The organism is Glutamicibacter sp. JL.03c, assembly GCF_025854375.1.
Lineage (GTDB): Bacteria > Actinomycetota > Actinomycetes > Actinomycetales > Micrococcaceae > Glutamicibacter.
This window is the reverse complement of record NZ_CP107575.1, coordinates 173014-287959: the sequence shown is the minus strand read 5'-3', so window position 1 is coordinate 287959 and position 114946 is coordinate 173014. Positions and strand designations below refer to the sequence as shown.

The 114946-nt window shown below is 60.0% G+C and carries 103 protein-coding genes, 4 tRNA genes, 3 rRNA genes, 3 pseudogenes and 1 riboswitch (2 of these 114 running past the window's edge); of the genes and pseudogenes, 50 read left to right on the top strand and 63 right to left on the bottom strand.

All coding sequences use genetic code 11. The features are described 5' to 3' along the window. Together OF385_RS01370 and OF385_RS01365 are read left to right on the top strand one after the other, a co-directional pair. Positions 1-834 carry the 3' portion of an allantoate amidohydrolase gene (locus OF385_RS01370; protein ID WP_264276634.1) on the top strand. Its footprint begins 405 nt before the window's first position, so 834 of the gene's 1239 nt are visible here — the last part of the coding sequence; its start codon lies off the left edge, out of view; its stop codon occupies positions 832-834. Positions 835-1547: 713 nt separating this feature from the next. Beyond that, positions 1548-1853 carry a DUF2283 domain-containing protein gene (locus OF385_RS01365; RefSeq protein WP_264276633.1) on the top strand — a complete coding sequence of 102 codons (306 nt, stop codon included), beginning with the start codon at positions 1548-1550 and terminating at the stop codon, positions 1851-1853. Positions 1854-2540: 687 nt separating this feature from the next. Here OF385_RS01365 and OF385_RS01360 read toward each other — a convergent pair. Continuing rightward, positions 2541-3347 carry a FadR/GntR family transcriptional regulator gene (locus OF385_RS01360; RefSeq protein ID WP_319019186.1) on the bottom strand — a complete coding sequence of 269 codons (807 nt, stop codon included), beginning with the start codon at positions 3345-3347 and terminating at the stop codon, positions 2541-2543. Between the two features lie 80 nt (positions 3348-3427). On the opposite strand from OF385_RS01360, the gene OF385_RS01355 reads away from it, so the two are divergent. Beyond that, positions 3428-4645, top strand: coding sequence for an MFS transporter (locus OF385_RS01355; RefSeq protein ID WP_264276632.1), 1218 nt, complete (start codon positions 3428-3430; stop codon positions 4643-4645). Continuing rightward, on the top strand, positions 4645-5457 hold the full coding sequence (locus tag OF385_RS01350) for an ABC transporter ATP-binding protein (protein ID WP_264276631.1): 813 nt from the start codon (positions 4645-4647) through the stop codon (positions 5455-5457). Before OF385_RS01355 ends, OF385_RS01350 begins: the two co-directional genes overlap by 1 nt. Positions 5458-5586: 129 nt before the next feature. Here OF385_RS01350 and OF385_RS01345 read toward each other — a convergent pair whose 3' ends face one another. The 5 genes from OF385_RS01345 to OF385_RS01330 form a co-directional block, all read right to left on the bottom strand. Beyond that, positions 5587-6012 (bottom strand): hypothetical protein, encoded by a 426-nt coding sequence (locus tag OF385_RS01345; protein ID WP_264276630.1) that lies wholly within the window; start codon positions 6010-6012, stop codon positions 5587-5589. Positions 6013-6057: 45 nt separating this feature from the next. Then, positions 6058-6186, bottom strand: a complete 129-nt coding sequence (locus OF385_RS16680) for a shikimate kinase (RefSeq protein WP_413468061.1) — start codon at positions 6184-6186, stop codon at positions 6058-6060. Positions 6187-6957: 771 nt separating this feature from the next. After that, positions 6958-8088, bottom strand: a complete 1131-nt coding sequence (locus tag OF385_RS01340; protein WP_264276629.1) for a tyramine oxidase subunit B — start codon at positions 8086-8088, stop codon at positions 6958-6960. Positions 8089-8126: 38 nt separating this feature from the next. Beyond that, complete coding sequence (locus OF385_RS01335) at positions 8127-8474, bottom strand: P-II family nitrogen regulator (protein WP_264276628.1); 348 nt, start codon at positions 8472-8474, stop codon at positions 8127-8129. 24 nt (positions 8475-8498) lie between these two features. After that, positions 8499-9737 carry an ammonium transporter gene (locus OF385_RS01330; protein ID WP_264276627.1) on the bottom strand — a complete coding sequence of 413 codons (1239 nt, stop codon included), beginning with the start codon at positions 9735-9737 and terminating at the stop codon, positions 8499-8501. Between the two features lie 375 nt (positions 9738-10112). On the opposite strand from OF385_RS01330, the gene OF385_RS01325 reads away from it, so the two are divergent. Together OF385_RS01325 and OF385_RS01320 are read left to right on the top strand one after the other, a co-directional pair. Continuing rightward, positions 10113-10859 (top strand): gamma-glutamyl-gamma-aminobutyrate hydrolase family protein, encoded by a 747-nt coding sequence (locus OF385_RS01325; RefSeq protein WP_264276626.1) that lies wholly within the window; start codon positions 10113-10115, stop codon positions 10857-10859. A 39-nt stretch (positions 10860-10898) separates the two neighbouring features. After that, positions 10899-11435: a TetR/AcrR family transcriptional regulator gene (locus OF385_RS01320; protein WP_264276625.1), complete on the top strand. Its 537-nt coding sequence runs from the start codon at positions 10899-10901 to the stop codon at positions 11433-11435. A 155-nt stretch (positions 11436-11590) separates the two neighbouring features. Here the strand turns inward: OF385_RS01320 and OF385_RS01315 are convergent, their stop codons facing one another. From OF385_RS01315 to kynU, 3 genes are all read right to left on the bottom strand, one after another. Next, the gene (locus OF385_RS01315; RefSeq protein ID WP_264276624.1) at positions 11591-12214 is read right to left on the bottom strand and encodes a thymidine kinase; all 624 of its coding nucleotides are present in this window, start codon (positions 12212-12214) and stop codon (positions 11591-11593) included. 179 nt (positions 12215-12393) lie between these two features. Then, positions 12394-12538, top strand: a riboswitch (SAM riboswitch). Positions 12539-12863: 325 nt separating this feature from the next. Continuing rightward, positions 12864-14234 carry an amino acid permease gene (locus tag OF385_RS01310; RefSeq protein ID WP_264276623.1) on the bottom strand — a complete coding sequence of 457 codons (1371 nt, stop codon included), beginning with the start codon at positions 14232-14234 and terminating at the stop codon, positions 12864-12866. 121 nt (positions 14235-14355) lie between these two features. Next, positions 14356-15636, bottom strand: a complete 1281-nt coding sequence (gene kynU, locus OF385_RS01305) for a kynureninase (RefSeq protein ID WP_264276622.1) — start codon at positions 15634-15636, stop codon at positions 14356-14358. 104 nt (positions 15637-15740) lie between these two features. Here kynU and OF385_RS01300 point away from each other — a divergent pair, with 104 nt between their 5' ends. The 4 genes from OF385_RS01300 to OF385_RS01285 all read left to right on the top strand — a co-directional run bounded on the left by OF385_RS01300 (position 15741) and on the right by OF385_RS01285 (position 18845). Beyond that, on the top strand, positions 15741-16226 hold the full coding sequence (locus OF385_RS01300) for an Lrp/AsnC family transcriptional regulator (RefSeq protein ID WP_264276621.1): 486 nt from the start codon (positions 15741-15743) through the stop codon (positions 16224-16226). A gap of 69 nt (positions 16227-16295) precedes the next feature. Further along, a complete protein-coding gene (locus OF385_RS01295; RefSeq protein WP_264276620.1) occupies positions 16296-16739 on the top strand; it encodes a hypothetical protein in 444 nt (147 codons plus the stop codon). Further along, complete coding sequence (locus OF385_RS01290; RefSeq protein ID WP_264276619.1) at positions 16732-18180, top strand: sensor histidine kinase; 1449 nt, start codon at positions 16732-16734, stop codon at positions 18178-18180. Before OF385_RS01295 ends, OF385_RS01290 begins: the two co-directional genes overlap by 8 nt. Next, positions 18177-18845 (top strand): response regulator transcription factor, encoded by a 669-nt coding sequence (locus OF385_RS01285; protein ID WP_264276618.1) that lies wholly within the window; start codon positions 18177-18179, stop codon positions 18843-18845. Before OF385_RS01290 ends, OF385_RS01285 begins: the two co-directional genes overlap by 4 nt. Positions 18846-18861: 16 nt before the next feature. Here the strand turns inward: OF385_RS01285 and OF385_RS01280 are convergent, their stop codons facing one another. The 6 genes from OF385_RS01280 to OF385_RS01255 all read right to left on the bottom strand — a co-directional run bounded on the left by OF385_RS01280 (position 18862) and on the right by OF385_RS01255 (position 24378). Then, positions 18862-19680: a polyphosphate polymerase domain-containing protein gene (locus OF385_RS01280; RefSeq protein WP_264276617.1), complete on the bottom strand. Its 819-nt coding sequence runs from the start codon at positions 19678-19680 to the stop codon at positions 18862-18864. Next, a complete protein-coding gene (locus OF385_RS01275) occupies positions 19680-20351 on the bottom strand; it encodes a DUF4956 domain-containing protein (RefSeq protein ID WP_264276616.1) in 672 nt (223 codons plus the stop codon). The genes OF385_RS01280 and OF385_RS01275 overlap by 1 nt, the downstream gene beginning before the upstream one ends. Positions 20352-20603: 252 nt before the next feature. Beyond that, on the bottom strand, positions 20604-21020 hold the full coding sequence (locus OF385_RS01270) for a DUF3151 domain-containing protein (protein ID WP_264276615.1): 417 nt from the start codon (positions 21018-21020) through the stop codon (positions 20604-20606). Between the two features lie 2 nt (positions 21021-21022). Beyond that, positions 21023-22045 carry a class II fructose-bisphosphate aldolase gene (fbaA, locus tag OF385_RS01265; protein WP_264276614.1) on the bottom strand — a complete coding sequence of 341 codons (1023 nt, stop codon included), beginning with the start codon at positions 22043-22045 and terminating at the stop codon, positions 21023-21025. A gap of 196 nt (positions 22046-22241) precedes the next feature. Further along, complete coding sequence (locus OF385_RS01260; RefSeq protein ID WP_264276613.1) at positions 22242-23597, bottom strand: M23 family metallopeptidase; 1356 nt, start codon at positions 23595-23597, stop codon at positions 22242-22244. A 124-nt stretch (positions 23598-23721) separates the two neighbouring features. Further along, positions 23722-24378 (bottom strand): TrmH family RNA methyltransferase, encoded by a 657-nt coding sequence (locus OF385_RS01255; protein WP_264276612.1) that lies wholly within the window; start codon positions 24376-24378, stop codon positions 23722-23724. A gap of 198 nt (positions 24379-24576) precedes the next feature. On the opposite strand from OF385_RS01255, the gene OF385_RS01250 reads away from it, so the two are divergent. The 4 genes from OF385_RS01250 to OF385_RS01235 all read left to right on the top strand — a co-directional run bounded on the left by OF385_RS01250 (position 24577) and on the right by OF385_RS01235 (position 27642). Further along, the gene (locus OF385_RS01250) at positions 24577-25359 is read left to right on the top strand and encodes an HAD-IIA family hydrolase (protein WP_264277832.1); all 783 of its coding nucleotides are present in this window, start codon (positions 24577-24579) and stop codon (positions 25357-25359) included. Positions 25360-25451: 92 nt separating this feature from the next. Continuing rightward, positions 25452-26090: a TetR/AcrR family transcriptional regulator gene (locus OF385_RS01245; protein WP_264276611.1), complete on the top strand. Its 639-nt coding sequence runs from the start codon at positions 25452-25454 to the stop codon at positions 26088-26090. Between the two features lie 32 nt (positions 26091-26122). Further along, entirely contained in the window at positions 26123-26917 is a 795-nt protein-coding gene (locus OF385_RS01240; RefSeq protein ID WP_264276610.1) for an ABC transporter ATP-binding protein, read from the top strand. Further along, positions 26917-27642, top strand: a complete 726-nt coding sequence (locus tag OF385_RS01235; protein WP_264276609.1) for an ABC transporter permease — start codon at positions 26917-26919, stop codon at positions 27640-27642. Before OF385_RS01240 ends, OF385_RS01235 begins: the two co-directional genes overlap by 1 nt. Positions 27643-27824: 182 nt before the next feature. Here the strand turns inward: OF385_RS01235 and pyrE are convergent, their stop codons facing one another. Beyond that, positions 27825-28382 (bottom strand): orotate phosphoribosyltransferase, encoded by a 558-nt coding sequence (gene pyrE, locus OF385_RS01230; protein WP_264276608.1) that lies wholly within the window; start codon positions 28380-28382, stop codon positions 27825-27827. A gap of 39 nt (positions 28383-28421) precedes the next feature. On the opposite strand from pyrE, the gene OF385_RS01225 reads away from it, so the two are divergent. Together OF385_RS01225 and nadE are read left to right on the top strand one after the other, a co-directional pair. Beyond that, positions 28422-28859: a MarR family winged helix-turn-helix transcriptional regulator gene (locus OF385_RS01225; protein WP_264276607.1), complete on the top strand. Its 438-nt coding sequence runs from the start codon at positions 28422-28424 to the stop codon at positions 28857-28859. Between the two features lie 99 nt (positions 28860-28958). Further along, entirely contained in the window at positions 28959-29783 is an 825-nt protein-coding gene (nadE, locus tag OF385_RS01220) for an ammonia-dependent NAD(+) synthetase (protein ID WP_264276606.1), read from the top strand. 80 nt (positions 29784-29863) lie between these two features. On the opposite strand, the gene OF385_RS01215 is transcribed toward nadE, so the two are convergent. Beyond that, a complete protein-coding gene (locus OF385_RS01215) occupies positions 29864-31006 on the bottom strand; it encodes an acyl-CoA dehydrogenase family protein (RefSeq protein ID WP_264276605.1) in 1143 nt (380 codons plus the stop codon). Between the two features lie 72 nt (positions 31007-31078). On the opposite strand from OF385_RS01215, the gene OF385_RS01210 reads away from it, so the two are divergent. Next, positions 31079-31582, top strand: a complete 504-nt coding sequence (locus OF385_RS01210) for a MarR family winged helix-turn-helix transcriptional regulator (RefSeq protein ID WP_264276604.1) — start codon at positions 31079-31081, stop codon at positions 31580-31582. On the opposite strand, the gene mmsB is transcribed toward OF385_RS01210, so the two are convergent. Then, positions 31577-32473, bottom strand: coding sequence for a 3-hydroxyisobutyrate dehydrogenase (gene mmsB / locus OF385_RS01205; RefSeq protein ID WP_264276603.1), 897 nt, complete (start codon positions 32471-32473; stop codon positions 31577-31579). The two genes, OF385_RS01210 and mmsB, sit on opposite strands and share 6 nt — an antisense overlap. Beyond that, positions 32470-33525 carry a 3-hydroxyisobutyryl-CoA hydrolase gene (locus tag OF385_RS01200; protein ID WP_264276602.1) on the bottom strand — a complete coding sequence of 352 codons (1056 nt, stop codon included), beginning with the start codon at positions 33523-33525 and terminating at the stop codon, positions 32470-32472. The genes mmsB and OF385_RS01200 overlap by 4 nt, the downstream gene beginning before the upstream one ends. A gap of 102 nt (positions 33526-33627) precedes the next feature. Here OF385_RS01200 and OF385_RS01195 point away from each other — a divergent pair, with 102 nt between their 5' ends. Both OF385_RS01195 and OF385_RS01190 read left to right on the top strand, forming a co-directional pair. Further along, on the top strand, positions 33628-34428 hold the full coding sequence (locus OF385_RS01195; RefSeq protein ID WP_264276601.1) for an exodeoxyribonuclease III: 801 nt from the start codon (positions 33628-33630) through the stop codon (positions 34426-34428). A gap of 2 nt (positions 34429-34430) precedes the next feature. Further along, positions 34431-35285, top strand: coding sequence for a hypothetical protein (locus tag OF385_RS01190; protein WP_264276600.1), 855 nt, complete (start codon positions 34431-34433; stop codon positions 35283-35285). A 53-nt stretch (positions 35286-35338) separates the two neighbouring features. On the opposite strand, the gene OF385_RS01185 is transcribed toward OF385_RS01190, so the two are convergent. From OF385_RS01185 to OF385_RS01170, 4 genes are all read right to left on the bottom strand, one after another. Next, positions 35339-35412: transfer RNA gene (locus tag OF385_RS01185), tRNA-Asp, on the bottom strand. A gap of 60 nt (positions 35413-35472) precedes the next feature. Continuing rightward, positions 35473-35545: transfer RNA gene (locus tag OF385_RS01180), tRNA-Phe, on the bottom strand. A gap of 49 nt (positions 35546-35594) precedes the next feature. Next, positions 35595-35668: transfer RNA gene (locus OF385_RS01175), tRNA-Asp, on the bottom strand. Between the two features lie 56 nt (positions 35669-35724). After that, positions 35725-35797: transfer RNA gene (locus OF385_RS01170), tRNA-Glu, on the bottom strand. Between the two features lie 132 nt (positions 35798-35929). On the opposite strand from OF385_RS01170, the gene OF385_RS01165 reads away from it, so the two are divergent. After that, positions 35930-36301 (top strand): metallopeptidase family protein, encoded by a 372-nt coding sequence (locus OF385_RS01165; protein ID WP_264276599.1) that lies wholly within the window; start codon positions 35930-35932, stop codon positions 36299-36301. Positions 36302-36838: 537 nt separating this feature from the next. After that, positions 36839-38467 carry an NlpC/P60 family protein gene (locus tag OF385_RS01160; RefSeq protein WP_264276598.1) on the top strand — a complete coding sequence of 543 codons (1629 nt, stop codon included), beginning with the start codon at positions 36839-36841 and terminating at the stop codon, positions 38465-38467. Between the two features lie 106 nt (positions 38468-38573). Here the strand turns inward: OF385_RS01160 and OF385_RS01155 are convergent, their stop codons facing one another. Further along, positions 38574-39548 carry a universal stress protein gene (locus OF385_RS01155; RefSeq protein WP_264276597.1) on the bottom strand — a complete coding sequence of 325 codons (975 nt, stop codon included), beginning with the start codon at positions 39546-39548 and terminating at the stop codon, positions 38574-38576. A 170-nt stretch (positions 39549-39718) separates the two neighbouring features. Here OF385_RS01155 and OF385_RS01150 point away from each other — a divergent pair, with 170 nt between their 5' ends. Together OF385_RS01150 and OF385_RS01145 are read left to right on the top strand one after the other, a co-directional pair. Beyond that, entirely contained in the window at positions 39719-41167 is a 1449-nt protein-coding gene (locus OF385_RS01150; protein WP_264276596.1) for an NCS2 family permease, read from the top strand. A 94-nt stretch (positions 41168-41261) separates the two neighbouring features. Then, on the top strand, positions 41262-41762 hold the full coding sequence (locus tag OF385_RS01145) for a DUF2087 domain-containing protein (protein ID WP_264276595.1): 501 nt from the start codon (positions 41262-41264) through the stop codon (positions 41760-41762). Here the strand turns inward: OF385_RS01145 and OF385_RS01140 are convergent. After that, positions 41759-42586, bottom strand: a complete 828-nt coding sequence (locus tag OF385_RS01140; protein ID WP_264276594.1) for a spermidine synthase — start codon at positions 42584-42586, stop codon at positions 41759-41761. The two genes, OF385_RS01145 and OF385_RS01140, sit on opposite strands and share 4 nt — an antisense overlap. Continuing rightward, positions 42579-43085 (bottom strand): GNAT family N-acetyltransferase, encoded by a 507-nt coding sequence (locus OF385_RS01135; RefSeq protein ID WP_264276593.1) that lies wholly within the window; start codon positions 43083-43085, stop codon positions 42579-42581. The genes OF385_RS01140 and OF385_RS01135 overlap by 8 nt, the downstream gene beginning before the upstream one ends. Before the next feature lie 156 nt (positions 43086-43241). Here OF385_RS01135 and OF385_RS01130 point away from each other — a divergent pair, with 156 nt between their 5' ends. Continuing rightward, a complete protein-coding gene (locus tag OF385_RS01130) occupies positions 43242-43622 on the top strand; it encodes a hypothetical protein (RefSeq protein WP_264276592.1) in 381 nt (126 codons plus the stop codon). 3 nt (positions 43623-43625) lie between these two features. Here OF385_RS01130 and OF385_RS01125 read toward each other — a convergent pair whose 3' ends face one another. The 16 genes from OF385_RS01125 to acnA form a co-directional block, all read right to left on the bottom strand. After that, positions 43626-44315: an O-methyltransferase gene (locus tag OF385_RS01125; protein ID WP_264276591.1), complete on the bottom strand. Its 690-nt coding sequence runs from the start codon at positions 44313-44315 to the stop codon at positions 43626-43628. Further along, on the bottom strand, positions 44312-44638 hold the full coding sequence (locus OF385_RS01120) for an MTH1187 family thiamine-binding protein (RefSeq protein WP_264276590.1): 327 nt from the start codon (positions 44636-44638) through the stop codon (positions 44312-44314). Before OF385_RS01120 ends, OF385_RS01125 begins: the two co-directional genes overlap by 4 nt. A gap of 40 nt (positions 44639-44678) precedes the next feature. Then, the gene (locus tag OF385_RS01115) at positions 44679-44996 is read right to left on the bottom strand and encodes an AzlD domain-containing protein (RefSeq protein WP_264276589.1); all 318 of its coding nucleotides are present in this window, start codon (positions 44994-44996) and stop codon (positions 44679-44681) included. Further along, positions 44993-45682: an AzlC family ABC transporter permease gene (locus tag OF385_RS01110; RefSeq protein ID WP_264277831.1), complete on the bottom strand. Its 690-nt coding sequence runs from the start codon at positions 45680-45682 to the stop codon at positions 44993-44995. Before OF385_RS01110 ends, OF385_RS01115 begins: the two co-directional genes overlap by 4 nt. A gap of 22 nt (positions 45683-45704) precedes the next feature. Beyond that, positions 45705-46391, bottom strand: a complete 687-nt coding sequence (locus OF385_RS01105) for a hypothetical protein (protein ID WP_264276588.1) — start codon at positions 46389-46391, stop codon at positions 45705-45707. A 4-nt stretch (positions 46392-46395) separates the two neighbouring features. After that, the gene (locus OF385_RS01100) at positions 46396-47265 is read right to left on the bottom strand and encodes a glycerophosphodiester phosphodiesterase (protein ID WP_264276587.1); all 870 of its coding nucleotides are present in this window, start codon (positions 47263-47265) and stop codon (positions 46396-46398) included. 401 nt (positions 47266-47666) lie between these two features. After that, entirely contained in the window at positions 47667-48272 is a 606-nt protein-coding gene (locus tag OF385_RS01095; RefSeq protein ID WP_264276586.1) for a dihydrofolate reductase family protein, read from the bottom strand. 170 nt (positions 48273-48442) lie between these two features. Beyond that, positions 48443-48559: ribosomal RNA gene (gene rrf, locus OF385_RS01090) — 5S ribosomal RNA — on the bottom strand. Between the two features lie 174 nt (positions 48560-48733). Then, a 23S ribosomal RNA gene (locus OF385_RS01085) occupies positions 48734-51865 on the bottom strand. A 575-nt stretch (positions 51866-52440) separates the two neighbouring features. Further along, positions 52441-53966 (bottom strand): 16S ribosomal RNA (locus OF385_RS01080). Together the 16S, 23S and 5S rRNA genes form the textbook arrangement of a ribosomal RNA operon. A 626-nt stretch (positions 53967-54592) precedes the next feature. Beyond that, positions 54593-55357 carry a hypothetical protein gene (locus OF385_RS01075; RefSeq protein WP_264276585.1) on the bottom strand — a complete coding sequence of 255 codons (765 nt, stop codon included), beginning with the start codon at positions 55355-55357 and terminating at the stop codon, positions 54593-54595. A 242-nt stretch (positions 55358-55599) separates the two neighbouring features. Beyond that, positions 55600-56676, bottom strand: a complete 1077-nt coding sequence (locus OF385_RS01070) for an endonuclease/exonuclease/phosphatase family protein (protein WP_264276584.1) — start codon at positions 56674-56676, stop codon at positions 55600-55602. A gap of 41 nt (positions 56677-56717) precedes the next feature. After that, a complete protein-coding gene (locus tag OF385_RS01065) occupies positions 56718-58370 on the bottom strand; it encodes a thiamine pyrophosphate-binding protein (RefSeq protein ID WP_264276583.1) in 1653 nt (550 codons plus the stop codon). A gap of 222 nt (positions 58371-58592) precedes the next feature. Further along, positions 58593-59792, bottom strand: coding sequence for an RtcB family protein (locus OF385_RS01060; protein WP_264276582.1), 1200 nt, complete (start codon positions 59790-59792; stop codon positions 58593-58595). Between the two features lie 503 nt (positions 59793-60295). Continuing rightward, positions 60296-61513, bottom strand: a complete 1218-nt coding sequence (locus tag OF385_RS01055; protein ID WP_264276581.1) for an NADP-dependent isocitrate dehydrogenase — start codon at positions 61511-61513, stop codon at positions 60296-60298. Then, positions 61510-64158 carry an aconitate hydratase AcnA gene (gene acnA / locus OF385_RS01050; RefSeq protein ID WP_264276580.1) on the bottom strand — a complete coding sequence of 883 codons (2649 nt, stop codon included), beginning with the start codon at positions 64156-64158 and terminating at the stop codon, positions 61510-61512. Before acnA ends, OF385_RS01055 begins: the two co-directional genes overlap by 4 nt. A 147-nt stretch (positions 64159-64305) precedes the next feature. Here acnA and OF385_RS01045 point away from each other — a divergent pair, with 147 nt between their 5' ends. From OF385_RS01045 to OF385_RS01025, 5 genes are all read left to right on the top strand, one after another. After that, on the top strand, positions 64306-64965 hold the full coding sequence (locus OF385_RS01045) for a GntR family transcriptional regulator (protein WP_264276579.1): 660 nt from the start codon (positions 64306-64308) through the stop codon (positions 64963-64965). 163 nt (positions 64966-65128) lie between these two features. Next, on the top strand, positions 65129-66127 hold the full coding sequence (locus OF385_RS01040) for a tripartite tricarboxylate transporter substrate binding protein (RefSeq protein ID WP_264276578.1): 999 nt from the start codon (positions 65129-65131) through the stop codon (positions 66125-66127). Between the two features lie 21 nt (positions 66128-66148). Beyond that, positions 66149-66526: a universal stress protein gene (locus OF385_RS01035; RefSeq protein WP_264276577.1), complete on the top strand. Its 378-nt coding sequence runs from the start codon at positions 66149-66151 to the stop codon at positions 66524-66526. Next, positions 66516-67037, top strand: a complete 522-nt coding sequence (locus tag OF385_RS01030) for a tripartite tricarboxylate transporter TctB family protein (RefSeq protein WP_264276576.1) — start codon at positions 66516-66518, stop codon at positions 67035-67037. Before OF385_RS01035 ends, OF385_RS01030 begins: the two co-directional genes overlap by 11 nt. Next, positions 67037-68542, top strand: a complete 1506-nt coding sequence (locus OF385_RS01025) for a tripartite tricarboxylate transporter permease (protein WP_264276575.1) — start codon at positions 67037-67039, stop codon at positions 68540-68542. The genes OF385_RS01030 and OF385_RS01025 overlap by 1 nt, the downstream gene beginning before the upstream one ends. Here the strand turns inward: OF385_RS01025 and OF385_RS01020 are convergent, their stop codons facing one another. Together OF385_RS01020 and OF385_RS01015 are read right to left on the bottom strand one after the other, a co-directional pair. Continuing rightward, positions 68543-70189: a flavin monoamine oxidase family protein gene (locus tag OF385_RS01020; RefSeq protein WP_264277830.1), complete on the bottom strand. Its 1647-nt coding sequence runs from the start codon at positions 70187-70189 to the stop codon at positions 68543-68545. Positions 70190-70212: 23 nt separating this feature from the next. Further along, a complete protein-coding gene (locus OF385_RS01015) occupies positions 70213-71694 on the bottom strand; it encodes an amino acid permease (RefSeq protein ID WP_264276574.1) in 1482 nt (493 codons plus the stop codon). A 114-nt stretch (positions 71695-71808) separates the two neighbouring features. Between OF385_RS01015 and OF385_RS01010 the strand changes: the two genes are divergently transcribed. Together OF385_RS01010 and OF385_RS01005 are read left to right on the top strand one after the other, a co-directional pair. Next, on the top strand, positions 71809-73401 hold the full coding sequence (locus tag OF385_RS01010) for a PucR family transcriptional regulator (protein WP_264276573.1): 1593 nt from the start codon (positions 71809-71811) through the stop codon (positions 73399-73401). A gap of 110 nt (positions 73402-73511) precedes the next feature. Continuing rightward, the gene (locus tag OF385_RS01005; RefSeq protein WP_264276572.1) at positions 73512-74930 is read left to right on the top strand and encodes an HNH endonuclease; all 1419 of its coding nucleotides are present in this window, start codon (positions 73512-73514) and stop codon (positions 74928-74930) included. Between the two features lie 67 nt (positions 74931-74997). Here the strand turns inward: OF385_RS01005 and OF385_RS01000 are convergent, their stop codons facing one another. Together OF385_RS01000 and OF385_RS00995 are read right to left on the bottom strand one after the other, a co-directional pair. Next, entirely contained in the window at positions 74998-75795 is a 798-nt protein-coding gene (locus tag OF385_RS01000) for a nitrilase-related carbon-nitrogen hydrolase (protein ID WP_264276571.1), read from the bottom strand. 157 nt (positions 75796-75952) lie between these two features. Continuing rightward, a complete protein-coding gene (locus tag OF385_RS00995) occupies positions 75953-78784 on the bottom strand; it encodes an FAD-binding and (Fe-S)-binding domain-containing protein (protein WP_264276570.1) in 2832 nt (943 codons plus the stop codon). Positions 78785-78912: 128 nt separating this feature from the next. Here OF385_RS00995 and OF385_RS00990 point away from each other — a divergent pair, with 128 nt between their 5' ends. Beyond that, a complete protein-coding gene (locus tag OF385_RS00990) occupies positions 78913-79578 on the top strand; it encodes a GntR family transcriptional regulator (protein ID WP_264276569.1) in 666 nt (221 codons plus the stop codon). On the opposite strand, the gene OF385_RS00985 is transcribed toward OF385_RS00990, so the two are convergent. The 8 genes from OF385_RS00985 to OF385_RS00950 all read right to left on the bottom strand — a co-directional run bounded on the left by OF385_RS00985 (position 79549) and on the right by OF385_RS00950 (position 88601). Next, positions 79549-80952, bottom strand: coding sequence for a dihydrolipoyl dehydrogenase family protein (locus OF385_RS00985; protein WP_264276568.1), 1404 nt, complete (start codon positions 80950-80952; stop codon positions 79549-79551). The two genes, OF385_RS00990 and OF385_RS00985, sit on opposite strands and share 30 nt — an antisense overlap. A gap of 191 nt (positions 80953-81143) precedes the next feature. Further along, positions 81144-81566, bottom strand: a complete 423-nt coding sequence (locus tag OF385_RS00980; protein ID WP_264276567.1) for a VOC family protein — start codon at positions 81564-81566, stop codon at positions 81144-81146. 9 nt (positions 81567-81575) lie between these two features. Beyond that, positions 81576-81989, bottom strand: a complete 414-nt coding sequence (locus OF385_RS00975; protein WP_264276566.1) for a DUF779 domain-containing protein — start codon at positions 81987-81989, stop codon at positions 81576-81578. A 147-nt stretch (positions 81990-82136) separates the two neighbouring features. Beyond that, entirely contained in the window at positions 82137-83168 is a 1032-nt protein-coding gene (gene adhP / locus OF385_RS00970; RefSeq protein ID WP_264276565.1) for an alcohol dehydrogenase AdhP, read from the bottom strand. 148 nt (positions 83169-83316) lie between these two features. Next, on the bottom strand, positions 83317-84840 hold the full coding sequence (adh, locus tag OF385_RS00965) for an aldehyde dehydrogenase (RefSeq protein WP_264276564.1): 1524 nt from the start codon (positions 84838-84840) through the stop codon (positions 83317-83319). A 113-nt stretch (positions 84841-84953) separates the two neighbouring features. Continuing rightward, on the bottom strand, positions 84954-86174 hold the full coding sequence (locus OF385_RS00960) for a GAF domain-containing protein (RefSeq protein WP_264276563.1): 1221 nt from the start codon (positions 86172-86174) through the stop codon (positions 84954-84956). Positions 86175-86238: 64 nt separating this feature from the next. Continuing rightward, the gene (locus OF385_RS00955) at positions 86239-88050 is read right to left on the bottom strand and encodes an alpha/beta fold hydrolase (RefSeq protein ID WP_264276562.1); all 1812 of its coding nucleotides are present in this window, start codon (positions 88048-88050) and stop codon (positions 86239-86241) included. Beyond that, positions 88047-88601, bottom strand: a complete 555-nt coding sequence (locus tag OF385_RS00950; RefSeq protein WP_264276561.1) for a TetR/AcrR family transcriptional regulator — start codon at positions 88599-88601, stop codon at positions 88047-88049. Before OF385_RS00950 ends, OF385_RS00955 begins: the two co-directional genes overlap by 4 nt. Positions 88602-88879: 278 nt before the next feature. Here OF385_RS00950 and OF385_RS00945 point away from each other — a divergent pair, with 278 nt between their 5' ends. From OF385_RS00945 to OF385_RS00915, 7 genes and pseudogenes are all read left to right on the top strand, one after another. Next, the gene (locus OF385_RS00945) at positions 88880-89218 is read left to right on the top strand and encodes an ArsR/SmtB family transcription factor (protein WP_264276560.1); all 339 of its coding nucleotides are present in this window, start codon (positions 88880-88882) and stop codon (positions 89216-89218) included. A gap of 11 nt (positions 89219-89229) precedes the next feature. Then, complete coding sequence (locus OF385_RS00940; RefSeq protein WP_264276559.1) at positions 89230-90201, top strand: SRPBCC family protein; 972 nt, start codon at positions 89230-89232, stop codon at positions 90199-90201. A gap of 59 nt (positions 90202-90260) precedes the next feature. Continuing rightward, complete coding sequence (locus OF385_RS00935; RefSeq protein ID WP_264276558.1) at positions 90261-90962, top strand: class I SAM-dependent methyltransferase; 702 nt, start codon at positions 90261-90263, stop codon at positions 90960-90962. A gap of 266 nt (positions 90963-91228) precedes the next feature. Then, positions 91229-92833 carry an ABC-F family ATP-binding cassette domain-containing protein gene (locus tag OF385_RS00930; protein ID WP_264276557.1) on the top strand — a complete coding sequence of 535 codons (1605 nt, stop codon included), beginning with the start codon at positions 91229-91231 and terminating at the stop codon, positions 92831-92833. 75 nt (positions 92834-92908) lie between these two features. Then, a complete protein-coding gene (locus OF385_RS00925; RefSeq protein WP_264276556.1) occupies positions 92909-93160 on the top strand; it encodes a hypothetical protein in 252 nt (83 codons plus the stop codon). Positions 93161-93180: 20 nt separating this feature from the next. Next, positions 93181-93771, top strand: coding sequence for a dienelactone hydrolase family protein (locus tag OF385_RS00920; RefSeq protein WP_264276555.1), 591 nt, complete (start codon positions 93181-93183; stop codon positions 93769-93771). 222 nt (positions 93772-93993) lie between these two features. Beyond that, positions 93994-95165, top strand: a pseudogene (locus OF385_RS00915) (IS3 family transposase). Positions 95166-95199: 34 nt separating this feature from the next. Here the strand turns inward: OF385_RS00915 and OF385_RS00910 are convergent. After that, complete coding sequence (locus tag OF385_RS00910; protein WP_264276554.1) at positions 95200-95988, bottom strand: siderophore-interacting protein; 789 nt, start codon at positions 95986-95988, stop codon at positions 95200-95202. A 105-nt stretch (positions 95989-96093) separates the two neighbouring features. Then, positions 96094-97380 (bottom strand): MFS transporter, encoded by a 1287-nt coding sequence (locus OF385_RS00905; protein WP_264276553.1) that lies wholly within the window; start codon positions 97378-97380, stop codon positions 96094-96096. A gap of 116 nt (positions 97381-97496) precedes the next feature. Between OF385_RS00905 and OF385_RS00900 the strand changes: the two genes are divergently transcribed. After that, positions 97497-98291 (top strand): helix-turn-helix transcriptional regulator, encoded by a 795-nt coding sequence (locus tag OF385_RS00900; protein ID WP_264276552.1) that lies wholly within the window; start codon positions 97497-97499, stop codon positions 98289-98291. A 101-nt stretch (positions 98292-98392) separates the two neighbouring features. Here OF385_RS00900 and OF385_RS00895 read toward each other — a convergent pair whose 3' ends face one another. Further along, entirely contained in the window at positions 98393-99646 is a 1254-nt protein-coding gene (locus tag OF385_RS00895; RefSeq protein ID WP_264276551.1) for an MFS transporter, read from the bottom strand. Between the two features lie 1004 nt (positions 99647-100650). On the opposite strand from OF385_RS00895, the gene OF385_RS00890 reads away from it, so the two are divergent. From OF385_RS00890 to OF385_RS00875, 4 genes are all read left to right on the top strand, one after another. Further along, a complete protein-coding gene (locus OF385_RS00890; protein ID WP_264276550.1) occupies positions 100651-101679 on the top strand; it encodes an ABC transporter substrate-binding protein in 1029 nt (342 codons plus the stop codon). Between the two features lie 96 nt (positions 101680-101775). Continuing rightward, positions 101776-102741: a FecCD family ABC transporter permease gene (locus OF385_RS00885; RefSeq protein WP_264276549.1), complete on the top strand. Its 966-nt coding sequence runs from the start codon at positions 101776-101778 to the stop codon at positions 102739-102741. Continuing rightward, positions 102738-103775, top strand: a complete 1038-nt coding sequence (locus OF385_RS00880) for a FecCD family ABC transporter permease (protein ID WP_264276548.1) — start codon at positions 102738-102740, stop codon at positions 103773-103775. The genes OF385_RS00885 and OF385_RS00880 overlap by 4 nt, the downstream gene beginning before the upstream one ends. Positions 103776-103955: 180 nt before the next feature. After that, entirely contained in the window at positions 103956-105269 is a 1314-nt protein-coding gene (locus tag OF385_RS00875; RefSeq protein ID WP_264276547.1) for an MFS transporter, read from the top strand. A 358-nt stretch (positions 105270-105627) separates the two neighbouring features. Here the strand turns inward: OF385_RS00875 and OF385_RS00870 are convergent, their stop codons facing one another. Then, positions 105628-106362 (bottom strand): FadR/GntR family transcriptional regulator, encoded by a 735-nt coding sequence (locus OF385_RS00870; RefSeq protein ID WP_264276546.1) that lies wholly within the window; start codon positions 106360-106362, stop codon positions 105628-105630. Positions 106363-106424: 62 nt separating this feature from the next. Here OF385_RS00870 and OF385_RS00865 point away from each other — a divergent pair, with 62 nt between their 5' ends. The 6 genes and pseudogenes from OF385_RS00865 (at position 106425) to OF385_RS00845 (ending at position 111373) form a co-directional block, all read left to right on the top strand. Beyond that, entirely contained in the window at positions 106425-107309 is an 885-nt protein-coding gene (locus OF385_RS00865; RefSeq protein ID WP_264276545.1) for a fumarylacetoacetate hydrolase family protein, read from the top strand. A gap of 63 nt (positions 107310-107372) precedes the next feature. Then, a complete protein-coding gene (locus OF385_RS00860; RefSeq protein ID WP_264276544.1) occupies positions 107373-107756 on the top strand; it encodes a RidA family protein in 384 nt (127 codons plus the stop codon). Positions 107757-108129: 373 nt separating this feature from the next. Beyond that, entirely contained in the window at positions 108130-109440 is a 1311-nt protein-coding gene (locus OF385_RS00855) for an MFS transporter (protein WP_264276543.1), read from the top strand. Positions 109441-109814: 374 nt separating this feature from the next. Then, positions 109815-110528: a FadR/GntR family transcriptional regulator gene (locus OF385_RS00850; RefSeq protein ID WP_264276542.1), complete on the top strand. Its 714-nt coding sequence runs from the start codon at positions 109815-109817 to the stop codon at positions 110526-110528. Next, positions 110525-110761, top strand: a pseudogene (locus OF385_RS16675) (AraC family ligand binding domain-containing protein); the annotation flags it as partial. The gene OF385_RS00850 and the pseudogene OF385_RS16675, both read left to right, overlap by 4 nt. 30 nt (positions 110762-110791) lie before the next feature. Then, positions 110792-111373 carry an AraC family transcriptional regulator gene (locus OF385_RS00845; RefSeq protein WP_264276541.1) on the top strand — a complete coding sequence of 194 codons (582 nt, stop codon included), beginning with the start codon at positions 110792-110794 and terminating at the stop codon, positions 111371-111373. A gap of 130 nt (positions 111374-111503) precedes the next feature. Here OF385_RS00845 and OF385_RS00840 read toward each other — a convergent pair. The 5 genes and pseudogenes from OF385_RS00840 to OF385_RS00815 all read right to left on the bottom strand — a co-directional run. Beyond that, a pseudogene (locus OF385_RS00840) lies at positions 111504-111692 on the bottom strand (IS3 family transposase); the annotation flags it as partial. A gap of 120 nt (positions 111693-111812) precedes the next feature. Next, entirely contained in the window at positions 111813-112358 is a 546-nt protein-coding gene (locus tag OF385_RS00835) for a DinB family protein (RefSeq protein ID WP_264276540.1), read from the bottom strand. Next, positions 112351-113475, bottom strand: a complete 1125-nt coding sequence (locus OF385_RS00830; protein ID WP_319019177.1) for an NAD(P)/FAD-dependent oxidoreductase — start codon at positions 113473-113475, stop codon at positions 112351-112353. Before OF385_RS00830 ends, OF385_RS00835 begins: the two co-directional genes overlap by 8 nt. Beyond that, positions 113472-114734: an MFS transporter gene (locus OF385_RS00820; RefSeq protein WP_264276539.1), complete on the bottom strand. Its 1263-nt coding sequence runs from the start codon at positions 114732-114734 to the stop codon at positions 113472-113474. Before OF385_RS00820 ends, OF385_RS00830 begins: the two co-directional genes overlap by 4 nt. After that, positions 114731-114946 carry the final stretch of an alcohol dehydrogenase catalytic domain-containing protein gene (locus OF385_RS00815; RefSeq protein ID WP_264277828.1) on the bottom strand. 801 nt of this gene lie beyond the right edge of the window, so only the last 216 of its 1017 coding nucleotides appear in the window; its start codon lies off the right edge, out of view; its stop codon occupies positions 114731-114733. Before OF385_RS00815 ends, OF385_RS00820 begins: the two co-directional genes overlap by 4 nt.

The following is a 114946-nucleotide window of genomic DNA, read 5'->3' as shown; positions in this document are numbered from 1 at the left end:
CGATTTGGTGTGGCCTGCTTGGGCTCACGCCTGCTCACCGGAGCCATTGATCGGAACAAGGCTTTGAATCTGAGGGATCCCGACGGCAATAGTTTTGCCGACGTTGCCGTCAAAAACGGACTTGACCCACGATTTATCGGCCCAGACCGCCGCCTCTTAGGACAGATTGGTGTCTTCGTTGAGTTGCATGTGGAGCAGGGACTTGGCTTGGCCGATCTGGACCATCCGGTGGCCATCGGCGGTTCCATCCTTGGCCACGGGCGCTGGAAGCTGAGCATGCGGGGACAAGGCAACCACGCAGGAACCACGCTGATGTCCGACCGCAAGGACCCAATGGTAGCTGCTGCCCGGAGCATTGCAGCGGTGCAGCACATTGCCCGTTCACGGGATAACGCCCGAGCCACCGTGGGCCGCCTGCACCCGGTACCTGGCGGAACCAACGTCATTGCCTCACGAGTGGATTTCTGGCTCGACGTACGTCATCCAGATGACGCAGTCACTGCCAGCGTAGTGCAGGAGATCCATGAATCAGCGCGTCTCATCGCGGCAGAAGAGGGCTGCACCCTCGAATTCTCCCAAGAATCATTGAGTCCAACTGTAAGTTTTGATGCAAAGCTTTCAGGACAACTTGGGTTGGCGCTTCCCAACGCTCCGGTACTCGATACAGGTGCGGGGCATGATGCTGGAGTCCTGGCAGGGCACGTACCAAGCGCCATGATTTTTGTTCGCAACCCCAACGGCATCTCCCACTCCCCTGAAGAATATGTAGAAGATGCGGATGCGGAACTCGGCGCTGAGGCTTTGGCTGATGCCTTGTCAGCTTTGCTGATCTGATCCCACCTCGCAAAAACCGTCCGGGACAATGTAAGCATTCGGTTAAGTTCGACAGCTGTGTTGCGCCTCTAGCGCACCAGAAAATTCACCAGGCATATCCATATCGCTGGCAACTGCGATTAGCGATCTGGACGGAGTGGAAATACAACGACCACTTGCTGGCTGTCACTCGTTGTATTCGCGCATGCCACTTGACGACGGACGATTCTCAAGCGGGTTTCGGGCGCTAGGCAGGACGGAGCAACGAATGCCTCGGCAATCTGTCAGAGTTTACTTGTCCTTTCAAAAACAGTCGTTTTTGGCGTCCGTAAAAGGCCCCTTCACCGGGCATTTTCTCGGGCGGGGTTTACGGGACTCTGAAATCTTTGAAAACTCGGAGTTTCGAAAACATACCCAGTTAACGGATTAGGTGTCCCGTATGAGGACCGTCTTGCGGGACGATCTGCTGTCGAACATATGGATTACCGCTTTTGGGGACTTTGAGACTGTTCCGGTGGCAAAGAGGTGCTCTTTTGGATTCATTACAGTCCGGACCCGCAGTGCAGATGATTCGAGAATTCTGTGTTGCCACCGCCACACGGTGCCCAGAGCCTCAATAGATATTCACCATCGCTTGAAAAGCGATAGAAGAGAACGATGCCACGTGATGGAACTATTGTGGGTAGTTCCATCGCCACCAACCCGAATCCGCCGTACGAAACCTAGAAGGGCTCATGAACAAGCCATTGAGCATGACATATGACAGGGAAGCCGGTGCCGGATACATCGCGCTAACCGGTGAACCAAGCGGGGAGACAGCGGAAGTCGAAAACACCACGCTCCCATTCGGAGTCAATGTGGACCTAGATATTTTCGGCGAACCGATCGGGTTGGAACTGCTGGGGCAGGTAAACGGAACCGTCGACCAGTTCCTTGCCTCCGTCGCAGACGGATCGCTTCGGGAGGCTCTGTCCGCTGCAGGCTATGAAATTCGCAAACTTTCTGGTCATCCCGTGGTCGTTGTTTACCGCATTGCTTGATCAGCGCCGCAACAGATCTCCCGGACACAGACTGAAATCCCAGGCGAATCGCGCAACGTTTATCGCATTGAAGGTTCCGCATATGGAACGGTCTAACGCCGCTGCCCCTAGCCGGTCAGTTCACACTAAGGAGCGTTGACCATGCAACGTCGACCACGCATAACCCTTCGTCGGTCTCACGGTAGAAGACGTCTCCGGGATAGCGGATGCCAGGCACTGCGTCCCCAGGGAGCCCTTCCAGATTGATGCTCCACTGAGGGTCCAGCGCCACCTGGTCATCCCAATACTCCGGGGTAAACTTTTCCGGTTCACCCACAGAAAGCCCTGACCAATCACTGGGCGCGCCTAGGTCCGCTACGGAGTCAGTGCAGACAATGACTGATGTTTTGCCCGAAGCTAAGTCGCTCACAAACTTCTCGGTCGTTTGAATCACCTGGGCGCCATCGCCTCCCCAGATCAGTGTGTCAATTGAGCATCCAGTCAATAGGGCAGCGAAAGCACCTGCTGAAAGTCCGTATACAGATCTGCGAATCGGTGTCATGACCCAAACCTACCGCGCCACCTCCCTGGCCTGTGTATAAAAGCTAGACGACGACTTTACTGCCCGATAAAGGTTCCTTATACGAACATGGGCTTCGACCTCCCGTGCCTTATGTTTGAAAAATCCGGCTCAGCACCGGTTCCAAGCTAGCGCGCTGAGATCGCCGCTTTGAGCGATTCAAGATGAGTTCTGCTGGATTTGGCAGCTCTAGCACAGTCCTGATCCGCGATGGCTTCCACAATTGCTTCGTGGGATGCGTGATCAATGTCAGCTTGGGGCGGCTTGCCGATACGGAGCATCTCGATCATGGATTGGCGCAGCCTCGGAACAAAAGTATCGAAGAGTTCCAGTAGAACGGGGTTGTTGGAAGCTTCGACCACGGCACGATGAAACCTCATGTCGGCATCGACATACTCATCTCGAGTACCTTTACACTCCTCCCTTTGCTTGAGCATGCGGCGAATCAAGCGCAGTTGCTGAGCCGTTCTCTTCGCACCAGCGAGCGATGCTGCTTCTGACTCAATCGCGATACGAGCCTCGATCACCGAGGCAATATCGGCCCGGCGCAGCACGACGTCCCAGTCTTCGCTTGCGTCCAAAGCTACAACGAAGACCCCGGCTCCTTGCCTCGTCTGCAGGACCGATTTGCCGACCAATTGGCCGATTGCCTCCCGAACCGTGGAACGCCCCACGCCGAGCTGCGGGGCCAATGTCGTTTCGCCCGGCAATTTCGCACCCAGCGGCCATTCGCCGGAGCGAATGCGATCGAGTAGAAGTTCTGCGGCTTGATCGGCCAGCGGAGTGCGTTTAACTTGAGCCAATTGTGAACCTTGCTTCGCTACTTGTCTGAGGAGTTGTGTATAGTCTATCCCACCGCGACCCAACGCGGCACCCCTGCAGCCTTTCTGCTGCGGGTAAACGGGCGAGGCGAAAAGGTCGTGGGAGGTATTCATGTCTGATGAGCGCACCCCTCTGCGCGCATGCTCCAATGCGCGCACGACTATGTAGCGCAAACTATTCCAGGAGATTCTCAGTGGCCTTATCTCGAACCGACACGAGAAGTCGAAGCAAATTACTGGCACTGACAGCCACGCATGCTGGTAACGACTTCTACACCGGAGCAGTCGCGGCATTGTTGCCCTTTTTCGTGCTGCATGCGCACTACACCTATGCTGCGGTCGCCGGGATTGCGCTGGCATCTACTGCACTGTCCAGCGTTGCCCAGCCTCTTTTCGGGTACCTCAGCGACCGCTACAGGTTGCGCTGGCTGAGCCTTGCAGGACTTATCCTCGCTGGTGTCGGAGTGGCTCTGAGCGGAATCTTCGTTGAGTCCTATTGGGCCGCCTGGGTAGTTATTGCCGCATCGGGCGTAGGCGTTGCCGCATATCACCCTGCGGCGACCATGGAAGCACGAGAAGCAGGGGGCGGTTCCAATAGCTCAATGAGCTTCTTCTCCGTAGGAGGCAACCTTGGGGTCGCCTTGGCACCTGCCGCCGTGGTTCTTGTCGTGGGCTGGTTCGGCCTTTCCGGAACGCTTTGGCTAATAATTCCAGCCATCATTCTCGGCCTGGTCTATATGGCGGCAACGTGGACCGACATCTCGTCGCCAGTAGCAATAATGATTCCTTCCCCGTCTATCCAGGCGCCCATTGTGTCCGATAGCTGGAGGTTATTTGCTTGGCTCACAGCAGTCTTGGCAACGTGGTCCATTGCCTATGTCGGGACATCAACGTTCATTTCCCTATATGCCACGGAAAAGTTCCAGTCCTCGACGGCGGAAGCCGCAGTGGCGTTATCGGTGTTCCCAGCAGCCGGCGCGCTCGGCACGCTCATAGGCGGCTTTTTCGCCGACCGCTTCGGTCGGTTGCGCGTCATCCGAGCAGGCTACTTGCTGGCAGCATGCTCAACTGCGGCGATGGTGCTTGCCCCAACCGAGCTGACACTCACGATCGCGACAGCTGCGCTAGGAGTCAACTTATTTATTCCCTTCGCTGCCCAGATCACGCTTTCCCACTCATACTTGCCCAATCGTATCGGCGTCGCAAGCGGCGTCACGCTGGGCCTGACCTTGTCCTTGGGTGGAGTCATCAGCCCGTTGTTAGGAGTGGTAGCTGACCGTTATACCGTGTGGTCAGTCTTCGTCATCATGACAGTCGTACTTATTGCTGGCTTCGCACTATCTTGGATCCTGACAGAACGACGCACCGAGCCTTCCCCCGTGGAGCCAACCCTAATCGAAGGAAATTGCTGATGAACGCCACAGAAGTGCTGTCCCTGCGAAGTGTCGATTTCATCCGAGAGTCCAGTCAGATCTTGTCCGACATCAATTTCACCGTAAATGCCGGAGAACACTGGGCCTTGCTCGGAGCCAATGGGGCGGGCAAGAGCACCATCTTGAGCTTATGTGGTGCGGTTAACCATCCGACCCGGGGTGCTGTTTACGTTTTGGGTCATCAATTGGGCCGTGTTGATATCCGCAAACTCCGTCATTCCATAGGCCACGTCAACCCCCGTCATCAGATTCGTTCACCACTGACCGTGTTAGAGGTGGTTCTCACCGGGGCCACTGGCAGCACAGAACTCGTGCCTCGGTGGGCTCCAGATCCTAAAACCCTTGCCAGGGCACACGAATTAATCTCCATGCTCGGCTTGGCTACCAAGATTGATGCACGATGGCCAATACTCTCTCAGGGCGAACGGGGACGCGCCCTGATTGCCCGAGCACTCTTGCCTAACCCTCCGTTGCTGCTGCTCGATGAGCCGTCTACCGGACTTGACGTGGCGGCCCGCGAACGACTCCTAGACACTATCGACCACCTTCACCACACTCAGCCCTTGCTGGCCACTGTTCTAGTCACTCATCATCTTGAAGAGCTGCCCAGCACGACCTCCCACGCGACGCTCGTGAAGGACGGCAAGATTCTTGCATCGGGATACTCTCGCGAGGTGCTGACTACCCACATGATCTCGCAGTGTTTTTCATACCCCATTCAGATCGAGCATCGAGGTAACAGGTGGCTCGCGCGGGCTGGAGACCCATCCGAAATTACGGCGAGATCCTAGGTACTCGGACGCAAGCAGCTACGCTATTTACAAGATATCCCGTAGAGGGTTCCTCTTACGGACCGACTTAAGGGACAGCTTTCTCTGGCATCGGGCAAATCCTTGAAAGTTCAAATCGGGTTGGTCGATTCAATCGCCGGTGGTTACCCAAGAGCTGGTGTGTTGAAGCATCGCCACGATTCTCTTGGCCGTGAGCTCGGGCGTTTCGCTACCTGTGATCATGATTTCAGTGGCCAAACTCCGTGTTCCTCGGTCATCGAGCCATTCTGCAAGAAAATCATGTCCTGAGCTGATCCAGTCCGTTGCTTTTGACTCCTGCGACCTGTTGCGCAGCGTGCTGAGTGCTTCGGCCCGGTCTGCCGAAGGCAAGACAAGTAATACCCAGGGCGCATCTTTCAATGCGTTCCTAACGTGTTGGAGATGATTCTCATTCTTGTACGAGGTGTGGCCCGCGCCCAAAGCAATAACCGCGTCAGGATGCTCTTCCAACTCGCGGCAAACAGCGTGTGCTCGGGCACCTTCCCATTCTCTTTCGGCGGCAACGCGTCCAACCACTGAACTTCTATGCGCAAGTTTTTCGAGGTTCCAGCCGGATTCCTCTTAGTATGGCTCGGCGATTTCATCTATATCGACAAATGGAACTGACAAATTGGCGGCAACTATTTCGCCTAGGGTCGATTTTCCAGTTGCGGCCGGCCCGATCAGAATTAGTGGCGTATCGAGGCTCATAAGGCAATTCTGGCATTGGGAGCGCTGGAGTAACACCTCGCCTTGCACGGAGATGGCATTAGTGTCCCGTAGAGCGTTCGGTGAATAACACACCCTCGGACAACTCGACCCGCCTGTGCCGCTCCGTAGCAGCATGCTTGAAGAATCGACGCCCGTCAGATTGTCTGGAAGAGTTGAGCCATGGATCTCACATGGCTACTCGTAGTTCTAATTGTCATGATCATGTTCGCAACCATAAGCATCGTTGGCGCGTTGAACAGGATCAGAAACGCGTGCGAAAAGGCGCTTGCACTTCTCGAAGAACAATCCACGCGGCAAGCTTCAGAAAAAGGTTCCCAATGAACGCTCCCCTTGCGGCCAAAGCAGCGTGGCACTGAGGAAAATCGGCAGCATATCTGAGAACTCCGGAAACTGTGAGCACTGCAGGATTCGAAATAGATTCATGTTTTTCTCAGACCGCCCGCATTACGAAAACGAACCACTGGTCTGGCTCCCACACGCATGCGCCATCGCACAGGTAAACTCATAGCCACTGTTGAACGTCTACGACCCGGGAATACAACTTCTTGGAATGCTCGTCGTTGAGACTGAGGTAGCTGGACGCGATGTGGATCGACCCGCCGGGCGCGTTGGGCAAACTTTAGCGACCACGACAGCCCTTCCACGACGCACGAGCTTTGTCCCCGACATGGCAGATCCCCGAACAGCGGCCACACTCCGCTTTTCGGGGATCTACGTTTATCCAGGTCCGGTTTCCCGGGTCCTAAATCCTTAGGCGAGCACCGGGGTCTGCCACAAATTCAGCACCTGGCCGATGTTCTTCTCCTCGGCCGACTGGTACAAATCGGTAGCCCAAGCCACATCTTCAATCGGCATGCCGCCTACAGAGTAGAGGATGATTTCCTCGTCATTGCGGCGAGCTGGAATCTTGCCGGTGGCAACGTCCGCGATCTCCTCCAGCTTGGATTCGGGGAGCTTGCCTTCACGCATCAAATCGTGGAAGTGCGTGCCCGGAATGCCCAGCAGCTGGTAAGCCTGCGTTCCATATTCCTCAGCCCATGCGTCATACAGACCGCGGGCGTCGAGGACCAGACGTGCACCGTTGATGATGAAATCATCATCAAAACGAGCAGCGGCTGGCAGCAGCAAGAGAGCTCCGGGCTTGATCGCGGCGGTTGGGAAGTAAGGGAAAGCCTCGGAGCCCTTGATGTCAGTGCTGGTGGTTGCCATGATGACATCTGCATCCTTGATGGCTTCTTCAATGGTTTCTGCGACCACCACCGAGGTCACCTGGGGGAAGTTTTCACGGATGTACTGTGCGAAGGTCTCCACGCCAGCAGCAGAACGACCCTTGATGGTCACGGTGTCAATGCTCGGACGCAGGGACAGGGTCGCATCAATAACAGACTTGGCGATGACGCCAGGACCAACCACTGCGGCCACCTTGGCATCCTGCTTGGCCAGGTGCTTCACGCCCACACCCGGAACAGCCCCGGTGCGGTAGGCGCTGAGCAAGTTGGCACTCATCACGGCCATCGGAGCACCGGTGTCGGTGTCATTCAGCGTGAAGAGGTGGATGGAACGAGGCTGCCCCTTGGCACGGTTCTCGGTGTTCGAGCCGTACCACTTCACTCCGGTAGTTCCGAAGCGGCCACCGAGGTAGGCCGGCATGGCCATGAAACGGCGGTCCGGCCCATCACAGGGCATGCCCTCGTGCTCTGGGTCCTTCGGGAAGGTGATCATCGCACCGTGCGAGTTGCCGTTTTCGCCGGCCATTCGGTAGTCGCCGTTGCGCAACAGGATCAGTGCCTCTTCCATGACGTCGGTGCATCGGGTGATGTCGGTGACGCCTGCGGCAATCATGTCCTGTTCGCTAAGGTAGCGGAAGTTGATAGTAGTCATGTTGAGCTCCTTCGTTGGATTCTTCTAAACGTTCAAACTTAGATGGCTGCTTCGCCGGTTTCACCGGTGCGCACACGGATGATCTGTTCCAAAGAGGAAACCCAGACCTTTCCGTCGCCAATTTCACCGTTTTCACCGGTCTTGGCAGTGCGGACAATAATGTCCAATGCCCGTTCCAGATCTGATTCTGAGACCAGAAGTTCCAAACGGATCTTGGTCCGGAACATCACCGAGAACTCCTGTCCTCGGTAGTACTCGGTGCGCCCACCTTGGGCTCCACGGCCCTGGACTTCAGTGGCCGTTACTCCCGAGAAGCCGGCCTTTTCCAGTTCGGAACAGATGGATTCGAGCCTGATGGGCTTGATCACTGCGGTAATAAGTTTCATGGCGGAGCCTTTCTGTGCAGGTCGCTAGAACTGACGGCTGTCATAGGCGGATTCGGCATGGATGGAGTTATCCAATCCAGCTTCCTCATCCGTCTCGCTGACACGGATCGGGGAAATCTTGTTCATCACCCAGGCGATGGCAAAGGTCATGGCGAAGCTGTAGACCAAGGTGGCGGCAATCGCGATCAGCTCGTGGCCCAACTCGGCGATGTGCCCGCCGAAGAAGATGCCTGCCATCTCGCCTGGCGCCTGTGGATTGGCGAAGAAGGTTGCAAAGAGCGAGCCGGTGATACCGGCGATGCCGTGCACGGCAAAGACGTCCAGCGAGTCATCAATCTGGTGACGTCGCTTCCATGTAATGGCCCAGGCAGCAGCTGCGGCGGCGAGGAAGCCCACCATCAAGGCACCGACGGGTCCCACTGCGTCGGCCACCGGGGTGATGCCGACCATGCCTGCAATAGCGCCGGTTCCCAAACCAAGCATGGTGGCATGCCCGTCACGAACACGTTCAATCGTGATGAATCCGAGCATGCCGCCGCACAGAGCCAGCAAAGTGGTGAGAATGACGTACTGTGCCATGAAATTCGCCCCGCCGGCGGTGCCGCCGTTGAACCCCATCCAGCCAGTAGCAAGCAAGCCCACGCCGATCATCATCAGCGGGAGGTTATGCGGACGGCCAGGGTGCATTTTGCGCTTGCCCAAGACCAAAGCCAGTGCCAGGCCTGCCGCGCCAGCATTCATGTGTACCGCGGTGCCACCAGCGAAATCGTGGAAACCGAGTTGATTGCGCATCCAGCCGCCGATCGTGCCGGCTTCTGGATTATCCAGGGCGAAGACCCAGTGGCCCAGCGGGCAGTAGACCAGGACGATCCATAGGGCCACGAAGACCAGCCAGGCGCCGAACTTCATGCGACCTGCGGCACCGGAAGCAACGAGTGCCACGGAGATGGCTGCAAAGAGGATGTAGAACGCGCCCCAGAAGGTTCCTCCTGCTTCATCGTCAGTCATGAAGTCGGAGAAGAAGGTGTACTCGAGAGGGTTCCCGATGATGCCCGCGCCCCCGAGCGAGTCACCAAGAACCAGTCCGTGGCCGATGACGACGTACACCACGCCGGTCACCGCCAGTGCGCTGAGCACCATCAGCATCATGTTCAGGACATTGCGTCCGTTGAGCATGCCACCGTAGAGCATTGCCAGACCTGGGAACATCAGCAGGACCATGGCGAATGCCGCCAGGAGCCATGCCATGTCAGCGGCTTCCATGATGGGCGCCCCTTTCGAAGTAGTGTTTGCGAGCAACCTCAAGCTATCGATGGAACATTCCGCTGTGCTTTCCGATCCGTTTCTATTAGGCAACGCAATGTTTCGTTTCACAGGTCAAATATCGGCCGTGTGAATTCTTTGTAAAAGGCCGGTCATCAGCTGACTTCTTGTTGGCGGTGCCGCTCGGCAGCGATATTCTGAATGGCAATTATTAGCTTCCGACGTGGCTTTATTAGCAAGTTGATATAGATGAACAGCTGGAAATATGCAGGAAACATCGATGATTTAGAAGAGAAATCCAGACCCCATACGATGGGGGTATCAACCTTCTCGGGCCATCGCTTCGGGCCCGCAAAGCACACGTTGGAGCTGGTCTTGGCACCTTTAGAATTCTCGGTCCTGCATATTCGCGAGTCTCGTCCGCACAATCCGCAATTCCAGTTGGAACTTGATGAGCTCAATGAGAACGTCGTCGGTCAGATCATCGGTGCCGGGCACAACGCCGCGCTGGTCCCCTGCAATGATCTAAGCCTCGAGCAGACGTTGCAGATCGTTGATGCGGCCGATGCCGTGATCATCATGGGCGGCGAAGACGTCGACCCGTCCCTCTACGGACTAACCAGCGCATACCCCGGAGGGGGCTCCCACGAGATAGCTTCGGACCGCAACCAGATTGCAGCCATCCAGCACGCTATTGGAACCAAGACCCCTCTGCTCGGCATTTGCCGCGGCCTGCAACTGCTGAACGTTGCGTTGGGTGGTACTTTGATCCAGCATTTGAGCAACACGGATGCCCATCGCGGCACTGGTAGTGATCCTTTTGTTGATACCCATCTGGATTCGATCATTTCCGGGCTCGAATACGATCTGTCTGCCAAGGAAAGCCACAAGTGCACTCATCACCAGGCAATTCACGAGCTGGGTGCGGGTCTGCAAATTGCCGCCATGTCGACCGATGACATTATCGAAGCTGTGGTGCATGAGTCCGCGCCCGTCACGGCAGTGCAATGGCATCCAGAGCACTCGCACACAGCTTCCGGTCAACTTCGAACCCTGATTAGCCGGTTGGAACGCCAGTGCGAGGATGCCTACGGCCCGGTTCCAGCGCTCAGCAAGGGCTAGCAGCAAGACATTTCACGGCCTGAGGCTAGACTTGATCACATGGCATTGACTCAGTTAATGGTCGTGGATACCGCGGTCGACATCCTGCAACAGTTCGGATTGGCTGACTTGTCAATGCGCCGCTTGGCCAAGGAATTGGATGTCCAGGTTGGCGCACTCTACTGGCATGTGAAAAATAAGCAGGAGTTGCTGGCACAGGTGGCAGCCAAACTGCTTAACACTCCGCAGCTCACGGTCAATGCCAGTCATTTCACCAGTCCCGAACTGGCAATTCTCCAGCTCGCCCGCCGGCTCTACTTGGCGTTGCTGCCGATCCAGGACAGTCCTGAAGTCATTGAAGTTGCCACAGCAATGCAGGCCTCCGACTTAGCGCCCATTGTCCAATTGAGAGAGCTTCTGGAAGCATCGGGTCTCTCCCACGAAAACGCCCGTCATGGACAGCAGCTCTTGCTCAACCATATCTTGGGGTCTGTGGCATTCCGCCAGAACCTCGTGCAGCTGGATCTTAATACGCCGGTTGCTGATGGGTTCGACTGGGGATTGCAAAGAGCGGTCGCTGGATTATTGACCCGATAGGCCAGGCGAGAGCCTTGTGCTGCGTCACGATGAAGCAGTCCCAGCGGCAGCGACCCCTGCCATCCCAGGGAGGTGCGGGCTTCCGGACTCCATCGTGGATTCCAGTTGCCTCTACTCTTGCTTGAAGCTTGAGCAGCAGGTCAGCAGGCTGACACCTAGCTCAGTTTCCCGCCGGAAACTTCGAGATAGCAAGAAGCGCACAACGACTCGTACCAGACATCTTCTCCGTCGATGGCTACCTGGTCCCCATCAAAGACCACGGCTTCGCCAACTCGCCGGGTATTGAACATGGCCTTGCGTCCGCAACGGCAGATGGTCTTCAACTCTTCCAATGAATGGGCAAGCTCCATCAAGCGGGCCGAACCTGGAAATGCGTGGGTGCGGAAGTCGGTGCGAATGCCGTAGGCCAACACCGGCACGTTGTCCAATACGGCGATTCGCAGGAGGTCATCCACCTGCTCGCGCGTCAGGAACTGGGCTTCATCCACGAGGAGGCAGGCCACAGGCGGGGCGTCCACATGCGGCAGCAGGGCATCGGGGTCATCGCCCAAGCTGTGCGCGGCAAATTGCCCCCGGACATGATCTTCAGGGCCGATGGTGAAATCGGCGACGCGCTTGATCCCCAGGCGCGAAACGATGGAGTTTTCGCCCTTGGTATCAACTCCCGGCTTGGCCAATAAGATTCGTTGGCCGCGTTCTTCATAGTTAAAGGCGGCCTGAAGCAAACTCGTGGACTTGCCAGAATTCATTGCCCCGTAGCGGAAATACAACTTGGCCACTATCGCTCCTTGAAGAATCGGGGTACCACCTAACTAGATGGCACCCTACGATCTTAGTGCCGGTCCAGTTTCTGGTCCGCGAGCCAACGCCGCGCAACACTAAGCAAAAAATGAACTCACATTGCGGTCCCCGAAAAAACGTTGTGCCTGGATTGAGAGTTTTTATAGCATGAAACCAGCTTCACGAGTTCTGATCGCTGAGACCACTAGATGCTGGCTTCAGCAAAGCTCCGACTGATCAGGCACCAACCCCACAGTTGTACGGCGGGTGGTTCGGATGAAGAAGCGGCCGCAAGCGCAAGAGCGCCTGGGCAAGAGCAACGAGCGAAAAGGCGATCGTCACCATGGCAGGCTTCATTGAACAACCCCTAACCCTTCCCCGAGGCGCTACACGGTTCGCTTCAGACTGGGTGAGCGCGCGATTCTGGATTGACCACCCTTCTGGCCAAGTGACGATTGCAGCTGACGGCGAACGTTGGATCCTGGAGCCAGAAAATCCGGTTCTTGTGGACAGAATATTGGATCCGTCTCACGTCATTGTCGGGGAGTTCAACGCAAATCTCCGGATATTGCTCGTTCCTGGTGCGCACGAGATTGCCGGGACTTCCTTTTTCCGCCTGCGGCATCCATGAACCACCCCACGGCGCGGTCATTGGCTCCTTGCGGCAAAAATTATTCGGTAGATAACCGTCAGGACAATCACAAAGGGAACGCCGAAAATCATCGTGTACTTGAACTGGGGAACAAAGAATGATGTGACCAGCAAGCCAGCGAGCAGCAAGGCCCCGAGGATCGACGCTGCCGGGTAGCCGAATAATTTGAATTCCAATGCCTCACGTTCCTGAGTCACCCTGCGCCGGAACGATACGTGAGTTAGCAGGATCATGAACCACGTAGCCAGAGCACCGAAGGTGGCCAAGGACAGCATGATGCCAAACCCGCCTTCAGGGACCAGCGCATAAACCAGCGCGGCCACTGCAATGCCCCCGGCGGACATCCACACCGCATGGATCGGCGCGCCGGCGCCGTTGGTCCGATGTGCAATACGCGGCGCATGACCCGAATCGGCCAGGGAATGCAGCATGCGCGTTGCGGCGTACAACTGGGCGTTCATCGCTGATAGGGCAGCAACAATCAGTACGAAGTTCAGCATGGAGTCGGCAAAGGGAATGCCGACCTGCGACATCACCGTGACAAATGGGGACCCCCCGGAAATCAACTCGCTAGTGGGCGCCACTGCCAGAATCAGCGCCATGGTGAATACATAGAACAGCAAAAGCCTCAGGAAGGACACCTTGAAGGATTTGCGCACCGCAACCTTCGGGTTATGCGCCTCGGCTGCCGCGATTGAAATTGCTTCAATGCCCATATAGGAAAAAATTGCAACGATTACCGCACTCCAGGTGCCAAATAATCCGTTCGCGAAGAACCCATTCTCAGCGCTGTAGTTATGTAGCCCGAACTGGTCTTGAGGATCATGGAAGACCAACCACAGCGCGATGATGATGAAAGCCAGCACGGCGAAGACCTTGATGGCGGAGAACCAGTACTCTGTGGTTCCGAAAATCTTCACGCTGGCAAAATTCACGGCCAAGAGCACTGCTGAGAAAATTCCTACCCACCATATGCCAGGGATCTGCGGGAACCAGTACTGCATATATTCACCGACGGCACTGACCTCGGTGCCCACTGCGAAAATCAGTGCGGACCAATACAGATACTTGGTCAGGTACCCGGCGAATGGACCTAGATAGCGTTCAGCGTAGACACCGAAAGATCCCGCCACCGGTTGCTTGACTGTCATTTCGGCGAGCGCGCCCATTACCAGCAGGGCAATTACCCCACCGACCACGTAGCTGAGGATCACCGATGGCCCAGCCATCATGATGGCCAGCTTGCTGCCGGCAAAAAGTCCGGTGCCAATGGCGCTGCCCAGAGCGATCATGGACATCTGCGCGGGAGTGAGTGATTTCTTCAGACCCGACCCGACGTCAGCGGCGCGTACCGGCTGCTTGCCCAACAATGCTCCTAAAACTCATACGAACAGCACGGCATCAGATCATGCCGTGCTGCGTATAAGCGTACTCTGGCCTTGGCAGGCCAGCATTGGTGCAGTTAAGCGGGGTGCTGTTGCTTTCCGGCTAGGTCACGGCATTTCGCACGGCGTACTCTTCGCGCTGCCATGCGTTGGTGTGCAGAATTTCACGCAGCTTCTCCACAGCATCCCAGATATCGGTGCGCGTCAGGTACAGCGGGGTGATGCCGAAGCGCAGGACCTCGGGTTCCCGGTAATCGCCGATGACACCTTGGTCGATCAGCGCGGCGATGATTTCATAGCCATGCTCGTGGCGGAAGCTCACGTGGCTGCCCCGTGCCGGGTGTTCGCGTGGGGTCACCAGTTCCAGCCCATAACCAACGCATCGAGTCTCCACCAGGGCAATGAACAGATCGACGAGTTCCAGCGACTTGGCTCGCACCTGGGCCATATCGGCTTCCAAGGCGATGTCGAGCCCCACCTCGACCATGGCCAGCGAAGTCATTGGCTGGGTGCCGCACATGAAGCGGCGGATGTCATTGGCTGGAGTGTAGCTTTGCGACATTTCGAAGGGCTTGTTATGGGACCACCAGCCCGACAGCGGCTGCCAGAAACGTTCGTGGTGGCGGGCGTTGACCCAGATGAAGGCCGGCGAGCCTGGTCCGCCGTTGAGGTACTTGTAGGTGCAGCCCACCGCGTAGTCAGCATCCGCGGCGTTCAGGTCCACCGGCACAGCCCCTGCGGCATGTGCCAGATCCCAGATTACCAACGCACCGGAAGCGTGGATCGCAGCGGTGATCGCATCCATGTTCCACATGGCGCCGGTTCGGTAATTCACGTGCGACAGTGCCACCACGGCCACACTGTCATCCAAGGCCGCGCGCAAGGAAGCCTCGTCATCGATGAGCTTCACCTCGTACGCGATGCCGGTCTCCTGGGACAGGGAGTTGACCAGATCGGCCAGGCCTTCGGCAATGTAGATGTCGGTGGGGAAATTATCGCGTTCTGTCAGGATCACTCGGCGCTGTGGTGCATCGGCTTTCTGCGTGCGCAGTGCCGAGGCCAAAGCTTTGAACAGGTTCAGCGTGGTGGTGTCGGTGATGGCTGTTTCATTGGGTTTCCCTCCAAGCAAGCTTCCCAGCTTGTCGCCCAGCTTCAGAGGCAGATCGAACCATCCTGCGGTGTTCCATGAGCGGATCAGGCCCTGTCCCCATTCTTCGCTCACCACCTGAGCGGCGCGTTCAGCAGCGCCCTTGGGCAGAGCACCGAGAGAGTTTCCATCAAGGTAAATGGTGTCCTCCGGCAAGATGAAACGGTCAGCGAAAGCCGTCAAGGGATCCACTGCGTCCAGCTGGGACAAGGCTTGGCGAGTCAACTCGGTAGACATTCTTCTCCTAGGATTTCAGTTCTCCACGCTGTAGTTATCGTAGAATCAAACACAAGATCATGCGACTGATTCCGAACTTTCATAAAGAATGAAACGAGATATCCGTGGAAAATTCCCTCTGGGAAGTGCAAGGCGATGCCGTGCCGAATCCTGTTCGCATTGATGCCACGGATCTAGCCATCCTCTCGGAACTAAGCAAAGACGCCCGGATTCCGAACAACCTTCTCGCTGCCACGGTGGGCATTGCTCCTTCGACGTGCCTCGGCCGGGTCAAGGCACTATCCACCGCCGGAATCATCACCGGATACCACACGGCGATCAATGAAAAACTGCTTGGCGTCACGGTCAACGCGATGATTTCTGTGCTCGTCTCCCCCTCGGCCCGGGACCGATTGCTTTCCTCGGCGAAGTCACTGCAGCAGCTGCCGGAGGTCAAGGAGGTCTTCGTGCTCGGTGGATCACCTGATCTATTGGTCCGGGTCGCCACCCGGAGCATTGATGATCTGCGCACCTTTGTCGCGGCTCATCTCGGATCGAATCGCGCGTTTTCTTCAACCCAAACAGTGATCATTTTTGAGCACCTGCGCTAGCTCTGCTTGCGCCGTCATCTAGTGGCATCTCTCATTTAGATCTCATTTGCATCCGGAACAATAGGTCGCATGGGAAAGGAAATGTTGCGCCGCATCGTGGCTTCCATCGCCGTGGTGGCGATCATCTGCTTGGGAGCCTTCGGGATCAGCCGCGCCTTGGGCGGCCCCTCGGATCAAGATCTAGGTGAAGGATTCATCTTCGAAGAAGAGTCCCCCTCCCCGACCAGCGGAGTACCTAACGGCCCAACACCAGCACCAAGCCCCTCCGCATCCCAGACCAAGAAGCCCACGCCATCCCCCACCCCCAAACCAAGCAGCTCTACGAAAAAGCCTGCGCCGAAGCCAACGCCAACGGTCAACCCCAAGCCAAAGCCGTCCGCTCCGGCTCCACCTAAGAAAACCGTCACCCCATTGCCACCGTCAGGGAACCAAAACTACGATGACGACGACGATGACGATTACGAGCCTGATGACGACGATGACGAGGCCGACGACGTAGATGACGATGACTAAAGCACCCGAACGCCGATGGTCCATCCGCGCACGCGTGCTTACCGGCATGCTGCTTTTGGTCGGCCTGGCACTGGTTGCCGCTGGCGCTGCCAGCTTCGCCGTGCAACGCCACGAGCTCAATGAACGTCTTGATGAATCGCTCTCCCGTTCCGTCAAGGAATTCGGCGTGCTGACCGAAACGGGTGTCGACCCGCGAACCATGAAACGATTCGAGCATGCCGAGGACCTGCTCTACATCGCCATGCAGCGCACCTTGCCCTCCCCCAAGCAGGGAATGGTCTCCCTTGTCGGCAAGGAGGTCCGTTGGACTGCGCCGGACATCGTGGGCACCCGGCTGGAAGACGATCCCGAATTCATCGACTGGGCCTTCCAAGTCCAAGACAGCAACCACATCCGGCTGGGCTCCATAAAAACGGATATCGCCACGTATCGTGCCGTGGTGGTACCGGTGAGATTGCCGGCCGATCATGAGCGCGGCTCATTCGTCTTGGCCTATGACTACTCGGCCGAATCCGTTGCCAATGACCGGAACTTCGTGATCTACAGCGCCGTGGGCGCTTCGGTCATGGCACTCTCGGCCCTGGCGGCCTGGCTGGTAGTGGGGCGAATGCTTGAACCGATTCGCAAGTTGCAGACTACTGCGCAGCAGATCTCTGAAACCGACGTCTCCCAGCGTATTGAAGTCTCCGGCAATGACGAGTTCGCAGACCTGACCGTCACGGTCAACGAAATGCTGGACCGCCTCGAGGGCGCGCTCAAGGCCCAACGCCAATTGCTGGACGATGTGGGACATGAGTTGCGCACGCCGGTGACCATCATCAACGGCCATCTGGAATTGATGGATCCTGATGACCCGCAGGATGTGAAGCAGAGCCGCGATATCGCCATGGATGAATTGGGTCGCATGTCCCTGCTGATCAATGACTTGGTGACGCTGGCCAAGTCCAATCGTACGGACTTCCTGCAGATTGAGCCGGTACAAGTGGGCAAGCTACTCGATGACATCCTGGACAAGGCCCGCGGTCTCGGCCAGCGTCAATGGCGTATCGACTACCGCACCGAGGCTACCGTCAAACTGGACCCGATACGCCTGACCCAGGCCATGCTGCAGCTATGCGCCAATGCCGTGAAATTTTCCGAAGATGATAGCCGCATTGCCTTGGGCAACGAGATCCTGCGAAACGGACATGGAGAGACCACCCTGCGTTGGTGGGTCTCCGACGCCGGCATCGGCATCCAAGCCGAGGACCTGGAACGCATCTTTGAACGCTTTGGACGCGGGCAGAACTCTGCACGTTCCTCGGGGTCCGGCTTGGGATTGAATATTGTGCAAGCCATCGCCGAAACGCACGGTGGCCGCGTCTGGGTAAACTCGGAGCCAAGCAAGGGTTCCACGTTCTATATTGATTTGCCGCTGTCGACTGGAAGCAAGGAAGCATGAGCCAAATATTGATCGTCGAAGATGAACCCCGAATTAGCTCCTTTGTCGCCAAGGGGCTGCGGGCTGCCGGGCTGACCTCCTCCATTGCCGAGACCGGCCACGACGGATTCACCCAGGCGCTCGACGGCGAGCATGAATTGATCATCCTGGATTTGGGCTTGCCGGATGAAGATGGATTCTCCGTTCTGCGTCGACTGCGGGCAGCGCAGATCACCACCCCGGTCATCATCCTGACCGCTCGCGGAAGCGTTGAAGACACTGTCGCCGGATTGCAAAACGGCGCGGATGACTACATGGCCAAGCCATTCCACTTTGATGAGCTGCTTGCCCGAGTACGGCTGCGCTTGCGGACCGAGGACAACGCCCCCGAAGTTTCGTCTTTGACCCATGAAAACCTGCACATGGATCTGCTGCGCCGAAGGGTCACCGTGGATTCGACCGAAGTGGATCTTTCAGCCCGCGAATTCGCCCTGGCCGAAGCATTCTTGCGCAACCCAGGCCAGGTGCTCAGCCGGGAACAGCTGCTTTCGCGGGTCTGGGGCTACGATTTTGATCCAGGTTCCAACGTGGTTGACGTGTATGTCCGCTACCTTCGCAACAAGCTCGGCTCTTCACGCTTCGAGACTGTCCGCGGCTTCGGCTACCGGCTGGCAGCCGCAAAATAGCTTGCCAGCGCAAGGTCTAGCTCAGGCTGGGATCCGGGACAAAGTTTTGCTGCAGCAGCCGGCTCCAGCGGTTTGCCGGCAGATGCGGATTGAGCAGAGCCACTCCGATGCAGTACTTGGACATGGACACTTCCCTAATTCCCAGCTCAGCCAGAGCCCGGTCAGCGGCTCCACGGCCATCGGCAGACTTCGTCTCGACGACAATCAAGTCTGGCCCGTTGATGTGTGTCTTGGAGTTGGCGTACCCCAGTTCGACATCGCAGGTCAATCGTTCGGAATCGATGGGGTTCACAAAGGTGGCACGCGTATAGGAGCTGTCTAGCACCGGTTGCAGTTCAGGGACTCCTTGGCCGTATTCGCTAAGCAATACGGATTCCAGGAACTGCAGGTTTTCTTCGGTCAGCTCGCCCGACCGATGCAGGTCCTGCTGGATCCGGTGTTTCACGGTTGCCCCGCGCAGGCCCTTGGTCTTGATCTCGAACATGGATAGCCCGGTATCAGCGTAGGTTCGAGAGCGGACCTTGTAGCGTCTGCGCCGCCCTTGCCGGTGCGCCCGATACTGGTCAAAGTCTTCGGTATCGAAGTACACGGATTCATAGCGGAAGGTGCGAAGGCCATCGATCTGCATGACCTTGAACTTCTCGCCTAGGCGTTCCGATAGTGCAGTGAACTGTTGTGGAGCGAGCAAGAATTTCTTATCAACACGAGTTTGAAGCGCGGCCTCGGACACGACTTCTTCCAGGCTGATCGGTTCTCGGCAGTCAACGGCTTGTTCCAATGCTTCGCGAGCCTTTGTCGCCTGGTCAGTTTGATTACGGCTATCGAGCGCAGGCATTAGGACCAGGACTCCTGCTTGGCTCCGTTCTGCACCGAAGAATTCTGGGAAGCGCTTTGCCCCTTGGCCAGTTCGTAGGTTCCTGCATAGTTCTCCGCCTTGGCGCAGTTGCTATCCGGCGAAGCGGCATTGATGCGGAAGCGAACGTCAACGATGGTCAGGTCACGAACCATATCCAGCTCGACGACCACGGTGCGCAGGATCTTTGCATCAAGCAGTTCTTCCAGAGCCGACTGGAGATCAGCCTTCTTGGGATAGGCCTTCTCCAAGGTCACCGTCTGGCGTTCGGTCCGCGGGGCGAAACTTGGGTGATCCGCCAGGAACATGACCAGCACCAGAGCCGCGGTGGCCGACGGTGCCAACCATGCCGGATCCGGATGCAATCCGTTGACCAAACCAATGGCCAGGGAAATGAAGTAGTACGCGACTTCTTCCTGGGTCAGCGTATCCGACCGAAGGCGGATGATTGAAAGGATGCCGAAGAGGCCAAGACCCAGCCCCATGCCTGCTCCGCTGCCGGAAAGCAGCAAGGTGACCGCGAAGATCCCCATGCTCAAGGCGATGTACGCAAGTACGAGGTCACGGCGGAAGTGCCGACGGAAGTACACGAAGTACACCAGCACGGTAATGCCGATGACGTTTGAGGCTAGTCCTGTCCAGAATGACAACATTCTTATCCCTTTCAATAGTGTGGAGTGATAATCCCTTCTAGGTGAACATTAGGTGAACAGAATGAAGGCAAAAGTAGAACAGGATGAGAATGCCCTCATATTACTGAATGAGACTTGACCTGCGCCTATATGTTTTCGCCTGTTGAAATAAGGTAACTTTCCGCTCACATCAGACTTCGAAACGCTCTTGAGCGGCGAACGGCGGCCCGCCTCTTCATGAGACGAGCCGCCGTTTGACGTCAGTTCCGGTACTTACTTGCCAGCTTCGATGTCAGCCTTGGCGGAAGCATCCGAATCGTTCAGGAACTTGCCGATGCGATCGACTTCTTCGGCTTCGCCGATGGCTGCGGCCGCACGGCCCAGCGCGTAGAGCGAGCGGAGGAAGCCGCGGTTAGGCTCGTGGCTCCAAGGCACTGGTCCCTGGCCACGCCAACCGGCTTTGCGCAACGAGTCAAGGCCGCGGTGGTAGCCCACGCGCGCGAACGCGTAGGATTCCACGGTGCGGCCTTCGCCGTGCGCCTCATCGGCCAGCAGCGCCCAGACCAACGAAGATGATGGGAACTGAGCGGCCAGATCAGTTGGCTCGTCTCCAGCTTCAAGGCGCGCCAGAACCTCCGACTCTTCGGGGAGCAGGGTTTCTGGAATGCCCAACAGGTTTTCGCCGACCATATTTACTTCAGCGACTTTCCGGCCGAGCCCAGCTGACGCGCAGCTTCAACGATGCGAGCTGCCATGGACTCTTCAGCCTTGGCACCCCATACGCGTGGGTCGTAGGTCTTCTTGTTGCCGACTTCGCCGTCGATCTTCAGCACGCCGTCGTAATTTCCCAGCATGTGGCCAGCGACCGGACGGGTGAATGCGTACTGGGTGTCGGTGTCGATGTTCATCTTGATGACACCGTAGGCAACCGCGTCTGCGATTTCCTGTTCGGAGGAGCCCGAACCACCGTGGAATACGAGGTCGAAGGGGTTTTCCTTGCCAATCTTGGCGCCAACCTGGGCCTGGATATCCTTCAGGATCTCCGGACGCAGCTTCACATTGCCTGGCTTGTAAACGCCGTGGACGTTGCCGAAGGTCAGTGCGGTGATGTAGCGGCCCTTTTCACCGGCGCCCAGTGCGTCGATGGTTGCCAGTGCATCCTCAACGGTGGAGTACAGCTTGTCATTGATAGCGTTCTCTACGCCGTCTTCTTCGCCGCCCACTGCGCCGATTTCAACTTCGAGGATCTGCTTGGCGGCAGCGGTGCGTGGCAGCAGCTCGGCAGCGATACGCAGGTTCTCTTCGAGGGTCTCCGCCGAGCCGTCCCACATGTGGGAGTTGAAGAATGGGTCGCGGCCTGCAGCAACTTCAGCTTCCGAGGCAGCCAGCAGTGGAAGCACGAAGCCATCCAGCTTGTCTGCTGGGCAGTGGTCGGTGTGCAGGGCGATATTGACGCCGTAGTTCTTGGCTACTTCGCGGGCGAAGGCTGCGAAGCCCAACGAGCCCGCGACCATGTCCTTGATGGAGGCGCCAGACCAGTAGGCGGCTCCGCCGGTGGAGACCTGGATGATGCCGTCAGACTCAGCTTCGGCGAAGCCGCGGATTGCGGCGTTCAGGGTCTGCGAACTGGTCACGTTCACTGCTGGGAAGGCGTAGCCGCCTGCCTTGGCAGCATCAATCATGGCATTGTACTTATCGGGGGTTGCGATAGGCATGCTTCACTCCTGGTGATTAGCGAGGTTTCGCGTCTCCATTGACGGCGGTTCGCCATCCATCCTATCGCCTAGGTCACTATCTCTACCTAAAATCTCATATCGTGACACGCTAACGAACCACTGTTCTCAATGGCAACGGCCGCCTGAAACGAGTGGAACACCCGTAGCAGACGGCCATCGGCCTGACAGTGGATATTTATTCGGTGATCGAGGCTGAAAGGCTCGCACCTTTGGTCGGGTCAAGCGTTATCCCGAGGAAAGAGGAACTCGATCCTGTCGGCGATTGCACGCTTCCGGTCTTGGTAGTCGACGGCTCATCGCTGGTATGTGGAACTTTGTTCGTTGTTGGCGCCGGGCTTGAAGGTTGCTGGCCATCCGGATCCTTGTCAGTTGATGGTGGAGGCGTCGTTGTGCCTTCTGGCGATGACGTTTTGGATGGAGCTTTCGTCGGCGTAGGCTTCGCAGTCGGTGACTGGTTGTTCGTCGGCGATTCGGACTCGTTCTCGGATGGCGAGGTCGAATCGCTGGGGCTCTTCGTGCCGGTTGGGCTTTCGCTCTCGCCCTCGCTCTGGCTTGGAGCCGGCTTGGCCGACTTCGTAGGCGCAGGACGCGGCGTCGGAGCAGGAATGTATGGGGTTTCGTCGTTCTCGGGAACGATGATGTCCGGATCAGGCGCATTATTGGACTGGCCCGAGTTCTGCGAACCGTTGCCCTTGGGTGCGGTATTCGCATTCACGGTCAGACGCTGCGAATCGATCATCGCCTGGCGCTGGCCTGGGATCAGCGGAAGGTAGTTACGGGGGTCGTGCCAGCGGCCATCGATGATGACTTCGAAGTGCACGTGGCAGCCGGTCGAGTTGCCGGTGGTGCCAGCCAGGGCAATCAGCTCGCCCTGCTTGACGCGCTGGCCCACCTTCGCGATGAGCTTCGAGTTGTGGCTATAACCGGTTTGGACGTTGAAGCCGTGATCAATGGTCACGCGCATGCCCGAATGGCCGGCCCACGCGGAAACCGAAACGGTGCCATCCTCGGACGCGTACACCGGGGAGCCGCATGAAATCGGGTAGTCCTGGCCGATGTGGATCTGGTTGCCTGGACCGGTCGGATTCGCGCGCCAGCCGTAGGGGCTGGAGATCCGACGCGTTGTCACCGGATGCATCAGTTGGAGATCGCCAGGAAGCTTGCCGAGTTCGCCAACGGTGCCGGCCAGCAACGCGGTGGATTCTTCTCCGCTGCCACTTGATTCGGAAGTCTCCGCGGCGCCCTCGATCATGCCCAGGGGGCGCCCATCGATGGCCAGATCTTTGCCGGAAGCGCCGAAGGCGTTCAGAGGAGCATCTGCGCTAACAAAAATGGGGCCGTCGGTAAGGGAGTAATCCGCGACGGCATCCATGGACACCTCGACATCGCCCTGGCGCGAATCGGCTGGCTGCGCGACGATGGGGATTGCCAACGCGCCGGTGAGCCCCAGTGCGGCAACGATAGAGGTCGACCAGATCACCACGGGGTTCTTGCGTCGAGGTAATCCGGGCAGCAATAAGTCGTGGTTCACTTGATGACGTCGTTTCACAGCCACTCGCTCCCAGATCACATTTTCATAACCGATTAACAGCGTAAGCGCAAAAATGTAACTAATCCAGATGCTCGACTAATACTCTTCAGTATTAATTTCTGCGTTAGCCAACTCGTTGCCCGAAAACATGCCTGCGAACCCACGCATGCATGGCAATTCCAGCCGCGGAAGCGGCATTAATGGACCGGGTTGATCCGAATTGTTCAATTGACAAGGTGTCCTTGGCAGCGGCGTGGACTTCAGGGCTCAAACCGGGTCCTTCTTGGCCAAACACCAATACGCAATCCTTCGGAAGGTCGTAGGTTTCCAGCGGCACGGAATCCGGGAAGATATCGATTCCCAGGATCGTGAGCCCCTCGGCTTCAGCCCAGGTAACAAAATCCTCCACAGTCGGATGGTGGCGCACGTGTTGGTAACGATCTGTCACCATTGCACCTCGACGGTTCCAGCGGCGGCGGCCAATGATGTGGACTTCCTTGGCCAAGAATGCGTTGGCACTGCGCACCACGGTGCCGATATTCATGTCATGCTGCCAATTCTCTATGGCGATGTGGAAATCATGGCGACGCTCATCCAGATCGGCGATGATGGCGTCCATCGTCCAGTAACGGTATTTGTCCGCGACATTGCGCCGGTCGCCGCTGGCCAGCAGCTCCGGGTCATACTTCGCTTCAGTTGGCAGTTCCCCTTCCCAGGGGCCTACTCCGATGACATGCTGCTCGCTGGGGTCGTTCACTGGCTCATGTGTTTCTTGATTCACGGTATTAAGCGTAGTTCTTTCTCATCGTGCCCTTGTTCACGGCGCAATTCCCCGAGGCTGTGTAGTCTTTTTAATAGCAGGGGAATCTTTCAACGCAGATAGCTCCCACCACAATTTCATCAGGGAGGACTTCACCTCGTGACGACTACCAACCGCGCCGCACGTACTGTCCATGACATCCAGTGCTGGCTCACTGATATGGACGGCGTTCTTGTCCATGAAAATCAGGCCGTAAAGGGTGCCGCAGAGTTGTTGGGGTACTGGCGTGAAAACGATCTGCGATTCCTCGTCTTGACCAACAACTCCATTTACACTCCGCGCGACCTCCGCGCCCGCCTGCTCGCTTCGGGCTTGGATGTGCCGGAAGAGAACATCTGGACCTCGGCTATGGCCACGGCAGAGTTCCTGGCCCGCCAGCGTCCAGGTGGCCGCACCTTTGTGATCGGTGAAGCGGGTTTGACCACGGCTTTGCATGATGCCGGGTTCATCATGACCGACCAGAACCCGGACTACGTGGTGCTGGGCGAGACCCGCACCTACTCCTTCGAAGCCATCACCAAGGCAATCAGGCTCATCGAAGGTGGCGCCAAGTTCATCGCCACCAACCCGGACGCCACCGGCCCATCGGCCGAAGGCCTCTTGCCTGCAACGGGCGCCATCGCCGCATTGATCTCTCGAGCAACCAATCGCGAACCATACGTGGTGGGCAAGCCGAACCCAATGATGTTCCGTTCCGCATTGAACCGCATCGATGCGCATTCGGAAACAACGGCCATGATTGGCGACCGCATGGACACCGACATTGTCGCTGGCATGGAAGCTGGTCTGCTGACCGCTCTGGTCTTCACCGGCATCACAGGCCGCGAAGATATGGACACCTTCCCGTTCCGCCCGGACCTGCAGTACCCATCTGTAGCGAACCTGCATGCAGAACTGTCCAAGGGCGCGCAGCCAACTGAAACTCCTGCAACGAAGAAGTAGTTCTCGATGCACGCTGAAGGCCGGGCTTTGCCCGGCCTTCAGCGTTTCCCGGGACATCCGTGAATCTGCGACCCGCGACGTATCCTGAAGCAGTGAGTGAACCAGCAGCCAATGAAGTTCCCGGTGCCCGTAAACGCGGACGCCCCAAGGGAAGTACCACCGGAGCAACAAAGTCCAAGATCCTCAAAGCCGCATCCAAGGAATTCGCCCATGCCGGCTTCGAGGGGGCGAGCCTGCGTTCCGTGGCCCGCCGTGCCTCAGTGGATCCAGCTTTGGTGCACCACTATTTCAAGGACAAGAGCGAGCTCTTCATCCAGACCATGCACCTTCCGGTCAACCCGGCAGCCATCATTGGGCAGGCGGTAACCGCGCCGCTAGAAGAATTGGGCTATTCGCTGACCAGTGCCCTGATCAGCACCTGGCGAAAACCAGCATTCCAGCCGCCTGCGATAGCCATGGTCCGAGGAATGATCTCCAGCAACAACGCCACAAAAATTTTGAAGCCGTTCATCCAGAAAGAGATCTTTTCCCGTGTGGGCGCTCGCCTGCCCCCGGAAACGGCAGAAGCGCGTGTTGCACTAGTGGCCAGCCAGTTCATCGGCCTGATTATCGCCAGGTACGTTGTTTCCTTGGAGCCCTTGGCCTCCATGGATGATGATGAGCTCATCGAACTTGTAGCACCAACAATTCAGCGCTACCTCACCGGGGATCTTCCTGCCCAAAAGCATTGACTTGTCCGCCAAACGCGTCTCTAATTCACTATATGATGAATAAATCAGCTTGCATCGACGTGCAAGAGCTCAACGTCAAGAGGGGCAAGAACCTGGTCCTGGACCAGCTGAGCTTCCAGCTTGAAGCAGGCAAGATCATCGGGCTGCTTGGTCCCAGTGGAAGCGGTAAGAGCACGTTGCTGCGCAGCATCGTTGGCAACCAGATCATCACCAGCGGCACCGTCACCGTCCTCGGGCTGCCCTCAGGGAGCAAGGCCCTGCGTCACAAAGTCGGCTACATGACCCAGGCAGCAAGTGTCTACGACGATCTGACGGTAAGGCAGAACGTCGCCTATTTCGCCAAAATTCTTGGGCTCCCCGATGAAGAGGTAAATCGTGTCATTCAGGGCACTGACCTAACTGAGCAGGCTTCCCGCCTGGTCATTGACCTCTCGGGTGGCCAACGCAATCGCGTCTCACTTGCCATCGCGCTGCTGGGCAGCCCTGAAATTGTCATCCTTGACGAGCCAACGGTCGGGCTTGATCCGGTGCTGCGCGCAGATTTGTGGGACCTGTTCGCCCAGCTGGCCGCCACCGGCTTGTGCTTGGTGGTGTCCAGCCACGTTATGGATGAAGCCATGCGTTGCGATCAAATCCTGTTGCTCCGAGAGGGAAAAATACTCGCGCAACTGACACCGTACGAACTCATGGAACGCACCGGCGCCACCGATCCGGATACCGCATTTTTGAAACTCATTGATGCAGGCGCCTCGAATTCACGCGACAATGCCACCCCTGCCCCTGATTCGGCACCCCGGCACCGTGCCAGCGCAGATGGGAGCAAATAATGCGCAGAACTTTAGCCACCACTGGCAGGGTGCTGAACCAAGTCCGCCACGACCCGAGGACCATTGCCCTGATGCTCGTGGTCCCCAGCCTGCTGATTGGATTAATTGCTTGGATATTCACCGATACACCTGCTTTTCAACGTATCGGCCCTTCCATGATTGCCCTGTTTCCCTTTGTCGTGATGTTCCTGGTAACCAGCATCGCCACTCTGCGAGAACGGCGCAGTGGCACGCTTGAACGGCTTCTGAGCATGCCGCTAGCCAAGGGCGAATTCATCTTTGGTTACGCACTGGCTTTCACCATGATCGCCATCGTTCAAACCATCATTGCCTCGAGCTTTGCCGTCTGGGTTTGCGGCTTGGAAATCTCGGGCAGTTTTTGGTTGATGTTTGCGGTGGCGGCGCTGGACGCCCTGCTGGGAATCAGCCTCGGGCTTATGGCCAGCGCCTTCGCCCATACGGAATTCCAGGTCGTGCAGTTCATGCCTGCCTTAATCGTCCCCCAATTCCTGCTGGCAGGAATCATCCTTCCCCGAGAACAGCTTCCCTCAGTCCTTGAATCCATCGGCGACTGGCTGCCGCTGTCCCATGCCATCGACGCCCTCTCTGATGTCGCTGCAGGAACCACGGATTCGGACACTGGATTCAGCATGCTGCTGATTGGTGCGTGGATCGTCGTGGCGCTGCTTGTCGGATCGCTGACCCTGCGCCGACGCACCGCGTAGAACTCATCCAAAGTACGTGATGGTGCGTATGCCATGGACTCCTGCGCCCCGATGACGCGGGCGGGTCTGCAAAGGAACCGTACCGAGAACTGTTGTTGATGCGCATTCCCGCCTGCCATAGGCAAACCCGCCATCCCGGAAGATCCGGAATGGCGGGTGCCAGGCAGGGATGTGGGCGCTGGCTACAGGCCCAGCTCATCCTTGCCGTAGGCGAACAGGTACGGCACCCCGGCTTCGGCCTCGATGCGCTCCTTGGCTCCGGTATCGCGGTCCACGATCACGGCCACGGCAATGACGTTGCCGCCTGCCTTGCGCACGCCTTCAACTGCGGTCAGCGCAGAGCCGCCGGTGGTGGAAGTATCCTCGAGCACAATCACGTCGCGGCCCTCGACGCTCGGGCCCTCGACTTGGCGGCCCATGCCGTAGGACTTCTGCGCCTTGCGCACCACAAACGCGTCAATCGCGCGATCCTTGGCACGTGCGGTGTGCATGATGGCGGTGCCCACCGGGTCTGCGCCCATGGTCAGCCCGCCCACATTGGTGAACTCCAGCTGCGCTTCATCAAGCAGCTCCAGCATGACCTCGCCCACCAGGCCCGAGGCCTCCTGGTGCAGGGTCACTCGGCGCAAATCGATGTAGTAGTCAGCTTCCTTGCCCGAAGACAGGATGACCTTGCCGCGCACAATGGCAAGTTCTTGGATCAGTTCTTTTAGTCGCTCACGGGCGCTGGTTTCGCTCATACCCTCGATTCTAGTCGGCATCATCGCTAGGCTGATTTTATGAACGCACAACGCCCCTTGGGTTACTGGTTGAAATTGGTGGATTCGCTGATTGACGAGCAGTTTGCAGCGACCTTGGAAGAACATGGCGTGACACGCCGGCAGTGGCAGGTGCTCAACCTGCTGGAGCATCAGCCCGCCACCGAGGCGCAGCTGAACGCCGGGCTCTCCCCGTTCTTCGCTTCCGAGGATGAGCCGCAATCGTTGAGCGAGCACTTGGCCGAGCTGGTGGAATCGGGATGGGTCACCGCGCAGGATGGCGTGTACTCGATCACTGACCGCGGCCATGTCTCGCTGCTGAAGCTCGGCGAGCTCGTGGAGAAGATCCGCACGCAGTTCGGAGAGGATCTAGACGGCTCGGAATATGACGCGGTAGTGCAGACCCTGGAAAAGATGGCCCGCAGCCTCGGCTGGAAACCAGAAGACGAGCAGGCGTAGCCACAGGCCATTGCTGCGTATGTTGAGAACAGATTAAATTTCGAGGCAAACGCGGCACCTGGCGCGCCGTGGCCATGCCAACTGCCTAGGATTAAAGACATGCGTGAATTGCAAGCAGAGATCATTGAAGAGTTGGGCGTGCGCCCGGAAATCGACGCCGCGCAGGAGATCCGCCGTCGTGTTGATTTCCTCAAGGACTACCTGTCGGCCACCGGTGCCAAGGGTTTTGTCCTGGGGATTTCCGGCGGCATCGATTCCACCCTGGCCGGTCGCCTGGCTCAACTGGCAGTCCAGGAAGTCCGCGAGGCCGGAGGCGAAGCACGCTTCGTTTCGGTACGCCTTCCCCACGGTGTGCAGCAGGATGCCGCCGACGCCGCCGCGGCCATGGACTTCATTGCCGCCGATGAGCAATTCGAGGTGAATATCGCCAAGCCGGTCGCCGCGCTCGATGAGGCGATCACCGATGCCGGGCACCCGAAGATCAGCGACTTCAACCGCGGCAACGCGAAGGCCCGCACCCGCATGATCGTGCAGTACGCCATCGCGGGCGACCGCGGAATGCTGGTGCTGGGCACCGACCACGCCGCCGAATCCGTCACCGGGTTCTTCACCAAATTCGGTGATGGCGGCGCCGATCTTTTGCCGTTGGCCGGCTTGAACAAGCGCCAGAACCAAGCCCTGCTGCGTGAATTGCAGGCCCCAGAACTGCTCTGGTCCAAGAAGCCCACCGCGGACCTGCTCGATGGCCAGCCGCAGCGCGCCGATGAGGACGAACTCGGCCTGACCTACGACCAGATCGACGATTACCTCGAGGGCCGCGAGGTTGCCGAAGCGGCCGCGGAAGCCATTGAAAAGCGCTTTGTCGCATCACGCCATAAGCGCGCGGTGCCAGCGACCTACTGGGACACGTGGTGGCGGGCCTGAACTGGCCCGTGATCCGCTGAGCACTGAGCTTTTAGCGGCCAGCTCCCCCCGCGGCTTCGCGGGGAGCTGGCCATTGGCTTTTAGGCGAACGCGCTGATCCCGGTGAGCGCCCGGCCCACGATCAGCGAATTGATCTCGTAGGTCCCCTCATAGGTGTGGAGGATTTCCACGTCGCAGAACACCTTCGCCATCTCGAAGTCGCTGACCACCCCATTGCCGCCCAGCAAGGCCCGGCCCAGCGCCGCCGATTCGCGCGCCAGACGGGTGGCGGTGGACTTCGCCATGGCCGCATCAACCATCTGCAGATCCCCCCGCTCCTGCTTGCGGGCGATATCGCTCATCATCGACAAGCACAGGCTCAGGTTCCCGGCGATTTCAGCCAGGGACTGCTGGATCAGCTGGAAAGAGGCGATGGGCTGGCCGAACTGCTGGCGTGTCCCGGCGTAGGCCCGGCAGATATCCAGGGTTGCCATCATCGCGCCAACAGCCTGCCAGCCGACCCAGGCCCGCGATTGCATCAGCAGGCCGTTGGCGGAGGCAAAACAGGTGGCGCCGGGAAGCTTATTCGCCACCGGAATGCGCACCTGCTCCAGGGTGATATCCGCATTCTGCATGATCCGCAGCCCGATCTTGTGCTCGATCTTGGTGGCACTGTAGCCGGGACGATCGGATTCCACGAGGTAGGCGCCGAGGTCCCCACTGCCCTCGTCTTTGGCCCAGATCAGTGCGAAGTCGCTGAAGGTTCCCATGCCGATCCAGCGTTTGGCCCCGGAAATCACGTACTCGTCCCCGTCGCGCCGGGCGGTGCTCTGCACTCCCCCGGCAATATCCGAGCCATGCTCGGGTTCGGTCAGGGCAAAGGCGCCGAAGGCTTCGAAGGCGGTGAGCTTGGGCAGCCATTGGGCCTGCTGCTGCGCGGAGCCGAATTCATGGATCATCCCGACCACGAGTTCATTGTGGATGCCCACCACCGAGGACAGCGAGATGTCGGCGCGGGCGATTTCGGCGTGGATCAATCCGCGCAGCAGATGCGAGCAGTCTTCCAGCTGCAGACTTCCCAGCCCGTGCCCGGCGAGCAGCGCTACCAGATCCTGGGGGAATTCTTCGCGGTTCCAGTAGGCGATGGACTGGTGGCGGATTTTGTCCTGCACCAGTTCCCGCACGTGAAGCAGGCGTTCATGTTCTTGAGCGCTGAGCTGTTGCGCCACTCCTAGTAGGTCCATGGGGGTTCTCCTTCCAAACCTTAGGATGTCCAAGTATATTGTTGGACTAGGTCTTCTTATGGGGGTATTTAAATGACTTCTCCGTTGCCGCGCGACCCGATTGCCCAGGCCCGGGAACAGTGGATTTCGCATGGCTGGACAGCCCAAGCTGATTCCATGGCCGCGATCACCGCGGTCATGCGCACTGCCTCGATCTTCCTGCAGCGCGCCGATACGATCCTCAAACCGCATGGGCTGACCTTTGCCCGCTTCGAGGTCCTGGCCCTCTTGGGTTTCTCCAAGCGGGGTTCGCTGCCGATGAGCCAGGCCAGTGACCTGCTCCAGGTCCACGCCACCAGCCTGACCAATTCGGTGGACCGCCTGGAATCCACCGGCCTGGTGCGCCGCATTGCGCACCCGACCGATGGGCGCACCCGATTGCTGGAGCTGACCGCCAACGGCCAAAAGGTCCTGGAGGCGGCCCGCGATGACCTCAATGAGCAGCTTTTCGCCCAGAGCAACCTTTCGGGCAAGGACGCCACCCAGCTTTTCGAGATCCTCGCCCGCTTCCGCAAGGCCTCCGGGGATTTCCTATAGGGAACCGTCGCGGATGGCGTTGATGATGCCGGAGAAGTCCGTTCCGGCATTGCCCTCGTCGCTGAACTTCCGATACAGCTCCGAGGCCAGGGACCCGAGCTGGGCATCCGTGTCGGTGTGCGCCAGGGCATTGCTGGCCAGCCCGAGATCCTTGGCCATCAGTGCCGCGGCGAACCCGGGCTGGTAATCCCGATTGGCCGGCGAGGTGGGCACCGGACCGGGCACCGGGCAGTTGGTGGTCACGGCCCAGCACTGGCCCGAGGCCGAGGAGATCACGTCGAAGAGCGCCTGATGCTCCAGGCCGAGGCGCTCACCGAGCACGAAGGCTTCTGCCGCGCCGATCATCGAGATGCCCAGCAGCATGTTATTGCAGACCTTGGCAGCTTGCCCGGCGCCATAGCCGCCGCAGTGCACGATCCGCTTGCCCATGTGCTCCAGGACCCCGGTGATCTCGGCCAGGTCCTCTGCCTGCGCACCGAGCATGAAGGTCAGCGTCCCGGCTTCCGCGCCCACGACACCGCCGGAAACCGGCGCGTCCGCGCTGCGATGGCCGGCTGCCACGGCCAGTTCCGCGGCCTGCCGGGCTTGGGCGACATCAATGGTGGAGCATTCCAGGAACAGCGTATTGGGCTTGGCGCTCTTGAGCAGATATTGATCGTAGGCATCAAGCACATGTTGCCCGGAGGGGAACATGGTCAGCACGATGTCCACGTCGACGGCGGCTTCGGCGCCGCTGGCCACCGTCCGGATCCCCGCCTCCCGCGCGGCCTGCACGGCAGCCGGAACCACGTCGAATCCCTTGAGCTGGTATCCGGCGCGATGCAGGTTGATGGCCATGGGCAATCCCATGTGCCCCATTCCCAGAAAGCCGATCGTTGGCTTGTCGCTCATGATGCACTCTTCTCTACTGCGCTTGCGCCGAGCATGGCGTAATTCAATTCGGCTCCCGGCAATGGACCCAGATGCCGTTCGGTTCGTTGTTCATGGCTCAACCCGGGCAGCGATTCCACCCAGTGCGGTGTGCGGTCCTTGTCGATGACCGCGGCCCTGATTCCTTCTGCGAAGTCGGGGTCATCCAGGCGATGCAGCGCGGCACGGAATTCGCGCTGCAGATCCGCGCGGAGATCATCCCCGGCGCGCCGGATGAGTTCGTTGGTCAGCCGCACCGAGCTGGGGCAGGCACCTCGCAGGGTTTCGACCATGTCCTGCGCCGCGGGCGCCTGGCTGGAGTGCAGCGAGAGCAATATCTCGCGCAGGTTCTCCCCATCGAAGGCCCGAACCCAGGGCTCATGCATGTAGCCGGGCGGCGGGGTTTGCCGGTGCCTCTCGATGACGGCCTGCGCTGATTCGCTTTCCAGCTCAACCAGCAGCCGGGCCAGCTGGTCCTCAGGCACGTAGTTGTCGGCCAGTCCGAGGAGGATGGCATCGGCTGCACCGAATTTGCTTCCGGTCAGGGCCGCCAATCGGCCGGCGGCATGCGGGGCCTTGGCCAGCAGGTGCGTGCCGCCGACGTCCGGGAAAAAGCCGATGCCGACTTCTGGCATTCCGCATTTGCTCGAATCGGTGACGATTCGGTGGCTGCCGTGCGCGGAGATGCCGATGCCGCCACCCAGGACGATGCCGCTCATCAACGCGATGTAGGGCTTGGGAAACTCATTGATGAGCACGTTCAGCTGGTATTCGATGCGCCAGAAATTCTCGGAGGATCCGGTCCGTTCCTTGATGTCCTGGTAGATGGCGACGATGTCGCCGCCTGCGCAGAGCCCACGATCCCCCGCGCCCTGAACCGCCACCTGCGCGATGTCGGGGTCATCACGCCAGGCAAGCAAAGTATCAAGAATTATTTGGCACATCGAGGTGTTCAAGGCGTTCAGCACCTTGGGGCGGTTAAGCGTGATCAGGCCCAAGTGGCCGCGACGTTCGGTCAGGATTTCCGGCACCATTGCCTCCTTGCAGTGATTGGCGTGACCTTCTGCACACGAATATACTCGGACTTCCAAGTAAATTGAAGTGGCACAGGTCGGCAAACTTGATAGGTTGAACTTGTGAAGATTGCAACTTGGAATGTGAACTCGCTGCGAGCCCGCGCCGACCGCGTTGAGGACTGGCTGCGCCGCACCGACGTGGATGTCCTGGCTATCCAGGAAACGAAATGCAAAGACGAGAATTTTCCGTGGGAATTGTTCGAGAACAACGACTACGAGGTAGCGCACTTCGGCGTTAACCAGTGGAATGGCGTAGCCATTGCTTCACGCGTAGGACTTGAAGATGTGCAGCGCACCTTCCCGGGCCAGCCGGAATTCGGCAAGGGCGGCAAGAACCCGATCCAGGAGCCTCGGGCCATCGCCGCAACCTGCGGGGGCGTGCGCATCTGGAGCCTGTACGTCCCGAACGGCCGTGCCCTGGACGACGAGCACATGGCCTACAAGCTGAACTGGCTCGATGAACTCAAGCAGCGTTCCGGGCAATGGCTCGATGAGAACCCGGAAGCCCAAATCGCCTTGATGGGCGACTGGAATATCGCCCCGAAGGATGGAGATGTCTGGGACATTGATTTCTTCCTGGAGAACAAGCTCACACACGTTTCGGCTCCCGAGCGCGCAGCGTTCACCGCTTTTGAAGATCTGGGCTTCAGCGATGTCGTCCGCGGCTACACCGAAGGCCAGTACACCTACTGGGATTACACCCAGTTGCGCTTCCCCAAGGGCGAAGGCATGCGTATCGATTTCTCCCTGACGTCCCCCGCGCTCACCGCGCGAGTCACCTCGGCAAGCATTGACCGGGAGGAACGAAAGGGCAAGGGCGCCAGCGACCACGCACCGGTCATTGTGGAGCTCGCGGACTAGCCATGACCTCTAAATTGACTGGGCCCACCGATGAACTCACCTCGGCCACGGCACACCTGCGCGTTTACGAGCCGCTGGATACCTTTGAAGACTGGGCCCAGTCGATCATTCTGCGCACACCGCAACGCACCGCCGCACAATGGGACGAGTTCGAAAATGAGCGGCTATGGCAACGCACCTTGCGCAGCGTTTCCGACCCTTTCCCGCACAATGAGCCCGAATTCTTCCGGGTCATCAAGACCCTTGATTACCAGGGCACCGAACACACCCGCTACTGCCCCGGGCAGCTGCAGGCGCGCAGCCTGCTCGCAGCCGAGCAGGCCGAAGAGGCCATCCGCCCAGAAGTCTTCGATCTCCTGGTCCCGCCGGCCTCCCGGAAAGCGAACGCGCAGCGGGTGGATCCCGATCGGCTCGCCGGGGATCTGACGCACCTTCATACCCGCACGTCTTCCTGGGGGATTCCACTGAGCTGGTTTGCGTTGTTCCGCGAAGATGATGAGCAAGAGGTCATCCATGAAGGCGAGCACCTCAAGACCGCGCGCATGTACATCGGCTTTGAACAGGCCGTGGAGCGGCTTGCCTGGGCTGTCCAGACGCTGGTGACCCATGCGCCCCAGTCGCAGCTTTTCGAAGAACTGGGCAGCTTGGGCAGTTGGCTGGAGTCCTTTGATAGCCGCTCGGTCATCGAGCTGGACTACGGTCTTTTGGCTGAGATTGTATGGCCTGACGATTCGCCCAATGACCTGCTTGATGGCCTGCAGGCTTTGGATGATGGCGACATGACCGGCGCTGCCGCGGCCTATCGCAGGCTGAGCAACCGCTGGCTGGGACCACGCCATTTGGGACGAGCCAACTAGATATCCGCAGATACAGCAAATGCCCCGGAAAACCGGAGCATTTGCTTATCAGGCGACCCTGACGGGACTTGAACCCGCGACCTCCGCCGTGACAGGGCGGCGCGCTAACCAACTGCGCTACAGGGCCTAGTGTTTTGAATAACTTTCAATACACACAGTAAAACCCTCGGTAAACCGAGGGCCTGCGTGGCTCCGACCGGCGTCGATCCGGTGACCTTTCGATTTTCAGTCGAACGCTCTACCAACTGAGCTACAGAGCCTGGTACCACTTAGTGGACACCAAATTTACTAATAGATTAGTAAATTGAGCGACCCTGACGGGACTTGAACCCGCGACCTCCGCCGTGACAGGGCGGCGCGCTAACCAACTGCGCTACAGGGCCTTGCTTTCGCAAGCCAATGGATTTCTCCATCTGACAACTAATGAATTAGTTGCTTGTACCCCCAACGGGATTCGAACCCGTGCCGCCGCCGTGAAAGGGCGGTGTCCTAGGCCGCTAGACGATGGGGGCCTAAGTCGCTTCGGTTTCTCGCGTCTCCGTAGCGGACTCCAATAACTATACGTGGGGTTTTTGATTTCGCAAAATCGGCTCCCGGGCCATTTTTTCGATGCCAAAACCATGCTCCCCAACTAGGCTGAAAACATGCTTTCAGAGATCAGCGACGACGAGTTCGAGCAGCTAGTTGAGCAAGCGATCGACGCCATTCCCGAGGCGGCTTTCGCCATGATGGACAACGTTATCTTCTTCATCGAAGACGAGTACACGCCTCAGCCGGGAGAGCCAGAAAACCTTGAAATTCTGGGGCTATACGAGGGTGTAGCGCTGACCGAGCGGGATTCAGACTGGGGCATTGGCGCGCTGCCAGACCAGATTACGATCTTCAAAAACCCGACGCTGCGCGCATGCGAAACCAGGGACGAAGTGATTCGCGAAATCGGCATCACGGTCATGCATGAGGTGGCCCATCACTTTGGCATCGACGACGAAAAATTGCACGATCTAGGGTGGTCGTGAGCCCGAAAATCCAAAAAGTTCTTTTGAGATCCGTCTCACAAATCCTCCTGAATCCAGTGGCCAGAGCGGATTCGAAAGAGATGCAGAACACACCGGATTGCTGCACGAGCGGGCGCAGCTTGCCGCGGTTCCAAGACGCGGACTCCAAGCCGCTCAAAAACCGTTCCTTTTAAAGGCGGCTTTTTGATGCCAGATCTCCACGATCTCCAGCTGAGCCGATTGAATGCCTCCATTGCGTTACCGAAGCTTCATGATCAGTGCGTTCTGATAACGGCTACCTGGGCGTCTCCAAAAATTTTTCCAAGGTTTCTTTCAGGAAAATCGACTCGTACCATCTCGCGTTCCCCCAGATCACAGCGCAAAACTTCAAGTGAATTACATGTTTGGGATTCATGTGACTGGTGTGAATAGTGTTGCCAAGGGTATTGCAGTTGGCCTAATGTGCTATTTGGAGCCTTGTCCTAATCGTGATCTTTCCACCTCAGGAAGTCACGGTTTCAACGCTCTCTGTCATCCAAGAACTTAGTGAGGAACGATATGGCTACTCGCCACACGCTCGGTGTCGCCGCTAGCACACTGGCCTTAGCAGCATCTTGCCTTGTAGGTGCCCTGCCCGCGTCCGCATCAACTTCAGCTACGTTCCCTGCATCTGTCTCCATCGCAGCTGCACCAAGCGCTTCGGCCCTGCCAACGGATGCAGAGATCCAGGAAGCCAAAAAGAACAAAGACTCTACGAACGCCATGATCGCTCGCATCGAGGCATCCCTGGCCTCCAGCCGCGCTGAATTGCAGCGGGTTGAAACCGAAGCCGCCGAGGCACAGGAATCCCTGCTCTCCGCCGGCGAAGAACGCGACCTGCGCACCGCCGAAGCCGAGAAGGCAGTCAAGCAGCTGGATTACGCAAAGACCTACCTGGCACAGAGCCGCAAGGACTTAGGTGCCATCGCTTCGGATATCTACCGCAACGGCGCCGGCACCTCCACCCTGGGATTGCTGCTGGATGACAACAAGGAAGGCGACCTCTTCTACAAGGCTGCCACCATCGATGCACTGAGCGAACAGCAGGTCCAGTCGGTCAACACTGCCGCCGAGGCAGAAGCATTGGTCTCCGCGTGGCAGGAATACGCTGACGCAGCCCAGAGTGCCGCTGAGGAAGCCGCCGCGAACTACGATTCAGCTGCAGCCACCGCCAACAGCACCCTAAACACTTACGAATCCGCCGTGGAGCCGGAGAAGAAGCTCCGCAACGAGCTCATCGGCCACCTCGCTACCTTGCAGCAGAAGGAAGAAGCTGAAGTTCGCAAGGCAGTAGAGAAGAAGGAAGCCAAGGAACAGGAAGCCGCCCTCGAAGAGGCTATCGCCACCGAGGACACCACCGAAGTTCCCGAGGAAAAGCCAGCGGCCGTCCAGCCACTGGCCGTCGCAGAGCCGCAGGAACTGGAACCTACCGATTCGGAGGACGAGCCAACGGTCAAGCCCAAGGCTGTGGAGCTCGATACCCTGACTCCAACCGCGATGCCTGAGCCTCCGAAGGCCGAGCCGACCAAGACTCCGGAGCCCCAGCCTACCAAGACTGCCGAGCCTACCCCGGAGCCAACCAAGACCGCCGAGCCAAAGCCGACCAAGACCGCCGAGCCAAAGCCGACCAAGACCGCCGAGCCAAAGCCGACCAAGACCGCCGAGCCAAAGCCGACGAAGACCGCCGAGCCTAAGCCGACGCCCAAGCCGACTCCAAAGCCCGAGCCAACCAAGACCGCTGAGCCAGAGCCAGAGCCGCAGCCAGATACTGGCCGCAGCTACTCGGCAGCCATCGCCTGGGCCTTGAAGACCGCTGACGATCCAAGCAAGTACTACGTCTACGGCGGCAACGGCCCTAACGCGTTCGACTGCTCGAGCTTCTCGCAGCGCGCGTTCAGCCAGTCGGGCATCAGCCTGCCACGCACCTCGACCCAGCAGTTCTTCAGCGCTCCGCAGTACGTGTCGCTGAGCAACCTGCGCCCGGGCGACCTGGTGTTCTCCTCCTCCAATGGCGGCTCATCGTTCTACCACGTAGCGATCTACATCGGTAACGGCAACGTGGTCCACGCCCGCAACCCGAATGCAGGTATTTCGGTGACGCCATTGAGCTGGGTCAACAACCTGTACTCGAAGGCAGCTCGCTACTAAAGCAGCCACCGACAAACCGACAAGCAGAAGGCCACGCACCCATCGGGTGCGTGGCCTTCTGCTTGATCTGCTTGATCTGCTTGATCGTCCTCAGCGCTCCTGGCGCCTACTGCTCCTGGGCCCGGGTATCGAAGTTCTTCCGGTCCTCCAGGCGCGGATCCTCCGAATCGGGAACCACCATCACCGGCCCCTTGGAATGGTGCAGCACGCCCTGCGAGGTGGAGCCCAGCAGCATGCCGGTAAATCCGCCACGGCCGCGTGACCCGGTCACGGTCAGCACCGAATGCTCCGACTCGCGGATCAGCACTTCCACCGGAGGCCCGGAAACCACATCGGTTTCCATCTTCAGCTCCGGGTAGTGCGAACGCAGCCAGTTGGTGCCCACGCCCATCTGGTAGCGGACATCCTCCAGCACGGCCTCCTGGTCGATGGTCGCCGGCATCCACGCCAGCGCCGCGCCCACCGGCGGAACCGCGCAGATCAGGCGCAGGGTCAGGTCGCTGGCGATGGCCGCATCGGCGGCGGCAAGCACCGCGGAGCGGGCCCGGTCAGAGCCATCCACGCCGACCACGATGCACTTGCGCTCAACGGCCGCGTCGCCAGAGCTTTCCTGTTCCTTGGACATGCACAGAGGCACAACGACGGTCGGGCACTTGGAGTGGGCCGGCAGCGCGGAGGACACGGAGCCGAGCAAACGCCCCACGAAGCCACCGCGTCCGCGGGTGCCAACCACGACCAGTTCGGCGTCCCGGCTCAAATCCAGAAGCACCCCGGCCGGGTCCCCCGACTCGATATAGGTGCGGATCTGCGCCTGGCTGCCTTCAAGATCAGCCCGTGCCTGCCGGACGATCTCCTCGGCTCCCCCGCGGATCAGGTCATCATCCAAGGTCGAATATCCAGCATCCATGGAGGACGCGGCGAAGACCGGGATGGTGTAGGCGGAAACGATATTCAGCACGCTTCCGCGGCGCACCGCCTCGCGTTCAGCCCACCGCAAAGCGCACTTGCTCTGCTGCGAACCATCAACACCGACAACAATTCCTTCGATCTTTTCTGCTGCGACTGGCGCTTCATCACTCATCTGACTCGCTCCTTCATAACCTCAGATCAACACGGGTGTGATTTCCCTTACCTCCAATGTACTTGCTTTGGCAGTTACTAGGTGTGAGTTGGGTCTAAAGATTTCTGATTGTGCCTAGTTAGTCAGAAATCAGATATCGATAGGCAACAAAAACCACATAGAATTTTTCCATGTCCTCCTCCACCAAAACTGCTTCCGGCACGTCTGCGGCCGCGCGCATCGACCGGTACTTCAAGATTTCGGAACGGCGTTCGACGTTCTCCACCGAGGTTCGCGGCGGCATCGCCACCTTCTTCGCGATGAGCTACATCGTCGTCCTCAACCCGCTGGTGCTTTCCGGCGCCGATTCCTCGGGCGGCGAGCTGGGCATCCAGCGCGTTGCCGCGGTGACCGCCTTCGTGGCCGGCATCCTGACCATCCTGATGGGCATCTGGGCCCGCCACCCCTTCGCCATGGCCACCGGCCTTGGCGTCAATGCCTTCGTGGCCATCACCGTTGCCACCAACCCGGAACTGACCTGGGCCGACGTCATGGGCCTGGTGCTCATTGCCGGTGTGGTCATGTTCGTCCTGGTGCTCACCGGCTTCAGAACCGCGGTCTTCAATGCGGTTCCGGCCGGGCTGAAAACGGCCATCGTGGTGGGCATCGGCATGTTCATCGCGCTGATCGGCCTGGTCAACGCGGGCTTCGTCCAGCGCGTCCCGGACGCCGCGAATACCACCGTTCCGGTGGGCCTGGGCTTCGACGGAGAACTGATGGGCTGGCCGATCCTGGTCTTCATCATCGGGCTGTTGCTGACCATGGCCCTGGTGGTGCGCAAGGTCAAGGGCGCGATCCTGATCAGCATCGTCGTCTCAGCGGTGATCGCGAACATCCTGGAAGCCATCTTCCACATCGGCGAATTCGAAACCGGATCCTGGTCCCTGGTGGTTCCATCCATGCCGGAGTGGACCCTTCCTGACCTGTCGCTGATCGGACAGGTCAGCATCTTCGGCGCCTTCAGCAAGCTCGGCTTCACCGCCGCCTCGCTGCTGGCCTTCGTCATTCTGCTCTCGATCTTCTTCGACGCCATGGGCACCATGGTGGGCCTGGCCTCCGAGGCCGGCTCCATGGACGAAAATGGACAGATCGACAACGTGGACAAGGTGCTGATGGTCGACGCCGCTGGCGCGATCATTGGCGGCGGCACCTCCAGCTCCTCGGCGCAGATCTTCGTGGAATCCGGCGCCGGCATCGGCGAAGGCGCACGCACCGGCTTGGCCTCGGTAATCACCGGCCTTTTGATGATCATCGCGATGTTCCTGAGCCCGCTGATCTACCTGGTGCCTTTCGAAGCGGTAGCTCCGGCCCTGGTGGTCGTCGGCTTCATGATGATCACCCAGGTCTCCAAGATCGACTGGAGCGACTGGGGCATTGCGCTGCCGGCCTTCCTGACCTTCACCCTGATGCCTTTCACCTACTCGATCGCCAACGGCATCGGCGCAGGCTTCATCTCCTACGTCTTCATTCGCGCCACCCAGGGCCGCGCCAAGGAAATCCACCCGCTGATGTGGGTTGTCTCCGCGGCCTTCGTCCTGTTCTTCGGTATCGGACTCATCGAGATGTGGGCCGGGGTCTAACCACCGCGCACCACAGTGCACAGCCCGCCATGACGTTCTCATGGCGGGCTGTTTTGCGCCCTGCCAGCGCCCCAAGCGTGGCTAGGATAGGGACATGAGCCAAGAGCAGAACACCGCGGGAACCTGGATCCAAGTGGCCGCGGGACTAAAGAACCCGGGCATGCGGCAGCTGCTGGGAGCGGTCCTCTTAGGCGCCGGGCTCCCGGAACAGCCGGGCAAGACGCAGCTCAAGGACCTCGCTCGCTGGCAGAAGATCGGCCTGCTCGGCCAGGACGGGCAGTTGAACGAAGAGCTGCTGGATCAGACGCTGTCCTCGGCGAGCGCGGCGAAGGCGGACCGTACCGGCATCCAGCGGTTTTTCACCGGCCACCGGCTCGATACGCTGCCGGCCAAGCCCGCTGACCGGCATGAAGTGCTGGTTTCCATCCGCGACGCGGTGATCGGCGCCGATGAACCACTGCGCGAGGAGCAGGTCAATGAGCGGTTACGGGTCTTCCACCCGGATGTCGCCCTGCTGCGCCGGTACATGGTCGACCACGCGTTGCTGCTGCGGGCCGCCGATGGCTCCAGCTACCGGCGCGGGGAGGCATCCTAGGGAAGGATCGGCGATGCCCCGGCGGCAAAGCGCTGCACGCCTGCCCCGGAGACCAGCTGCGCCGGCAGCGGGGCGGTGCGCAGGTTGCGTTCGAACCCGGCGCCGAGGCTGAGCGGTTCGTCGCTGGCCAGGAAAACGATATTGCCGTAGCGGCGGCCCTTGAGCATCGGCGGGTCGGCGATCATGGCCACATGCTCGAAGACCTCGAGCAAGGTGGCGGCCTCGGCCCTGGCTCCGGCCAGATCCGCGGTGTCCCCGCAGTTCATGATGTACACGCCACCGCCATCCAGGACCCGTTGGGCCTGGAGGGCGTAGTCCACCGTGGTCAGTTCGCGCGGGGTGGTGCTCCCGGCGAATACGTCGCGGATGATCACGTCGCGGCTCTCTTCGCTCAGCGTGGGCAGCACCTGGCCGGCATCGCCCACCCGCAGGCGGACCAGCGGGGCGCGTGGCACGTCGAAGCTGGTGCGCACCAGTTCAGCGAGCTTCGCATCGAGCTCCACCACTACCTGGCGGGCGTTTTCGTAGCTGGCCGCGACCCAGCGGGCCATGGAGCAGCCTCCGCCACCCAGGTGCAGCACGCGCAGCTTGCGGGCGCGGCCGTCATAGTCCGCGGCCGGGAAGCCGTAGATGAAAATCGGCTCCATCCAACGCATGTACTCGAAGTCCAGGTAGGTCGGATCATCCAGATCCACATGCGATGAGGGAACCCCGTTGACCTTCAGGATGTAGCGGTTCCCTCCGTAGGGGTCGGCCTCGATGATGGCGGTTCCGGTATCGATCGGGAATTCGCCGAGCAGCGGGTCCTTCGTGTCCCTAGCCATGCGCGCGCACCATCCGTCGTTCGGCCAGACCCTGCCAGGTGCCCACCAGGGCTTCGGTGGTTCCGTCGGCGGTGAATCCGTGCTTTTCGAAGAAGGCCATGGCCCGATCATTGCCTTCCAGGACCCAGACCAGGGCTTCGCGCTGCCCGAGCACCACGTCCATCAGATGGGCGCCCAGGCCGCTGCCGTAGTACTCTTCGAGCACGTAGAGCATGCCCAGCTCGATATCGACGCCGGCATCGCGGTCTTCCTCGATGGCCGGGGTGCCACCGGCCAGCCCGATGATCTTGCCCTGCCGGTCTTCGGCGATGAAGAACTGCGCCCCGGAGGCCAGTCCTCGTTCCCACCACGCAACTTGCCCGTCGAGTTCTTTTTCGTGATGCGCGAAGAAGGACGGTTCGCGCAATTCGGCATAGGCCTCACGCCAGCATTGCAGCTTCATTTCCAGCGCTTGGCGCACGTCGTGTTCGGCAGCCAGTCGGATTCGGTAGTCGTTCATATGTGGCACATTTATACCCTACGGCAGTGCCCCAGGCTATTTCCGCCAACGCTCCACGTGGCCCTCCTACTTAAGTAGGATTGCGGACTGTCTAAGTGTTTGAAAAAATACTAGTCGAGGTTCAATCCATCCGGAGCAGAAAAAAGAGGCGAGGGCTTGCATCAAAATACGAAGTACGCGTGTTTAACTGCAGGACTAGTCGGCTCATTGACCCTCACCATCAGCCTGTCGTCCACGCTGTGGGTGATCTTGCTCGGATGCATCATCCTGGCTGCCGGCTTCAGCCTCTTATCCAAGCTTGAACGCTTTTGGGGCCCTGCGGCCCCGAAGCATTACTACTACATCATCCCGATGCTGGTGGGCCCGGTCGTCGCCGGGCTGGTGCGCAATACCGAGTACGCATTCTGGATTGGCGCGCCCGCGGCCATCCTCTGCGGGGTGGCGGTGCTGTATTTCATCATCAAGTCACCGCCGTTCATCCACGACGCCGACGAGGAATTCGAGCAGGAATACCGCGGCCACCACTCAGCGCGCTAGCGCCTACACCACCCGCGCGATCGCGAATCCGTCCCAGCCCTTGGCACCCAGGGTCTGCAGCGCGGTGGCCGACACCCTCGGGTTATCGCGCAGCCACGCCAGCGATTCCTGGACCCCGCGCACATCGGCTTCCTGGTTGCCCAGCTTTCCTGGATCTTCCAGGATCGCACCGCCGCGCACCACGTTGTCGAGCACCAGCACGGTGCCCGGATGCGACAGCGCCAGCGCGTGTTCAAGATAGAGGACGTTATTGCGCTTGTCGGCATCGATGAAGACCAGGTCGAAAGCCTCGGTTCGCCTGGCTATCAGTGAATCCAAGGTGCCTTCGGCGGCGCCCAGCTTGATCTGCACCCGGTCCGCAAGCCCGGCGCGTTCCAGGTTCTCCCGCGCTACCGAGGCGTGCAACGGCTCGAATTCGCAGGTGATGACCGTGCCCGCCGCGCCGACTCCGAGGGCAAGCCAGCTGGTCGAATAGCCACCCAGGGTGCCGATCTCCAAAACCCGGCGAGCTCCGATCATTTCGGCCAGCAGCTGCAGGAGCTTGCCCTGGCCGGCGCTGACTTCGATGGGCGGCAAGCCGGCAGCCCGCGCGTGCTCGCGGCCCTTTTCCAGGGACTCGATTCCAAGCCCGAGGGATTCCTCGAGATACTGCTCAACTACACCGGCCTCACGGTCAGTTGAATGGCGGATCATTTTAATGCACTCTCCTCGCTATCCTTGATAGCCTTTTCGAGCCGCTGGATCTTCCCGTCCAGTTCGCCTTCGCGTCCGGGGCGGATATCAGCCTTAATCACCAGCGAGATGCGCGAACCGAAAGGCGCCACGGCTTCGGTGGCGCGCTTGACGACGTCGAAGACCTCGTCCCATTCACCCTCGATTTCGGTGAACATCGAACTGGTGCGGTTGGGCAGGCCGGAATCGCGCACCACTTTCACGGCTTCGGCGACGGCATCATGCACCGAGCCATCGGGGTTGCTGCCGGTACCGGAGGGGGCTACAGAAAAAGCTACAATCATGCCTCTACTTTCCCACCACTGCCCCGGCTTGTCATCTGCCTCAGGCAGCCAGCCCGGTAGCCCGCAAGACTACCGCGGCCAGCGCCCCGACGAGCACCACTACAAGATAGGGTGCCTTGAAGATCAACGCGATCACGGCGGCCGCCAAGGCGCCGATGCGCGCATCGATCACCAGTTCCTGGCCCGAGGTGAAGGCGTTGACCGTGACCAGCGAGGCCAGCAATGCCACGGTCAAGGTCGAGGCCACATGGGCCATCATCGGTGAATCGAGCACTTTGCGCGGCACGAAGTAGCCGCAGAGCTTGATGGCATAGGCGGTGAGGCACGATGCCAGGATCCACCAGCTCAGTTCGCTCATGCCTGCTCCTCATCCACGCTGCGCAGCCCGCCATGTTCTGTTGCCGCTGGCTTTGTGCGCACGGTCATCACCGCGTAGAGCGCGGCGGCGACGGCGGTGATCAAAATGGGCAGGCCGGGTGCGCTGACGGGCACCGCCAGCGCGGTCAGGATCGCCGCCGCCACGGCAATCAGCGCCGGCTGCATGGAGGTGAGCCGAGGCCACAGCAGGCCGATAAAGGCCGCCACCGCCGCCCCGTCAAGCCCCCAGGCCGCCGGGTCCCCCATGCGCTCGCCCAGCAGCGCGCCGATGACGGTGAACAGGTTCCACAGCACGTACACCCCGATGCCTGCGGTGAAGAATCCGCGGCGCTTTTCCCCGATCCCAGCCTGGCTGAGGCTCACCGCGGTGGATTCGTCGATGGTCACCTGGGCCATCCACGGAACGTGCCGGCCGTGCGGGCGCAAGGTCTGCTTGATCTGCATGCCGTACACGGCGTTGCGCACGCCCAGCAGCGAGGCGGCCGAAAAGGCTGCCGCGCCTGCCCCGCCGCCGGAGACCACGCCGAGGAAGGCGAACTGCGATCCGCCGGTGAACATCAGGGCGCTCAAGGCCACGGTCTGCCAGAGGTTCAGCCCGGCGGCAATGGACAGCGCGCCAAAGGAAATTCCGTACAACCCGGTGGCGATCGAGATGGACAGCCCCATCTTGGTCGCCGGGGTCAAAAGGCTAGACACTATGGCTGGCCTCGTAGCGAACCTTGTACGCCCCGCGCTTGACCTTGGCCTCGCCAATGGTGACATCGCGCAGCTGGTCCACGTGGCTGACATGGGTGCCGCCACAGGGTTCGGCGTTGATTCCGGCAATGGTGACGGTCCGCCATCCGGCCTCGTCCATCACGGCGGTCACCGCCCCGCCCTGGGCCAGCAGCTCGTCGACGCGCTGCTGCAGCCAGGCCCTGGCGGCATCACGCTGGGCTGGATCGGCCAGCGGCAGGTCAATGCTCTGCGGGTCGAAGTCCAGGCGCGACTGCCCCGGGAAGTGCGAGTGGCCCTTGTGCTGCCAGCCGCGATCCTCGCCGGCAAAACCCAGCACATGCCCGGCGGTGTGCAAGGCCGCATGCTTCAGGCGCAGTGCGCGATCGATCTGCGTGTGCACCACGGCGCCCACCGGCTTGCTTCCGGCTCCGCGCAGGATCACCAGCCCGTCATCGGCGCGCTGCACGCTGGCTTCCTGCCCATCCACGGTGCCCGAATCCTCGGGCTGTCCCCCGCCGCGCGGGTGGAAGATATTGGGGCTGAGCGCCATCCACGGGCCCTCGTCGTCGCTGCCGGCGGCAATCACGGTGGCTTCGGTGCTGAAAACGTAGGTGTCTTCCAGATACAGGTTGACCTGTTCGCTGTTCTTCATGCCCATGGCTCTAGTGCTGCTCCAATTCCCTGCGAAGTTCCACCGGACGGTTGCTGGTCAGTTCCCCGACCCCGAGGTCGATCAAATACTGCGCGTCGGCGGGCCGATCCACGGTCCAGATCCGCGCTTGGCGTCCTTCAGCCACCCAGCGGCGCACCATCTGCTCATTGGCCCGGGTCCAGGCCACCCCGGATCCGATGATGCCGGCGCCCCCGGCGTTGATCAGCTCAATACCCTCGGCCACCGAGCGGTAGAGCACCGAGTAGACCGAGGCCCGCCCGACCTGCCCGGAGTCCAAGAGCTCCTGGATGTAGTCGGGATTCACCTCGGTCATCAGCTGGCACAGCAGATCGGTGTTCACCGTGCGCCCCAGATAGCGTAGCGCATCGGGTTCGAAGCTCATCAATGTCACCGCGATCTGCCCCTGGCTTCCGGCGCGGCCGGTCTGCGGGTCGAAGCCATGGGCGGCAAGCACCTGCAGCACCCGGTCTTCGAGCAGGTAGCCATAGGCGCTGGGGTGCTTGATCTCCACGGCCAGGCCCACCGGCTTGCCGCGTTCCTCGATCAGCGCCAGCAGCTCATCCAGGCTGAGCAGCTGCTCGTTCTCGGTGCCGTACTCGGCCGGCACCTCGGCGGGCACCACCCCGGTGAAGTCCATGGCCTTGAGCTGCTCGAGGGTGAAGGCCGAGACCAGGCCCGAGGCATCGGAGGTGCGATCCACCGTGGGGTCGTGGTGGCAGACCACTTGGCCGTCCTTGCTCAAGTGGACATCGCATTCGATCCCGTCGGCCCCCTCGTCGATGGCCTGCAGGTAGGCGGCCCGGGTATTCTCCGAATATTTATGGGAACTGCCGCGGTGGGCGAAGAAGAGCGTATCCATGGTTCCTACGCTACGCGATGCAGCCCATATTCCCGCCATCGGTACCATGGCGCAACGTCGCACAGCTGGCATGGAAATCTGCTCGTGACTTTGCCTCGTACCCGATGTGCATTGCAGCCGTCCATGCTTCTTGCCAGAGCGCCACAAGACAGAAGGAACTGGCGAAAGCGACCGCTCCATGCCCCCCCCGGAAACCTGCGTCGCGATCACTTGGACGGCACCGGCTTATTATTATCCGATGCATTCGCCTACTGCTCGGCTGGGCGCGCAGGACAGCAGCGGACCATTCCCGCTTGCCGCCTGCCAGTCGGAATCCATTGCACTGCCACCGCACCCACGGTGTTTCACCTCCCGGCGTCCACGAGGCACAGTCCGGAATCCTGCACAATGCCGTTGTCCGCCTATCCCTCAGCAAGCATCGGACCCCGTTGCTCCGCGCGCTGATAGCGGACAGCGATGACACGATTGCTGAGGATCTTCGTTTCCAGCAGCTCAAGCCGTCGGGCGCAGGCCAGGCCCTCGTGGAATAATCTGGGACCATGACCTGCGATGATGGGGTGGATCAAGAAGCGATACTCATCGATTAGTCCCAGCTGATCCAAGGACGAAGCCAGTTTGGTGCTGCCGAGCAGCACGCCTTTAGGGGTTTGCTCCACGAGTTCTCGTACCGACGCGGCTAAGTCGCCGTGAAGGTGATGGCTATTGTTCCAGGGAAAATCGGTGCGCGTTGAAGATACCACATACTTCGGCTTGGCCTGCAGCTTGATCGCCCATTCCCGAAGCGCAGTGGGGGCCTCTACTTCTCCGCTGGCCACCAGCGGCCAGTACTCTTCCATCATTTCGTACGTAGTCCGGCCCCAAAGCATTGCACCGTGCTGATCCATTAAGTTGGTGAAATAGTCATGGGTCTCGTCGTCGACGATGCCCACCCTATGGTCTATGCAGCCATCCAGGGTCACATTGATTGCGTAGGTTAGCTGCCCCATCTGCGGATTCTCCTCGGCCAACGACGATAGCGTGCGTTGACTCTAAATCTGCCTGCAGGAATGCGTCAAGCGATATCCCTCTTAAACAGGAAAAGGGGCGAACTGATAGCCCACCACCAAACTACTGGTTAAACAGGTGAGGCCCTGACACACACCGTGTGTCAGGGCCTCAAACCATCATCTCAAGTTAAGTCCGGCGGTGACCTACTCTCCCACACCCTCACGAGTGCAGTACCATCGGCGCAATGGGCCTTAGCTTCCGGGTTCGGTATGGGACCGGGCGTTTCCCCCACGCTATGACCGCCGTAACAATCACGAAGCACACAAACCAACTCTTGGTGAATGTGTTTTCGGTGCTACCAGCAAGACCACCAAGGGTCCTGCCTCAAACCTCATGTTTTCCGGTAAGAGGTTGTTGTCTCGTAACCGCATAGTGAACGCGAACAGCAATAATAATTGCTAGTAAAATATTGTTTTATTGTGTGTTGAAAGTCATCGGCCTATTAGTACAGGTCAGCTACACAAGTCTTCAGTCCTTGCTTCCACATCCTGCCTATCAACCCAGTGGTCTAGCTGGGGGCCTCACACACACAAGGTGCATGGAAATCTCATCTCGAAGCAGGCTTCCCGCTTAGATGCTTTCAGCGGTTATCCCTTCCCAACGTAGCTAATCAGCGATGCACTTGGCAGTACAACTGACACACCAGAGGTTAGTCCGTCCCGGTCCTCTCGTACTAAGGACAGCCCTTCTCAAATTTCCAACGCGCGCAGCGGATAGGGACCGAACTGTCTCACGACGTTCTAAACCCAGCTCGCGTACCGCTTTAATGGGCGAACAGCCCAACCCTTGGGACCTACTCCAGCCCCAGGATGCGACGAGCCGACATCGAGGTGCCAAACCATGCCGTCGATATGGACTCTTGGGCAAGATCAGCCTGTTATCCCCGAGGTACCTTTTATCCGTTGAGCGACGGCCCTTCCACGAGGTGCCGCCGGATCACTAGTCCCGACTTTCGTCCCTGCTCGAGCTGTCACTCTCACAGTCAAGCTCCCTTGTGCACTTACACTCGACACCTGATTGCCAACCAGGCTGAGGGAACCTTTGGGCGCCTCCGTTACATTTTAGGAGGCAACCGCCCCAGTTAAACTACCCATCAGGCACTGTCCCTGAACCAGATCATGGTCCGAAGTTAGGTGACCGGTACAGCCAGAGTGGTATTTCAACGATGACTCCACCTGAACTAGCGTCCAAGCTTCACAGTCTCCCACCTATCCTACACAAGCTGCACCGAACACCAATACCAAACTATAGTAAAGGTCTCGGGGTCTTTCCGTCCTGCTGCGCGTAACGAGCATCTTTACTCGTACTGCAATTTCGCCGAGTTCATGGTTGAGACAGCGGGGAAGTCGTTACTCCATTCGTGCAGGTCGGAACTTACCCGACAAGGAATTTCGCTACCTTAGGATGGTTATAGTTACCACCGCCGTTTACTGGGGCTTAAATTCTCAGCTTCGCCACAAGGGCTAACCAGTCCTCTTAACCTTCCAGCACCGGGCAGGAGTCAGTCCGTATACATCGTCTTGCGACTTCGCACGGACCTGTGTTTTTAGTAAACAGTCGCTTCCCCCTGGTCTCTGCGGCCCACACCCGCTCAAAGAAGCAAGTTCTCATCACGAGGCAGGCCCCCCTTCTTCCGAAGTTACGGGGGCATTTTGCCGAGTTCCTTAACCATGATTCTCTCGATCGCCTTAGTATTCTCTACCTGATCACCTGTGTCGGTTTGGGGTACGGGCGGACTGGGACCTCGCGCCGATGCTTTTCTAGGCAGCATAGGATCACCGAATCACCCGCCAAAGCGGGCGCCTATCAGGTCTCAGAACATATGAGCGGCGGATTTGCCAACCACTCTTCCTACACCCTTGGACCAGGTCAATTCCATTGCCTGGCTCGGCTACCTTCCTGCGTCACACCTGTTAATACGCTGACCTCACTGCATCGGTTCCCACCACACCACCAGCAACCATTCCCGAAGGAACACATCACCGGATCCGTCATGGTTAGCATCCACAGCTCAGTATGGGCGGTCCTTCGCCGGTACGGGAATATCAACCCGTTATCCATCGACTACGCCTGTCGGCCTCGCCTTAGGCCCCGACTAACCCAGGGCAGATTAGCTTAACCCTGGAACCCTTGATCATTCGGCGGACGGGTTTCCCACCCGTCATTCGCTACTCATGCCTGCATTCTCACTCGTATAGCGTCCACCGCTGGTTTCCACCGCGACTTCACCCGCTATACGACGCTCCCCTACCCATCCAAACACCCAATCGAAACCGGGCAAAAATTTGAATGACGCAACTTCGGCGGTGTGCTTGAGCCCCGCTACATTATCGGCGCGGAATCACTTGACCAGTGAGCTATTACGCACTCTTTCAAGGGTGGCTGCTTCTAAGCCAACCTCCTGGTTGTCACAGCAACTCCACATCCTTTCCCACTTAGCACACGCTTAGGGGCCTTAGTTGGCGTTCTGGGCTGTTTCCCTCTCGACTATGAAGCTTATCCCCCACAGTCTCACTGCTACGCTCTCACTTACCGGCATTCGGAGTTTGGCTAAGGTCAGTAACCTTGTAGGGCCCATCGCCTATCCAGTAGCTCTACCTCCAGCAAGAAACACGTAACGCTGCACCTAAATGCATTTCGGGGAGAACCAGCTATCACGAAGTTTGATTGGCCTTTCACCCCTACCCACAGCTCATCCCCTCCATTTTCAACTGAAGTGGGTTCGGTCCTCCACACGCTCTTACACGCGCTTCAACCTGGCCATGGGTAGATCACTTCGCTTCGGGTCTAGACCGTGCCACTCAAACGCCCTATTCAGACTCGCTTTCGCTACGGCTACCCCACACGGGTTAACCTCGCGACACAGCACTAACTCGCAGGCTCATTCTTCAAAAGGCACGCCATCACCCAGGAACAAGTCCCAGGCCCTGACGGATTGTAAGCGCACGGTTTCAGGTACTATTTCACTCCCCTCCCGGGGTACTTTTCACCATTCCCTCACGGTACTGATTCACTATCGGTCATCAAGTAGTATTCAGGCTTACCAGGTGGTCCTGGCAGATTCACACAAGGTTTCACGGGCCCCGTGCTACTCGGGTATCAACACTAGAACGGCAGACACGCATTACACCTACGGGACTATCACCCTCTATGGTCCGGCATTCCAACCGATTCACCTATACGCCTGCACCTCATCCCGCCAGCAAGATAGCACTGGCACATGTCAACCCCACAACCCCGATGATGCAACGCCTATCCGCTATCACACACCAACCGGTTTAGCCCCATCCGCGTTCGCTCGCCACTACTAACGGAATCACTATTGTTTTCTCTTCCTGCGGGTACTGAGATGTTTCACTTCCCCGCGTTCCCTCCACACAGCCTATACATTCAGCTGCAGGTCACACCACATAACATGGTGCGGGGTTCCCCCATTCGGAAATCCTGGCCTCAACGTCCGGTTATCGACTCCACCAGGCTTATCGCAGATTCCCACGTCCTTCATCGGCTCTTGATGCCAAGGCATCCACCGTGCGCCCTTAAAAACTTCAACACAACATCAAAGTCTCAAAAGTATGAGCAATAAAACAATCTAACAAAATCACGCAGACAAGACTCAAACACCAGGCAACCCCAGGAAAAGGGCCACCCGACTCATCTCATCCGCAAGATGCTCGCGTTCACTATACAGTTCCCAAACAACAACCCCGCACCCCCGCAACCACACCACCGGCAAAGGCAGCACGACCACGGCAAACACAGGACAAACACCGAAACACCAAGAACCCCACACCACAACAACAACCCCCACAAAAAAGGGGCCATCACCGCGGCCTGGAGGCTTGTTGCCTCAAAACCCAACAGCATGCCAAACCATACAAACCACACAACACCACCACCGCTTTTCCAACACCACAACAACCCCGAAAGATCATCATGCTGCGTACTCACCAGCAACAACACCATGCAGCCACAGCCAGTACCCCACACACACCACACAACCCCACAAAGGATCGAACAGCATGCATGCCTTCCAGTACTGAGTCCATTGATATTCCACCCATGAGCAACCCACCCGCACCACACTCGGGCACAGACATGGGCAACCAAAAATGGTTAGCTCCTTAGAAAGGAGGTGATCCAGCCGCACCTTCCGGTACGGCTACCTTGTTACGACTTAGTCCCAATCGCCAGTCCCACCTTCGACGACTCCCCCCACACAAGGTGGTTAGGCCATCGGCTTCGGGTGTTACCAACTTTCGTGACTTGACGGGCGGTGTGTACAAGGCCCGGGAACGTATTCACCGCAGCGTTGCTGATCTGCGATTACTAGCGACTCCGACTTCATGGGGTCGAGTTGCAGACCCCAATCCGAACTGAGACCGGCTTTTAGGGATTAGCTCCACCTCACAGTATCGCAACCCATTGTACCGGCCATTGTAGCATGCGTGAAGCCCAAGACATAAGGGGCATGATGATTTGACGTCATCCCCACCTTCCTCCGAGTTGACCCCGGCAGTCTCCCATGAGTCCCCACCACTACGTGCTGGCAACATGGAACGAGGGTTGCGCTCGTTGCGGGACTTAACCCAACATCTCACGACACGAGCTGACGACAACCATGCACCACCTGTGAACCAGCCCCGAAGGGAAACCCCATCTCTGGAGCGGTCTGGCACATGTCAAGCCTTGGTAAGGTTCTTCGCGTTGCATCGAATTAATCCGCATGCTCCGCCGCTTGTGCGGGCCCCCGTCAATTCCTTTGAGTTTTAGCCTTGCGGCCGTACTCCCCAGGCGGGGCACTTAATGCGTTAGCTACGGCGCGGAAAACGTGGAATGTCCCCCACACCTAGTGCCCAACGTTTACGGCATGGACTACCAGGGTATCTAATCCTGTTCGCTCCCCATGCTTTCGCTCCTCAGCGTCAGTAAATGCCCAGAGACCTGCCTTCGCCATCGGTGTTCCTCCTGATATCTGCGCATTTCACCGCTACACCAGGAATTCCAGTCTCCCCTACATCACTCTAGTCTGCCCGTACCCACCGCAGATCCGAGGTTGAGCCTCGGACTTTCACGGCAGACGCGACAAACCGCCTACGAGCTCTTTACGCCCAATAAATCCGGATAACGCTTGCGCCCTACGTATTACCGCGGCTGCTGGCACGTAGTTAGCCGGCGCTTCTTCTGCAGGTACCGTCACTTTCGCTTCTTCCCTACTGAAAGAGGTTTACAACCCGAAGGCCGTCATCCCTCACGCGGCGTCGCTGCATCAGGCTTCCGCCCATTGTGCAATATTCCCCACTGCTGCCTCCCGTAGGAGTCTGGGCCGTGTCTCAGTCCCAGTGTGGCCGGTCACCCTCTCAGGCCGGCTACCCGTCGTCGCCTTGGTGAGCCATTACCTCACCAACAAGCTGATAGGCCGCGAGTCCATCCCCCACCGATAAATCTTTCAACAACCCACCATGCAGTAGGAAGTCATATCCGGTATTAGACCCAGTTTCCCGGGCTTATCCCAGAGTCGGGGGCAGGTTACTCACGTGTTACTCACCCGTTCGCCACTAATCCACCCTGCAAGCAGGGCTTCATCGTTCGACTTGCATGTGTTAAGCACGCCGCCAGCGTTCATCCTGAGCCAGGATCAAACTCTCCATAAAAAACAAAAAGCCACCGAAACCCCTCGGAAAATAAGGGAGAATCAATGAAAAAATCCTGGCGAATAAAAAACACTCAAGAACACTGCACGGGGGTGCAATGCCTCAAGCAAATGTTATGTATTCACCAAATAAAATAATTCGGTATCAACAAACTTGGCACACTATTGAGTTCTCAAACAACAAACACTTACCGGTTCTCCATTGCACAGCAATTCAGGCAATGATTTCGTCCAGCGTTATATTCAAATCTTATCACCGCGAATTTCTGAAAGTCAAATCAATTGTTTGTGATTTGAAACAGTATTCTTGGTTCCCATTCTTTCATCGCTTTCCCACAGTGACCTGTGTGAAACCGTTGATTTTCTGGGGTTTCGCCGCTGTTTTGCATCCGGTTATTTCTTCCGTTTTGCTCTCGGCGACAAGGAAAAACTATACACAGGTTTGGGGGGCCGTGCAAATCGGGTGGCTGCTTTTTACGGGTGAGCGTCGACACTTAAATCATTGTGCACGCTCCCAGCCCCGGATTCATGCGAATTTCGCCCAAAAAACACCCCGCAGAGCTGCGGAAACTGAGGTCCGAAGTTCGTCGCGGGCTCACCAGCCGCCGGACAGCTCTGGGCCGTTGGCTAGTCTTCGACGATTTCTGATTCCAGAACTCGTGGGTCATCCAGCGGCAGCGCGCTGGGCACCACCGTGGGTATACCTGCAAAAGCCTGTTCGGCGTTTTCGATGACACGCTTTGCCATGTACCGGTTGCCAGCTCCACCGATCACTGCACCGACGCCGAAGGGCACCAGTCGTCCGACCACGCTAGCTGCCTGCGTGCCGATGATCTTATGCAGGAACTTCTTCTGCAAGGTGCGTTGCATCCCGGCGTAGAAGCTGGTGCTCCGGTTGGCTCCGAACGCCTGTGCCCACCCTTTCACCGGCCCGCCGCCGCGGCCCGCCGCCTGGGACGTGAGTCCGGCAATCATTGCACTGCCTTCATCTCCCATGAGGATCCCCATCACCAGGACTCGTGACTGTTCTGGGTCCTCCATGGCAATGCCATGCAGTTCAGCCAGGCTCTGGGCATAGAGGGCTGATGCCTCCAGGAATCCAAGGGTGGCAACCACCGAAAGCCCCAAGGCCACGCCCGTGCCGACGGCAGGCGCGGCCGCCGTACCTCCCACAGCGGCTCCCGAACCCGTGGATACCCGCAGATAGTCACGCTCGACCAGGGCCATCAACTCAGCGGTGTCAGCCTGGGGATGCTTCTTGCGCAGGCGGCTGATGTACGCGAGCACCAATGGGCGTTGCACGCCGATACCCTTCAAGATGGCCTGCTGCACGCTGGCACGGGGCTTGCCATCTTTGCCAATGAAAGTCATCGAGATTGGATCGTTTTTCATGATGCCCCCAGCTTATCCGCAAAACCCTGAGAGTTCCCTTGAGGAGGCGGGGGCCTACCCGGATGACGGCCAATGATTGGACGGCGTGGACTGGGGATGGAGACGCCGATCTGCGCCTGCCCGCAGAGATGCGAACGAATGACCGCACCTGGCGCGGACGCGCGGCGAGCTGCCGGTGAGGAGATCGGGCTGCGCGAACGGGCCGGTGCACGGCCACTTTGCTCCAGGGCCCTGGGCTCTGGCTAGAACTCGATGTCGGTCCAGATCAGTGATCCGGGTGCTTTCACGGTGCTCGGCACTGCTTCTTCCAGTGGAGGATCGCTCTGTTCGATGCGTCCCTGTCCGGTAACCTGCCACGAAGCATCCGGGATCAGATAGCTGCCGCTATCATTCAGGGCATCTTCTCGAGCGAGTCCCTTGAGGAATGGTTCAAGCCGGCTCTCGGCGGAATCCCGAAGATCCAAGGCGCCGGCAACAATGAACTTCTCATCGCCCACGCCCTCGGCCTGGCGGCCCTGATCCGTGCGCACGTAGTCCTTGCCAGCCAAGTAGTCCGTCATGACCTTCAGTTCATCAACGTGCCGAGCCTGCGAGATGCCAGGGTTCGCATCCTCAGGCTCGGTTTGAGTGGCGACCACGTGGACTTGCTGGCCGCCTACTTCAAGAGGAATATCCCACAGGCCGGTATTCATGACCGGAATCGAGGCAGCCAAGACCCCCGACAGGTCGGTATGGGGCAAGTGGCCGTTCTCTACGTCCTGCCATTTGAGCTTCGAAACAGCACTAATCTTTTCTTCATCCACAGGGTATTTGGACAGCAGCACGATCGATCCCTGCTCTTCAAAAGCGCCTTGGCCCCAGGCGTCCTCGGCGCTGCCGATCACGCCGTCAGCGTTTAGATCAGCACCGCTTTGCAAGCCCTTGGAACCAACAGCCAGATAGGAGTACTGGTAGTCGATATCGGTGCGGTGATCCGCCTCGTTGTTCAAGTACTGGTCCTTGAACGCATCCACGGCACCCTGTTCGGCATCCATATTGGTCAAGACCACAACGTCGGCGTCGGCTTCGGAAATGCTGTCGGCGACCTGGGCCGCCTGCGGGTTGGCACCGCCCATGAGTTTCGCCTCGAGCCCACCGGGGTTTTCGGCGGTGAGGTTGGCTTGGATCGTGGCTACACGCAACGAAGAATCAGAAAACAGCTGGGTCGGCGCCTCGGCCCGATCACCGGATCCAATTGGTACAGCAAAAGCGGCGGTCGCCGGGAGGACTAGAAGCGCTCCGAGGCTCAGGCTGGCTGTTCCAACTAGTATCTTGCGCACGGGTCAACCCTACGCCGTACCCCAACCGTTCTGCCAGCGCCTTAATCGGATTGTAATGCCAATGCCTTGGCCGCGATCTTGTTGGCCGCGAGCACCTCGTCCATATAAGGGGCACGCACCCGCGTGGTGACGCGGGCATCGACGAGGCACACGCCGCGCGCGCCGTCAGCCACCCATTGTGTGAGACCAGCCATATCCGCCAGCGTTTCCACCCGAACTCCGGTGGCTCCCATGGAGCGGGCGATGCCCGCGAAGTCCACGGTCGGGATCAGCATCGGGTCTTCGTGCAGGCCCATCGAGCCATACTGGTGGACCTCCGCACCGTAGGCGGAGTCGTTGTAGATGACGATCACCCCGCTGTCCACGGTGCGGATGATGGATTCGAGGTCGGCCAGGCCCATCAGGAACCCTCCGTCGCCGGCGGCCAGCACCACCGTACGGCCCGGCGCTGCTGCCCCAGCTCCCACCATGGAGGCGATGCCCAGACCGATGGACTGGTACGCGGTGCCCACGCAGGCCAGCGAACGCGCACCGCTCGTCGACCAGTACATCGGACCCCAGCCGATGAAGTGCCCGCCATCTTGGACCAGGACCCGGTTGGCCGGCAGGATCTTCTCCAGCTCGCTGGCTACCCGGCGAGGATCCAGCAACCCGTCCTCGGCCACGTCGTCGCCTACTGGGCGGCTGCGCAAATCGTCCAGGTCCAGTCCCGCGCACCAGTGGCCCTGCGCGTCCTGTACCGCATCGAGCAATTCAGCCGTGGCGCACTGGGCATCAGCGGTAGCGAAGATGTCCACGCGAGCGTTGGTGGCTGCCGCGCCGAGATCGATCTGGATCAGCGTCGCCGACTGGCTGACCAGGTCGCCGAAACGCATGGTGAATTGGTTCAGCGAAGCCCCCAAGACCAGCACCGTGTCGGCCTGGGCAATGATGCGGGCGTTCGCCTCGGTGGAGAATCCGCCGGTGATCCCGAGGTCGAAGTCATAGTCCAGCAGGTCGCGGGCCAGCAGCGTTCCCGAGGTGGTGGCATCCAGTTTCCGGGCCAGTTCCGCGATCTGTCCGGCGGCGTCAATGGCGCCGCGCCCATAGAGGATATGCGTGCGCTTCGAGGCATCCAGCTTCGCGACGAGCTGCTGCAGCGCGGTCGGATCGAGCCCCGGCTTGGGCGGTGTGCAGGCCAGTGAGGCGAAATCCGGGAGCACTTCGCCTGCGCTTTCGGCGGCCGCCAGGTCGTAGGGAATGGCCAGGACTACCGGGGTCTGCTCGCGCAGCGCATGGGCGGCCGCCTGCAACGCGATGCTGCCCGGGGTATGGCGATCCACGACGTAGCGAGGCGCGCGCACGCCGCCGTCGATCGCGGCCTGGTCCACATCCCAGCCGCGCAGCCCCGTGCTCGGCGCATCACCGGTGACAAAGAGCAGCGGCGTGCCGGCTGCTGCGGCTTCGGCCAGTGCGGTCACGGCATTGGTGTAGCCGGCACCGTAGGTGGTGCTGGCGATAGCCAGCTTGTTCGCAATCCGGAAGTACGCGTCGGCGGCCGAAACTGCTGCGGACTCATGGCGTACCGCGGTGTAATCGAATCCCGCGCGGACGGCGGCATCAAGGAAGTGGGCGTTGCCATTTCCCATCAGTCCGAAGATCTGCGGGGCAACTGGTTTTAGGGCATGGGCAATGGCTGCGGAAACGCTAGACATTATGGACTCTTTTCAAAGAATGGTGCTAAAGAAAATTCCATATATGTCTGCCGTTACCAGTTGCTGCATGGCAACGGGTATCGCCCCTTTTGAGAGCGCCGGAAACCACAAGACTGTGACTCCTGACTCATCGATGATAGGGCACGACAACCGTTTTGCGCCAGAGCAGCGGTGGCTGGGCCCGCACCCTGCGCGCCCATCCACCGCTTCCCCCCTCCATGCCTAGCCCTTGACGCACAGGATGGTGCGCAGGTGACCAACGACATCCACCAGATCCTTCTGCGCTTCGATCACCTGGTGGATGTCCTTGTACGCAGCGGGAATTTCATCCACGACCCCAGCGTCCTTACGACACTCGATCCCCATGGTCTGCGCCGCGAGATCCTGCGCCGAGTATCTCTTCTTCGCCGCGGTCCTACTCATCTTCCTGCCTGCACCATGCGATGCCGAGAAGTACGAACCCGGGTTGCCTCGCCCACGCACAATGTAGGACCCGGTTCCCATCGACCCTGGAATCAGCGCTAAGTCACCGGCACCAGCACGGATCGCGCCCTTGCGGGTCACCAGAAGCGTCTGCCCGTCGATCGTCTCCTCGTTGACGTAGTTGTGGTGTACGTTGATCGGCGCGTCAAAGCCCATATCGAGCCCTTCGAAGTGTCGCACCACCGATTCCTTGAAGAGCGCGAGCATCAGTGCACGAGACTTCGCAGCGTACTCCTGCGCCCACCACAGATCGTGCTTGTAGGCATCCATCTGCGGTGTGCCCTCGAGGAACACTGCCAGTTCCCTGTCCACCAACCCCTGGTTGTGTCCCAGCGACTTGGCGATGCTGATGTGCCGGTCGGCCAAGGTCTTGCCGATGTTGCGCGATCCGGAGTGCAGGGTAATCCATACTCGGTCTTCCTGGTCCAGGCACAATTCCAAGAAGTGGTTGCCACCGCCCAGGGTCCCCAACTGTCCCACTGCCTTATTGCGCAGACGATGCACCTTCTCATCCAGCGATTCAAACTTCCCGAACAGTCCATCTACACCGGCCTCCAGACCGAACCTTCGCAGATCTGGCAGTTCCTCGTGCGCGTTGAAGCCCACCGGAATGGCGGCCTCGACGCTGGCGCGCAGCATCTCAAGGCCCACCAGCTGGTCGGCCCGGATACTGGTTCGCACCGCCGCCACGCCGCAACCGATGTCCACACCAACCGCGGAGGGCGAGACTGCCTGATTCATGGCGATCACGCTGCCGATCGTTGCACCCTTGCCCACGTGAACATCGGGCATGACGCGCACTCCGTGCACCCAGGGCAATTGCGCAACCCGACGAAGCTGTGCCAGCGCTTCGTTTTCAACGTCCGCTTCCGCAGCCCACATCTGGACCCGGTCACGACTGCCACTCAGCGCTACCGGGAACGCTGTTGAATGACTCATAATTAACCTCTCTCTCGAAAGTTTTATTCGAGCATATTTGCGCCACTTATTATTTTTAGGCGCGACAATTAATCCCATGCAATACATTTGAATGGAAAATAAAAAAGGGAGCCAATGAACCAAGTTCATCGACTCCCGAAAGATTCGCTCACCCCTTCACCTCAGCCATCTCGCAAAGGTTGAAACTCAACCTCAGTTCGAGACCAATGAGATCAAGGAGTGATTTATCCGCTAGTTTCTGCGGGTAAGAGTCGATAGGTGCATAGCTTGCGGAACTCCAGCTCACTGTGATGCCGAGTCTCACGCTCACCGTTAAACAAATACTGGAAGCTGGTGGCTTGCTGCTCGTTCAGAGCTCGCTGAGAATTTTTCTTCAAGATCGCCACCCTCCTTCAGGATTTCTTGCGAACGACAATTACCTTATTTACAATAAAGCACTTTTAGGCAGAGATCCACTCGAAACCAAAACATTCCTAAACAAATATCGTTTCAATAACCACTGCTTAGCGCGAAACGGACTGCAGCCCCAGCTTGCTGGATACCGCGTCGATGAACTGCGCCGTCCCCACCGGACGGCCGCCGACCAAGACGGCCAGGTCCGCGGTCATCACCCCCTCAGCCACGGTCGCCCGGATGGCAGCGTTGATGGCTCCGGCTGCCTGGACCAGTTCGGCATTGGAGTCCAAGGTTCCACGATGCTCGAGGGCACGGCTCCAGGCGGCAATGGTAGCCACGGGATTGGCGCCGAGCTCTTCGCCCTGGACTAATCTCTTGTGGTGGCGGGCCACGGTTCCGTGGGCCGCCTCGAACAAGCAGGTTTCACCGTCCTCCCCAGCCAGAACCGAAGCCATCAAACCAGGTGAGCCGAACCCCTGGGCGACGATATCCGCTTGTACATCGCCGTCGTAGTTCTTCAGCGCCCACAAGAATCCACCAGAGCTCTTGATCGCAAAAGCCACCATGTCGTCGATCAATCGGTGCTCATAGCTGAGCCCCGCCTGGGCAAATAATGCCGCGAACTCTGACTGGTAGACAGCCTGGAACGCTTCAACAAAAACACCGTCGTAGTCCTTGAGCACTGTGTGCTTGGTCGAAAAATACAAGGGAAGCTTCAACCGCAGCGCCTGCCTGAAACAGGCCCGCGCGAAAGCCAGGATGGAATCGGTGTTGTTGTACATGCCCAGGGCCACGCCGCCATCACTCCCGAAGGTCGTGACCTCACGGACTATTGGCTCTGAACCATCGGCCGGGGTGAAACTCAGGGTGAGGCTTCCCGCGCCAGAAACCTTGAAGTCGGTTGCCTGGTATTGATCTGCGTTGGCATGCCGTGCAACGACAATCGGGGCCTTCCAGCCCGGCACGATCCGCGGCACCGAATCCAGCACGATCGGCTCCCGGAAGATCACGCCATTCAGGGCCTTGCGCAAGGTCGCGTTGGGCGATTTCCAGCGTTGGCTCAGCCCTAATCTTGCCACCTGCGCCGCCGTGGGCGTGATGGTCGAGCACTTCACCGCCACCCGATGTTCTTTCACGGCGGCGGCCGCCTGCAAGGTAATCGCATCGGCGGTCGCGTCCCTATTGGCCAACGACAGGTCAAAACTTTGAATCTCGACGTCAACGAGTGGTTTGATAATCCGTTCGCGCACCATGGTGAACATCTCGTTGGCGGCCTCGTCGCCGCGGATTTCCACGATCACCCCAGGCTTGTTGGCGTTGTTCATCGTGCAACCTCCTGAAATTGCGCCTGGGTTTTGGCCAGCAGGTGCGGAATGACTCCGCCTGCTTTCAGCAACGCCAGGTCCAGCTCGGTTTCGGCAGCCAGCCGGGCCTCGAATTCCAAGACTCCCCCGCCATGGAACTCAACCTTCACCGGCACGGCCCCGCGCACCGCCAGGGTGGTAGACGGCGCCGAGATCTCGATCCGGTCATCGGCGACAAGCTGCTGCAGCTGCGCTTTGACCTCCTGCGGGACCAGCAATGGCACCACACCCATGCCAATGAGGTTGGAGCGGTGGATTCGTTCAAAGCTTCCGGCAAGCACCGCGTGCACCCCCAGCAGCCGTTGCACCTTGGCCGCCCAGTCGCGCGAGCTGCCGGTTCCATAGCGTTCTCCCGCGATGACCACGGTGCTGTGTCCCTGCTCCCGGTACCTCTTGGCCGCTTCGGTCAGCGGAATCACCTCTCCGGTTCCGGCATGCACGGTATGGGCCACGGGCAGGTTCGCACCGAGCTTGTTCTCTAGGTTCTTGGCGTGGAATCCGCCGCGCACCATCACTTCAAAATTGCCGCGGCGCGAAGCAAAGACGTTGAGGTCATTGCGGTTCTCTCCGCGCGAGACGAGGTAGTCGGCCACGAGCGAATCGGCAGGGATCGCGCTGGCGGGGGAAATATGGTCCGTGGTGACATCATCGCCGAGCACCAGCAACGGATGGGCAACAAATGTCCCAAGCTGGCTTCCTTCATTCGCAGCGGCAAAAGGCGGGCGGCGCAGGATGTTGGAGTCTTCGTTCCACTGGAATCGGGCGCCGGTGGGCGCATCCAGCTTGGACCATAGGGGGCTGGTGGTGGCGAATTTGAAGTCGCGCGCGAAATCCTCGGCATCATGCCCCAGCTCCCATGCCGCTTGGACTTCCTCGCGCGTGGGCAGCAGGTCGGCGAGCTTCACCGGCGTACCGCCGGCTTGTTCCGGGGTGAATTCGTAGGTCAACAAGTCGACATCGGCACGGCCCACGAGCGCAAAGGCCACCACCAAAGGTGGAGACACCAAGAACCCCAGATCCAAATCCGGGTGGATGCGTCCGGCAAAATTCCGGTTTCCCGACAGGACCGCCACGGGCCTGATCGCGGATTCCGCCAGCTCTTGGCTGATCGGTTCGCTCAGCGGCCCGGAGTTGCCGATGCAGGTGGTGCAGCCGAAGCCCACCACATCAAATCCGGCGTAGCCCAGGTCTTCCAGGAGCCCGGCCCTGCGCAGGTAGCTCATGGCTGCCGGCGAACCCGGTGCCAGCGAGGTCTTCACCCAGTGCGGAACCTTCAGCCCGTACTCGCGGGCCTTGCGGGCGACCAGTCCGGCGGCGATCAGCAGTTTGGGGTCGGTGGTATTGGTGCAGCTGGTGATCGCGGCCAGCGCGATGGCGAAGCGCGGCAAACCGCCAGCGTCTTCTTCAACTCCGTTGGCTTCGCCCTCCAAGGCCTGCGGTATGTGCGATACGTCCATCAGATCCTGCGGACGGCGTGGTCCGGCAGCGCTCAGCCGGACCTGGCCCAGATCCAGTTCCAGCACATCGGTGTATTCCGGCTGGCCCTGCGGGTCGAACCACAGGCCGGCTGCCTGGTAGTAGTCCTGCACCAGTTGGATCTGCTCACTGGTGCGCCCGGTTTGCGCAAGGTAGTCAAGGACCTGCTGATCCACCGGGAAGTAACCGGTGCTGGCCCCGTATTCCGGCGCCATATTCGCAACCACTGCGCGCTCTCCGGCCGTCAGCGTGCTCACGCCGGGGCCGAAGAACTCGACAAATTCGCCGCTGGCTCCTCGTTCACGGATGATGTGGGTGATATTCAGCGCCAGGTCGGTGGCGGTGGCCCCGGCCGGCAATTGCCCGGTGAGCCGGAATCCGATGACGTCGGGGATGCGCAGGGTGGTGGGCAGGCCGAACATCACCGTCTGGGCTTCGAGCCCGCCGACACCCCAGCCCAGCACGCCCAAGGCGTTCACCATCGGGGTGTGGGAGTCGGTGCCGATCATCATGTCCGGCACGACCAGCGGATGCTCCAGATTTTCCGAGCGCTCGATATCCAGATGCGCCACGGTGGCCAGCTGCTCCAGGTTCAGGGTGTGCATGATCCCTGTTCCCGGCGGGTTGACGTTGACGGTTTCCATCGATTGCTGGGCCCACTTCAGGAATTTGTAGCGTTCCCGGTTCCGCCGGTACTCATGTGCCAGATTGCGCGGTGCTGCATCATCACGCCCGTAATCCTCTACGGCGAGCGAGTGGTCGATGGAGACCTCGACCTGCAATTGCGGGTTCAGCACGCTCGGGTCGATTCCGGCCTCGGCCAACGAGTCACGCATGGCGGCGATATCAACTAGGGCCGGGGTGCTGGTGGTGTCATGCATCAGTATCCGGTGCGGCCAGTATTCCAGTTCGGCTTCGGAGCGATGTTCGCGTAGCCAACCCTTGAGGTTGGCTACGGTCCTGGCGCTTTCTCCTGCGCTGGAGCGGCGCAGCGTATTTTCGGCCAGCAGCCTGAGCACGACGGGGAGCTGGCTGAATTCCGGGCCCAGGGCTGCCCGCAGATCCGTGGCTGAATAGCGGTGGCCGCCGGAGTCGAATGTCGTGATGCACGGCTGGCTTTGTGAAGGCATGCGCCTCTCCCTTCAGTTTTATAATTTATAAAATCGTACAACACGCATTCGTTCGACCCAAGGCTCCACCGGCTAACATTTATAAAAAGGACGTTGCACTCTATGAAATGTGCACCGCGGAAACCTGCACTTCGAGAAAGGCCACTCGTGAGCCAAGCTGCGCTGACCAAGAACGCCTACGCCTACCAGAGCGTCAGGGAACTGATCATGAGCGGGGAACTGGTTCCGGGCGAAGCCTTGGCGCAGTCGCAGCTTGCCGCCGACCTCGGCGTCAGCCTGACCCCCATGCGCGAGGCCTTGCGCAAGCTGGAAGCCGAAGGCCTGATCACCATCGACGCCCACCGCAACGCCAAGGTCGCGCCATTGACCGCCCAGGAAGCCACCAATCTCTTCCAGGTGCGCGAACGCCTTGATCCGATGGCCGCGGCCTTGGCCGCAACCCACCGCACCGATGAGGACATCACCCGGATGAAGGCCGCGGCCGAAAAGATGCGCCCGCTGGCACCAAACCCCGACCTCGCCGCGCTGGCTGCGCACCGCGAATTCCATCGCTCGATCTATACGGCCTCGCACAACGACCTGCTGATCAACATGCTCGAGTCCCTGTGGGACAAGGCCGACCGCTACCGCCAGGTCGGACTGTCCGTCCGGCAGGATTCAGCCGCGGACAAGAAGCGCGTGGCCGCCGAGCACGAGCGCATCCTCAAGGCGGTCATCGCCGGCAACGCGGCCAAGGCCGAAGAAGAAATGGCCAAGCACGTCCGAGGCAGCCTTGGCCGCCGGGCCATCGACGCACTGGCCCCGTAGGCCCAGCCCGCACCAGCACCCCCAGCGCCTTAGGCGCTGGGGGTGTTTTCATGCCTGCCTTCCGCGCCTTGACATGACTTGGATCACAACTTATGGTCATTAACTATAATTTATAATTTGTAACATCCAACGGCGTCCCGGCATCGGGCGCGAAAGGATCACAATGACTCTTGATAGCACCCGCCTGCGAAAGCCGCTTCGCGTCATGGCCATCCTGGCCGGCGCCGCAGTGGTCGCCGGGGCGGCCTTTAATGCGGCCAGCAGCGGCAGCGGCGATGACGCACGAGCCCAGCTGACCCTCATCGCACCGGCAGGCGCCGGTGGCGGCTGGGATGGAGCGGCCCGCGAAGCCCAGCAGGCCATGCGCGCGCAATCCATCGTCAACAACGCCCAGGTCGTCAACATCCCTGGTGCCGGAGGCACCATCGGGCTGAATAAGTTCGCCGGCATGGACGGCGAAAAATCCAGCCTCATGGTCATGGGCATCACGATGCTCGGCGCCATCAACATCAATGGCTCTCAAACCACCATCCAGGATGTCACCCCGATCGCCCGGCTCACCGATGACTACGACGTCCTGGTGGTCCCCGCCGACTCCCCCTATGAATCGGTGGATGAATTGGTCGCCGACTGGGCCAAAGACCCCAACGCCTTCGCCTTCGGCGGCGGTTCTCTGGGCAGCGTCGATCAGATGATCATCACCCAGCTCGCCCAGCAGGCCGGCCTCAAACCCACCGCGGTGAACTACATCGCGTACTCCGGCGGTGGCGAACTGGCCACGAGCCTGCTCAGCGGAACCATCAAGGCCTCAGTCTCCGGCTGGGTGGATTTCGCCGACCAGATCGAAGCCGGGAAACTCAAGGCTCTCGCGGTCTCGGCTCCGGAACCGGTCCCGGCCACCGGGGTGCCCACCTTGAAGGAATTGGGCTATGACATCGAGCTGACCAATTGGCGCGGCATCGTCGCCCCTCCGGGACTCACCGACGAAAACGTCAAAGAACTCCAGCAGATCGTCACCGAAACCGTCCAAACTCCCGAATGGGCCGACGCCCTGGAACGCAACCAATGGGCCGACGCCTTCCTGACCGGCCCGGAATTCGAGGAGTTCCTCGAATCCGAACGGCAAAACGTCGACGCCATCTGGAATGAGCTTGGCTACTAGCCACGAAAAATTGGAGAAACCATGACCATCCTGGTCGGATACACCCACACCGCCGAGGGCGCCGCCGCCCTGCGGCACGGCCTTGCCGCCGCCGAACTGGCCGGCACCGACATGGCCCTCTTCCCGCTCTTCGCCCTCAACGGCGAAGCCTGGCCGAGTCCGGAACTCGCCTCACAGCTGCAGCACAAGGCCCGTTTTGTGCAGCCAGGCGCGAATTCGCCACGGGCCGCTGAAGAACTGATCGACCTGGGCAATGAGCTGGATGCCCAGATGATCGTCATCGGGGTCCGCTCCCGTTCGCGGGTGGGGAAAATGCTGATGGGCTCCGATGCCCAAGCGGTGATCCTCGGGGCCAGCGTGCCGGTGCTGAGCGTAAAGGCCGATGAGAATGAGCACTGAAACATCACTGGAAGCTGCGCCCCGGACCAAACCCGGAATCGGGCGCAGCGGGCTGATCCTGCCGGGGATCCTGGTGCTATTGGGGATCTATCTGGGTGTCGGCATCATCACCATGGAAGTGCCCGACGGGGCCAAGCAGCCGGGACCAACATTCGTCCCGATCTTGATCACCATCGCGATCTTCGTCCTCGCGGCGCTACTGGCAATGCAACTGATCCGTACCCCCGAGCCGGTCCCCGCCGACCCGCAGGGCTACCGCAGCTATTCGGATTGGAAAACCGTGTCGCTGGTCGCCGCAGGTTTCCTGGCCTTCGCTTTGCTTTTAGTTCCTGCTGGATGGCTGATCAGCGCCAGCCTGCTCTTCTGGACCGTGGCCTTTGCCCTGGGCAGCAAGAACCGGGCCCGGGATCTGGGGATCGCCGTGGTTTTCTCCTCGGCCATCCAGCTGGCCTTCGGCGCGGCACTCGGCTTGAACCTGCCTAGCGGCATCCTGGAAGGACTGATCGGCTAATGGAATCCCTGAATCTGCTTCTTGACGGCTTCGGCCAAGCGCTGACCCCGATGAATCTGCTCTGGGTCTTCATCGGCGCCTTCCTGGGCACCGCCGTGGGGGTGCTGCCGGGCCTGGGTTCCTCCATGGCCGTGGCCCTGTTGTTGCCGATGACCTTTTCGCTGGACCCGGTCGGCGCCTTCATCATGTTTGCCGGCGTCTACTTCGGCGGCCTTTTTGGCGATTCCACCATGGGGATCCTGATGAATACCCCCGGCGGCTCCACTGCCATTGCCACCACCTTCGAAGGCCATCGCATGGCCAAGGACGGGCGGGCACCCCAGGCGCTGGCCACCAGCGCCATTGGCGCCTTCATCGGCGGATTGATCGCCACCACCCTGGTGGTGTTCTTTGCCCCCAAGCTGGCGGAAATCGCGGTGCTTTTCGGGCCGGCGGAATACTTTGCCCTGGCGATCTTCGCCTTCATCGCCACCGCCTCGGTGGTTTCGGACTCGGCGTTGAAGGGGCTGGCCTCGCTGCTGCTCGGCCTGGCCCTGTCCGTGGTGGGCATCGATGGCATTTCCGGGGCCTCGCGCTTCACCGCCAATGTGCCGCAGCTCTTTGACGGGGTGAGCATCATCGTGATCACCGTCGGCGTGCTGGCCCTGGGCGAGGTGCTGCATGTGGCCTCGCGCATCCACCGCGACCAGAAGCTGACCGCCATTTCCGTTGCCGGCCGCCCCTACCTTTCGCGCTCGGAAGTGCGCGAAGCGATCCCGGCCTGGCTGCGCGGCACCGCTTTTGGCGTGCCCTTCGGGGTGATTCCGGTCGGCGGTGCCGAGGTGCCCACCTTCCTGGCCTACGGCACCGAGCGCCAGCTGGACCGCAAACGCCGCTTTCCCAAGTTCGGCACCGGCGCGATTCGCGGCGTGGCCGCCCCGGAAGCTGCCGGCAATGCCACCAGCGGCACCGCCATGGGCGCGCTGCTGGCCCTGGGCCTGCCCACCTCGGCCACGGCCGCGATCATGCTGGCCGCCTTCCAGCAGTATGGCCTGCAGCCAGGTCCGATGCTTTTCGAGCGCAATGCGGATCTGGTCTGGGCGCTGCTGGCCAGTCTCTTTGTCGGCCTGGTGATGCTGCTGGTGCTGAATCTGCCCTTTGCGCCGCTATGGGCCAAGCTGCTGCTGATTCCCAAGCCACACCTGTTCGCCGGCATCACGGTGTTCTGCGGGCTGGGCGTCTACGCCACCGGCGCTTCGGTGGTCGACCTGCTGCTGGTGCTGGCCATCGGATTTGCCGCCTTCCTGATGCGCCGCTATGGCTACCCGCTGGCGCCGGTGATGATCGGCGTGGTGCTCGGCCCGCTGGCCGAAACCAGCCTGCGCAATGCGCTGATGTCCAGCGGCGGCGAGCTGTCGATCCTGCTCGGTTCGGGCATCACCATCACCTTGTACGCATTGCTGGTGCTGATGCTCGGCTACACCCTGTGGCGCCGGATCGCTTCCCGACGCCGACAGGACGTCTAGCTACAGCGCCTTGGGGCCAATCTCGGCCAGGAGCTGGCCCGGGCCGGGATTGGCCTGCGCATCCGCGCCGCCCAGATGCTGCACCACGCCCCACAGGGCGTTCAAACCGGTGGTCACCGCGCCTTCGGCCCAGCCTGCGGTCCACGATACGTCATCGCCGGCCAGGAAAATGCCGCGGTGTTCGGCGGCCATCTGCTGCTGGTCGAAATGGGTGTACAGGCGCTGCTGGTAGCGGTAGTGGCCGGGCAGGTTGGCCTTGAACGCGCCCATGAAGTTCGGATCGGACTCCCAGGACACGGTGATCGGCTGGCCGACGATGTGGTTGCGGATATCCACACCCGGATAGATCTTCTCCAGCGAATGCAGCATCAGCTCCATGCGGCGTTCGGCCGAGAGCGAGAGCCACTTGAGCGCATCGTCGTTCCAGGTGTAGGAGAGCAGGATGACCGCTGGCTGGTCTTCGCCGTGATCCAGCAGGTAGGTGGCGCGGCTGAGCCGATCGGTGAGCGTCATGGACATCAGGTGCTGCCCGGTCACCGGGTCGCGGTCTTTCCAGAACGGGCGGTCGACCATCACAAAGGTCTTGGAGGACTGCATGTAGTGGCTGCGTTCGATCGCGGTCCATAGTTCCGGGGCAAAGAGCTGTTCATCGGTGTCGATCCCGGTGGACAGCAGCCAGGACTGCACGGTGGAAACCACGGCACCGAATTCCTGGGTGCGGCCGAAGCGCTCAGTCACCTCGATGGTGTTCGCGCCGTTGAACCCGGGGTTGCCCGTGCGGTACACCTTGGCCACCGCCCCGCGCGGGGCGCCGCCATGCAGCGAAGACAGGGAAGTGCCCGCCGGCCAGTGCGCCATCTTTTCGGGCGCATGGTTCCACAACGCTTCGGGCAGCTTGGCCGCTCCCCCGGTGATGCCGCGGTGGTAGTCGTCGGCGTCGGTGTAGACCACGCGCAGGATTTCCAGGATCGAGTTCGGGAAGTCGGTATCCCAGCCGCCAGAGCCGAAGCCCACCTGGCCGAAGGCCTCGCGGTGCTCGAACCCGGCTTCCTTGAAGGCCTTGGAGTTGGCGATGAAGCCGTAGAAGCTCTCCTCGTCGAACTCCTCGAGCATCGAGTCCCACAGCTGCTTGATGGTGCGGGTATCGCGATCGCGGATGGCCTGCTGCATCTGTTCGAAGTGGGCGTCCTCGCGCAACGCCTGCTTCCATGCATCGGCCACTTCCTGGTAGAAGACCGGCAGGTCAGCCGGGTCTTCCACGTAGATCTTCTGGCCCTTGAGCTCGATCACGGTGGAGTCGGTCGGCTCGGCCAGCGGGTTCGGGAAGTCGTAGGTTCCCAGCCCCAGCAGCTCGATGTAGTGGTACAGCGCCTTGCTGGAGACCGGGAAGCGCATGCCGCCCAGGTCGCAGGTGATCTGCGGAGCCGCGGCAAAGCTCGCAGTGCGCAAGCGACCGCCGATCTGGTCGGCCTCGTAGACCACCGGCTTCAGGCCCAGCTTCATCAACTCGTAGGCGGTGACCAGTCCGGAAAGCCCGGCGCCGATCACGGCCACCTCGGTGCCGTAGAGCGATTCCGGCACGGAGCCCAGGCCGGCGTCATTGGCCAAGTAGTGGTCGTAGCCGAACGGGAAGTCCGGGTTGAGCATGGTGATGGGGTTCAAAATGGCTCCTATTTATTGCCGAGGTGGCTGTCGATGTATTCCTGCTTGCCCAGCTGCCCAAGCACCGAGCGGCGGCGGCCATAGGCCAGGTACAAGATGATGCCCACGAGCATCCAGATCCCGAAGACCACCCAGGTGTGCCAGCCCAGCTGGCTCATCAGGAACAGGCAGGCGGCCACGCCCAGAATCGGGGTGATCGGGTAGAACGGGACCTTGAAGGTGCGCGGTGCCAGCGGCTGCTTGCGGCGCAGGTACATCACCGAGACGCCCACCAGCGCAAAGGCGAACAGGGTGCCGATGCTCGTGGCATCGGCCAGCGCGCCCAGCGGGATGAAGCCGGCAGTGATCGCCACCAGGATGCCGGTAATCAGGGTGCCGATCACCGGGGTTCCGGTGCGCGGGGAGACCTTGCCGAAGGCCGCCGGCACCAGCCCGTCGCGGGACATGGACAGCAGGATGCGGGTCTGCCCATAAAGCACCGTGAGCACCACCGAGGCGATCGCGAGTACCGAGGCCACCGCGAAGACCAGCACCAGCCACGGCTGCCCGGTGATTTCGCCGACGATCTGCACCAGCGCGGCTTCGGTTCCCTCGAACCAGGTCCATTCGCGCGCACCGATCGCGGAGACCGCCACCAGCACGTAGGTCAGGGTGACGATGAGCATCGAGAGCATGATCGCGCGGGGCAGATCGCGCTTGGGGTTCTTGGCTTCTTCCCCGGCCGTGGAGGCCGCGTCGAAACCGATGTAGGAGAAGAAGACGCTGGAGGCCGCCGCGGTCACGCCGGCAGCTCCCATCGGCAGCAATGGCTCGAAGTTCCCGGCGTTGAAGGCGCTGAAGGCGACGATCGAGAAGAAGACCAGGATGCCGGCCTTGATGATGACCACAATGGTGTTCACGATGGCCGATTCGCGCGCTCCGCGCACCAGAAGCAGGGTGGCCAGCACCACGACGATCAGTGCCGGCAGGTTTACTACTCCGCCTTCGGCCGGTCCTCCGGCCAGCGAGATGGGCAGCTCCATATTAAAGGCGCGCAGGGTCTCGTTGACGTATTCGCCGGCGCCCACCGCCACCGCTGCCACGGAGACCGCGTATTCGAGCACCAGGCACCATCCGCAGATCCAGGCGATGCCTTCGCCCATGGTCGCGTAGGAATAGGAGTAGCTGGAGCCGGCCACCGGCACCATGCCCGCCATTTCGGCGTAGGACACTGCCGAGAGCAGCGCGGTCACGCCGGCGATCACGAAGGAGATCCAAATGGCCGGGCCGGCGATCGGCACGGTCGCACCGAGGATCACCAGGATGCCTGTGCCCATGGTGGCACCGACGCTGATCATGGTCAGCTGCCACATGCCCAGGGTGCGGCGCAGCGCACCGCCCGATGAGCTGGGTTCTGCGTCGCCGATCATCTGCTGGATCGACTTGCGCCGCCGCAGCTGCGGGCCAAGGCCAGTGGCTGGTTTCTTCCTGGCGCTCGTGGTGCTGTTCATCTCGGGTCCTCGCTGCACTGTGGATTTTGCTGCACTGTGGTTTTTCTTCCGCCTTCAAGCCTAGATCTGTGACTCGGCTCTCAGGATGTAAGTTTTGAACTAAAATAGTTTCTCATGGGACATTCCGCACCACCGCAATCCTCGCCGGCACCCGTGGCTCCCGGCATCACCCTGCGTCGATTCCTGCGCCAGCTCCCCCCGGAGATCGCCCTGGTCCACGATGCCGGCGACCGGCCGCTGCGCTGGGTGGAAGCCAGCGACATGGACGATCCCACCGACTACCTGCTGGACGAGGAAATGATCCTCACCAGCGGTTTTCCGCTGCTCGGCCACGACCAGGACCCTGAACAGGTCCAGCAGTTCATCGCCCGCCTCTCCCAGGCCAAGGTCAGCGCGCTGGGCTTCGGCCTCGAACCCTATTTCACCGCCATCCCGCAGACGGTGATCGATGCCTGCCGCGCCCACAAGTTGCCTCTGGTGGAAATCCCGGCCAGCGTCCCCTTCGCCGCCATCGGCATCGCCTTCGCGCAGCTGATCGAGGCGGATAACGCCGCCCAATTGCGCGTCAGCGCCGAAGCCAACCGCGCCCTGATGCGCTGCATGACGCACCCCGACCCCGAAGCCCAGCTGGTCATGGTCCTCTCCCAGCGGCTCAAGGCCAGCGTCCGGCTGCTCGGCGCCAAAGGCCAGGTCCGCCACGAGGTGCCACTGGCCGAAACCGCCGATCTCGACGAGGCCCGCAAATCCGAGCTCTTCGAGAAGGCCGCCAGCGGAGCCAGCAACCAGCAGTTCGCCATGCATCGCGAAGATTCGCTGGTTGACTTGGCCTTCCCGATCCGTGCCAGCACCACTTCCGGCGGACGCGCGCCACTGCTGGGCGTGCTGTCCATCGGCTTCGCCCGCACCCCCTCGGCCTTCGACCACAACCTGATCACCACGGCGCTGGGCCTGCTCGATGTCCTCGCGCGCGAACGTGCCGCCAGCTCGTCCAGCTCAACGCAGCTCGCCACCACCTTGCTGTTCGCCTCGCGCTCCGCCTTCGACGCCGCGACCTTCGACCTGTTCTCCGAGAGCCTTGGCGGAGCCGCCGACAATCCGGTGCGCGTTGCGGTGGTTTCCCCGCTCGTCACCCCCGTCACGCAGCAGCCCTCACCGCATTTGACCCACCTCCAGGCGCTCCTTGACACCCGCCTAGTGATGCCGACCGACAACCACTTCGTCGCCCTCACCCGCGCTGAACCCACCACGGCGATGTTCGAACGACTTGAATCCTCCGGCTACGTTGCCGGCTTCAGCACTCCGGAACCCGCCGATCGCCAACTCGGAGAAAAACTCGCTGATCTCCAGGCCCAGGCCACCGGCCTGCTCCCCCAGATCCGCGAAAAACGCCAGAGCCTCGATGCCCACCGCATCCCTCGCTCTTTCCTCTCCCTGCTCCCCGCCCAGGCCGGGAAGCAGCTTGCCAAAAAGACCCTCGCGCCGATCCTCGATCTCCCTGAACCCCGTCGTGACCTCTACCTTGAAGTGCTCACCGGCTGGCTGGAAGCCAATGGCTCCTGGGATCAGACTTCGAAGAACATTGACCTGCATCGCAATTCCGTGCGCCGCCACATCGCCTCCATCGGCGAGATTCTCGACAAGGACCTGAACCGCGCTGACGTTCGCCAGGAACTCTATCTCGCGCTGAATTTCCTCAATGCGAGCTAACCGCGTCCCTTCAAAACTTTTCCACAATACTCGAAGACATATTCGAGATAGAGAAGTATAATTAGAGTACGTCCGAAGCAAAGGCGCACGGAGATGGCCTGCACCCGGCAGTGTCGCAAGAGGATTTCGAAACCCACTTGCTGCAACTGCAAGATGACCTGGCGTGGATTGAAGACCACGGCAGCACAACTGAACGCCTTCATGCCATCGCAGGCTTGGAAAGCTTGGCCTCCTCGGCGAACTACAAGCAGGCTTCCTTGTCATATCAGGTAGAAAAGGATGTAGTCCGCGACCATGAAGATCGCGGAGTCAACCTAGAAGATCAAACGCGTGGCGCAGCTTCTAGCGTGGCCATCGCACGCAGGCAATCCCCCAAAGGATTCCGCAATTACCTGACCAATTGCCGCATCCTCATGGAAGACACTCCGCATTTGGCAGCAGCATTCTCACACGGCGAATTTACCGAACGTCAGATCATGGCAATTCTTAATGAATTGCAGACGGTCAAGGCGCAACGTCGCACCGAATTTGATGACTTCTACGGCGCGAATTCTGACATGTTCGAGAACATGGGACCGAAGCTCATCAAAGACACTGTTCGGAAATTCACTCTTTCCTACAATTCTGACCAGGTATCCAAAGAGCAGAAGACGGTCGAAGAGAGCCGCTACGCTCGCATGGAAATTGATACAACGAAGGGTTGCATCAAGCTCACCGCGATGTATCCATTACTTCCCGGCATGGGGTTGAAGAACTATCTCGACAAGGAATCCCGGAAGCTCAAGAAAAAGGGCGACGAGCGAACCGTGGAGCAGATCAGGGCCGACATTCTCCATAGCTACATGATGGCCGGAGAGCCCTCACAGATGCCCATCAACTTGCACGTCGGAGTCATCATGACCGACCGGGCATTGTTCCAGGGCGAACGGGAACCTGCATACCTCGAGGGCTACGGCTACATGCCTGCGCAAGACGTTCGAGCATGGATCGGCGGACATCAAATCGACAACGAGCTAACGTTCGAAGAGATGGAAGCCAAGCTCACCCCGGAACATATCGAACAGGTCGAAGTGCTCACTGAACTGGCTAGGTTCTATACGGCGCCTGGAGATCAGGACCTGATAGCGATGGACTCCAAAGCCCGGATCTTCCCGGAGAAGCTCAAGAAGTTCATCAGAGTTCGAGACCGGCATTGCCGCACTCCATTTTGCGACGGAATTGTCGAAGAATCAGACCACGTCAAGCAGCATGCTAGGGGTGGCAAGACCAGTGCGTACAACGGCTGCGGTCGCTGTGAAATCTGCAACAAAGCGAAGGAATCCGCCGGCTGGTTTGAGTTGACGCTCATGAAGGGCCCTCACACCATGCTGATCAATCCGGTGTCCACGACGTCGTATAAATCAACGGCCCCGCCGGCCACCGGCCTAGTCCACAAGCCTTTCCCGCATCTCATGAGTGACTCAAGTTGGTTCGAAGAACTCAAAGGCAAACTCAGACGACCCGGTTTCCCGGAGTCCACGGCCGCCTGACTACAACCTCAGACCTCAGGATGCTTCTGCACGGCACCTTCGCCCGCGGAAGTACCCTAGGGGCTGGTTACTTCTCCCTCAACCATTGCGCATAGAGGTCTCTCCGCGCCTGTTCCAGATACGGAACTTCAGTTCTAATCCGCGGTAGCGAGCTCACATCGATATCCGCAGCAAGAAGCTCGGAACCCGCACCAGCCTGCGCCAGGATAGTCCCGTCAGCACCGGCGATGACGCTGGTGCCGGCCAATTCGAATCCAGCTTCCGAACCGCTGTGGTTCGCGTAGGCAATGAAAAGCTGGCTCTCCATGGCACGAGTTGGAACAAGGCGAGTGCACACCTGCTCGTATCCGCGGCCCATGGCAGTGGGAACAAGCAGCAACTGCACCGAACGTCGTGATGCTTCGCGGACAACCTCTGGGAATTCCACGTCAAAGCAGATCACCATGCCCAGCGTCAGCCCTGCATAGTCGAAGGACGCTGGCGGGTTGCTGCCTGCGATGAATACTTCATGCTCTTCAACGCCAAAAAGCTGCACCTTCTGATAATGCGCGAGCTGCACTCCCTGATCATCAACAAAGGTCGACGTGATCAGCCAACCGGCGTCGGTAATCTCGGGCAGGGAGTAGACCAGGGCGATCGCATGCTTCGCGGCGATGCTCGACAGCCGCTGGTGAGCACCCGACAGCAGGGAAATGTCCAGGGAATCGCGCAGGACGTAGGGCGCGTAGCCGACGGCGAAAAGCTCGGACGTGAGCAGGATTCTGGCACCATCGGCGGCAGCACGTTGCGCAGCATGGTCAATGGCGTCGAGATTGCGCTCAATTCCCAAGACTTCAGCTTCGTCCTGCATTACAGCGATGCGCATTTGGCTCCCTCCGAGCACCATGGATGACTAGGTTTAACCCTATTCGGAACAGCACTTCGCGCGTCTAGGGTATTTGGTACCGAACCAAGGCAGATAAGTGCTTTTCGCACCAACGTCGAAGCCACCCGGATGGAACATCCAGGTGGCTTCGCAGGAACTACTTCGTGGCTGCTTCAGCCAGAAGTTCGACCACGTGGCGGTATTCTTTTCCGGTCGCCCGAGACATCCCCAGTTCGCAGGTGCGGTTGCACGAAGCATGAGCCTGGGCATCAAGCGCCCGGACCTCTGCAGCCTCGCGGGCGGTGGCCGAATCCGTCAGTTCCGGATGCAGCATGCCGCGATCCCCCGCGAAAGCACAACAGCCCCAATTCACCGGGGTGTTCACGGTCTGCGCCACGGCCTGCGCGATCCTCTGCAGGTCAGGATTCAGGCCCATCTGGGTCGACGAACAGGTGGGGTGCAGCGTGAGCGAGGAGATCTTGTCGATCTCAGGCAGCCTATCCAGCAGGTTCCGGGTGGTGAAGGCCAGCAGATCGATGACTTCATACCCCTGTTCTTCGAGGGTGTGGGCAAAGCCTTCGGTGCAGCTGGACGCATCCGAGATCACCGGCAACTTCTTGCCCGGCATGGCCGAACGCACCTCGTCGAGGACTCGCTGCGCCATCACTTCGTGCCCGTCGGCGTAGCCCTTGGAGGTCCATGGCGTACCGCAACACATAGATTCGATACCCTGCGGAACGAAGACCGAAACGCCGGCCGCGTGCAGCAGCCTGGTGAAGGCTGACGCCACTCCTTCGCCCTCCCCGGCCGGGCCGAACATCGTATTCACGCAGGCTGGCAAGTAGATAGCCAGCGGCTCGGCGCCTTCAGCACCCAGGTTGCCGGCCAGCGGCTTGCGCGCGGCACCACCGGCTGGAAGATCATCATCATAGCGCGGCATGACATCGGTGCTCACGACTTTGCGCGCCATATCGGTGACGCCGCGAACCAGCGGAGCGGGGAACTTGCCGGCCACGCTCAGCGCCATCGAGCCAACCCGGGTGGCTGGGCCCCAGCCCTTGGCCGCGGCCTTGAATCCAGCGGCGAGCACCGGGTGCGCATCTTCGCGGCGCAGCCGCTTGACCATCAGCCCGGTGTTGATGCCGACCGGGCAGGCGGTGACGCACATGCCGTCCACCGCGCAGGTCTGCACGCCGTTGTAGTCGAAGTCGCGTTCCAGCTCGGCAGCCAGTTCGGCATTCCCTTCGGCCTCGGCCTTCGCGATGGCTCGGCGCACCACGATGCGCTGGCGCGGGGTGAGGGTCAAGTCCTTGGAGGGGCAGACCGGCTCGCAATATCCGCATTCCACGCAGCGGTCGGCCTCGACCTCGATGGTTTCGTTGAGCTTGATGTTCCGGATGTGCGCGGCGTGGTCTTCGTCGATGATCACGCCCGGGTTCATCATCAGCCGCGGGTCGCAGGCGGCTTTGAGTTCAAGGTGCACCTCGTAGAGTTCGTCACCGTACTGGGCGCGGACAAAGGGCGCCATGGCGCGGCCGGTTCCGTGCTCGGCCTTCAGGTTGCCGTCCTTGGACAGGACCAGCTGAACCATTTTGTCGTTGAAGGAGTTGTAGCGGTTCAGCGCTGCCTCGCCCTCGAAGCGGTCGGTGAGCATGAAGTGGATGTTGCCGTCCTTGGCGTGCCCGAAGATCACCGAATCCTCGTAGCCGTACTCGGTGAACAGCTCTTGCAGGCTGCCGCAGGTTTCGGCCAGCGACTGAACCGGGACGACGACGTCTTCGAGCAGGGCAGTGGTGCCCGAAACGCGGGCGCCGGCCACCGAGGCGTAAAGGCCCTTGCGGAATTTCCAGGCGGCCTGGCGGTTTTTGGCATCCTGGGAGAGCAGCGACGGGGCACGCAGCGCGGCTGAATCCAGCAGGCGCTGGCCGGCCTTCTGCAGCCCGGCAAGTTCTTCGGCGGTATCCGCGTGGTATTCAACAAGCAGCGCGGCCTGCTGGTCGACCTCGAAGCCCATCATCGCGTCGGGGACGCCAGGCAGTTCCTGCCCCACACGCAGCGAGGTGGAATCCATCAGTTCCAAGGTGGCCGCACCGGAGTCCAGGAGTTCGGGCAGGGCGCGGGTGGCCAGATCGAGATTGTCGAAAACCGCCAGGGTGGCGGTGGCCAGCTTGCGGATCGGCACGGTACGGAACACCGCTTCGGCGACAAAGGCCAAGGTGCCTTCGGAGCCGATGATCAGGTGGGCCATGAGCTCGGCCGGGGTATCGAAGTCGAGGAAGGCGTTCAGCCCATAGCCCATGGTGTTTTTCAGGGCGAAGTGCTTGTGGATCTTGGCGACCGACGCGGGGTTGTTGCGCACGCGAGCCAGCAGGCGATCCAGGGTGGCGACCAGCTGGGGTTCGGCGGCGGCCAGTTGGCGGTCGGCATCGGGATCGGCGGTGTTGATCATGGTGCCAGAGGGCAGCACGAAGGTCATCGATTCCAGGGTGCGGTAGGTGTTGAACTCGGTGCCGCAGGCCATGCCCGAGGAGTTGTTGGCGATCACTCCGCCAATGGTGCAGGCCGCTTCGCTGGCCGGATCCGGGCCGAGCTTGGTGCCGTAGACGGCCAGGCGCGCGTTGACCTGGCGGACCGTGGCGCCGGGCTCTACGCGCACGCGCGCCCCGTCATCCAGGACCTGGATGCCGCGGAAATTGCGGCGCACGTCGATCATCAGCCCGTCGCCGCTGGCTTGGCCGGCCAGCGAGGTCCCGCCAGAGCGCAGGGTGACCGGCTGGTTCTTGCTGGCCGCGGCGTGCAGCAGGGCGGCGACTTCAGCGGCGTCCTTGGCGAGGATCACCGCCTGCGGGGTGTACAGGTAGTGCGAGGCATCCGAGGCGTAGGCGACGCGGTCGATGGAACGGGTCTTGACGCGGCCCGGTTCGCCAACGAGGTCGAGAATACTGGGTGAAACCGTTGGTTCGCCGAGTGCTGGCGTGCTCAATGCCATGGTGCGCTCCTGTGTCGCGGGCAGGTGGTTACTGCCCAAGAAGAAAATTGTCTAACAAGTACACAACCAATGGTAGTACGATTCATGGGATACTTGTGAGGTTATTTTCTTGGCCCGAAAGGAAACACGTGGCAGCCCGATTAGGAGTGGTTTCGGTGGTGCAGGCCGTCATCGCCTCGCTGCGCACCCGCATCTTCAGCGGCGAGCTGGCTCCCGGCACCCCCTTGGGCGAAGTCGATGTGGCCACCCATTATGAGGTGGCCCGTCCTACCGCCAAGGCCGCGCTGGAGAACCTCGTGGCCAGCGGACTGCTCACCCGCAACGCCCATCAGAGCGCCCGGGTCACACGGTTGACCTCGGCCGATGCCCGCGACATCTACCGCACCCGCGCGATCATCGAGGCCGAAGCGGTCCGCCTGCTCGCCAGCACCGGGCAGGTTCCCGGTGCCGCGCGGGAAGCCAACGCGGAAATCACCGCCCTGAGCGAGGCCTCGCCGATCCAGATTGTCGATCCCGATGTCCGCTTCCACAGTGCGCTGGTCCAGGCCCTGGATTCCGAGCGCACCAGCGCGATCTACGGACAGCTCAGCGACGAAATCCGCCTGTGCATGACCCAGGTCCAGGACGCGACGCTGCTGGACACCGCCGATATCGCCAACGAGCATGCCCGGTTGCTGGAGAAGATCGCCGCCGGCGACCAGCAGGGCGCCGCCGAGCTGCTGGCCCAGCACCTGGAGAATGCCAGCACCCGGCTGGCCGCGCACCTAGACCGCCTGGCGGCAGGCCTCAAGTAGGCGCAGCCAGATTTCGCTCATCGTCGGATAGGCTGGCACCGCATGCCACAGCCGATCCAGCGGAACTGAGCCGACGATCGCAATGGTCGCCGCGTGCAGCAGCTCGGCCACGTCCTGGCCGACAAAGGTGGCACCGAGGATCACCTGGCGGTCCTGGTCGATCACCAGCTGGGCGCGCCCGGCATAGCCATCGGCGTGAAGGCCGGCCCCGGCCACGCTGCCCAGGTCGTAGGCCACGGTGCGCACCGCGAAGCCGGCCTCGCGCGCCTGGGCTTCGGTCAGCCCCACGGCGGCCACCTCGGGGTCGGTGAAGATCACCCGCGGCACGGCGTGATGATCGGCGGTGGCAGCATGCGCGCCCCATGGCCCGGCAGCCAGCTCGGTTCCATTCAGCCGTGCGGCGATCGCTTCCCCGGCAATGCGAGCTTGGTATTTGCCCTGATGGGTCAGCAGGGCCCGGCCATTCACATCGCCGGCGGCGTAGAGCCAGTCGGTGCCCGCCACCAGCATGGTGTCATCCACGCTGAGCTTCGCATCCAGGCCGAGGGCCTCCAGGCCCAGGTCGAGGGTGGCCGGGGCGCGACCGGCCGCCACCACCAGTTCGCGGCCCTGCACCGTTGACCCGTCATCGAGCCCCAGGGTGATGGTTCCGTCCTGGGCCCGGCACACCTTAGTGGGCTTGGCCCCGAGGCGAACTTCCACCCCGGCTTCCTTCAGGCCGGCGGCCACATGGTCGGCGACGAAGGGCTCCTCTCGGCCCAGCAGCGCCGAACGCGAGACCAGCGTGACACTCGATCCGAGGCTGGCGAAGGCCAGGGCCATTTCGGTGCCCGCCACCCCGCCGCCGAGCACGATCAGGGAGTCCGGAACTTGCTGCGCTGAGGTGATTTCGCGGGTGCCCCAAGGCCGCGCTTCGGCCAGGCCGGTGATCTCCGGCAGCGTGGGGATCGACCCGGTGGCCAGCGCTACGGCGCGGGCGCTGTAGACCCGCTCGCCGACCTGCACCTTGCCCGGGCCGGCTAACCGTCCGCGGCCGCGGATCAGGTCGATTCCGGCGGAGTCCAGCCATCGGACCTGCCCGTCGTCCTTCCAGCCGCTGGTGAATTCGGTGCGGCGCGCCAAAACGGCGTCGGCATCGAGCTTTCCGGTGATGCCCTGGCGTGCTCCGGGCAGCCGCTGGGCCGCGCGCAGCGCATGGCCGCTGCGCAGCAGAGCCTTGGAGGGCATGCAGGCCCAATAGGAGCATTCGCCGCCGACCAGTTCGGATTCGATGATGGCCACGCTCAGAGACTGCCGGGCGGCGTAGTCCGCGACATTTTCGCCGACCGGGCCGGCTCCGATGACGATCAGATCGTAGTTGTGGTTCTCGCTCATGCGTCGGCCTTTCTAAGTTTGATGCCCAGGGCGATGGCAACCAGGACGCTGGCCGCGGCCCAGTTCCATTCTGCGGTTTTCGATCGGCCGGCGTCGAAGGCCGGCACCGGGTGTGGATTCGATGCGGTGCTGGCCGCAGCTAGTGCCTAGGCGGGCGCCGGCAGGTGCCAGTGCCGAACAGAGCGGCAACATCAGCTGGGCGCTTGGCTCTCGCGGTTCTCCGGCTCATAGCCGATCAGCCAGTGCACTCCATGGCGGTCGCGCACCTGCCCGTCAACGGCGCCCCAGGGCTTTTCGGTGAGCGGGTCGATCACTTCGCCGCCGGCACTGAGCTTGTCGAACCACTGGTGCAGCACCTCTGGTTGCGCGGTGCCCAGCAGTGAGAGCATCATGCCCTCGGCGCGCAACGGGCGGTCCATGGCGGAGGCATCGGCGCCGCCGAGGCACACCTGCCCGGTCAGCTCCCCGTGGGCGATGGCCTGGGGATCCCCGTCGGTGCGGTTGAATTCCTCCAGGGTGTACAGGGCGAGTTCGCCACCGAAAATCTCCTGGTAGAAGTCCAGCGCTTGCCGAGCCGTGCCCGGGAAGAGGATATAAACCGTGGGACCAAGCATGAAGCGCTCCTAGCTGGCGGGGAACTCGATGATCTGGCTGCGAATCAAAAAGCGTTTGCCTTCAGGGGCTTCCACCGAGAACCCGGAACCGCGGCCGGTCACCACATCGACGGTGAGCTTGGTGTGCTTCCAGTATTCGAATTGCTCCTTGGACATCCAGAAGTCGATCTCGCCCAGGACACCCCCGGCACCGTCATCCAGCGGGAGCACGCCGAGCAGGATATCCGAGCCGCCGGTGCGGAATTCCCCGGCCGGATAGCACATGGGCGAGGAGCCATCGCAGCAGCCCCCGGATTGGTGGAACATCAGCGGCCCGTGAATGCCCCAGAGTTTGCGTAGCAGCTCCATGGCTTCGGGGGCGAACGCAACTCGCGAGAAACCTTCCCCGGGAATGGTGGCTTTGGTTTCGGTCACGGTGCTCATGGTTCGCTCCTGCACTTCTTCATGGGTTAACTGCATTGTGGCCAGTGTCCTCTTTTTAATCCCGGTAGTCCACGGTGGGTCAAAAACACGCCGCCCGGGCTGGAACGCCGAAAGAGGGCGGCCCCGGCCCGGGCGACACGGATGGGCTTACTTGCTGCCGGTGTAGTCGATCACGACGCGGCCATCGATCTTGGCATGGCGCATTTCGTCAAAGACGGCATTAATATCTTCGATCGGACGGGTATGGAAGGTCGGTTTGATCTTCCCTGCCGCGTAGAATTCCAGGGCTTCGATCATGTCCTGCCGGGTACCAACGATCGAACCTCGAATGGTCAGGCCCTTGAGCACGATGTCGAAGATCGGCGCCGGGAAATCGCCTGCAGGCAACCCGTTGAACACGATCGTTCCGCCGCGCCGGGTCATGCCGATCGCTTGGCCGAAAGCCTTTGGATGCACCGAGGTGACCAGCACCCCGTGCGTTCCGCCGACCTTCTCCTGGATCACTTCGGCCGGGTCCTGCGCGAAGGCGTTCACGGTGATTTCCGCACCGTGCTTGGTGGCCAAGGCCAGCTTGTCATCCGCAACGTCGATGGCGATCACTCGCATACCCATGGCAACGGCATACTGCACGGCAATGTGTCCCAGTCCGCCAATGCCCGAGATCGCGACCCATTGGCCGGGCTTGACTTCGGTCATCTTCAGCCCCTTGTACACCGTCACGCCGGCGCAGAGCACCGGGGCGATTTCGTGAGGGTCCGATCCTTCAGGGATATGCGCCGCATAACGGGCATCAACCAGCATGTATTCGCCAAAGGAACCATCCACCGAATAGCCGCCGTTGGCTTGCGACTCGCACAGCGTCTCCCAACCGGTACGGCAGTATTGGCAGTGCCCGCAGGCACTGGCCAACCAGGCGTTGCCGATGAGGTCGCCCACGGCGACTTCGGTGACCTGATCGCCGATTTTCTCGACAATTCCGACGCCCTCGTGACCTGGGATCAGTGGAAGCTTGGGCTTGACTGGCCAATCACCTTCGGCGGCGTGCAAGTCCGTGTGGCACACACCGGAGGCGATCAGCTTGACCAGCACCTGATTGGGGCCCGGTTCGGGGATGGCGGTGTCCTTCACGTGGAATTCTTCGCCGAAGCCTTCAACTATTGCAGCTTTCATCGTGCTCATGTACTTTGTCCTTTGCATGGGCTTCGAAGGTGCGAGGCATCGGGGCGTATCCGGGAATTGAGTCCAATCGCCTCCCGGATACTACTCTCCTCGACCCCGCACCTTCGAGGTCTACGTGATGTTGATGTTTTTTGGGGCAGTTTCCGGCTTAGAAGAAGCCGAGCTTGTCTTCCGAGTAGGAGACGAGCAGGTTCTTGGTCTGCTGGTAGTGGTCGAGCATCATCAGGTGGTTCTCTCGTCCGATGCCCGAGGACTTGTAGCCGCCGAAGGCCGAATGGGCCGGATAGGCGTGGTACTGGTTGACCCAGACGCGTCCGGCCTGGATGGCCCGGCCGGCACGGTAGGCCACGTTGCCGTTGCGGCTCCACACGCCCGAGCCCAAACCGTAGAGGGTGTCGTTGGCGATGGAAATGGCGTCGTCGTAGTCCTTGAACTTGGTCACCGCGACGACCGGGCCGAAGATCTCCTCCTGGAAGATGCGCATGTCATTGGTGCCTTCGAAGATGGTCGGCTGCACATAGTAGCCGCCGGAGAGCTCCCCGCCCAGGTCAGCGCGCCCGCCGCCGAGCAGCACCTTGGCGCCCTCGGACTTGCCGATCTCCATGTAGGAGAGAATCTTCTCCAACTGGTCATTCGAGGCTTGGGCGCCCATCATGGTGTCGGTGTCCAGCGGGTTGCCCTGCTTGATGGCCTGGGTGCGAGCCACCACATCGCCCATGAAGCGGTCGTAGATGCTCTCCTGGATCAGTGCGCGCGATGGGCAGGTGCACACCTCGCCCTGGTTCAGCGCGAACAGGGTGAAGCCTTCCTGGGCCTTGTCATAGAAGGCGTCGTCCTTGGCGGCGATGTCCTCGAAGAAGATGTTCGGGGACTTGCCGCCCAGCTCCAGGGTGACCGGGATCAGGTTTTCGGAGGCGTACTGCATGATCAGCCGGCCCGTGGTGGTTTCGCCGGTGAAGGCGATCTTGCGGATGCGCTTGTTGCTGGCCAGCGGCTTGCCGGCTTCTACACCGAAGCCGTTGACCACATTCAGCACGCCGGCTGGCAGCAGGTCGCCGATCAGCTCGAGCAGCACGAGGATGGAGACCGGGGTCTGCTCGGCTGGCTTGAGCACGATCGCGTTGCCGGCGGCCAATGCCGGGGCGAGCTTCCACACTGCCATGAGGATCGGGAAGTTCCATGGGATGATCTGCCCGACCACGCCCAGCGGTTCGTGATAGTGGTAGGCGGTGGTGTCGTTATCGAGCTGGGAGAGGCTGCCTTCCTGGGCGCGGATAGCGCCAGCGAAGTAGCGGAAGTGGTCCACCGCCAGCGGGAGGTCTGCGTTCAGGCACTCGCGGATGGCTTTGCCGTTATCCCACGTCTCGGCCACGGCCAGCATTTCGAGGTTTTCCTCGATGCGGTCCGCGATCTTGTTCAGGATGACGGCGCGTTCGCCCGGGCTGGTCTTGCCCCAGGCCGGAGCTGCAGCATGCGCTGCGTCCAATGCCACTTCGATGTCTTCGGCGGTGGAGCGGGCTACCTCGCAGAAGACCTTGCCGGTGACCGGGGTGACGTTCTCGAAATACATGCCCTTGGCCGGGGCGACCCACTGGCCGCCGATGTAGTTCTCGTAGCGCTCCTTGAAATTGACCAGCGCGCCGTCGGTGTTCGGGTTTGCGTAAACGCTCATGGCTACATGACTCCTTTGTCAGTGACTGATGCCGCGAATTCGCCTCCGCGGCCTCTTGAGTGTGACTGTAGTCACGCGAACGTTGCAGGCAGGTTGCATTGCGGTGCGGCGATTCAGGATTCGAGCTCCTGGATCTCGGCGACGATCAGCGAGCGGGCCGGCGACTCAGCCGGAAGTTCGCGCAAGGCCGCGCGCAGCAGACTGGAATCGGCCAGCTGGCGACCGAGGCTCAGCAGTTGCTGGGCGCTGCCCCGGTCCATGACCAACTCGCGCAGCGCTGCTTCGGCGCGGTAGCGCAAGGCAAGTACGCCTGGTGCCTGCGAGCGTTCGAGCATCCCCGGGGCGAATAGCTGAAGCGCCGAGCCGACATCGCCCTGTTCCAGAGCTCGGCGAAGCCGGCCAAGGGTTGTTTGAAGTTCCCACTGCAGACGGTAGGGACGCGAGGTGAGGGAACGACCCGGAGAGGCAGCCAAGACCTTGCGCAGCCGAACCATTTCGGCGCGAACGGTGCCTTCGGCGGCGGAGTCCGGGCGTTCGAAGAGCTCATCAACCAGCTGCGCGCTGGTCAGGCCATCGCGATGCTGGGCCAAAAGGGTCAGGATCTCGGCGTGGCGCAGAGAAACGGCATGGGATCCCAGATGTGCTCCATCGGGCCGGCTCAAATCCAGGTAGTCAGGGTCGGCCACAACTCCGGCGCCGGGAAGCAGGAGCTGGGTTTCGGCTGCCATCACGGCCGCCTGCAACAGCGGCAGCGAGTGGGTGGCAATGGCTTCCGGGCCGCCGGTGAGATCGATCGCTCCGATCACCTGGCCGCTACGCGGATCGCGGATGGGTACCGCCGAGCAGCTGTACTGCTGGGCCTGCTCATAAAGATGTTCGGCACCAGAAACCTGCGATCCCGAACCTGTAGCTAGAGCCATTCCGGGGGCCGATGTCCCCACTGACTTTTCTGCCCAGTCGGCGCCTGCCATGAAGCCGACGTGCTCGGCCTGGCTCATCGAGCTATTGCTGCCCGCAACCCACAGCAAGGTTCCGCCGGCATCGGCGAGGGCGACCAGAAGGTTGGCATCCGTCGCGGCCGGAACCAGCAATTTCTCGAACACTGGCCAGATCCGCTGGAGCTCGCTGCGCTCCCGGGCAAGGCGCAACCTGTCATCACTGAGTACCGGCGGGCCTTGAACCAGATCACTTTGCGCCAAAGATCGTTTCCAGGATTCGCGCACATCATTGCGCAGTGGCAATTCACCAAGTCCAGCTTCGCGTGCGGAAAGCAGCTCTCGCGCCTGCTGGGCGCGACGGGTTGCGTTGGACCAGTCGATAGCAGACGCGCTCATGCTCCCCCTTTTACCCCATTGAAAAGTTGGTTTTATGCAGTTCCAACCAGACTAGGCGAAGAGATCAGGCTTGAGAAGAGCCGAATTCCGCCGGCTGCTTCAACAGGTCAATCAGCGCCTCTTCGTGGGTCAGTTGCGGGTGATGTCCCGCAGCCGGCAGGCAGTGCAGTTCCACAGTCGTCCGCGACTCCAGGCGCCGGATTGCCGATGGCAGCACGGGGTCATCGGATCCCCAAACAATGCGCAGCGGACCTTCGTAGCGCTCGAGCAGCTGGCGCAATTCTGCGCGCCACCGCGGGGAGCTTGCCACGGCCAGGTGCTCGGCGACCGCTTTGGCGGTGCTTCGCTTCAAATCGCTGGCACTGGTGGCCAGGGCCGCAGAATGTGCGTCGCTTCCGGTCAATCGGGCAGAAAGCTGCGCCGCGGTGGCATGGCGCAAGAAGCTGCGAACCAACGGACGGGGCTTCACCGCCCGGTTGGCTGGCTCTTGCAGGAAGAACGGCGTGATCAGGGTCAATGAGTGGACCTTGTCCGGGAACCTGCCGGCCGCGAGCATTGCGGCCGCCGATCCAATCGAATGCCCGATCAAATCCACGGGTTCACCCTCCAGCAGGGCTTTGAGCCAGCGATCCCAATCTGCGATCCCGCCTGCTCCACTGAGGCCGAGTCCTGGAAGATCCACGACCCGGCCGCCCATCCCCTGTGCCACCTTGGCCCAGGTGTCCGCGTTAACCGGGAGGCCAGGCAGGAGCAACCGTCGCGCTTCCCGGTCGCCCAGCTCGAAGGTTTTCACTCCCCCGACATCTATAAAGCGGCGCGAATCAGCAGTCGCGGCTCCAAATCGGCGGGCCGCCAGATAGTCGGCCCACCGCTTCACAGAGGCATCGACATCGTGCATCCGGATTCCATGCCGGTCGGCGAATTCGATGGCAGGCCCGGTGGGATAGCGGTCCTCCGACATGAAATGGAGTGTTTCCGGATCAGCCTTGCTGATCCTCGACGGAAGCACCTTGATGAGCCCTGCCGGCAGGCGCAGCTTGGGAACTTTCGCGCCGAGGTGTCTGGTGGCCTCGGCCAGCAATTGCCCCAGGGGTGCGGTGTTGTCATCTAACAGCCAGTAGGCTTGGCCGATTGCTTCCGGAGCGATAGCCACAGCCGCCATGAACTCGGCCAAGTAGTCGACCGTGAGCACTGGCAGGAAAATCGAGTCGCCGGCCGGCAAGGCCGCTGCCTTGCCTTCCCAGAGTTGTTCGATAGTGCCTGCCAGGCCGATATATTGATCGGATTCCCCGGTGGCGCTGTGGCCGATGACGGTCGCCGGGTTGACGATGCTCCAAGGAATCCCGCGTTCATTGCCAAGCGCTTGGAAGATCGCGTCGGCCTCAACCTTGGAAGCTTCGTAGGCACCGAGTTTCCGGTAGACCCGATCGCGATGATCTTGCGCCCAAGGAATGAGCGCAGGGTCTTGCCCGCCGACGCGATATCCGGAAATATGAACCATGTGCTGCAGCGCTGGCAGTCCGGTGGCAAAATCCATGAGTTTTTCGACGATGCCCACGTTGGCACTGCGGGCTTGCTGGGCGCTCATGCCGAATTTATAGGTCCCGGCGCAGTTGTGGATTTCGGTGATATGGGGAAACGCTGTTGATCCGCCAGCGAGAATCTCCGGCGATTCGAAGTCGACGATCACGCAGTTGATCTGCTGTTCCACGCCGTGGCGTTGCAGCCAAGCGTTGGTCTTGGCCGCGGATTCGGCGCTCCGGACGGCGGCTGTCACCAGTGCGCCTGCCGCCAGGAGCGCAATGATCAGGTGCCGCCCGACAAGTCCCGACGCCCCGAAAACCAGCGCCTGGCGTGTATTGGCTTCTGGAATCATTTCTGGATCCCTGCGCCTTCGCAACGCAAGCCAATGAGCTCTGAGACGACGTCTGCCGCAGCGAGAAGCGGCTGGGTGCTTTTCATGGCGCGGGAAACGATGGCCGCCCCCTCGATGGTCGAGACGATCACGGTTGCAAGGGAATCAGCCTTGGCAGAGTCCATTCCATCGGCTTCGAGCAGGGCCGCGGTGGGGGCAATCCATGATTCGAATGCGCTGGCGCAGGCTTGCCGCAGGCGTTCGCTCGAATCCCCCATCTCCAGGGTCACCACCGAAACCGGGCAGCCCAGGCGAAAGCCGCTGTCACTGATGATGGCCGCCAGAGCCTGGATGGCGATCTTGGATGCTTCAGCGGCGCCGCCGCCGTCCTGGGCCGCTTGGATAATCATGGCTTCGAACTGCTGCTTGGCCAGTTCGATTGCGGCTAGGCCCAGTCCTTCCTTCCCTTCGGGAAAGTGGAAATAGACCGAGCCCTTTGGTGCTGAGGCGTGCTCGATCAACGCGTTGAGCCCGGTGCCGCTGTATCCGCTGATCTGGACGAGTTCAAGCATGGACTGCGCGAGCCGCGCCTTGGTGAGGTCCCCTTTGGAAGTAATGAAACTAGAAATAGACCAGTCTATATATTTTGGCAATCCGGCCCCTCAGGGCGTTCGCGGCGGGGATCGTTCTCGGGTGGGCGCGATGTCGCAACTTGCAATCGGCGCGCTTGAGCCATGGTGGATAAATCCACTCTTTTCCTTGAGGAAAATAGGTGATAAGTAGACTATCAATCACTTTTTTCATTCACACCCTTTACTTCCGCAGGGTTTCGGGCGTAACATACAACCAAATGGTTGTATATGAGTTGAGCGAAGAACAGACAAACAAGGTCTTCCGCGCCTTGGCAGACGCCACACGAAGAGACATCGTGCGGCGGACGCTTCGCGCCGAGGTAAGCGTTTCTGAACTTGCAGCAAGCTACGACATGTCGTTTGCGGCCGTCCAGAAACACGTCGCAGCATTGGAAGCCGCCGGTCTGGTCACCAAAATCGCACGTGGCCGCGAACGCATAGTCCGAGGCCAGCCGGACACCATCCGGCACGCACAAGAACTACTTTCATCCCTCGAAGACATCTGGCGCCAGCGCATCAGCCGGCTCGATGATTTCCTCGCCAATGGGGACACATAAGGAGCATTCCCATGCCCGTCACATCCGTTGTCAAAGATCCCGACTCACTCTCACTGACCGTCCATGCAGAATTCCCGGTCAAGGTATCCCGGCTTTGGGACGCCTACCTCGATGCCCGGCAGCTTGAAAAGTTCTGGGGACCAGTGGAATACCCGGCAACCTTCACCCGCCACGATGCCACTGCTGGCGGTCGCTCGAATTACCACATGACCTCCCCCGACGGCGAAGAATTCCATGGCTATTGGCTCTGGAACGAAGTCGTCGAACATAAGTTTTTCGAAGTCAGTGATGGCTTTGCCCATGCCGATGGGACCCCGAATACCGACCTGCCGCTCAACCGCATGGTCTTCACCTTCGACCCGACACCCGAAGGATCGAAGCTGACGATTACCGCGGTTTTCGATTCCGTCGAGGAACTGGAACAGGTCGTGGCCATGGGCATGATCGATGGCACGCGTTCGGCGATGAGCCAGATCGAACAGGTCCTGATCGACCTGCGCAACTATGCGCAGACCTTCAGCACCGAGGCCCAGGTCCTCTCGGATACCCAGGTGCGCATCACCCGATTGGTGCGCGGGACGCTCGCGCAAGTCTGGCGGGCCCACCATGATCAGCAGCTGATGAAGCGCTGGATGCTCGGCCCCGACGGCTGGCAGATGACCGAATGCGTCACGGCGCAGGAAGCCGGCGAGACCTACCGGTACTGGTGGGAACCGGTAGATGCCGATGCTGGGCAGGGGTTTGGATTCACCGGAACCGTAGTGGAATCCTTGCCGCAGTCCTATGAACGGACCACCGAGCAGATGATCGACACGGACTACCCGGCCACCATCAGCGAACTCACGCTGACGCCGAACGACGGCGGAACCCTGCTCACCATGCTCATTACCTATCCCGACGCGCAAACCCGCGACACCGTGCTCGCCACCGGAATGACCGAGGGAATGGAGGCCAGCTACGCCCGGCTCGAATCGATTCTCTAGAGGGCGATTCGCCCCACATCCGGCGCCGAGGCGCGCGCAAATATGAAACACTTAGACCCATGAGTTCCCACAATGCGCGCGCAGGCCTGGACAAGCAGGCCGATCAGGTTCAGAACATGTTCGACAAGCTGGCTCCACGCTACGACTTGCTCAATACCTTGATGACCGGTGGCATTGTGAACTACTGGCGCAAGATCACCACCGAGGCCATCGCGCCCAAGCCCGGCGAGCGCATCCTCGACCTGGCGGCCGGCACCGGCACCTCATCGGTCCCGCTGGCCGAAGCCGGCGCAAAGGTGACCGCTTGCGACATGTCCAACGGCATGCTCGCCGAGGGCCGCAAGCGCTACCCGCACCTGGACTTCGTCTACGGTGATGCCCATGATCTTCCATTCGAAGATGGCACCTTTGACGCGGTGACCATCTCCTATGGGCTGCGCAATATCGATGACACCGAGAAGGCCCTGTCGGAAATGCGCCGCGTGACCAAGCCCGGCGGGCGGATCGTGGTTGCCGAGTTCTCCACTCCAACCGTGACCCCGATCAAGGTGGCCTACCAGCAGTTCCTGCCACGCGTGATCCCTGCGCTGGGGTACCTGGTTTCGCCCAACCCGACCGCGTATGCGTACCTGGCTGAGTCCATCGCGGCCTGGCCAAACCAGGAAGAACTCGGTGCCAAGTTCGTCAACGTGGCCTGGAAGAATGTGGAATACCGCAATCTGACCGGTGGCATTGTTGCGGTGCACCGCGCGTGGAAGTAGCCCTTCCCTAGCCTTGTTTTTCGGCCCGTGTCCATTGAAGGATGCGGGCCGAAAGTTCTTTAACGACGGGTTTGGAAACTCCTGTTACACTTTTTGCATGGATACCTACTAAGCCAGCCAATGACCCTGCGCCCGTCACCTGGGGCGCGACCTGTTCATTTTGGCTACCGGCTACGGTATCCCTTTTTTCTTGGCTCCCCTGTGGGTTGAGCCAGCTACCTGATTCCGCTAGTCGGCAGCCTCTTCACCGCATGTGGGAGGAATATATGTCTTTGGCTCCACCAATTACCCTGAATAACCTCAGTTTCGAATGGCCCACCGGCGAGCGCGCCCTGGCAGATCTGGACGGCACGTTCCCGGCCGGCCTGGTGGGATTGACCGGCCGCAACGGCAGCGGCAAATCGACTCTGCTCAAGCTCATCGCCGGCCTGCTGGCACCAACCAGCGGGTCCGTGGAAGCCAATGCCCGGATCGGCTACCTGCCGCAGATGATCACCTTGGAAAAAGACGCGACGGTGGCGCAGCTGCTCGGTGTGGAAAAGCCGCTGGTGGCGCTCAAGGCCATCGAGGCTGGCAGTGTCGACCCCGCTGATTTTGATGCGGTAGGAGATGACTGGGATGTGGAAGCTCGTGTTGATGTCGAGTTGAACCGCCTGGGGCTAGGGCACGTGAGCCTGGAACGCCGGATTGGTTTGCTCTCCGGCGGCGAAACGATGCTGCTGGCAGTTCTTGGCCTGCGCCTTGCAGGGAACGAGATCACCTTGCTCGATGAACCCACCAATAACCTCGATGCGCCCACCCGCGAGCTGCTCTACGAGCTGGTCAGGTCCTGGAAAGGGACGCTGATCGTGGTCAGCCACGACCTCGAGCTGCTGGAAATGATGGACCACACTATCGAGCTGCATGCTGGCGAGCTTCGGGTTTTCGGCGGGCCATACAGCATGTACGTTCAGCAGCTGGAGACCGAACAGCAAGCTGCCCAGCAGGCGGCCAAAACCGCGCAGGCGACGCTGAAAGTGGAGAAGCGCCAGCGCGTGGAAGCCGAGACCAAGTTGGCCCGGGCCAAGCGCAAGGGCCGGGCCGAACAGCTCGGCGGCGGCCTGCCGAAGATCCTGGCCAATAGCCTACGGCAGAAGTCCGAGGCTAATGCCGGCAAGATGCGCTCGCACCTGGATGGAAAGGTGGAAAGCGCGCAAGCCAAGGTTGATGATGCAGATCGCATGGTCCGGCAGGTGGAACACATCAATCTTGAATTGCCAGACCCTGGACTGCCGTCCAGCAAGAAGGTCGCGATCGTTTCTTCCGGGACGACTCAGCAGATTATCCAGGGGCCCGAACGCGTGGGGCTGATCGGCCCCAACGGTTCAGGCAAGAGCACCCTGCTCCGGCAGATGATTTCCCGCGAACCCGCCAGCGGTGAACTGAAAGGAGAAATCTATCTGGACCGGGTTGGCTTCCTGCCGCAACGTCTGGGCGGCTTGGATGACCAGCTCAGCGCGATGGACAATGTCGCTGCAGTAGCCCCTTCGGCAAGCAACGGGCAGGTTCGCAATATGCTCGCCCGGCTGCTGCTGCGCGGGGCAAGTGCTGATCGACGTTTGGGAATGCTCTCCGGCGGCGAAAGATTCCGTGTATATCTGGCAACACTGTTGCTGGCCGAGCCGACGGCACAGCTGCTCATCCTCGATGAACCGACGAATAATCTGGACATTGATAGTGTTCGCCAGCTGGCCGAGGCCTTGCAAGCTTATCGCGGTGCATTGCTGGTAGTCAGCCACGATCAGAGCTTCCTGGCCCAACTGAACCTGGATTACTTCCTGGAGCTTTCGGCCCGAGGAACGCTGAGCAAGTCCTATCCCAACCCGGTTTGATCGCCGGCAGGCGGTGTGCAACAGGTTTAGACTTGAGCAAAGCACACCGCCCTGGATCTCGAAAGCAAGTGGAACATGTCCTATCCCCAGCGCACCGTTGAAGTAGTAAACACCGGTCTGGTTATTGATCAGTCGGCGACCTTGCTCTGGGGCGATATCAAACGTGCTTTCATTTACGAGACCGAATCCGGGCAAGAAGTCCTCACCTGTGCCGAGTTCATGCTGGTTGAAGGCTACAGCGTGGAAATCAACAGCCAGATGCCGGGCTGGGATGCCGCCTTGGAGCACATCCCCCAGCGCATCAACAACCTCGTCGACGAACGCTAGATGACTCCAGGAGTACTCTCATGGCAACCATTGTCTTGTTCCACCACGTCCAAGGGCTCACTCCCGGGGTCCAGGCAATGGCCGCCGAATTGCGTGCCGCAGGCCATACGGTTCACGCCATTGACCTCTATGCGGGCAAGCTGCCCAAGGATTTCGAGGCTGGCATGCGCATGGCCAACAAACTGACCGAAGACAAGATCCAGGAACGCGTGGAGAAGCTCTTCAGCAAGCTCCCGGAAGAACTGGTGTACATCGGAACCTCATGGGGCGCCGCCCTTGCCCAGCAATGCGCACAGCAGCGGCAGGGTGCAGTGGCCGCCGTCTTGCTGGAGTCCTTTGTGGATCTTGATGCCGAGTGGAGCTTCGGCCCCTGGCCGCACAACGTTCCGGTGCAGATCCATGGCATGGACGAGGATCCCTTCTTTGCCAAAGAAGGCGATCTGGAATCCGCGCAGAACTTCGTAAAGGGCGAGGGTAAAGACATAGCGCAGCTATTCACCTATCCAGGGAACAAGCACCTGTTTACCGACAGCTCGTTGCGTTCCCATGACCCCGCAGCTCGCGCTTTGGTGATGGAGCGGATGATCAAATTCTTGGAGCCCTACGTTTAATTCGCAGTCGGCCCGGGCGAACATTTACGGCTGCCGAGCATCGAGTTCTCAGGGGTTCCATCCAAGAACTCCAAGAGCACCCTGATTACGGCAGCTGGTTTCCCGTCCACGAGAAAATGTCCAGCCCCGGCAATAAGTTCAAGGGGGTCTGCTGAGGGTTCGGTTGACACTTCTACCGCATAACCCAGCTATGGTTATGCTCAAACGAAGGAACAAAAAACCATGCCAAGAATCTTCACCGACGAATTCAAGAAGGACGCCGTCGCGCTCGTCGAATCGGGGATGCCCCAAAAGCAAGTTGCTGCAGACCTAGGAGTCTCCAAAACAGCTCGGCAAACGTGGGTTCGCGATGCCAGATTCCAATCCCACGGAATGACCCCAGCCTCTGATGCTGACGAACGCAAGGAAATGTCCCAGACGCTCAAACGCATCCGGGAGCTCGAAATGGAGAACGAAGTGCTGCGCAAGGCCGCAGTCTAGCTCTCCCAGCCGCATATTCGTTCCCCAAAATAATGGGCCCGCTCGTCCAAGAATTAGCCGCTCGAACAGGCAGGAAGCATATTCCTGTTGCGGTGACGTGCCGGGGCTTGGGATTCAGCACCCAGGCGTATTACAAGTGGCTGAAGAACCCTGTCTCTGACCGGGAAATCGAAGAGCGGGAGCTGATTGGCAAGCTGCACGAGCTTCACGAGGAGGACCCCGAGGGAGGGTACCGTGTGCTGGCCGATGACCTGGAAGACGCCGGCTACCAGGTCTCCGAGCGCCGAGTCTGGCGGTTATGTCGCAAGGCAGGGATCCGCTCAGTGATCAGCAAACGCCAGCGCAAGCACGTCCCGGCCGGTCCGCCGGTGCATGACGATTTGGTGAAGCGGAACTTCACCGCCGAGCGGCCTAACCAGTTGTGGCTGACCGATATTACCGAGCACCATACGACCGAAGGAAAGCTGTACCTGTGTGCGATCAAAGACGTGTTCAGTAACCGGATCGTTGGCTATTCAATTGACTCAAGGATGAAGGCCCAGCTGGCCGTCAACGCCGTGGAAATGGCAGTGGCGCACCGTGGCCACCCTCGTGGAGTCAAGGTCCACAGCGACCGCGGCAGCCAGTTCCGGTCTAGGAAATTTACTCAGGCTCTCGAACGCTACGGGCTGGTCGGTTCGATGGGCCGGGTCGGGGCAGCCGGTGGCAATGCGGCCATGGAGTCGTTCTTCAGCCTGCTGCAGAAGAACGTGTTGGACCGCCGCTGGTGGACGACCCGTCGGCAGTTGAGATTGGCGATCGTGACCTGGCTGGAGGGGAAGTATCACCGCAAGCGCAAGCAACGACGTTTGGGGAAAATGACCCCGATCCAATTCGAGGCTAAAGTGATCGAGTCTGTCGCTCTGGCAGCGTAAACCTTGGTGTCAACCAAACCCTCAGCAGACCCAGTTAGGCTTGCTCGGACCACTGCGTCTCATCAGTCCAGTAACCGATGGCTACGCACTGGGACTTGTCGACCCCGAGTCCTCTGAGGTGCTTCTTGAGGTGGCGGACTTGGGCTGTCTCGGCCGCGATCCAGTGGTACGACGCCGTCTCCAGGCCCGGCATCTGCTGGATGTGGTCGGCGAGGCGGCTGGCCGTGACGCCGTTGCCGGAGCCGATCAGCGGGACGAGGTCCAGGCGCGGGTGCGGCGGCAGGTAGTCGAGGTCACCCGGGGACAGCACCTCGGCGACGGCGGTGACGTCGATGCCCGGGTCGGTGCCCTCGAGGATGCGGGCTAGGGCGGGGAGCCCGGCGAGGTCGGCGATCAGGCAGTGGTGTCCTGAGGCTTCGGTTGGCGGCCGGTGCCAGGACCTCGCCCCGGCCATGAGCACCCTCCAGCCCGGTCGGGCGCTGTCGAACCAGTCGATGGCCACCCCGGAGGCATGGTGGGCGACGTCGATGGACATCGCGCCGGTGGCCGGGTCGAAGGCGCGCACGGTCAGGTTGCGCCTCCCCATGTTCGCCTCGTCCTCAACCGTCTCCCATCCGCCGTGAGCGCCGGGCACCGTCGTCTCGCGCGTGCCCAGGAGGACCCCGTCACGGGCGAAGTAGAGGCCAACGGATTCGTCCCCGACGCGCAAGGGCGAGTAGTCGTGCCCGGGAGCCACGGTGCTGATCTCGAAGTTGGCTCGGAAGATGTTCTCGGTGACGTTGTGCCGGTCGATCAGGGTCCCGGCGAATCGTGCCCATGCCATGGGTCTTCTCCTCGTGCTCGAAGTGTGGGGTGTGCGTGTGGGCCGGCAGCCGACCGAGCACCGGGGATGGGGATCGGTCGCCTGCCGGCTTGGTCGCCGGTCCGGTCAGCGCTGGGCGGCCTCACCGTGGACAGGGGTGGCCGTGGAGGTGTGGTGGAGCTCGTCGTCAATGAATCCGTGGCGTGAGGCGGCCAAGCCGCTGACTGCGGCGACCCCGACGAGGACGAACAGCAGTGCCAGCGACGCGGTCCATGCGCCGGTCCAGGCATGGAGCAACCCGAACAGGAGGGGGCCGGCCCCGGCGACTAGGTACCCGATGCCCTGGACGACACCGGAGACGGCGGCGGTCGTGGCGGGGGTGCGGGCGCGCAGTCCTATGAGGGCGAGGCTGAGCGAGAAGAGGCCGTTGCCGATGCCGAAGAGGATCATCCATACCCAGGATCCCGCCGCGGGCGCGACTGCAAGACCGATCAGGGACGCGGCGAAACACGCGGCGAGGACGATGACGACCGTGCCGAAGCGCCGCGGGTTGACGCGCGAGACGATAATCGATACCGGCATGCTCACGCCCGCGAGGACGGCGACCATGGTTCCGGCGACGCCGGCCTCGATACCCAGATCCTGCAGGTACAAGGCGAACCAGCCGAACGCGATGTACGCCAGAGCTGACAGGGAGGCGAAGAAGAAGGTCAGCGCGACGACAGTGCGGCTGCGAAGCATGCCCAGAGCCGACGGGCGTCGGGCATGGCGTGTGGGCTGGTCCGGTGAGGCGTGAGCCGGCCAGGGGCGGGCGAGCAGCCATGGGATCGCGGCCAGGACCGGCAGGATCGCCCAAACGGCGACGCCCCACCGCCATCCGTCCGACCCTATGCCGGCGATCGGGGCCGTCAGCCCGGCCGAGGCCATCGTGCCGAGGCTGAGTGCGACGACGTAGACCGAGGTCTTCTGCCCTACGCGGTCGGGGAAGTGCGTCTTCACCAGAGAGGGCAGGAGCACGTTCGCCACCGCTGCACCGACAAGCGCGACAGTGGACAGCAAGAGGAAGATGGCGAAGCTGTCAGTCAGCGCGCGAGCCACGAGGCCGAGGACCGAGACCGCCAATGCGATCAGCAATCCGCGGTGCGGGCCGATCTTGCGAGCGAGGAACGGGACGGCAATACCCGCCATGGCAAAACACAGGACGGGCAGCGTCGTAAGGAAACTCAGTCCCCCACTACCTGCGGAGAAGGAATCCTGGATGTTGCCCAGGACGGAGCCGAGGCTGGCGACCGCCGTGCGCAGCCCGAACCCGGTGACGAACAGTGCAACGGTCAACAGTGCGGCGTGTTTATTTGCTGGGGAGGTCTCCGGGCCGGGCGACGTGTCCACGATTTGGTCTAAATTCTTGTCCATGGTTCCAATCCTCCCCTTAGTCCATTCGGAGTTCTTCTGATATAAAGACATTAAGTATCGGAAATCTGCCAATAATCTTCGGCCTTCACGAAGAGTCTGGGAGGAGCACCATGTCCGTGAAGTCGCAGGCCTCCGACATCGACGCCCCAGTGCTGCCCGAGCAGCCTCATCGACCACACGTAGGCGCACGCACGGAGCGGTACCCGGACGGCGTGCATATCGCCTCACACTGGCACGACGAGGACCAGCTGGTCTACGTCAGCACCGGGCTGATGGCGATCCACACCAGTCACGGCGTCTGGGTCGCCTCCCCCGGCAGGGCGTTCCTCATCCCCGCTGGCGTCAAACACGAGCACCGCACTTACGGGAACACGCTCCTCCACCTCTTCAACTCCGCCGGCCCCGGCCTCGTCGCCCGCGGACTCGCGGGACCGGAGGTCGTGGCCGTCGATGCGCTGTTGCACGAGGTGCTCAAAGCCGTGACCGATCCAGCCTTGTCAGAGGAGGAAGTCGCACACCTCGAATGCGTCCTCAACGATCGGGTGCGACGAACTCCGGTGACCGGCCTGCGCCTGCCCCAGCCCAATGATCCGAGGCTGCGCGAGGCGTGCAGGCTCGTCCAGGACGACCTCGGGGACGTCTACACACTGCCCCGCCTAGCGAGATCCGTGCACGTCAGCGAACGGACCCTCGCACGGCTATTCAAAGCCGAGTTCGGGCAGACCTACCCGCAATGGCGGACCCGAGCACGCCTATTCGCCTCTATGGTTCGGCTCGCCGAGGGCCACACGGTCACCCAGGTGGCCCAGGAATGCGGATGGTCGACGCCCAGCGCGTTCATCGACACCTTCCGTCGAATCATGGGCCAGACGCCCGGCGCGTTCAAGGCCGCCGATTCGACTGACTGGTGACCCGGCATCGCACACCCAGCCACACCATGCCTCTCCCGGTGCCGAGACTCTCGCGCGTCGCGGCAGGCCCACGGCCCACCGTGACGCGCGAGAACCCCCGATCAGCGATCTACAGCGGCTCCCGCGCGGGCAGCAACCAGCTGCGCCGACGCGTCGATCCTGCGGGCACGGGCGATGAGCGCGACCAGTGCGGCACTGGAGACGAGCACGAGCACGGCAATGAACAGCAGCACGAGTGGGGCTGACTGGCTGCCCTGGTTCTCGATGATCCAGCCCACGAGACTGGGTGCGAAGGCCATACCGAGCATGGAGCCGGCAATGACGTAGGCGAAGCTGTTTCCGCGGCCGTATCCGCTGTGGGTCAGCCACGCCATCCCGGTGGGGAAGATCGGTCCGAGGAAGAGCCCGGCGACCATGTACGCCCAGGGTGCTGCCGCAGGCAGAAGCGTAGCCGCGACGGCGACCGCGAGTCCCAGCGAACTGATCGTAACCAGGGCACCCGCGGTAACGCGGTGGGCAAGGGCGGCCGCCGCGAAGCGGCCGAGCACCATCGCGGCCCAGAATCCGGTGACGAACAGGGTCGCGGTCGGGGCCGGAAGGCCAGACTGCTCCTGTAGGACGGTCGGGGACCAGTTACCGATCCCGGCCTGGACGGCGAAGTGCGTGAGGTAGAGGGCAAAGAAAGCCGCAATAGCGATCACGAACAGGGCGGGCCTGCGCAGAGGGGCCGTGTCGCCCGAGTGCGCAGCGGTGGTAACCTCGGCCGGAGTGGGACGCGGCTCGAGCCTCGTCGCCCCGAGTAACGCAAGCACCATGAGGGCCGAGGCCCCGGCAAAGATCCACGAGTAGTCCTCTGGCCCGACGAGGTAGACCAGGCCGGGGCCCGCGACAGTGCCGATGCCGAACCAAGCGTGGGCGATGTTCGCCCGGCCTGGTCCCTTCGCGCCGGACCCGACGAGAATCAGCTGGGTGATCATCGAGTCTACGCCGCCGAACCCGAGGCCGGCGACCGCTGTGCCGACGAGCAGCAGCGGCCAGGTTGGCGCGGCAGCGATGATGAGCCCACCGACGGCGATCAGCGCCATCGCGGCCATGATCGTCCAGCGGTTGCCGCGTGCTCGCAGGACAGGCTGCGCGATGAGCACGCCGATGATCGCGGCGAAGGACTGGGTCCCCAGCGCCGCGCCCACGGCAGCTGCGCTGAGGCCGAACCGCCCCTGGAGAACGGAGACGATGGGCCCGTAAACCGACATGAGTAGGCCGATCACCAGCATCGCGGCATAGCACCCGGGCAGACTCCATCCGCGGAAGATCGTAATGGGACGCATGTGTACCTCCAAAGAACATAAGAGCATCTCTATTAGTTTGATATTAAGATAAAGAGCATCCCTATGTCAATTGTTGAATTACATAGACCGGAGGCGCTGACGATCAGTAGGCTGCAACAAGCCCCAAGATCGCCACGGAAATCCACGCCGTCCCAGCGGCTCGCAGCGCCCCACTGATACTGCTCGGCGAGCCATCGGATCAAAGGTGTCGTCGACGGCGCTGCACACGACCAAAGCCTGTCCAAGCGGTTTTGCTGCGGCACATGCTGCACCAGAAAGAATCAACGACCCGTTGGCGCGCTCAAGAACTCGCACAGGGTGACGGCTAATGGCAACACCAACAGCACCACGCGCGCCCGCCACCCTAGTTCCATTGAGGCACCCTTGGTTAATGGCGCCGACCACACGGTCCCAGAAGCGGACCCACACTGGAATGCAGAGAAGTTCGCCAACAAACTCACCCTGCCCCTCGAAACGATTGGCTTCGAGGTTGCCGCTCAACTCTGCCGCAGCACTCCCACACCCTTATCCACCTCTATCGAAATGCACCACACCGCCACGTGGCAATAACGCGGCATAACCCCATTCCGACGTTGAGCGGGATATTACATCGGCGCTGGTGCTAACAGGAGTACCGTGCCGGAACGACCGCCACCCAACCCAACCAGCAAGCACCACCACAGACTAGACTCGCCTGAAAGGCAGCGTGGGTCAGAGGCCCCTCATCCCGAGTTGCCGTCAACCCAATTGTTATGCATGGCCACGCCGCCAAAATCTACGCTTTTGTCGTCGCTTCATTTCCCCAAACCGCAAGCACCACCATGCGAGCAGACGGCCCCTCTGACTCAAATTGATGACTTAAATCGATTCTGACGTGGCGCAGATCATATTACAGAAACGTGCGCATTTCTTGCCTGAAACCTGATAGAGCAGGATATTGAAACCGGCCGATGGATTTGTCCTATAAGGCGACGCCCGCATCCCTTTAAAGTGAATAGGTAAGCCATGCCTAAGTTGGAGGATATTCTCAAATGCACCCTACTAATCTCCGGATTTCTCGGCGACTCACTTTTGTTGGCCCCATTGTCGCAGGAATACTTGCCCTAGCTCTTGCAGGCTGTTCGACAACCACAGCGAAAAACGAGACTTCATCTCATAACGAGCCGTCCGGCACCTGGCCGATCACCATGCAACACCAGTTTGGCGAGACTGTCATTCCTGCCCCTGCAGAACGAATTGTGGTGACTGGAACCACCGACACCGACGTGCTCTTAGCCCTCGGAATTACTCCCGTTGCGTTTCCCCAGTGGATCTCGGATTGGGAACGAGGAGTAGGTCCATGGTCGCTCAATGACTTAGGCAGTGCAGATCCAAAACTATTAACTTTCCGGGAACTTAATTTCGAGGATATCGCTGCAACGAACCCTGACCTCATTTTGTCCACCGGAACCCAGCTGACCCAAACCGATTACGAAAAACTCTCGGGCCTAGCTGCAACCGTCGCACCTGTCGCAGGATACACAGACGCATATCTGGTTCCATGGGATGTTCGCACCGTTCAAGTTGGAGAAGCTGTCGGCAAGAAGGACGAAGCTCAGCAGCTCGTCACTCAGGCGAAGGATGCCTTCGCCGATGCGGTTACTGAACATCCCGATTGGGAGGGGCTCACTGCCGTCACAGTGATCTCGATGAACGGCGAGTTTGGGGTGTATGCGCCAACAGATAATCGGGGTCGTTTTATGGATTCGCTTGGTTTCGGAGCTACTAAAGAAGCAGCAGAGATCACCGGTGATGAGTTTTGGGGCGCTGTGAGCGAAGAACGCCTTGACTTGCTTGATACGGCAGATGTGATCGTGGTCTTGGAAGGTAACGACGCGGCGCAAGAGGCATTCGCGAACTCCAGCACTTTTCAGCAGCTCTCCGCCGTGAAAGAAGGACGCATCGTAGAAGTAACCGATGAAGACACCGTGATGGCGATGTCTGCATCAACGGTAACCTCGATCCCATACGCCTTAGAACGCCTAGTTCCAGAAATTGAGAAAGCCGTTCAGGGGGACTAAGTGCCAGCTTCGGTCTTGCAACCGATAAGACCCAGTATCCCCGGTTTAGCGCACAGCAAACCTAACTCATATTGGCGATATCGGTTGGTCTTTACGTTGGGTACAACCTCATTACTGCTTGCACTTGGAGTTTCTCTGTTTGTTGGAACCTCGCTTATCGGACCCGCAGAAGTCTGGCGCATTCTTATCGGCCAGGAAACCGGCTACAACGCAGAAGTAATTTGGAAACTGCGCATTCCACGAACCCTTATCGGCTTCACCGTTGGGGCAGCACTCGCGCTCGCTGGAGAGATAATACAGGCGGTGACACGAAATCCCCTAGCTGAGCCCGGAATTCTGGGGGTGAACTCAGGCGCCGCCGTCGCAGTGGTGCTAAGCATCGGCGTATTGGGAATTAGCTCTCCACGTGTTTATCTATGGTTTGCCCTGGGCGGAGCTGGCCTTGCAGCGATTGCCGTTTCACTGCTAGGTGGAGTATTAAACCGTTCTTCCAGCACGGCACGGTTACTGTTGGCTGGTTCCGCGATCTCCGCAGCATTAAGCGCGGGAGTTTCTGCTTTTGCATTGGCCGATCGTTCTACCTATGAGCAGTTTCGTTTTTGGGTTATCGGTTCCCTCAACGTTCCGACCCTAGAAATATTAGGTCAGACAGGACCTTTCTTGTTGCTAGGAAGCGTCCTTGCGTTCGCGCTTTGCCGTTCGATGGATGCCCTAGCTCTAGGAGAAGACATGAGCCGCGGATTAGGATCTCGCACCGGGTGGGTCCGCACAGGTGCACTGTTGTCGGTCACGCTTCTTTGCGGGGCAGCGACGGCCACCTGCGGTCCTATTGCTTTCGTAGGTCTAGCAACCCCTCATATCGCAAGAGCCTTACTAGGTGCAACCCATGCCCGAACGCTACCTTTCCAAGTGATTCTCGGACCAGTACTGCTCCTGACAGCAGACATTATTGGTCGCGTGATTGCCGCACCGGCAGAAGTGCAAACCGGGATCATCACCGCATTCATCGGAGCCCCTGCATTCCTCATCATCTTGTCCAAACGTCGGGTGGTTGCTCCATGAAAAACATACCCAATGTCAGTGCGATGCAACCTTCCACCCACGTGCGGACGAGCTTGCTCTGCGCAGTCCTGGTGATTCTTCTAACGATAGGTATTTTTACGCTTCTAGGTGGTACTGGACATCCTTTAACAGTAAAGCAACTGACATCCATTCTTTTTGGGTCTGGCAGTGGGTCTGAAAATTACCTGCTATTACAGTTGCGCCTTCCTCGACTGCTGTTAGCGATACTGGTGGGCAGCTGCCTTGGAATGTCTGGGGCTTTGTTTCAAGGGCTCACGCGCAACCCTCTGGGGAGCCCCGATGTAATAGGCATAAACGCCGGCGCCGCTACCGGTGCCTTGCTGGTGATCTTAGTTCTGCACGCAGGAGAAACTCAAACACCAACTGGCGCTTTGCTCGGAGGACTTGCCACCGGCCTCATTGTCTTTTCCATCGCTTCTAAGCACCGTATGAACCCGACACGATTGGTCCTGGCGGGCATTGCGATTGGACCTTTGTTGACGTCTGTCAATTCCTTCCTGTTGTTGCGCGCCGACGTGGATAACGCAGAAAACGCTGCGCGATGGCTGGTGGGAAGCCTCAATGGCGCAGATTGGGAACGAGTCAGTTATCTCGCACTGACCATTCTGCTTGTAGCACCCCTAGCTATGCTCCTCACCAAACCGCTGGTCCTCATGGGGATGGGCGATGACCTAGCCAGCGCGCTCGGCGTCAATGTGTCCCGTACCCGAATTGGCGTAACAGCCGTAGCATCCATTCTGGCAGCGTTGGCCACCGCGACTTCCGGGCCGATTGGATTTGTCGCCTTGGCCGCTCCCCATCTCGCAAGATGGATTGCTCCCGGCAACATCCACCCGATAATCAGCGCCGTTGTAGGTGCGGTTATGCTGGTGAGTGCAGATTTCCTTGCAACATATACCACGCCCTCTTTGAGCTTGCCAGTCGGTACAGTGACAGGGCTCCTCGGTGGAGCGTATCTAGCTTTATATCTAGGTTTGCAAGCGCGACGGACAAAACGCGGGATGAGCTTATGAGATTCCTCAGGCTGGATACATTGCCTCCGCAATTCCCCAGCCCTGAACACATGAGAAGACTACGACAACACACAAAATGCTCGGTCTCCTAAACGAAAACGTCCGTTGTTCCAATAGGTTCATCGGTGGCGCAACAAACAAGCACTTCGACATGTCAGCATGTCGCTGAAAGAAACTACTATGACTACAAATATCTCTTCCCGAAGCCATCTTGTCGATCTTCGGCCGCTCACCCAACGACCTGATTTTGCCCGTGTGTGGATTGGGTCTATGTTAGGCGGACTTGGCGGCCAACTAACAGTCACCGCGGTCATGCTGCATATGTATGCCCTGACATCCAGCACCCTGGCCGTGGCAATGATCGCATTCGCAGGCCTCGTACCAATGATCTTCGCTGGACTATACGGCGGGATGCTCTCTGATTATTTCGACCGCAGGCGCGTCGCACTGATCAGTGCCACCATTACTTGGATTGCAACCGTCAGCCTGGCCACCGTCGCATGGACCGGTCACGTGAACGAGGCATGGTTATACGGACTGTCCATCGTTATCTCGTGTTCAAATTCTGTGGTCTCTGCAGCCAAGACCGCGATGACACCAAAACTGGTTGGCCCCGAACTGATCGCCCCCGCAGCCGCATTAAATGGTATCTCTATAGGAATCATGGTTATGGCTGGACCGGCAGCCGGGGGCGCACTCGTTGCACTTCTTGGCTACCCTCTGACCTACACCATTGATGTGCTGCTAATGCTATCCCTATTCCTTGGCCTATGGACCCTTCCCCGGTTACTTCCTGGCGGTGTTACCACACGTCCGGGACTTGAATCGCTACGTGATGGACTGCGTTTTCTACGCACCGCGCCGAACTTGCGCGCTCAATTCTTCTTGGACATCATAGCGATGGTCTTCGGTAGCCCTGTGGCAATTTTCCCGGCAGTTGGAGTTGTATTACTCGGTGGCGGAGAAATAACGACCGGCATTCTCACCGCAGCAGTTGCCATCGGAACTTTTCTCTCCAGCCTTGTCTCCGGACGACTCTCCGGCATCACCCGCCATGGCATAGCAATTACCCGGGCAGTGCAGGCTTTCGGACTAGCCACGATGCTCTTTGGACTCGCCCTCTTGGGTGCTCACCTTGGTTGGTTTGCGCCGGAAACCGTGGATGCCACTCATCCGAATGTGGTGATGATCGTTGCCGCGTGTATCGCCCTCGCACTAACTGGCGCCTCAGACAACATCAGCAGCATTTTCCGTTCCACGATGATGCAACAAGCTACACCGGATGTTTATCGAGGTCGTTTACAAGGTATCTTCATGACTGTCGTAACTAGCGGACCTCGACTAGGGGCCTTGTACTTCGGAGTCCTCGCATCACTTTTCACGCTCTGGGTACCAGCCGTCGCGGGAGGATTGATGATCATGGCGATAGCTGGTGTACTGCTCCGGCTACGTCCGGGGTTTGGCGCTTACGATTCTCGTCACCCCCAGCCCTAGGCCACATTTCCAAAGTTCTCCGAATGCGCAGATGCACGGACGTTGAGTGGTCACAAACAGATTAGCTACGAAAGGATCTACAAGGAACTCCAGCTTAAGTGCGAGCTCACTTGAGGCGTCCGCAGTTCTCGTCCAACCACCGTTCTTATTTGGCGCCATAATTTCTGTGCGTTGGCCACGAGGTTCTAATCATTTCGTTTGCGGACTGGGATATGAATTAAAGGATCGATGAACCTCACCGAATCAAGAAAATTCCTGCAACGACTAGAAGCAGCAGACAATTTGACTTCGTTGAGCGGAAAAGGCCAAATAGCTTTCTGCTTTGATTTTCACCCTTCGGTATTGAGAAGTCTTATCATTATGCACCTCCGCTTAGCGCATCCCCGACCTGACGCAGGTGCACCCGCATGGCATGCTCCGCACCCTCTGGGTCTCGATCCTGCAGGGCTTTGAGTATCTGCTCATGCTCATGATGGTATTGACGTCGGCGCTCCGGCGTCGACGTCTGCCGCTTTCTCAGCCCCCATACTGGCAAGTCCCTCGCAGCGTTCATCACGTCAAACATCCGAATCAGTAGGTCGTTTTGGGTCGCGACCGCAATGGCACGATGTAATTTTGCATCCCAGGATTCGAAAGACTCAAAATCCGCAGATTTGCCACCCTCATTCAAGTATCGTTCCAGGGTTTCCAAATCGACTGCCGTCGCAGTCAGCGCGGCAGTCGAAGCTATCGAAGGCTCAAAGACCAGTCTGGCTTGCATAATCGTTGCAGGACTAGAATCCACCGGGACCGCATCAGGCGACATGGTACTGGTCAGGAAAGTACCACGACCCACCTGTCGAGTTATTAGTCCTTCGCGCTCTAGTTGCGATAGTGCCTTCCTCACGGACGGACGTGATGCGGCAAGCATCTCAACTAATTCTCGCTCGGTCGGTAGTTTGGCACCCGCACGAAAAGTACCGGCTGCAATACCGTCTTGAAGCATCGCTCGGAGAGCCTGATCCGCACCTGTCATAAGACTAGAATAGCAGGATGAACCAATTTGGACCAATAAGCTACCAAAAATTCCCAATAAAAAGGTATTGAATCCCACAGGCAAGGGGGGTTAGGCTTTTCATCGTTAGCTTTGGTTCAATTGGTAAGGATTGGTTCATTTTGAAATTTGTTTCATTCTCCGTCGACTCGGAACGCATCCATGTCGGCCTGGCAGACCCCATTCAAGGGGTCGTACACGATCTGAGCGACCGCCTACCTGAAGGCGCGGATCTGCTTCACGTCATTGAAGCCTGGTCTGGTCTAGAACAGATCGATGAAGACCTGGATTCATTGCCGACTTTCCCTCTAGACAGCGTGAGACTCTGTGCGCCGATCCCGGCACCTCAACGAAACATCTTCTGCGTCGGAAAAAACTACCGCGAGCATGTTGTGGAATTCGGCCGTTCCGGATACGATTCGCCGGACCGTTCAGAAAGTCTGCCTGAAGCTCCGGTTGTTTTCTCCAAGGCCACCACCTCAGTATCCGGTCCGTACGACAAGATCGAATCTCACCCAAACGTTACTAACGAGCTCGACTATGAAGCTGAGCTCGGCATCATCATCGGCCGCGGCGGCCGCGGGATTACCCGCGAAGAAGCTTTCGATCATGTATGGGGCTACACCATCATTGATGACTTCACCGCCCGTGATCTGCAGCGTACTCACAAACAATGGCTACTAGGTAAATCATTGGACACCCACTGCCCGATGGGACCGTACGCAGTCACAAAGGATGAAGTTCCAGATCCAGAAGACCTACGCGTGCAATCGTGGATTAATGGTGAAGCTCGCCAAGATGCTCACGTTCGTGACCTGATCTTTGACATTCCAGAATTAGTTTCGACCATTTCGGCTGGAATCACCCTATTCCCAGGCGACATCATCGCTACCGGCACACCGGTAGGTGTCGGCATTGGATTCGATCCTCCAAAGTTTCTTCAAACCGGCGATGTCGTCGAAATCTCAATCACAGGTCTCGGCACGCAACGCAACGAAGTTCAGTAATTCCCAACGAACGTATTTTTGATCGCGGGACACGATCATTAAGCAACCAGCAAGGAGCACTCAATGCCGATCCAATACATCCCCACCATCGAAGGCCTTTCGAAGTTTGGCGATTACTCACCCGTGGCCGTCGCCGACAACATCGTAGCCATTGCAGGTCAATTTGGTACCGACGGGGAAGACCCAGAAAGCCAAATCCGCGGCGCTTTTAAGAATCTCAAGACAGCGTTGGCTGCTGCGGACCTTGGCTTTGAGGACATTATCAAGTTCACTACGTTCGTCGTTGGTCGCGAGACGATTCCACATTTCATGAAGCTGCGAAAAGAGATCTTTGCCGAAATCTACCCTAATGGCATCTATCCCCCGAACACTTTGCTAATTGTGGCAGGTCTAGTGCACGAAGAGTTCGTCTTCGAAGTTGAGGCCATCGCTCAGAAGAAGAACTAGGCGTACCAAATCCCCACTTGTTTCTACGTCTTTACTGTAGAACTACAACAAAAAAGGCTATCTCCAATTAGAGTTCAGCTTTAGAGTGTATGGTCTCGCGCGAAATCATCCGGTAAGAAATCCGCGCGAGATCATGGGCCACTCCCCGCACCGCAGATTCCTAAGAAATAGATTTCACGAACGGACGACTCTGCATAGCCCTGGCTGATGCGTACAGATCTCAAGACCGAGTTATAAACAGACTTAGTCGCCATCTGAGCTGGCATCTCATTTTCCCTCATCACGCTTGGCACTAGCCTTCTCAAGACGCTCAGTAGCGTCACACACCTACAGCAGGCAAAGGTTATCCTTTGACTTAACGGATGGATATCTCATGACCACCACCGAACTGGAACTCGCTTCTAAGAAGAGCATGCAACGGCGTGCACGTTTCGGGAGCTTCGTCGGGACCACGATTGAATGGTACGACTTCTACCTTTATGGAACCGCAGCAGCTCTAGTATTTCCTCAGCTCTTCTTCCCTTCCGAGTCAGCCTTGACAGGAACTCTACTGGCGCTCCTAACCTACGCCGCTGGGTTCGTCTCTCGCCCTCTCGGAGGGATCATTATGGGGCATTTCGGCGACCGTGTTGGCCGGAAGGCCATGCTCGTCACTTCCCTGTTAATCATGGGTGTAGCTACAACCCTTATCGGAGCCCTCCCCACCCATCAGGCTATTGGCATGGGCGCTCCTTTGCTCCTTTTGACCCTGCGCATCATTCAGGGGATCGGACTTGGCGGAGAATGGGGAGGAGCAGTCCTGGTGGCCGTGGAGCATGCTCCGGAGGAGAAACGAGGACTCTTCGGCGCATGGCCTCAGGTAGGAGCTCCAGTCGGATTACTCTTGGCAAACGGCGTTTTCACTACGCTGAACTTTACCCTCACAGAGGAAGCCTTTATGGCGTGGGGATGGCGTGTGGGATTCTTGAGTTCCGCGGTGTTGATTGTTGTTGGTCTCGTAATCCGCCTCAAAATGGAAGAAACACCCGACTTCAAGAAAGTTCAGGAGCATGGAAAGGTCGCACGTTTCCCGCTTGTACAGGTTCTACGTCGGCAATGGCGACAGGTTCTTCTAGCAATCGGCATCAAGATATCCCAGGTCTCGCTCTTCTACATACTTACGGTGTTCTCACTGACCTACGTTTCAACTTCGCTTGGGCTTCCCCGATATGTTGCACTCATTGGGGTGCTGGTCGCCTCAGGTGTAAGTCTGTGCACAACCCTGTTGTCAGGCTGGTTCTCTGATGAGTTTGGACGTAGGAGAGTTTACCTAATTGGCGCAGTCCTCTCTGGAGTTTTTGCCATTCCATTGTTCTTTATGATGGACTCCGGCAGCGCGATCATCATTTGCGCCGCAATAGTTATCGGCATGATTTTTCACGACCTCATGTACGGTCCGCAGGCAGCTTTCATGACGGAACTCTTCGAACCTGAACACCGATACACGGGCGCCTCGCTTGGGAGTCAAGTAGCTTCCACTATCTCCGGTGGATTCTCCCCGGTCATTGCGGTGCTACTTCTAGACATGACCGGAGGAAAAGGCTGGGTAATTGGTTTATTCATCGCGGCACTGAGCGCCGTTACGATCGCGGCTACGTTCTTCTCTCCGGAGACTCATCGCGGTAATCGAAACCATACGAAGTGAGCAGTACCATACAGATTTTATTCAACAGCTAAGAACTACAGGAGATAAGGCATAGGCAGAATCGAATCTGCCTATGCCTTTCTTTGATTCCATCACTCATGTGCTCTTCGATACGAAAGGGTTCATTTCATCAAAGACCTTCGCACACCAGGAATAGCCTACTCATCGGTTGCGTAACAGACAGACGACATCGAAAACTACCCTGCACAAGCCTGGTGCTTGGTTCTCCTTCCAAAAAGTTGATTCTTACCCTTGCTTTTCCATTCGGTGGCCCATCCGAACAAGTCTGAATACTGTGCGTAGTCAATAAGGACTCGATCTCCAGCAACCAGTGCTAAATTATTAAGCATCCCTTTCCCTAGCTGGAGGCTAACATGTCGGAGACCCCCACCATGCCGAAACGTTCGACACTTGTCCCGCAGGTCATTGAAATTCTCCAGGAGAATATCAGTAGCGGGAGGTGGCCCATCGGTTCGCGGCTACCGCTAGAAGCCGAACTTTTGACACAGTACAAAATCAGCCGTGTCACTTTGCGCCAAGCCGTTCAAGCTCTTGTACATGTGGGTATGTTAGAAACGATCCAAGGCAGTGGCACTTTCGTCCGCGCATCCAGCGAGCTCAACACCGTCTTGAATCGTTATTTGGATAACGAACATCTTTCTTATGTTCTTGAAGCGCGTCTTGCCATCGAAGCTGAAGCAGCGGAGCTCGCCGCAACTCGCGCGACTCCAGACGACCTTAATGCCATGGCCGATCTCCTTGAAAAATCTCGTCATGCAGCCCTGAACAACGATGCCGAGAAGCTCAACTTATTCTCTGCCAAGTTCCATTTTGCCGTCGTGGAGTCGGCTGCCAACCCGGTGCTCTTAGAGCTGTATCGAGCCCTAGAAGAAGGTACCGCGAGATCTTTAAGAGAGATCTCAGATCATCAGCCGTTAGTCTCTTTCGTTGATGAGCACGTGGCGATTCTTGAATCCATCCGTGCTGGCGAAGGCATCAAAGCCTTGGCCGCAACAAGGGAGCATCTCACCGCGGTAATGACCCAACACGCCTCCCAAAGTGGTGCAGTCTCGGCGATCACCCGATGAAGAACGTCTCGTACACTTCCACTCATGCTGAAACATTTCCGACCAAAGACACATTGGTCCATACGGCACACTCGTATCATGAGTCAGACCTAGCGGCCCACGGGCACGAATTTGCTGAGATCGTTCTTGTCCGCGATGGGTCAGCACAACACATCACGCAGAACACTTCTCTGGTCTTGGAGCCCGGTTCAGTGCTGACGTTGGGGCCCAGCTCGTGGCATTCCTACAAAAACCACAGCTCTCTGCAATTATCACTTCTATACGTGTCGACCCAGTTGCTGCAACAGCACCTGCCCGCAAACAGCACAAACAGCACTTTAGATGAGATCCGCGCTCCCGGTCAGGTCACCAGTCGAAAACTAGGACGTTCAGAGTTCGCGGAGTTGTGCGATCTGGCTGATTCAAAAATCGCCTTTGGACGACAAGGTATTTTCGGGCAACTTAGCTACTTCTACCGCGTACTCGATGCACTAGATAGCTCTATCGCGAAGTCGAAAGATCGTTCTTCACTTGCAGGTCTAGGATCACCGTCGGCCGAGATATCGATAGTGCAGCAATTAATGCGTGAAAATCTGGATACGGCATGGACCATCGCGCGCCTAGCAAGTGCAGTCTCGTTCTCCGCATCCCATCTCACTCGTCTATTCCAACGAGACACTGGTTCTTCTCCGATGGCCTACCTAAACCAATTGCGAGCCGAACGAATGGCACTATTACTGCGGGAGCAGGGTATCTCAGTGGCGTCTGCTGGACGTGCTGTAGGTTGGCATGATGCATCCTACGCGACGCGTCGATTCGGCTCCCATTATGGAGTATCTCCCAGTAAGTACCGCATACAACATTGAAGTTTATTCGTCGCTTGGCCTCGGAGAGGTTCTGAAGGAAAAACTCCATCAACGAAGCCATGAGAATCACGACTGGCATGTCGAGCTTGTCATCTTTCTGAGTAACGATCGTTGAACTTCTCTAAATACCTCAAGCGGCAAAGACTAGAGAATTCCTTTCTCGCTGCCAATCTCTTCCAGAATCATCCAAGGACTAATCCTGCCATCAGCTGAATGTGGGATCTTCAGCTCGTAACCAAATCTCAATCAACTCCATCACCGCGGTAAGCGCCGCCACCCTCCGGGTGAAAGCCCTGTGGTGAAACACTTCGTTCTTGACCATCTAGTAGGTTAAATCGGCGGTCTACCCCTCATCAATCAGTTCGTCAACGAGCATCGCCCCTCCAGACCGCTTGGTGCGACGAAGGATGGCCAGTAGGTTCGAAGGCTTCCGGCGTACTCAGCGCAAGGGGTTGAGCAGCAGGTAGCCATCGACCCGGCAGAGGGACTCACTACCAGGGTCCTCCGGCAGATAGTGGCCGAGGCTCTGGGAGCGGACTTCGGCGATCCATTGGTCGTGCTGGTACTCGTGGTTGATGATCGCGGTGAGCATATGGCCGGCGACGACGGTGAGCTGATCGGTTGCTGCGACGTTTCCGGCTGCAATGGCGCCAACGCGGTCATGGACGCGTTCGGCGACAGTCTTGCGAAAGGAACGCAGACGGTCGATGGTAGGCAAGGTGCCCCGGAACTGCTCGGGGTTGGCAGAATCCATGATCCCGTCGAGCTCAGGGTCGGGACTCGGCTCGGCGGCGGTGAGGTTCCGGACCATGAAATGGGCGACATGAGCCTGGTGGCCAAGGTGCCAGCCAATCGCCGACGAGTTTTCATGCGGTCGCCAGAGGACCTCGTCAGGGTCGAGGTCTCGCCACAGATCCTCTGTGTAAGCCAACGCTCGATCGTATTCGGCGAGCAACTCGGACAGCGGCTTGAAATAGTTATGCAAGGAGGTTCTCTCTTTCATCGGGTGGCTGGAGGGAGTTAGATCGGCGGTTGGGCAGTACCTGAACCTGGATCGTTTCAGCGGCGCGAAGCCCTGCGCGGAGCGCGCCCTCGAGGTGGCCAGCGAAGGCAGTGGCCGTCTCGGTGGACGCCCAGTGAATGCTGCCGTGGACAGGCTGGCCATAGGCCGCATGGCCGTAACGGCTCGTATCGGCTGCGGCGATGCCCGTGGGCTGGGTGAATCGCTCGGAGCTCCAGTCGACGGCGTGGATGCTTCGCGGGTGGACGGCGTCAGGGCCAAAGAGCGTCGTCAGCTGGTCGAGGAAGGCGGTTGCTATGCCTTGCTGGTCGTGTTCCGGGAAACTGGCGGCCGGGGCGAAGGCGAAGATGGCCGCCGGTGTTCCCTCGGTGCCGCTGTGGTCGTGGAACTCGCGGAAGGGGCCAACGTGGCTAATGGCGGAACCGGAAAGTCCGGCCGCCCGCCAGAACGGCCGGTCGTATACTGCTACGGCCTTCACGATGCCGCCCATCCACACCGCGGTGTCCTCCGCGATCCGCCGGATGCTCTCAGGCAGCGGGGGCGAGAACGCGATCCGCTGCGCGGCCAGCGCCGGAGGCACTGCCAGGATGACATGCTCGCACCGGTACCCGCCCAGGTCGGTGCTCACGAAAGCGCCGCCCGCGTCGACGGTGATCGATGCGACGGGCTCTGCCAGGTGCAGGATCCCCTGCGGCAGACGGCGGACCAGCCCTTCCAGCATTCCCTGCGCGCCGGCGGCGAACCGCAATGCCGGGGCATCGACGGGGTTTCCGTCCAGGCGCTGGACCTGTGTGCCCTCGTACATCGCGTCGCCGTCCAGATACTGCGGAAACGTGCGCAGTCCCAGCTGCGCGGTCAGCGCTTGGATGCGGGGTTCGTTCGCCCAGAACCACGTGGCCCCGAGGTCGATCGCTCCCCCGGCAACTTCCATGGATCGGGCTCTGCCTCCCACGCGATCCCGTGCTTCGAGGACGACGACGGACAGCCCCGCTTGGGCCAGGGATACGGCGGCGGCAAGGCCGGAGGCTCCTGCTCCGACGACGACCACGTCGACGTGGCGGGGATCGTGTTCGACACTCATGGCTGGGCTCCCTGGTGCAGGGCGCGGGCGACGACCAGGACCGCGAGCGGGACCAGAGCGAAGATCGCGAGGATGGACAGGAACGGGAAGGACGTCGCGGCGAGCAAGGGGCCGGCGGCGAAGGCGGCGATCGCGCCGCAAAGGTTGGACAGGGCATCCACGCCGCCCTGGGAGGCCGCGCGCGCCTCGGAGGAGACGACGGAGCTGAACAACGCCGACCCGGCGACGTTGACGAACGACCAGCCCAGACCCAGCAGGATCAGCGAGGCGATGATCCCGCCAGTGTCGTCCGGGCGGGCTGCCCCGAGGAGGAGGGAGACCAGGAAGATCAGCAGGCCGATGAGGATGGAGGCACGGTGGCCGAGGCGGTCTGTGAGTTGGCCGACCACGGGCGCGAAGGCATACATGCCCAGGATGTGCAGGCTGATGGTCATCCCGACGATCTCGATCGAGCTTCCGTGGTGGGTGAGGTGGACCGGGGTCATGGTCATGATCGCTACCATGACGATCTGCGCGGACACGACGGCGAAGACCGCGTACCGGGCCGCTGCGTTGACGCGCAGCTCGGCCGTCAACATCGCGAAGGCACCGGGTTGGCAGTGCCCGGCAGCCGGAGCATCGGCATCCCGCTGGGACTCGAGGAGCGGATCCGGTCGTAGCAGCGCGAAGGAGACAAGCCCGGCAACCGCCATGCAGACGGCGGCGATGAGGAAAGCGCTGGCGTAGAGGCTGAGGCCGGTGGCGGCGGTGATGAGCCGTCCGGGCACGGCGAGATTGGGACCGAGGACCGAGCCGATGGTGCCGACCCACACGATGAGGGCCAGGGAACGGCCGTGGCGGCGCGGTTCGGCCAGATCGGTGGCGGCAAAGCGCGCTTGGAGGCTGACGGCCAGGCCGGCTCCCATGAGGAACAAGCCGATGAAAAGGGGCAACACGAGGCCGCGCTGGGCCGCCAGGACAAGCAGGGCACTGCCTGCAGCGGCGACCCACCACCCGCTGGAGAGCGCGAATCTGCGTCCGCGGCGGGCAGCAAGGGCTCCCAGTGGTACACCCATGAGGGCCGCTCCGAGCGTGCTTGCAGTGCGGGCGAGTCCTGCCCAGGCCTCGTTCTGGGTGATTTCGCCGGCGAGGAGGATGCCGATCGAGGGTGCGACACCGACGCCGACTGTGCCGACGATCTGCATGATGACCAGGACGGACAAGGTGCGTTTTTGGAGCCGGTCCCGTTGGTGGCTGCCCAGTGTTTGGATGGAGGTCATGGGCGTTCTCCCGCATTGTCGAGGCTGGTCTCGAGAACGAGGCGGAACCTCGCCCTTCCTTCACGCAGTGCATCAAGTGCACTCTGCGCTTGTTCGAGCGGGAAGGTCTGGGTGGTCGGTTGGATGCCGTGCCTCACGGCGAAGGCCATGGCCTGCTCAGTGTCAGCGGGGCTTCCGGTCAGATGCCCGGTCACGGACAGCGCGTGCACGAC

Bases quoted from the DNA above. Each gene is read 5' to 3' on its own strand.
- OF385_RS01250 (WP_264277832.1), top strand. From the start codon at position 24,577: ATGGACGGCGTTCTTGTCCATGAAAATCAGGCCGTAAAGGGTGCCGCA.
- OF385_RS01015 (WP_264276574.1), bottom strand. From the start codon at position 71,694: ATGAACAGCACCACGAGCGCCAGGAAGAAACCAGCCACTGGCCTTGGC.
- OF385_RS01165 (WP_264276599.1), top strand. From the start codon at position 35,930: ATGCTTTCAGAGATCAGCGACGACGAGTTCGAGCAGCTAGTTGAGCAA.
- OF385_RS00950 (WP_264276561.1), bottom strand. From the start codon at position 88,601: ATGCTTGAACTCGTCCAGATCAGCGGATACAGCGGCACCGGGCTCAAC.
- OF385_RS00855 (WP_264276543.1), top strand. From the start codon at position 108,130: ATGACCACCACCGAACTGGAACTCGCTTCTAAGAAGAGCATGCAACGG.
- OF385_RS01235 (WP_264276609.1), top strand. From the start codon at position 26,917: ATGCGCAGAACTTTAGCCACCACTGGCAGGGTGCTGAACCAAGTCCGC.
- OF385_RS01240 (WP_264276610.1), top strand. From the start codon at position 26,123: ATGATGAATAAATCAGCTTGCATCGACGTGCAAGAGCTCAACGTCAAG.
- OF385_RS01360 (WP_319019186.1), bottom strand. From the start codon at position 3,347: ATGAATACCTCCCACGACCTTTTCGCCTCGCCCGTTTACCCGCAGCAG.
- OF385_RS01290 (WP_264276619.1), top strand. From the start codon at position 16,732: ATGACTAAAGCACCCGAACGCCGATGGTCCATCCGCGCACGCGTGCTT.
- OF385_RS00940 (WP_264276559.1), top strand. From the start codon at position 89,230: ATGCCCGTCACATCCGTTGTCAAAGATCCCGACTCACTCTCACTGACC.
- OF385_RS00905 (WP_264276553.1), bottom strand. From the start codon at position 97,380: ATGGACAAGAATTTAGACCAAATCGTGGACACGTCGCCCGGCCCGGAG.
- OF385_RS00875 (WP_264276547.1), top strand. From the start codon at position 103,956: ATGACTACAAATATCTCTTCCCGAAGCCATCTTGTCGATCTTCGGCCG.
- kynU (WP_264276622.1), bottom strand. From the start codon at position 15,636: ATGTCTACCGAGTTGACTCGCCAAGCCTTGTCCCAGCTGGACGCAGTG.
- OF385_RS01350 (WP_264276631.1), top strand. From the start codon at position 4,645: ATGAACGCCACAGAAGTGCTGTCCCTGCGAAGTGTCGATTTCATCCGA.
- OF385_RS00910 (WP_264276554.1), bottom strand. From the start codon at position 95,988: ATGGCATGGGCACGATTCGCCGGGACCCTGATCGACCGGCACAACGTC.
- OF385_RS01075 (WP_264276585.1), bottom strand. From the start codon at position 55,357: ATGAAAAACGATCCAATCTCGATGACTTTCATTGGCAAAGATGGCAAG.
- OF385_RS00895 (WP_264276551.1), bottom strand. From the start codon at position 99,646: ATGCTCTTATGTTCTTTGGAGGTACACATGCGTCCCATTACGATCTTC.
- OF385_RS01155 (WP_264276597.1), bottom strand. From the start codon at position 39,548: ATGAGTGATGAAGCGCCAGTCGCAGCAGAAAAGATCGAAGGAATTGTT.
- OF385_RS01295 (WP_264276620.1), top strand. From the start codon at position 16,296: ATGGGAAAGGAAATGTTGCGCCGCATCGTGGCTTCCATCGCCGTGGTG.
- OF385_RS01125 (WP_264276591.1), bottom strand. From the start codon at position 44,315: ATGATCCGCCATTCAACTGACCGTGAGGCCGGTGTAGTTGAGCAGTAT.
- OF385_RS00945 (WP_264276560.1), top strand. From the start codon at position 88,880: ATGGTTGTATATGAGTTGAGCGAAGAACAGACAAACAAGGTCTTCCGC.
- OF385_RS01145 (WP_264276595.1), top strand. From the start codon at position 41,262: ATGAGCCAAGAGCAGAACACCGCGGGAACCTGGATCCAAGTGGCCGCG.
- OF385_RS00975 (WP_264276566.1), bottom strand. From the start codon at position 81,989: ATGAGCACCGTGACCGAAACCAAAGCCACCATTCCCGGGGAAGGTTTC.
- adhP (WP_264276565.1), bottom strand. From the start codon at position 83,168: ATGAGCACGATGAAAGCTGCAATAGTTGAAGGCTTCGGCGAAGAATTC.
- OF385_RS00860 (WP_264276544.1), top strand. From the start codon at position 107,373: ATGCCGATCCAATACATCCCCACCATCGAAGGCCTTTCGAAGTTTGGC.
- OF385_RS00955 (WP_264276562.1), bottom strand. From the start codon at position 88,050: ATGATTCCAGAAGCCAATACACGCCAGGCGCTGGTTTTCGGGGCGTCG.
- acnA (WP_264276580.1), bottom strand. From the start codon at position 64,158: ATGCCTTCACAAAGCCAGCCGTGCATCACGACATTCGACTCCGGCGGC.
- OF385_RS01330 (WP_264276627.1), bottom strand. From the start codon at position 9,737: ATGGAAGCCGCTGACATGGCATGGCTCCTGGCGGCATTCGCCATGGTC.
- OF385_RS01190 (WP_264276600.1), top strand. From the start codon at position 34,431: ATGACCTCTAAATTGACTGGGCCCACCGATGAACTCACCTCGGCCACG.
- OF385_RS01135 (WP_264276593.1), bottom strand. From the start codon at position 43,085: ATGAACGACTACCGAATCCGACTGGCTGCCGAACACGACGTGCGCCAA.
- OF385_RS01055 (WP_264276581.1), bottom strand. From the start codon at position 61,513: ATGAACAACGCCAACAAGCCTGGGGTGATCGTGGAAATCCGCGGCGAC.
- OF385_RS01040 (WP_264276578.1), top strand. From the start codon at position 65,129: ATGACTCTTGATAGCACCCGCCTGCGAAAGCCGCTTCGCGTCATGGCC.
- OF385_RS00930 (WP_264276557.1), top strand. From the start codon at position 91,229: ATGTCTTTGGCTCCACCAATTACCCTGAATAACCTCAGTTTCGAATGG.
- OF385_RS01110 (WP_264277831.1), bottom strand. From the start codon at position 45,682: ATGGGGCTGTCCATCTCGATCGCCACCGGGTTGTACGGAATTTCCTTT.
- OF385_RS00850 (WP_264276542.1), top strand. From the start codon at position 109,815: ATGTCGGAGACCCCCACCATGCCGAAACGTTCGACACTTGTCCCGCAG.
- pyrE (WP_264276608.1), bottom strand. From the start codon at position 28,382: ATGAGCGAAACCAGCGCCCGTGAGCGACTAAAAGAACTGATCCAAGAA.
- OF385_RS01280 (WP_264276617.1), bottom strand. From the start codon at position 19,680: ATGCCTGCGCTCGATAGCCGTAATCAAACTGACCAGGCGACAAAGGCT.
- OF385_RS00890 (WP_264276550.1), top strand. From the start codon at position 100,651: ATGCACCCTACTAATCTCCGGATTTCTCGGCGACTCACTTTTGTTGGC.
- OF385_RS01215 (WP_264276605.1), bottom strand. From the start codon at position 31,006: ATGGACCTACTAGGAGTGGCGCAACAGCTCAGCGCTCAAGAACATGAA.
- OF385_RS01365 (WP_264276633.1), top strand. From the start codon at position 1,548: ATGAACAAGCCATTGAGCATGACATATGACAGGGAAGCCGGTGCCGGA.
- OF385_RS00820 (WP_264276539.1), bottom strand. From the start codon at position 114,734: ATGACCTCCATCCAAACACTGGGCAGCCACCAACGGGACCGGCTCCAA.
- OF385_RS01105 (WP_264276588.1), bottom strand. From the start codon at position 46,391: ATGGGCATGAAGAACAGCGAACAGGTCAACCTGTATCTGGAAGACACC.
- OF385_RS01160 (WP_264276598.1), top strand. From the start codon at position 36,839: ATGGCTACTCGCCACACGCTCGGTGTCGCCGCTAGCACACTGGCCTTA.
- OF385_RS01060 (WP_264276582.1), bottom strand. From the start codon at position 59,792: ATGAGTCATTCAACAGCGTTCCCGGTAGCGCTGAGTGGCAGTCGTGAC.
- adh (WP_264276564.1), bottom strand. From the start codon at position 84,840: ATGAGCGTTTACGCAAACCCGAACACCGACGGCGCGCTGGTCAATTTC.
- OF385_RS01340 (WP_264276629.1), bottom strand. From the start codon at position 8,088: ATGACTACTATCAACTTCCGCTACCTTAGCGAACAGGACATGATTGCC.
- OF385_RS00880 (WP_264276548.1), top strand. From the start codon at position 102,738: ATGAAAAACATACCCAATGTCAGTGCGATGCAACCTTCCACCCACGTG.
- OF385_RS01270 (WP_264276615.1), bottom strand. From the start codon at position 21,020: ATGGTCGGCGAAAACCTGTTGGGCATTCCAGAAACCCTGCTCCCCGAA.
- OF385_RS01115 (WP_264276589.1), bottom strand. From the start codon at position 44,996: ATGAGCGAACTGAGCTGGTGGATCCTGGCATCGTGCCTCACCGCCTAT.
- OF385_RS01285 (WP_264276618.1), top strand. From the start codon at position 18,177: ATGAGCCAAATATTGATCGTCGAAGATGAACCCCGAATTAGCTCCTTT.
- OF385_RS01030 (WP_264276576.1), top strand. From the start codon at position 66,516: ATGAGCACTGAAACATCACTGGAAGCTGCGCCCCGGACCAAACCCGGA.
- OF385_RS01025 (WP_264276575.1), top strand. From the start codon at position 67,037: ATGGAATCCCTGAATCTGCTTCTTGACGGCTTCGGCCAAGCGCTGACC.
- OF385_RS01010 (WP_264276573.1), top strand. From the start codon at position 71,809: ATGGGACATTCCGCACCACCGCAATCCTCGCCGGCACCCGTGGCTCCC.
- OF385_RS16680 (WP_413468061.1), bottom strand. From the start codon at position 6,186: ATGAGCCTCGATACGCCACTAATTCTGATCGGGCCGGCCGCAACTGGA.
- OF385_RS01200 (WP_264276602.1), bottom strand. From the start codon at position 33,525: ATGGTGCCGGAAATCCTGACCGAACGTCGCGGCCACTTGGGCCTGATC.
- OF385_RS00830 (WP_319019177.1), bottom strand. From the start codon at position 113,475: ATGAGTGTCGAACACGATCCCCGCCACGTCGACGTGGTCGTCGTCGGA.
- OF385_RS00920 (WP_264276555.1), top strand. From the start codon at position 93,181: ATGGCAACCATTGTCTTGTTCCACCACGTCCAAGGGCTCACTCCCGGG.
- fbaA (WP_264276614.1), bottom strand. From the start codon at position 22,045: ATGCCTATCGCAACCCCCGATAAGTACAATGCCATGATTGATGCTGCC.
- OF385_RS00925 (WP_264276556.1), top strand. From the start codon at position 92,909: ATGTCCTATCCCCAGCGCACCGTTGAAGTAGTAAACACCGGTCTGGTT.
- OF385_RS01035 (WP_264276577.1), top strand. From the start codon at position 66,149: ATGACCATCCTGGTCGGATACACCCACACCGCCGAGGGCGCCGCCGCC.
- OF385_RS00985 (WP_264276568.1), bottom strand. From the start codon at position 80,952: ATGAGCGAGAACCACAACTACGATCTGATCGTCATCGGAGCCGGCCCG.
- OF385_RS01020 (WP_264277830.1), bottom strand. From the start codon at position 70,189: ATGCTCAACCCGGACTTCCCGTTCGGCTACGACCACTACTTGGCCAAT.
- OF385_RS01320 (WP_264276625.1), top strand. From the start codon at position 10,899: ATGGCATTGACTCAGTTAATGGTCGTGGATACCGCGGTCGACATCCTG.
- OF385_RS01065 (WP_264276583.1), bottom strand. From the start codon at position 58,370: ATGTCTAGCGTTTCCGCAGCCATTGCCCATGCCCTAAAACCAGTTGCC.
- OF385_RS01225 (WP_264276607.1), top strand. From the start codon at position 28,422: ATGAACGCACAACGCCCCTTGGGTTACTGGTTGAAATTGGTGGATTCG.
- nadE (WP_264276606.1), top strand. From the start codon at position 28,959: ATGCGTGAATTGCAAGCAGAGATCATTGAAGAGTTGGGCGTGCGCCCG.
- OF385_RS01140 (WP_264276594.1), bottom strand. From the start codon at position 42,586: ATGGCTAGGGACACGAAGGACCCGCTGCTCGGCGAATTCCCGATCGAT.
- OF385_RS01275 (WP_264276616.1), bottom strand. From the start codon at position 20,351: ATGTTGTCATTCTGGACAGGACTAGCCTCAAACGTCATCGGCATTACC.
- mmsB (WP_264276603.1), bottom strand. From the start codon at position 32,473: ATGAGCGACAAGCCAACGATCGGCTTTCTGGGAATGGGGCACATGGGA.
- OF385_RS01210 (WP_264276604.1), top strand. From the start codon at position 31,079: ATGACTTCTCCGTTGCCGCGCGACCCGATTGCCCAGGCCCGGGAACAG.
- OF385_RS01000 (WP_264276571.1), bottom strand. From the start codon at position 75,795: ATGCGCATCGCTGTAATGCAGGACGAAGCTGAAGTCTTGGGAATTGAG.
- OF385_RS01120 (WP_264276590.1), bottom strand. From the start codon at position 44,638: ATGATTGTAGCTTTTTCTGTAGCCCCCTCCGGTACCGGCAGCAACCCC.
- OF385_RS01150 (WP_264276596.1), top strand. From the start codon at position 39,719: ATGTCCTCCTCCACCAAAACTGCTTCCGGCACGTCTGCGGCCGCGCGC.
- OF385_RS00980 (WP_264276567.1), bottom strand. From the start codon at position 81,566: ATGCTTGGTCCCACGGTTTATATCCTCTTCCCGGGCACGGCTCGGCAA.
- OF385_RS01100 (WP_264276587.1), bottom strand. From the start codon at position 47,265: ATGGATACGCTCTTCTTCGCCCACCGCGGCAGTTCCCATAAATATTCG.
- OF385_RS00995 (WP_264276570.1), bottom strand. From the start codon at position 78,784: ATGGCATTGAGCACGCCAGCACTCGGCGAACCAACGGTTTCACCCAGT.
- OF385_RS00935 (WP_264276558.1), top strand. From the start codon at position 90,261: ATGAGTTCCCACAATGCGCGCGCAGGCCTGGACAAGCAGGCCGATCAG.
- OF385_RS00960 (WP_264276563.1), bottom strand. From the start codon at position 86,174: ATGAGCGCGTCTGCTATCGACTGGTCCAACGCAACCCGTCGCGCCCAG.
- OF385_RS01335 (WP_264276628.1), bottom strand. From the start codon at position 8,474: ATGAAACTTATTACCGCAGTGATCAAGCCCATCAGGCTCGAATCCATC.